Source organism: Methanobacterium veterum (genome assembly GCF_000745485.1).
GTDB lineage: Archaea > Methanobacteriota > Methanobacteria > Methanobacteriales > Methanobacteriaceae > Methanobacterium_D > Methanobacterium_D veterum.
Map to the genome: position 1 here is coordinate 519,044 of NZ_JQJK01000008.1, position 115,343 is coordinate 634,386.

General features: G+C 34.0%; 123 protein-coding genes and 7 tRNA genes (2 of these 130 running past the window's edge). 59 read left to right on the forward strand and 71 right to left on the reverse strand.

The genetic code is table 11. The annotated features are described in order from the left end of the window. The 4 genes from EJ01_RS02685 to EJ01_RS02700 all read left to right on the forward strand — a co-directional run. Positions 1–791 carry the 3' portion of a trans-sulfuration enzyme family protein gene (locus EJ01_RS02685; protein ID WP_048080371.1) on the forward strand. 343 nt of this gene lie to the left of the window's left edge, so only the last 791 of its 1,134 coding nucleotides appear in the window; the start codon falls outside the window, past its left edge; the stop codon is at positions 789–791. 305 nt (positions 792–1,096) lie between these two features. Beyond that, complete coding sequence (gene thiI / locus EJ01_RS02690) at positions 1,097–2,248, forward strand: tRNA uracil 4-sulfurtransferase ThiI (protein WP_048080372.1); 1,152 nt, start codon at positions 1,097–1,099, stop codon at positions 2,246–2,248. 160 nt (positions 2,249–2,408) lie between these two features. Then, on the forward strand, positions 2,409–3,230 hold the full coding sequence (locus EJ01_RS02695; RefSeq protein ID WP_084689107.1) for a sulfide-dependent adenosine diphosphate thiazole synthase: 822 nt from the start codon (positions 2,409–2,411) through the stop codon (positions 3,228–3,230). Between the two features lie 215 nt (positions 3,231–3,445). Further along, positions 3,446–3,883: an MOSC domain-containing protein gene (locus tag EJ01_RS02700; RefSeq protein WP_048080566.1), complete on the forward strand. Its 438-nt coding sequence runs from the start codon at positions 3,446–3,448 to the stop codon at positions 3,881–3,883. Between the two features lie 14 nt (positions 3,884–3,897). Here the strand turns inward: EJ01_RS02700 and nifU are convergent, their stop codons facing one another. From nifU to EJ01_RS02720, 4 genes are all read right to left on the reverse strand, one after another. After that, a complete protein-coding gene (gene nifU / locus EJ01_RS02705; protein WP_048080374.1) occupies positions 3,898–4,314 on the reverse strand; it encodes a Fe-S cluster assembly scaffold protein NifU in 417 nt (138 codons plus the stop codon). Positions 4,315–4,343: 29 nt separating this feature from the next. After that, positions 4,344–5,519, reverse strand: a complete 1,176-nt coding sequence (gene nifS / locus EJ01_RS02710; protein ID WP_048080567.1) for a cysteine desulfurase NifS — start codon at positions 5,517–5,519, stop codon at positions 4,344–4,346. Between the two features lie 204 nt (positions 5,520–5,723). Further along, complete coding sequence (metX, locus tag EJ01_RS02715; RefSeq protein ID WP_048080375.1) at positions 5,724–7,193, reverse strand: homoserine O-acetyltransferase MetX; 1,470 nt, start codon at positions 7,191–7,193, stop codon at positions 5,724–5,726. Positions 7,194–7,264: 71 nt separating this feature from the next. Further along, positions 7,265–8,572, reverse strand: a complete 1,308-nt coding sequence (locus tag EJ01_RS02720) for an O-acetylhomoserine aminocarboxypropyltransferase/cysteine synthase family protein (RefSeq protein WP_048080376.1) — start codon at positions 8,570–8,572, stop codon at positions 7,265–7,267. A gap of 333 nt (positions 8,573–8,905) precedes the next feature. On the opposite strand from EJ01_RS02720, the gene EJ01_RS02725 reads away from it, so the two are divergent. Together EJ01_RS02725 and cysS are read left to right on the forward strand one after the other, a co-directional pair. Beyond that, positions 8,906–8,976: transfer RNA gene (locus EJ01_RS02725), tRNA-Cys, on the forward strand. A 144-nt stretch (positions 8,977–9,120) separates the two neighbouring features. Then, entirely contained in the window at positions 9,121–10,494 is a 1,374-nt protein-coding gene (gene cysS / locus EJ01_RS02730) for a cysteine--tRNA ligase (RefSeq protein ID WP_048080377.1), read from the forward strand. A gap of 142 nt (positions 10,495–10,636) precedes the next feature. On the opposite strand, the gene EJ01_RS02735 is transcribed toward cysS, so the two are convergent. From EJ01_RS02735 to cysK, 3 genes are all read right to left on the reverse strand, one after another. Continuing rightward, positions 10,637–11,032, reverse strand: coding sequence for a transcriptional regulator (locus EJ01_RS02735; RefSeq protein WP_048080378.1), 396 nt, complete (start codon positions 11,030–11,032; stop codon positions 10,637–10,639). Between the two features lie 233 nt (positions 11,033–11,265). Further along, a complete protein-coding gene (gene cysE / locus EJ01_RS02740; protein WP_048080379.1) occupies positions 11,266–11,979 on the reverse strand; it encodes a serine O-acetyltransferase in 714 nt (237 codons plus the stop codon). Positions 11,980–12,068: 89 nt separating this feature from the next. Beyond that, positions 12,069–13,049, reverse strand: a complete 981-nt coding sequence (cysK, locus tag EJ01_RS02745) for a cysteine synthase A (protein ID WP_048080380.1) — start codon at positions 13,047–13,049, stop codon at positions 12,069–12,071. Between the two features lie 352 nt (positions 13,050–13,401). Here cysK and EJ01_RS02750 point away from each other — a divergent pair, with 352 nt between their 5' ends. Next, entirely contained in the window at positions 13,402–14,352 is a 951-nt protein-coding gene (locus EJ01_RS02750) for a DMT family transporter (RefSeq protein ID WP_048080381.1), read from the forward strand. Positions 14,353–14,399: 47 nt separating this feature from the next. On the opposite strand, the gene EJ01_RS02755 is transcribed toward EJ01_RS02750, so the two are convergent. After that, positions 14,400–14,750, reverse strand: coding sequence for a NifB/NifX family molybdenum-iron cluster-binding protein (locus EJ01_RS02755; RefSeq protein WP_048080382.1), 351 nt, complete (start codon positions 14,748–14,750; stop codon positions 14,400–14,402). A 135-nt stretch (positions 14,751–14,885) separates the two neighbouring features. Beyond that, positions 14,886–15,284 (reverse strand): pyridoxamine 5'-phosphate oxidase family protein, encoded by a 399-nt coding sequence (locus tag EJ01_RS02760; protein ID WP_048080383.1) that lies wholly within the window; start codon positions 15,282–15,284, stop codon positions 14,886–14,888. Between the two features lie 252 nt (positions 15,285–15,536). Between EJ01_RS02760 and EJ01_RS02765 the strand changes: the two genes are divergently transcribed. Together EJ01_RS02765 and EJ01_RS02770 are read left to right on the forward strand one after the other, a co-directional pair. Then, positions 15,537–15,812: a MoaD/ThiS family protein gene (locus EJ01_RS02765; RefSeq protein WP_048080384.1), complete on the forward strand. Its 276-nt coding sequence runs from the start codon at positions 15,537–15,539 to the stop codon at positions 15,810–15,812. A 228-nt stretch (positions 15,813–16,040) separates the two neighbouring features. Continuing rightward, the gene (locus EJ01_RS02770; protein ID WP_269221222.1) at positions 16,041–16,934 is read left to right on the forward strand and encodes an ABC transporter substrate-binding protein; all 894 of its coding nucleotides are present in this window, start codon (positions 16,041–16,043) and stop codon (positions 16,932–16,934) included. Positions 16,935–16,946: 12 nt separating this feature from the next. Here the strand turns inward: EJ01_RS02770 and EJ01_RS02775 are convergent, their stop codons facing one another. Then, on the reverse strand, positions 16,947–17,234 hold the full coding sequence (locus EJ01_RS02775; RefSeq protein WP_048080386.1) for a hypothetical protein: 288 nt from the start codon (positions 17,232–17,234) through the stop codon (positions 16,947–16,949). Between the two features lie 161 nt (positions 17,235–17,395). Between EJ01_RS02775 and EJ01_RS02780 the strand changes: the two genes are divergently transcribed. Continuing rightward, on the forward strand, positions 17,396–18,004 hold the full coding sequence (locus tag EJ01_RS02780) for a DUF447 domain-containing protein (RefSeq protein WP_048080387.1): 609 nt from the start codon (positions 17,396–17,398) through the stop codon (positions 18,002–18,004). A gap of 861 nt (positions 18,005–18,865) precedes the next feature. Here EJ01_RS02780 and EJ01_RS02785 read toward each other — a convergent pair. Further along, positions 18,866–19,186, reverse strand: coding sequence for a hypothetical protein (locus tag EJ01_RS02785; RefSeq protein ID WP_048080388.1), 321 nt, complete (start codon positions 19,184–19,186; stop codon positions 18,866–18,868). Positions 19,187–19,309: 123 nt separating this feature from the next. Here EJ01_RS02785 and EJ01_RS18060 point away from each other — a divergent pair, with 123 nt between their 5' ends. The 3 genes from EJ01_RS18060 to EJ01_RS02800 all read left to right on the forward strand — a co-directional run bounded on the left by EJ01_RS18060 (position 19,310) and on the right by EJ01_RS02800 (position 21,307). After that, positions 19,310–19,681 (forward strand): hypothetical protein, encoded by a 372-nt coding sequence (locus EJ01_RS18060; RefSeq protein WP_394296660.1) that lies wholly within the window; start codon positions 19,310–19,312, stop codon positions 19,679–19,681. Between the two features lie 916 nt (positions 19,682–20,597). Continuing rightward, positions 20,598–20,993 carry a HEAT repeat domain-containing protein gene (locus EJ01_RS02795; protein WP_048080592.1) on the forward strand — a complete coding sequence of 132 codons (396 nt, stop codon included), beginning with the start codon at positions 20,598–20,600 and terminating at the stop codon, positions 20,991–20,993. 29 nt (positions 20,994–21,022) lie between these two features. Next, the gene (locus tag EJ01_RS02800; protein WP_048080593.1) at positions 21,023–21,307 is read left to right on the forward strand and encodes a hypothetical protein; all 285 of its coding nucleotides are present in this window, start codon (positions 21,023–21,025) and stop codon (positions 21,305–21,307) included. A 421-nt stretch (positions 21,308–21,728) separates the two neighbouring features. On the opposite strand, the gene EJ01_RS02805 is transcribed toward EJ01_RS02800, so the two are convergent. The 6 genes from EJ01_RS02805 to EJ01_RS02825 form a co-directional block, all read right to left on the reverse strand. Continuing rightward, entirely contained in the window at positions 21,729–22,046 is a 318-nt protein-coding gene (locus tag EJ01_RS02805; RefSeq protein WP_048192841.1) for a hypothetical protein, read from the reverse strand. A 29-nt stretch (positions 22,047–22,075) separates the two neighbouring features. Then, positions 22,076–22,471: a hypothetical protein gene (locus tag EJ01_RS02810; RefSeq protein ID WP_048192842.1), complete on the reverse strand. Its 396-nt coding sequence runs from the start codon at positions 22,469–22,471 to the stop codon at positions 22,076–22,078. 321 nt (positions 22,472–22,792) lie between these two features. Next, positions 22,793–22,975, reverse strand: coding sequence for an SPFH domain-containing protein (locus EJ01_RS17750; protein WP_245611136.1), 183 nt, complete (start codon positions 22,973–22,975; stop codon positions 22,793–22,795). A 283-nt stretch (positions 22,976–23,258) separates the two neighbouring features. Further along, positions 23,259–23,396: an SPFH domain-containing protein gene (locus EJ01_RS17755; protein ID WP_245611137.1), complete on the reverse strand. Its 138-nt coding sequence runs from the start codon at positions 23,394–23,396 to the stop codon at positions 23,259–23,261. 141 nt (positions 23,397–23,537) lie between these two features. After that, complete coding sequence (locus EJ01_RS02820; RefSeq protein ID WP_048080390.1) at positions 23,538–23,876, reverse strand: hypothetical protein; 339 nt, start codon at positions 23,874–23,876, stop codon at positions 23,538–23,540. 40 nt (positions 23,877–23,916) lie between these two features. Then, the gene (locus EJ01_RS02825) at positions 23,917–24,240 is read right to left on the reverse strand and encodes a hypothetical protein (RefSeq protein ID WP_048080391.1); all 324 of its coding nucleotides are present in this window, start codon (positions 24,238–24,240) and stop codon (positions 23,917–23,919) included. Positions 24,241–24,958: 718 nt separating this feature from the next. Between EJ01_RS02825 and EJ01_RS02830 the strand changes: the two genes are divergently transcribed. Continuing rightward, complete coding sequence (locus tag EJ01_RS02830) at positions 24,959–27,895, forward strand: CheR family methyltransferase (protein ID WP_048080392.1); 2,937 nt, start codon at positions 24,959–24,961, stop codon at positions 27,893–27,895. A gap of 134 nt (positions 27,896–28,029) precedes the next feature. After that, on the forward strand, positions 28,030–29,262 hold the full coding sequence (locus tag EJ01_RS02835; RefSeq protein WP_052375765.1) for an ATP-binding protein: 1,233 nt from the start codon (positions 28,030–28,032) through the stop codon (positions 29,260–29,262). A 31-nt stretch (positions 29,263–29,293) separates the two neighbouring features. Here the strand turns inward: EJ01_RS02835 and EJ01_RS02840 are convergent, their stop codons facing one another. From EJ01_RS02840 to EJ01_RS02875, 8 genes are all read right to left on the reverse strand, one after another. Next, positions 29,294–29,611 carry a hypothetical protein gene (locus EJ01_RS02840; RefSeq protein ID WP_048080393.1) on the reverse strand — a complete coding sequence of 106 codons (318 nt, stop codon included), beginning with the start codon at positions 29,609–29,611 and terminating at the stop codon, positions 29,294–29,296. 39 nt (positions 29,612–29,650) lie between these two features. After that, positions 29,651–29,974, reverse strand: coding sequence for a hypothetical protein (locus EJ01_RS02845; protein ID WP_048080394.1), 324 nt, complete (start codon positions 29,972–29,974; stop codon positions 29,651–29,653). Positions 29,975–30,256: 282 nt separating this feature from the next. After that, positions 30,257–30,586 carry a hypothetical protein gene (locus EJ01_RS02850; protein WP_048080395.1) on the reverse strand — a complete coding sequence of 110 codons (330 nt, stop codon included), beginning with the start codon at positions 30,584–30,586 and terminating at the stop codon, positions 30,257–30,259. A gap of 139 nt (positions 30,587–30,725) precedes the next feature. Next, entirely contained in the window at positions 30,726–33,101 is a 2,376-nt protein-coding gene (hdrA, locus tag EJ01_RS02855; protein ID WP_048080396.1) for a ferredoxin:CoB-CoM heterodisulfide reductase subunit HdrA, read from the reverse strand. 9 nt (positions 33,102–33,110) lie between these two features. Then, positions 33,111–34,058, reverse strand: coding sequence for a ferredoxin:CoB-CoM heterodisulfide reductase subunit HdrB (gene hdrB, locus EJ01_RS02860; RefSeq protein WP_048080397.1), 948 nt, complete (start codon positions 34,056–34,058; stop codon positions 33,111–33,113). 101 nt (positions 34,059–34,159) lie between these two features. After that, complete coding sequence (gene hdrC, locus EJ01_RS02865; protein ID WP_048080398.1) at positions 34,160–34,765, reverse strand: ferredoxin:CoB-CoM heterodisulfide reductase subunit HdrC; 606 nt, start codon at positions 34,763–34,765, stop codon at positions 34,160–34,162. Positions 34,766–35,100: 335 nt separating this feature from the next. Beyond that, positions 35,101–36,117 (reverse strand): ThiF family adenylyltransferase, encoded by a 1,017-nt coding sequence (locus EJ01_RS02870; RefSeq protein WP_048080399.1) that lies wholly within the window; start codon positions 36,115–36,117, stop codon positions 35,101–35,103. Positions 36,118–36,170: 53 nt separating this feature from the next. Beyond that, on the reverse strand, positions 36,171–37,511 hold the full coding sequence (locus EJ01_RS02875) for a GMC family oxidoreductase N-terminal domain-containing protein (RefSeq protein WP_048080400.1): 1,341 nt from the start codon (positions 37,509–37,511) through the stop codon (positions 36,171–36,173). A gap of 263 nt (positions 37,512–37,774) precedes the next feature. Between EJ01_RS02875 and EJ01_RS02880 the strand changes: the two genes are divergently transcribed. Continuing rightward, entirely contained in the window at positions 37,775–38,434 is a 660-nt protein-coding gene (locus EJ01_RS02880) for a zinc dependent phospholipase C family protein (protein ID WP_048080401.1), read from the forward strand. Positions 38,435–38,496: 62 nt separating this feature from the next. On the opposite strand, the gene hemA is transcribed toward EJ01_RS02880, so the two are convergent. The 14 genes from hemA to EJ01_RS02950 form a co-directional block, all read right to left on the reverse strand. Further along, a complete protein-coding gene (gene hemA, locus EJ01_RS02885) occupies positions 38,497–39,759 on the reverse strand; it encodes a glutamyl-tRNA reductase (protein ID WP_084689109.1) in 1,263 nt (420 codons plus the stop codon). Between the two features lie 69 nt (positions 39,760–39,828). Further along, positions 39,829–40,443, reverse strand: a complete 615-nt coding sequence (locus tag EJ01_RS02890) for a precorrin-2 dehydrogenase/sirohydrochlorin ferrochelatase family protein (RefSeq protein WP_048080402.1) — start codon at positions 40,441–40,443, stop codon at positions 39,829–39,831. A gap of 95 nt (positions 40,444–40,538) precedes the next feature. Then, positions 40,539–41,018 (reverse strand): methanogenesis marker 9 domain-containing protein, encoded by a 480-nt coding sequence (locus tag EJ01_RS02895; protein WP_048080403.1) that lies wholly within the window; start codon positions 41,016–41,018, stop codon positions 40,539–40,541. A gap of 93 nt (positions 41,019–41,111) precedes the next feature. Next, positions 41,112–42,707: a methyl coenzyme M reductase system, component A2 gene (atwA, locus tag EJ01_RS02900; protein ID WP_048080404.1), complete on the reverse strand. Its 1,596-nt coding sequence runs from the start codon at positions 42,705–42,707 to the stop codon at positions 41,112–41,114. Between the two features lie 79 nt (positions 42,708–42,786). Continuing rightward, the gene (locus tag EJ01_RS02905) at positions 42,787–43,497 is read right to left on the reverse strand and encodes an MJ0144 family RNA dihydrouridine synthase-like protein (protein WP_048080405.1); all 711 of its coding nucleotides are present in this window, start codon (positions 43,495–43,497) and stop codon (positions 42,787–42,789) included. A gap of 80 nt (positions 43,498–43,577) precedes the next feature. After that, the gene (locus tag EJ01_RS02910; protein ID WP_048080406.1) at positions 43,578–44,336 is read right to left on the reverse strand and encodes a GTP cyclohydrolase III; all 759 of its coding nucleotides are present in this window, start codon (positions 44,334–44,336) and stop codon (positions 43,578–43,580) included. After that, positions 44,333–45,238, reverse strand: a complete 906-nt coding sequence (cofD, locus tag EJ01_RS02915; protein ID WP_048080407.1) for a 2-phospho-L-lactate transferase — start codon at positions 45,236–45,238, stop codon at positions 44,333–44,335. The genes EJ01_RS02910 and cofD overlap by 4 nt, the downstream gene beginning before the upstream one ends. A gap of 270 nt (positions 45,239–45,508) precedes the next feature. Then, positions 45,509–46,276 (reverse strand): coenzyme F420-0:L-glutamate ligase, encoded by a 768-nt coding sequence (locus EJ01_RS02920; protein ID WP_048080408.1) that lies wholly within the window; start codon positions 46,274–46,276, stop codon positions 45,509–45,511. Positions 46,277–46,298: 22 nt separating this feature from the next. Beyond that, a complete protein-coding gene (locus EJ01_RS02925; protein WP_048080409.1) occupies positions 46,299–46,904 on the reverse strand; it encodes an IMP cyclohydrolase in 606 nt (201 codons plus the stop codon). 82 nt (positions 46,905–46,986) lie between these two features. Then, positions 46,987–47,385 (reverse strand): ExbD/TolR family protein, encoded by a 399-nt coding sequence (locus EJ01_RS02930; protein ID WP_048080410.1) that lies wholly within the window; start codon positions 47,383–47,385, stop codon positions 46,987–46,989. A 38-nt stretch (positions 47,386–47,423) separates the two neighbouring features. Further along, the gene (locus tag EJ01_RS02935) at positions 47,424–48,263 is read right to left on the reverse strand and encodes a MotA/TolQ/ExbB proton channel family protein (RefSeq protein WP_048080411.1); all 840 of its coding nucleotides are present in this window, start codon (positions 48,261–48,263) and stop codon (positions 47,424–47,426) included. Positions 48,264–48,654: 391 nt separating this feature from the next. Then, entirely contained in the window at positions 48,655–49,263 is a 609-nt protein-coding gene (gene rnhB, locus EJ01_RS02940; RefSeq protein ID WP_048080412.1) for a ribonuclease HII, read from the reverse strand. Between the two features lie 87 nt (positions 49,264–49,350). Next, the gene (locus EJ01_RS02945) at positions 49,351–50,424 is read right to left on the reverse strand and encodes a rod shape-determining protein (protein WP_048080413.1); all 1,074 of its coding nucleotides are present in this window, start codon (positions 50,422–50,424) and stop codon (positions 49,351–49,353) included. Position 50,425: 1 nt separating this feature from the next. Further along, a complete protein-coding gene (locus tag EJ01_RS02950) occupies positions 50,426–51,055 on the reverse strand; it encodes a hypothetical protein (protein ID WP_048080414.1) in 630 nt (209 codons plus the stop codon). Between the two features lie 815 nt (positions 51,056–51,870). On the opposite strand from EJ01_RS02950, the gene EJ01_RS02955 reads away from it, so the two are divergent. The 13 genes from EJ01_RS02955 (at position 51,871) to EJ01_RS03015 (ending at position 62,364) form a co-directional block, all read left to right on the forward strand. Further along, positions 51,871–52,545, forward strand: coding sequence for an archaetidylserine decarboxylase (locus EJ01_RS02955; RefSeq protein WP_048080415.1), 675 nt, complete (start codon positions 51,871–51,873; stop codon positions 52,543–52,545). A gap of 235 nt (positions 52,546–52,780) precedes the next feature. Next, entirely contained in the window at positions 52,781–53,491 is a 711-nt protein-coding gene (locus EJ01_RS02960) for an archaetidylserine synthase (RefSeq protein ID WP_048080416.1), read from the forward strand. Beyond that, complete coding sequence (locus tag EJ01_RS02965; protein ID WP_048080417.1) at positions 53,481–54,788, forward strand: DUF515 domain-containing protein; 1,308 nt, start codon at positions 53,481–53,483, stop codon at positions 54,786–54,788. The genes EJ01_RS02960 and EJ01_RS02965 overlap by 11 nt, the downstream gene beginning before the upstream one ends. A 90-nt stretch (positions 54,789–54,878) precedes the next feature. Next, positions 54,879–55,823, forward strand: coding sequence for a hypothetical protein (locus EJ01_RS02970; RefSeq protein ID WP_048080418.1), 945 nt, complete (start codon positions 54,879–54,881; stop codon positions 55,821–55,823). Positions 55,824–55,879: 56 nt separating this feature from the next. Further along, entirely contained in the window at positions 55,880–56,614 is a 735-nt protein-coding gene (locus tag EJ01_RS02975; protein WP_048080419.1) for a class E sortase, read from the forward strand. Between the two features lie 238 nt (positions 56,615–56,852). Then, a complete protein-coding gene (locus EJ01_RS02980; protein WP_048080420.1) occupies positions 56,853–57,224 on the forward strand; it encodes a dihydroneopterin aldolase family protein in 372 nt (123 codons plus the stop codon). Between the two features lie 43 nt (positions 57,225–57,267). Beyond that, positions 57,268–57,585 carry a hypothetical protein gene (locus tag EJ01_RS02985; RefSeq protein WP_048080421.1) on the forward strand — a complete coding sequence of 106 codons (318 nt, stop codon included), beginning with the start codon at positions 57,268–57,270 and terminating at the stop codon, positions 57,583–57,585. A 306-nt stretch (positions 57,586–57,891) separates the two neighbouring features. Continuing rightward, a complete protein-coding gene (locus EJ01_RS02990; RefSeq protein WP_048080422.1) occupies positions 57,892–58,098 on the forward strand; it encodes a 4Fe-4S dicluster domain-containing protein in 207 nt (68 codons plus the stop codon). A 29-nt stretch (positions 58,099–58,127) separates the two neighbouring features. Continuing rightward, positions 58,128–59,261, forward strand: a complete 1,134-nt coding sequence (locus EJ01_RS02995) for a 2-oxoacid:acceptor oxidoreductase subunit alpha (RefSeq protein WP_211251401.1) — start codon at positions 58,128–58,130, stop codon at positions 59,259–59,261. 34 nt (positions 59,262–59,295) lie between these two features. Then, entirely contained in the window at positions 59,296–60,165 is an 870-nt protein-coding gene (locus EJ01_RS03000) for a 2-oxoacid:ferredoxin oxidoreductase subunit beta (RefSeq protein WP_048080423.1), read from the forward strand. Positions 60,166–60,185: 20 nt separating this feature from the next. After that, positions 60,186–60,740: a 2-oxoacid:ferredoxin oxidoreductase subunit gamma gene (locus EJ01_RS03005; protein ID WP_048080424.1), complete on the forward strand. Its 555-nt coding sequence runs from the start codon at positions 60,186–60,188 to the stop codon at positions 60,738–60,740. A 2-nt stretch (positions 60,741–60,742) separates the two neighbouring features. Beyond that, the gene (gene sucC, locus EJ01_RS03010) at positions 60,743–61,849 is read left to right on the forward strand and encodes an ADP-forming succinate--CoA ligase subunit beta (protein ID WP_048080425.1); all 1,107 of its coding nucleotides are present in this window, start codon (positions 60,743–60,745) and stop codon (positions 61,847–61,849) included. Positions 61,850–61,893: 44 nt separating this feature from the next. Continuing rightward, positions 61,894–62,364 carry a GNAT family N-acetyltransferase gene (locus EJ01_RS03015; RefSeq protein WP_048080426.1) on the forward strand — a complete coding sequence of 157 codons (471 nt, stop codon included), beginning with the start codon at positions 61,894–61,896 and terminating at the stop codon, positions 62,362–62,364. 23 nt (positions 62,365–62,387) lie between these two features. On the opposite strand, the gene EJ01_RS03020 is transcribed toward EJ01_RS03015, so the two are convergent. From EJ01_RS03020 to EJ01_RS16290, 11 genes are all read right to left on the reverse strand, one after another. Beyond that, positions 62,388–63,272, reverse strand: coding sequence for a potassium channel family protein (locus tag EJ01_RS03020; RefSeq protein WP_048080427.1), 885 nt, complete (start codon positions 63,270–63,272; stop codon positions 62,388–62,390). 192 nt (positions 63,273–63,464) lie between these two features. Beyond that, the gene (locus EJ01_RS03025) at positions 63,465–64,376 is read right to left on the reverse strand and encodes a zinc-ribbon domain-containing protein (protein WP_048080428.1); all 912 of its coding nucleotides are present in this window, start codon (positions 64,374–64,376) and stop codon (positions 63,465–63,467) included. 94 nt (positions 64,377–64,470) lie between these two features. Next, a complete protein-coding gene (locus EJ01_RS03030; RefSeq protein WP_245611138.1) occupies positions 64,471–64,866 on the reverse strand; it encodes a DUF2085 domain-containing protein in 396 nt (131 codons plus the stop codon). A 157-nt stretch (positions 64,867–65,023) separates the two neighbouring features. Further along, positions 65,024–65,428, reverse strand: coding sequence for an Ada metal-binding domain-containing protein (locus EJ01_RS16285; RefSeq protein ID WP_052375766.1), 405 nt, complete (start codon positions 65,426–65,428; stop codon positions 65,024–65,026). A 45-nt stretch (positions 65,429–65,473) separates the two neighbouring features. Continuing rightward, positions 65,474–65,560: an Ada metal-binding domain-containing protein gene (locus EJ01_RS18065; RefSeq protein WP_394296577.1), complete on the reverse strand. Its 87-nt coding sequence runs from the start codon at positions 65,558–65,560 to the stop codon at positions 65,474–65,476. Next, positions 65,526–65,768 carry a hypothetical protein gene (locus EJ01_RS17760; RefSeq protein ID WP_048080429.1) on the reverse strand — a complete coding sequence of 81 codons (243 nt, stop codon included), beginning with the start codon at positions 65,766–65,768 and terminating at the stop codon, positions 65,526–65,528. Before EJ01_RS17760 ends, EJ01_RS18065 begins: the two co-directional genes overlap by 35 nt. Before the next feature lie 609 nt (positions 65,769–66,377). Then, a complete protein-coding gene (locus tag EJ01_RS03045; RefSeq protein ID WP_048080430.1) occupies positions 66,378–66,557 on the reverse strand; it encodes a hypothetical protein in 180 nt (59 codons plus the stop codon). A 198-nt stretch (positions 66,558–66,755) separates the two neighbouring features. Further along, positions 66,756–67,208, reverse strand: a complete 453-nt coding sequence (locus EJ01_RS03050; protein ID WP_048080431.1) for a hypothetical protein — start codon at positions 67,206–67,208, stop codon at positions 66,756–66,758. A gap of 159 nt (positions 67,209–67,367) precedes the next feature. Further along, on the reverse strand, positions 67,368–67,802 hold the full coding sequence (locus EJ01_RS03055) for a hypothetical protein (protein ID WP_048080432.1): 435 nt from the start codon (positions 67,800–67,802) through the stop codon (positions 67,368–67,370). Positions 67,803–67,905: 103 nt separating this feature from the next. After that, positions 67,906–68,532, reverse strand: coding sequence for a YkgJ family cysteine cluster protein (locus EJ01_RS03060; protein WP_048080433.1), 627 nt, complete (start codon positions 68,530–68,532; stop codon positions 67,906–67,908). Positions 68,533–69,308: 776 nt separating this feature from the next. Continuing rightward, the gene (locus EJ01_RS16290; protein WP_052375768.1) at positions 69,309–72,263 is read right to left on the reverse strand and encodes a PAS domain-containing sensor histidine kinase; all 2,955 of its coding nucleotides are present in this window, start codon (positions 72,261–72,263) and stop codon (positions 69,309–69,311) included. Positions 72,264–72,820: 557 nt separating this feature from the next. Between EJ01_RS16290 and EJ01_RS03070 the strand changes: the two genes are divergently transcribed. Next, positions 72,821–73,630: a metallophosphoesterase gene (locus EJ01_RS03070; protein WP_048080434.1), complete on the forward strand. Its 810-nt coding sequence runs from the start codon at positions 72,821–72,823 to the stop codon at positions 73,628–73,630. 75 nt (positions 73,631–73,705) lie between these two features. On the opposite strand, the gene EJ01_RS03075 is transcribed toward EJ01_RS03070, so the two are convergent. Both EJ01_RS03075 and twy1 read right to left on the reverse strand, forming a co-directional pair. Continuing rightward, positions 73,706–74,575 (reverse strand): DUF1002 domain-containing protein, encoded by an 870-nt coding sequence (locus EJ01_RS03075; protein ID WP_048080435.1) that lies wholly within the window; start codon positions 74,573–74,575, stop codon positions 73,706–73,708. 172 nt (positions 74,576–74,747) lie between these two features. Further along, positions 74,748–75,662: a 4-demethylwyosine synthase TYW1 gene (twy1, locus tag EJ01_RS03080; protein WP_048080436.1), complete on the reverse strand. Its 915-nt coding sequence runs from the start codon at positions 75,660–75,662 to the stop codon at positions 74,748–74,750. Positions 75,663–76,384: 722 nt separating this feature from the next. On the opposite strand from twy1, the gene EJ01_RS16295 reads away from it, so the two are divergent. The 21 genes from EJ01_RS16295 to EJ01_RS03185 all read left to right on the forward strand — a co-directional run bounded on the left by EJ01_RS16295 (position 76,385) and on the right by EJ01_RS03185 (position 94,331). Continuing rightward, positions 76,385–76,966 carry a hypothetical protein gene (locus EJ01_RS16295; RefSeq protein ID WP_052375770.1) on the forward strand — a complete coding sequence of 194 codons (582 nt, stop codon included), beginning with the start codon at positions 76,385–76,387 and terminating at the stop codon, positions 76,964–76,966. 216 nt (positions 76,967–77,182) lie between these two features. Further along, positions 77,183–77,863 (forward strand): triose-phosphate isomerase, encoded by a 681-nt coding sequence (gene tpiA / locus EJ01_RS03090; RefSeq protein ID WP_048080437.1) that lies wholly within the window; start codon positions 77,183–77,185, stop codon positions 77,861–77,863. A 126-nt stretch (positions 77,864–77,989) separates the two neighbouring features. Further along, complete coding sequence (locus EJ01_RS03095; RefSeq protein WP_048080438.1) at positions 77,990–79,219, forward strand: phosphoglycerate kinase; 1,230 nt, start codon at positions 77,990–77,992, stop codon at positions 79,217–79,219. 250 nt (positions 79,220–79,469) lie between these two features. Continuing rightward, positions 79,470–79,543: transfer RNA gene (locus EJ01_RS03100), tRNA-Thr, on the forward strand. Positions 79,544–79,581: 38 nt separating this feature from the next. Further along, positions 79,582–79,656 (forward strand) — tRNA-Pro (locus tag EJ01_RS03105). 45 nt (positions 79,657–79,701) lie between these two features. Next, positions 79,702–79,775: transfer RNA gene (locus EJ01_RS03110), tRNA-Tyr, on the forward strand. Positions 79,776–79,888: 113 nt separating this feature from the next. Further along, positions 79,889–79,960, forward strand: a tRNA-Asp gene (locus EJ01_RS03115). Positions 79,961–79,970: 10 nt separating this feature from the next. Then, positions 79,971–80,044, forward strand: a tRNA-Lys gene (locus EJ01_RS03120). 29 nt (positions 80,045–80,073) lie between these two features. Next, a complete protein-coding gene (locus EJ01_RS03125) occupies positions 80,074–80,307 on the forward strand; it encodes a DNA-directed RNA polymerase subunit H (RefSeq protein WP_048080439.1) in 234 nt (77 codons plus the stop codon). Between the two features lie 321 nt (positions 80,308–80,628). Next, positions 80,629–82,128 carry a DNA-directed RNA polymerase subunit B'' gene (locus EJ01_RS03130; RefSeq protein WP_048080440.1) on the forward strand — a complete coding sequence of 500 codons (1,500 nt, stop codon included), beginning with the start codon at positions 80,629–80,631 and terminating at the stop codon, positions 82,126–82,128. Between the two features lie 12 nt (positions 82,129–82,140). Then, a complete protein-coding gene (gene rpoB / locus EJ01_RS03135; protein WP_048080441.1) occupies positions 82,141–83,955 on the forward strand; it encodes a DNA-directed RNA polymerase subunit B in 1,815 nt (604 codons plus the stop codon). A gap of 60 nt (positions 83,956–84,015) precedes the next feature. Beyond that, positions 84,016–86,628, forward strand: a complete 2,613-nt coding sequence (locus EJ01_RS03140) for a DNA-directed RNA polymerase subunit A' (RefSeq protein WP_048080442.1) — start codon at positions 84,016–84,018, stop codon at positions 86,626–86,628. Between the two features lie 88 nt (positions 86,629–86,716). Next, on the forward strand, positions 86,717–87,841 hold the full coding sequence (gene rpoA2, locus EJ01_RS03145) for a DNA-directed RNA polymerase subunit A'' (RefSeq protein ID WP_084689125.1): 1,125 nt from the start codon (positions 86,717–86,719) through the stop codon (positions 87,839–87,841). A 61-nt stretch (positions 87,842–87,902) separates the two neighbouring features. Further along, positions 87,903–88,199 (forward strand): 50S ribosomal protein L30e, encoded by a 297-nt coding sequence (locus tag EJ01_RS03150; protein WP_048080444.1) that lies wholly within the window; start codon positions 87,903–87,905, stop codon positions 88,197–88,199. A 5-nt stretch (positions 88,200–88,204) separates the two neighbouring features. Then, positions 88,205–88,636, forward strand: coding sequence for a NusA-like transcription termination signal-binding factor (locus EJ01_RS03155; protein WP_048080445.1), 432 nt, complete (start codon positions 88,205–88,207; stop codon positions 88,634–88,636). A gap of 98 nt (positions 88,637–88,734) precedes the next feature. Next, complete coding sequence (locus tag EJ01_RS03160; RefSeq protein ID WP_048080446.1) at positions 88,735–89,160, forward strand: 30S ribosomal protein S12; 426 nt, start codon at positions 88,735–88,737, stop codon at positions 89,158–89,160. Positions 89,161–89,254: 94 nt separating this feature from the next. After that, positions 89,255–89,815 carry a 30S ribosomal protein S7 gene (locus tag EJ01_RS03165; RefSeq protein ID WP_048080447.1) on the forward strand — a complete coding sequence of 187 codons (561 nt, stop codon included), beginning with the start codon at positions 89,255–89,257 and terminating at the stop codon, positions 89,813–89,815. Positions 89,816–90,036: 221 nt separating this feature from the next. Continuing rightward, on the forward strand, positions 90,037–92,229 hold the full coding sequence (locus EJ01_RS03170) for an elongation factor EF-2 (protein WP_048080448.1): 2,193 nt from the start codon (positions 90,037–90,039) through the stop codon (positions 92,227–92,229). A gap of 116 nt (positions 92,230–92,345) precedes the next feature. After that, positions 92,346–93,587 (forward strand): translation elongation factor EF-1 subunit alpha, encoded by a 1,242-nt coding sequence (gene tuf / locus EJ01_RS03175; protein ID WP_048080449.1) that lies wholly within the window; start codon positions 92,346–92,348, stop codon positions 93,585–93,587. Between the two features lie 56 nt (positions 93,588–93,643). Next, positions 93,644–93,952 carry a 30S ribosomal protein S10 gene (rpsJ, locus tag EJ01_RS03180; protein WP_048080450.1) on the forward strand — a complete coding sequence of 103 codons (309 nt, stop codon included), beginning with the start codon at positions 93,644–93,646 and terminating at the stop codon, positions 93,950–93,952. A 294-nt stretch (positions 93,953–94,246) separates the two neighbouring features. Beyond that, a tRNA-Ser gene (locus EJ01_RS03185) sits at positions 94,247–94,331 on the forward strand. A 445-nt stretch (positions 94,332–94,776) separates the two neighbouring features. Here the strand turns inward: EJ01_RS03185 and EJ01_RS03190 are convergent. The 5 genes from EJ01_RS03190 to EJ01_RS03210 form a co-directional block, all read right to left on the reverse strand. Beyond that, complete coding sequence (locus tag EJ01_RS03190; protein WP_048080451.1) at positions 94,777–95,349, reverse strand: DUF1847 domain-containing protein; 573 nt, start codon at positions 95,347–95,349, stop codon at positions 94,777–94,779. Between the two features lie 274 nt (positions 95,350–95,623). Beyond that, the gene (locus EJ01_RS03195; RefSeq protein WP_211251402.1) at positions 95,624–96,448 is read right to left on the reverse strand and encodes an alpha/beta fold hydrolase; all 825 of its coding nucleotides are present in this window, start codon (positions 96,446–96,448) and stop codon (positions 95,624–95,626) included. A 94-nt stretch (positions 96,449–96,542) separates the two neighbouring features. Further along, positions 96,543–96,974: a hypothetical protein gene (locus tag EJ01_RS03200; RefSeq protein WP_048080453.1), complete on the reverse strand. Its 432-nt coding sequence runs from the start codon at positions 96,972–96,974 to the stop codon at positions 96,543–96,545. Positions 96,975–97,209: 235 nt separating this feature from the next. After that, positions 97,210–97,779 carry a hypothetical protein gene (locus tag EJ01_RS03205; protein ID WP_048080454.1) on the reverse strand — a complete coding sequence of 190 codons (570 nt, stop codon included), beginning with the start codon at positions 97,777–97,779 and terminating at the stop codon, positions 97,210–97,212. 204 nt (positions 97,780–97,983) lie between these two features. Next, on the reverse strand, positions 97,984–98,751 hold the full coding sequence (locus EJ01_RS03210; RefSeq protein WP_048080455.1) for a nitroreductase family protein: 768 nt from the start codon (positions 98,749–98,751) through the stop codon (positions 97,984–97,986). A gap of 251 nt (positions 98,752–99,002) precedes the next feature. Between EJ01_RS03210 and EJ01_RS16300 the strand changes: the two genes are divergently transcribed. Both EJ01_RS16300 and EJ01_RS03220 read left to right on the forward strand, forming a co-directional pair. Then, positions 99,003–99,641: a tetratricopeptide repeat protein gene (locus EJ01_RS16300; RefSeq protein ID WP_052375772.1), complete on the forward strand. Its 639-nt coding sequence runs from the start codon at positions 99,003–99,005 to the stop codon at positions 99,639–99,641. 232 nt (positions 99,642–99,873) lie between these two features. Next, positions 99,874–100,422 carry a dihydrofolate reductase family protein gene (locus EJ01_RS03220; protein WP_048080456.1) on the forward strand — a complete coding sequence of 183 codons (549 nt, stop codon included), beginning with the start codon at positions 99,874–99,876 and terminating at the stop codon, positions 100,420–100,422. A 23-nt stretch (positions 100,423–100,445) separates the two neighbouring features. Here EJ01_RS03220 and EJ01_RS03225 read toward each other — a convergent pair whose 3' ends face one another. Beyond that, positions 100,446–102,101 carry a PAS domain-containing sensor histidine kinase gene (locus EJ01_RS03225; protein WP_052375774.1) on the reverse strand — a complete coding sequence of 552 codons (1,656 nt, stop codon included), beginning with the start codon at positions 102,099–102,101 and terminating at the stop codon, positions 100,446–100,448. A 261-nt stretch (positions 102,102–102,362) separates the two neighbouring features. Beyond that, the gene (locus EJ01_RS03230) at positions 102,363–102,800 is read right to left on the reverse strand and encodes a DUF3795 domain-containing protein (RefSeq protein WP_048080457.1); all 438 of its coding nucleotides are present in this window, start codon (positions 102,798–102,800) and stop codon (positions 102,363–102,365) included. A 282-nt stretch (positions 102,801–103,082) separates the two neighbouring features. Between EJ01_RS03230 and EJ01_RS03235 the strand changes: the two genes are divergently transcribed. After that, a complete protein-coding gene (locus tag EJ01_RS03235; RefSeq protein ID WP_048080577.1) occupies positions 103,083–103,463 on the forward strand; it encodes a DUF5518 domain-containing protein in 381 nt (126 codons plus the stop codon). A gap of 123 nt (positions 103,464–103,586) precedes the next feature. On the opposite strand, the gene EJ01_RS03240 is transcribed toward EJ01_RS03235, so the two are convergent. The 3 genes from EJ01_RS03240 to EJ01_RS17120 form a co-directional block, all read right to left on the reverse strand. Next, the gene (locus tag EJ01_RS03240) at positions 103,587–104,000 is read right to left on the reverse strand and encodes a HEPN domain-containing protein (RefSeq protein WP_052375776.1); all 414 of its coding nucleotides are present in this window, start codon (positions 103,998–104,000) and stop codon (positions 103,587–103,589) included. Positions 104,001–104,435: 435 nt separating this feature from the next. Beyond that, entirely contained in the window at positions 104,436–104,669 is a 234-nt protein-coding gene (locus tag EJ01_RS03245) for a hypothetical protein (RefSeq protein WP_048080458.1), read from the reverse strand. 651 nt (positions 104,670–105,320) lie between these two features. Further along, positions 105,321–105,464, reverse strand: coding sequence for a hypothetical protein (locus EJ01_RS17120; RefSeq protein WP_157197537.1), 144 nt, complete (start codon positions 105,462–105,464; stop codon positions 105,321–105,323). A 140-nt stretch (positions 105,465–105,604) separates the two neighbouring features. Between EJ01_RS17120 and EJ01_RS03250 the strand changes: the two genes are divergently transcribed. The 4 genes from EJ01_RS03250 to EJ01_RS03265 all read left to right on the forward strand — a co-directional run bounded on the left by EJ01_RS03250 (position 105,605) and on the right by EJ01_RS03265 (position 107,972). Then, positions 105,605–105,970 (forward strand): response regulator, encoded by a 366-nt coding sequence (locus tag EJ01_RS03250; RefSeq protein ID WP_048080459.1) that lies wholly within the window; start codon positions 105,605–105,607, stop codon positions 105,968–105,970. A 56-nt stretch (positions 105,971–106,026) separates the two neighbouring features. Then, positions 106,027–106,266 carry a thioredoxin family protein gene (locus tag EJ01_RS03255; RefSeq protein WP_048080460.1) on the forward strand — a complete coding sequence of 80 codons (240 nt, stop codon included), beginning with the start codon at positions 106,027–106,029 and terminating at the stop codon, positions 106,264–106,266. Between the two features lie 286 nt (positions 106,267–106,552). Beyond that, positions 106,553–107,209: an NAD(P)H-binding protein gene (locus EJ01_RS03260; protein WP_048080461.1), complete on the forward strand. Its 657-nt coding sequence runs from the start codon at positions 106,553–106,555 to the stop codon at positions 107,207–107,209. 103 nt (positions 107,210–107,312) lie between these two features. Continuing rightward, on the forward strand, positions 107,313–107,972 hold the full coding sequence (locus tag EJ01_RS03265) for a DUF998 domain-containing protein (protein ID WP_048080462.1): 660 nt from the start codon (positions 107,313–107,315) through the stop codon (positions 107,970–107,972). A 202-nt stretch (positions 107,973–108,174) separates the two neighbouring features. On the opposite strand, the gene EJ01_RS03270 is transcribed toward EJ01_RS03265, so the two are convergent. The 9 genes from EJ01_RS03270 to EJ01_RS03310 all read right to left on the reverse strand — a co-directional run bounded on the left by EJ01_RS03270 (position 108,175) and on the right by EJ01_RS03310 (position 114,013). Continuing rightward, a complete protein-coding gene (locus EJ01_RS03270) occupies positions 108,175–108,390 on the reverse strand; it encodes a hypothetical protein (protein WP_048080463.1) in 216 nt (71 codons plus the stop codon). Positions 108,391–108,573: 183 nt separating this feature from the next. After that, positions 108,574–108,966 carry a hypothetical protein gene (locus tag EJ01_RS03275; protein WP_048080464.1) on the reverse strand — a complete coding sequence of 131 codons (393 nt, stop codon included), beginning with the start codon at positions 108,964–108,966 and terminating at the stop codon, positions 108,574–108,576. Between the two features lie 66 nt (positions 108,967–109,032). Continuing rightward, a complete protein-coding gene (locus EJ01_RS03280; protein WP_245611139.1) occupies positions 109,033–109,722 on the reverse strand; it encodes a hypothetical protein in 690 nt (229 codons plus the stop codon). Between the two features lie 211 nt (positions 109,723–109,933). After that, on the reverse strand, positions 109,934–111,442 hold the full coding sequence (locus EJ01_RS03285) for an MFS transporter (protein ID WP_245611140.1): 1,509 nt from the start codon (positions 111,440–111,442) through the stop codon (positions 109,934–109,936). Positions 111,443–111,755: 313 nt separating this feature from the next. Further along, complete coding sequence (locus tag EJ01_RS03290) at positions 111,756–112,154, reverse strand: roadblock/LC7 domain-containing protein (RefSeq protein ID WP_048080465.1); 399 nt, start codon at positions 112,152–112,154, stop codon at positions 111,756–111,758. Positions 112,155–112,176: 22 nt separating this feature from the next. Next, positions 112,177–112,566, reverse strand: coding sequence for a roadblock/LC7 domain-containing protein (locus EJ01_RS03295; protein WP_048080466.1), 390 nt, complete (start codon positions 112,564–112,566; stop codon positions 112,177–112,179). A 14-nt stretch (positions 112,567–112,580) separates the two neighbouring features. After that, the gene (locus tag EJ01_RS03300) at positions 112,581–113,087 is read right to left on the reverse strand and encodes a GTP-binding protein (protein ID WP_052375778.1); all 507 of its coding nucleotides are present in this window, start codon (positions 113,085–113,087) and stop codon (positions 112,581–112,583) included. A gap of 111 nt (positions 113,088–113,198) precedes the next feature. Continuing rightward, the gene (locus EJ01_RS03305; protein WP_048080467.1) at positions 113,199–113,630 is read right to left on the reverse strand and encodes a hypothetical protein; all 432 of its coding nucleotides are present in this window, start codon (positions 113,628–113,630) and stop codon (positions 113,199–113,201) included. 11 nt (positions 113,631–113,641) lie between these two features. Next, positions 113,642–114,013 carry a roadblock/LC7 domain-containing protein gene (locus EJ01_RS03310; protein ID WP_052375780.1) on the reverse strand — a complete coding sequence of 124 codons (372 nt, stop codon included), beginning with the start codon at positions 114,011–114,013 and terminating at the stop codon, positions 113,642–113,644. 636 nt (positions 114,014–114,649) lie between these two features. Here EJ01_RS03310 and EJ01_RS03315 point away from each other — a divergent pair. Next, a protein-coding gene (locus EJ01_RS03315) for a TrmB family transcriptional regulator (protein ID WP_084689113.1) crosses the window boundary here: on the forward strand, positions 114,650–115,343 show its 5' portion. The gene runs 116 nt beyond the window's last position; the window shows 694 of its 810 coding nt (coding positions 1–694); the start codon lies at positions 114,650–114,652; the stop codon falls past the right edge of the window.

Sequence of the window (115,343 nt, forward strand, 5' to 3'; positions counted from 1 at the left end):
AATTTACATTTTTAAGGCTTGATAATGAAGAAAAAATTCTAGATGCAGTTAAACCTAATACTAAACTGATATGGACTGAAACTCCATCAAACCCATTACTCAATATTACTGATCTTGAAATGATTTCAAAAATTGCAAAAGAACATGATATACTTACACTTACAGATAACACCTTTTCAAGTCCTTATTTCCTAAGGCCTATTGAGTTTGGAATCGATCTTGTACTGCACTCCACGACAAAATACGTAAACGGGCACTGTGATGTAATTGGAGGCGCAATAGTTACTACAACAGATAAACTGGCAGAAGATGTCCATTTCCAGCTAAATGGGCTTGGAACAGGTGAAGCACCTTTTGATGCATGGCTTGTTCTAAGAGGGTTGAAAACACTGCCCCTTAGAATGGAAAAACATGCCTCAAATGCCATAGCAGTTGCTGAATATTTGCAGGACCATCCAAAAGTTAGCAAAGTCTTTTATCCAGGACTTCCCTCCCATAAAGGACATGAAATTGCTAAAAGACAGATGAAAGGATTCGGAGGAGTTGTATCATTTAAAACTAATTCTAACATAGGGACCTTTTTAAGAGGCCTTAACCTGTTTGCACTTGCTGAATCACTTGGTGGGGCAGATTCGCTTGTTGAACATGCCGCTTCAATGAGCCACGCTTCAATGGGCGAAGAAGGGCGTAAAAATGCAGGAATTACAGATGACCTAATCAGATTGTCTATTGGACTTGAAGATACAGATGATTTAATTGAAGATCTAGATAAAGCACTTTCAAGAGCTTAACAATTTCAAACAGTGAAAATAAAAACACTTTTAATTTTTCTTAATTTACTTTTTATATTTAGAATTCCAAATATAAGCCCACTAATAAATTTAAATTGTTCTTTTAATTTAAAATTCAGAACAAATTTTAAATTTCATAAATATCCTAACTTAAATGAAAAACAATCAATCAGTATCTAAATTAATTTCTTTAAATTAATAGTAATTTTGATTAAAGCCCATAAAATAGTTAATATTGCAAAATAAAGATTATGAAAGTGAATATTCAATTATAACAAATTATTTTTAAAACTGGAGGAATTTTAATGGATTATGATCTTATAATTGTAAGATATGGGGAAATTGGTGTTAAAAGCCCTAAAGTAAGGCGCAGGTTTGAAAACAAGCTCATATCTAATATAAAACGTAAATTAAAATGTGAAATAGATATAAACCAGGGCAGGGTATTTCTATATCCTGAAAATTTTAATGAAGCATGCGAAGTATTGAGTAAAACAATGGGTGTAGTATCATTCAGCCCGGCAGTATCTACAGAGACTGATTTTAACATTATTGAAGAAACCGTCAACGAATATGTGGAAAATTTAATATCTGAAGGTTCATTTTCAAAAGAAAACTCATTTGCAATAAGATGCAGAAGAGTAGGAACACATGAATTTTCAAGCCATGAAATGGCAGGGTTCTGCGGTTCAGTGGTGGTTAAAGCTACAGGTGCACCTGTCAATTTAAGTAACCCTGACTTCGAGCTTTTTGTGGAAGTTAGAGATAACAAAACTTATATTTACCATGAAAAGATTCAAGGAATAGGCGGTCTTCCTATTGGAACCCAGGGTAAAGTTATTGCACTTTTATCAGGAGGTATTGATTCTCCAGTTGCAGCATTTTTAATGATGAAAAGGGGTGTTGAAGTTATAGCGCTCCATTTCAACAACTACCCCTACACTGGAAAATCCAATGAAAAAGTGCTTAAAATTGTTGACAAGCTCAATGAATACTCACCAACACCCATTAAATTTTACGCAGCAGGATACGGAGAATACCTCAAAAAATGCATTGAAGACGCGCCCATTCGTTTAACATGCGTCCTGTGTAAAAGCGGTATGTACAGAATCGCTGAAGAAATCGCTGAAAAAGAAGGTGCCCTTGCAATCGTTGATGGAAGCAGTTTAGGGCAGGTTGCATCACAGACCCTGCCAAACATACTTGCAACAAGGTATCCAACTAGCATGCCTGTTTTAAGCCCTTTAATCGGGATGGATAAAATCGAAATTGAAGAGATAGGTAAAAAAATAGGCACCCTTGATATTTCTATACTTCCAGCACCAGAATGTACAGCAGTTCCACAGTACCCTGAAACAAATGCAAAACTGGATAAAGTTATAGAAGTACTTGAGGAAATTGATTTTGACGCGGAAGTTAAAAAGATTGTTTCTTCACTTGAAGATGGGGAATCTTAATAATAAACTATTAAATTCCCTATAAAATTTATTTCTTTTTTTATAATATTACTGATTTAAATCACCCCAATCATCTATTCTTAAGCTAAAACCCCATCACAATACTTATATGTAACGATTGTTATATAACTATTGTTAAGAAAAAATGAAGGTATTAAAAATGGAAATATTTGCAAAAATATCTGAAAAAGATGTAACAAAGGCAATTGTAGAAGGATTTGCCGAAGAATTTATAGAATATATTGAAAGTGACGTAATTATCGTTGGTGCAGGCCCAAGTGGACTTGTAGCTGCTAAAAAACTCGCAGAAAACGGCGTTAAAACACTTATAATCGAAAGCAACAATTATCTCGGAGGAGGTTTCTGGATAGGTGGTTACCTCATGAACAAGCTAACAGTAAGAGCACCTGGTCAAAAAATCTTTGACGAAATAGGAGTGCCCTACAAAGAGGTAAAAGAAGGATTGTTCGTTGCAGACGGGCCACATGCATGTTCAAAATTAATAGCAAGTGCAATGGATGCCGGAGCCAAAGTAATCAACATGACCAAGTTTGATGATGTTGTTGTTCGTGAAGGACGTGTCAGCGGTACCGTTATAAACTGGACACCAGTTTCTGCACTTCCAAGGGCAATAACCTGTGTTGACCCTGTCGCAATTGAATCCAAAATTGTAATAGATGCAACTGGACACGATGCAGTAGTTGTAAAATCATTAGAAGAGCGTGGACTTGTAGATATAGCCGGATTCGAGGGAATGTGGGTGGAAAAATCAGAAGATGCAATCATCGAACACACAAAAGAAGTTTATCCCGGACTGTATGTAACTGGTATGTCTGTTGCAACCACATTTGGCCAACCAAGAATGGGCCCTACATTCGGAGGAATGCTTCTATCAGGTGAAAAAGTTGCTGAATTGATTATAAAAAATCTAAAAGGTAATAAAAACACCAAAACAAGTGAAACAGCGGCTATCAGCAAATAAATTGAACATATGTGGTTTAACACCATTAATTTATTTTTTAAATCATATAAATCAAAATATAAAATCTTATTTTTACAATAATCTGGTTGATATTATAGCAGCTAAAATCATAGCAGTTTGCACAAGTGAAAAGAAACAAACAAAGAAAATAAACATTGTAGATGCATGTCTATAAAAGAACATCCCATCCACTTTACAATAATCTGGTTGATATCATGGCAGCTAAAATCATAGCAGTTTGCACAAGTGAAAAGAAAGAGACGAAAAAAATAAATGTTGGAGATGCATGTCTTAAGGAGAACTACGGTATTGCTGGTGATGCTCACAGCAGCCAATATACACACAGGCAGATCAGCTTACTTGCAGTTGAAAGTATCAGTAAAATGAGAGACATGGGGTTGAATGTGAATCCTGGAGATTTTGCTGAAAACTTAACTACTGAAGGAATTGATCTTGTGTCCTTACCAGTAGGTGCAAACATATCTATAGGGGAAAAAGTAGTTCTTGAAATAACTCAAATCGGTAAGGAATGCCATACCCGCTGCGCCATTTATTATCAAGCTGGCGACTGCATAATGCCAAAAGAAGGTATTTTTGCAAGGGTATTAACTGGTGGAAGGGTCAAAATAATGGATAAAATAGAAATAATTTGAAATAGGAAAAGTTTCTATTTGCCGCAGGAGCAAATATCCTTACATCTATCTTCAGGTTTCTTTTCTCCCATCTTTTCCTTGTAATTATCGATTGCAGCGTGTAATGCATCTGCAGCAAGATTTGAACAGTGCATTTTAACTGGTGGAAGGCCTTCAAGTTCATCTGCAACATCATTTCTTGTAATTGCCAGGGCTTCTTCGATTGTTTTTCCTACTGCCATTTCAGTTATCATACTGCTTGTTGCAATAGCTGCCCCACACCCAAATGTTTTGAATTTAACATCTTCAATGACATTGTCTTTGACTTTAATATAAATAGTCATTAAATCTCCGCAAGTAGGGTTTCCTACGGTTCCAACACCATCTGCATCTTCTATTTCACCAACATTTCTTGGATTTTGAAAATGGTCCATTACCTTATCACTATACATATAATCAACCTCTAATACACATAAATTAATTATTCTCTCCTTTCTGCCCCAGGTATCGCACACCAAAGAGGAGAAAGTTTTCTAAGGGTCTCAACTACTTCTTTAACTGCAGTTATAACATAATCTACTTCTTCTTCTGTATTTTCTTTTCCAAGTGTTAAACGTAGAGATCCATGTGCTTCAACATGTTCTAAACCAAGTGCTATTAAAACATGCGATGGTTCTAGACTCTTTGAAGAACATGCAGAACCAGTTGAAGCAGCTACTCCTTTTGAATCAAGGTGCAATACCAATGATTCACCTTCAATACCTGTAAATCTTAAATTTACGTTGTTTGGAAGCCTTTTTGTTCTGTGTCCATCCAGGTAAGATTGTTCTATTGAATTCAGTATTCCATCTATTAATTTGTCCCTTAAATTTGTTATATATTTCGCATCTTCCAGCAGGTTTTTTTCTGCAAGTTCGCACGCTTTACCAAGCCCAACGATTCCTGAAACGTTTTCTGTCCCTGGCCTTAATCCTTTTTCATGTCCTCCCCCATGAATTATAGGTTCTAATCTAACTCCTTTTTTAACATATAATGCTCCAATTCCCTTTGGGCCGTAAACTTTATGCGCTGAAAGCGACAGCATGTCGACATTCATCTCTTCCACGTTCACTGGAATTTTACCAATAGTCTGTACAGCATCCGTGTGAAAATAAATTTTATTTTCCCTTGCTATTTTACCAATTTCTGCTATTGGCTGGATGGTTCCAATTTCATTGTTGGCGTGCATGATTGTAATAAGAATGGTTTTGTCAGTTATTGCATCTTCCAGATCAGATACTCGAACAATACCTTCTTCGTAAACAGGGAGATATGTAACTTCAAAGCCATTTTTTTCCAAATATTTGCATGTTTCCCTTACTGCAGGGTGTTCTATAGCACTTGTAATTATGTGATTTCCCTTATTTTTCAGGCGGTATACAGTACCTTTAATTGCGATATTATCTGATTCAGTACCTCCGCTTGTAAAAATAACTTCTTCAGGCTTTGCTCCTATTAAAGAAGCAACCTGTTCCCTTGCAGCTTCCATAGCTTTTCTTGCGTCCCTACCCAGCGAGTATAGCGTAGATGCATTTCCAAAATTATCAACAAAATAGGGCTTCATTGCCTCAAATACTTCTGGATCAACTGGTGATGTAGCTGAATGATCCATATAAATCATTATTTCACCTCAATTTTTTTTAAAATACTGCGTATTTCCTAACCTCGTATTTATTACAAATCAAGTTAAGTATAATATGAACGCTTTGTGATGATCAACCTTTTTAAAATCATAATCCTCAAAATGTAAGGTTTTGTAAGGTCATACTATTGTAAATTACTTAATTATTATATGAAATTTAATTATGTTAAATTTTTTTAATCAGTCCCGGGCCATCAACGTACTGATATGATCAGTTGTTATAATTCCAATGACCCTTTTACCCCCATCAACTACTGGAAGAGAAGATATATTATATTTTTTCATTTTCTCAGCTGCAAGTTCTATGTATTCTTCGGGACAAGCCGTTATGACATTTTTTGTCATTATTTCATCTAATTTACTGCATTTTAAAGCAACTGCCTTAGATATATCCCATGCCGTTACTATACCTATTAACCTGTTATCATCTGCTATAACTGGCAGGTGTGTAACCTTTTCATCAAGCATCAATTTAGCTGCTTCATCTATACTTGCTTCTTCGCTTATCTTAGCAGTCATAGGAGTCATAACATCTCCAACAAGAATTTCAGAAAGGAAACCATTTATTATATAGTTTAACTGACCTGCCTCTAAAAGGAAAGCATCATGCCCATATGGGGATTTAATCTCATGATAGTTTACATCTATGTCATTTGCAGTTAGAGCCATTACTATTTCTTTTGATTGTTCCGGCGGGTAAAGCCAATCAGAATCTACTGAAATAACCAGGAATTTAGCTTTTACATCCTTAAACCCTTCAGCCAACGACCCATTTGCAGTTAAATCAAAATAATCCATGGCCTTTGTTACGTAAAGATAGGTGTTTGCATCAAATCTTTTAACAAATGAGTTACCCTGATAATGGAGATAGCTTTCTACCTGAAAATCCATTGAAAAATCGAATCCATATTTTTCCTTATCCTGAAGTCTTCTACCAAACTTCTGATACATTGATTCATAACTGAGATATGTAATGTGTCCTATCATCCTTGCAAGACTTAAACCTTCTTTTGGTACTTCTCCAGAATAATAAGAGCCGTCATTCCAATTTGGATCGGATACTATAGCCTGCCTGCCTACCTCATTAAAAGCAATTTGCTGTGGGGCAGAACGGGCTGCCGTAGCTATAGGAATAGCCAGTTTAATCATGTCAGGATAAGAAATACACCACTGCAGTACCTGCATCCCCCCCATTGATCCACCTACAACTGCAAAAAGTTGATTGATTCCAAGATGATCTATCAATTTTTTCTGGGCTTTTACCATGTCTGAAAGGGTAATAATTGGAAATTCAAGCCCATAATGCTTTCCAGTTTCAGGATTAATAGATGAAGGACCGGTTGAACCTTTACAACCTCCAATGACATTAGAACAGATAATAAAGTATTTTTCCGTATCCAAACATTTTCCAGGCCCTATTATGATATCCCACCAGCCCGGCTTCTTATCTCCTTCATGCCACCCTGCAGCATGGGCATCTCCGGAAAGTGCATGGCAAATAAGGACAGCATTACTCTTCTCTTTGTTCAATTTACCATAGGTTTCGTATGCTACCGTAACTTCTTTAAGCCTGCTTCCACCTTCCAGAATTAAATCATCTGGAAAAGTGAAATACTGTGTTTCAACAAGCCCAACTGATTCTTTTTTCATTTTCTTAAATCCCATAATATTTGTATGTCCAAATGATATTAAATCAATTTGGACAATTAAAATCGCTTAATTTATATTTTAGATAATGCTTGATCTATGTCCTCTATGATATCTTCAACATTTTCAAGGCCAATAGATAACCTTACAAAGTCTTCAGTAACTCCCGTGCATTCCTGTTCTTCTTTTGTAAGCTGCTGGTGGGTTGTTGATGCTGGATGTATAACCAAGCTCTTTGCATCACCAATGTTTGCAAGGTGAGAGAATAACTCCACATTTTCTATGAATTTTATACCTGCTTCTAACCCTCCTTTAACACCGAAGCCAACTAATCCACCATAGCCTTGTTTTAAGTATTTACTTGCTATTTTATGGTTTACATTATCTTCAAGTCCAGGATAATTGACCCATGCAACTTTTGGATGTTTTTGGAGGTGTTTTGCAACAGCAAGTGCATTTTCCGCGTGTTTTTTAACCCTCAATTCAAGTGTTTCAAGTCCTTGAAGGAACTGAAACGCGTTGAAGGGACTTAAGGTGGGTCCTAAATCTCTTAAAAGTAAAACCCTTGCCCTGATTGTAAATGCAATGTTACCAAGTTCAGGGAAGTCACCAAATGTTTCCCAATATTTAAGTCCATGATAACTTGGGTCCGGTTCAGTAAACTGTGGGAACTTACCATTACCCCAGTTAAAGTTGCCGGAGTCCACTATAACACCCCCAATTGAGGTCCCATGTCCCCCCACATATTTAGTGGCAGATAAAACAACTACATCTGCACCATGTTCTATTGGCCTTAAAAGACCCACTGCCGCCGTATTATCCACTATTAACGGAATTCCTGCTTCATGAGCTATTTCAGCCAGAACTTCAAAATCAGGGACATCTAATTTTGGGTTTCCAAGTGATTCCACATATATTGCCTTAGTTTTTTCATCTATGGCTTTTTTGAATTCTTCAGGTTTGGTAGAGTCAACAAATTTTACAGTTCGCCCCAGATCAGGGAATGTGTAGTTTAATAATTCATATGTTCCACCGTAAAGGTTGTCTCCAGATACTATATTATCCCCTAACTTAGTAGCATTTAAAAGGGCAATAAATATTGCAGAAAGTCCTGATGAAACTGAAAGCGCTGTATGGCCCCCTTCTATTGCGGCTATCCTCTTTTCAAATACGTCATTGGTAGGGTTCATTATTCGAGTGTATATATTTCCAAACTCTTTAAGGCCAAATAGATTTGCTGCATGTTCAGTATCCTTAAAAACATACGATGATGTTAAGTAGATCGGTACAGCCCTTGATCCGGTTGCTGGATCTGGTTCTTCCTGACCTACATGTAATCCCAGTGTGCTTAATCCACGTTCTTTTTTCTTTTCTTCTGTCATTTTACATTTCTCCCAATAAATTTTGATTATTGGCATCTTTTAGCCCATAGTTATCCATAATTTAATAGATTTAAACTCTCAAAAGCTATATTCCGAGATTATAATAGCATTTTTAGAGCCCTATGATCAAATCACTATAACAATTGTTATATTTAATAACTGCTTTCTTCTTATTTAAGGTTTGCCTATTCTTAAGTAAACGGAAGTATACTCAACAATTCTGACCCCAATCATAGTAAAACTAAATTTATTATGAACTACAGAATAGTTATCAGCTTTGGTAAAGTATTTATATAACAATCGTTAACTTAATAACTAAGCCGAAATATTTTTGCCGAGATGACCGAGCGGCTAGGTGCGTGGCTGCAGACCATGATACTTGGGTTCAAATCCCAATCTCGGCCTTTAATACAAATAGAAAAGTAAATTTTCGAAAGCTATTTTATTTAAACAGAAATTAGATTAAAATAACAATTAATAAATACTATTTTAATCTTATTATCCAATAATAAGCATTTTTTAATTTAACTTGAGTTTGAGGCAGAATAATGAAAGTATACAATACCATGACCCGTAAAAAAGAAGAATTAAGGCCCATGAACAAAAATAGAATAAAAATGTTTGTGTGTGGACCAACAGTTTACGATGAGTCCCACATAGGGCATGGAAGAACTTACATCGCTTTCGATGTTATTGCAAGATATCTTAAATATAAAGGATACAGCGTTTTTTATCTGGAAAATATCACAGATATAGATGATAAAATAATCAAAAGAGCATCTGAACTTGGAGTTGAACCATTAGAACTTGCAAAAAAATATGAAAGCCTCTACTTTAAAGATATGGAACTATTAGGCGTAACCAATGTTAATTATTATGCAAGGGCAATGGAACACCTTACTGAAATAATAAATCAAATTCAAACATTGGTAGATAAAGGATTCGCATATGAAACATCTACAGGTGTCTACTTTGATGAATCTAAGTTAGAAGATTTTGGAAAACTCTCAAACAGGAATATTGAAGACTTAAATATTCATAGAGTTAATTTAGATTCCACAAAAAGAAACCCTGGAGATTTTGCACTTTGGAAAAAAAGAGACGAAAAACCATCATGGGACTCCCCATGGGGTAAAGGACGGCCCGGATGGCACATTGAAGATACTGCAATAACTGAAACCTATTTTGGAGGTCAGTTTGATATTCATGGAGGAGGGTTAGACCTCATATTCCCCCATCACGAAGCAGAAATCGCTCAGATGGAATCTGCAACTGGTAAAAAACCAATGGTCAAATACTGGATGCATACAGGTTTTTTAAATGTCAGCGGAGAGAAAATGTCCAAGTCACTTGGAAATTTCGTTACAATAGAAGAACTGCTCAAAGAATATGACCCCCAGGTCTTCAGGTACTTTGTTCTTTCAACCCATTACAGAAGTCCAATTGATTTCAGTGATGATGCGCTAATGCAGTCACAAAACAGCCTTAAAAGGATTCACAAAGTAATGAAAACAGTAGATGAGCTTTTAGAAAGCAATATAACTAATGAAAATAGACATGATGAAAAATATCTTCAATTACTGGAAGATACTAAAGAAGAATTCTTAGATGCAATGGACAATGATTTTAATACCCCAATTGCACTCTCGGCACTTTTCAATCTAGTAAGAGATATAAATAAAGGAATAAATGAAGAAGAAATCTCTAAAAAGGTATTTAAAGAAATAAAAAATTTACTAAATGAATTTGGAGATATTTTAGGGCTTACTTTTTCAGTAGAATCAGTTAAAAGCGATTCTGATGAATTAGTTAATATCTTAATTGATGTAAGAGAAGAGCTCCGTAAAAAGAAAGATTATGAGCTATCAGATAAAATTAGAAGTCAGTTAAGAGATGCTGGAATAGATTTAGAGGATAAATAAACCTTTTTTAATTTCTAAGTGAATGATATCGTTTAATTCAAAAAAAGTACAATTTTTTTACTTCAAATTTAGTTTTAAAAAGAATAAATAGTATATAATATACCCTATTTCAAAAAAATGATTAATTAGAGTATAACTCCAATTAAATGCAGTAATCCATATCTGCGTCCCTATTAGAACCCAAACATGCATTACAACCGGTAGGAATTTTATCTTTTTCTTTATGCAGCTGACAGATTATTTCCTCAGCTTTAACATTTTTACATATTTCACATATTCTTTGAATGATGCGGTCCGGTCCAAGCTCTTGCTCCGTTAGATCTTTTGCAAGCATTTTAATCATATTCTGGGTCTTATCATCAAATTTGATCCCATGTCCTCGTTTATCACTTACATACTGTGAAACTGCAGGCTGAGTTATGTCCAGCAGCTCAGAAATCCTTTTTTGTTTTATACCTAACTTAAGAAGCTCTTTAGCTAATTCGGACCTTATACTTGGAATTACGTACCATACAACTATTTCACATGGCGGTCTCATTTTATCACCCTCATCTAATATATTATTTTGAAATTTAGTTAATTATTTTTGGAAATTAAACTTTAAATAACACAGTTAACTGAACAATATAACATATGTTATAAGGTTTTATATACTATACGGTTCTACAGGTACAATTAACTTAACCCTATTTAATTCAATATTAAATTGTTTAATTAAATGAATTATAAAATTAAGGTATCATTAAATCTTAAAAAAAATAAGCGATGTAATTAGATGCCTGCCCCTTCTGAAAATATTTCTTCAATCTCTGATTTTTTATTAAACAATTCATCTAAATTTATAGTTGTTGTAGACAATCCTAACGCTTTAAGCTGCATTTCCATTTCATCCTGGCGCTGCAAAATAAGTTTAATCACTTCTGCAATTGGATCAGGTAATTCTCCGTGATCAAGATCAATAGCGCATTTCCTTTTCTCTTTGACATTCCTTCCAGGTATTCCAACTACTGTAGACCCTGGAGGAGCTGATTTTAAAACTACTGAACCTGCACCAACCTTTGAACAATCCCCAATAGTAATATCCCCTATTATTTTAGCTCCTGAGCCTATAACGACCCCACTACCAATTGTTGGGTGTCTTTTCTTCCGTTCAAGGCTTGTTCCACCAAGTACAACGCCCTGGTAGATCAACACATCATCTCCTACAATTGCAGTTTCTCCAACTACAACACCCATCCCATGATCGATGAAAACTCTTTTTCCAATTTTTGCCCCAGGATGTATTTCAATACCAGTTAGGAGGCGGGAAAGTGCAGATATAAATCGCCCAGTAAATAAATGGTTACGAATCCAGAACCAGTGAGCTATTTCATACCCCCATATAGCATGAAGTCCAGGATATGTGAGAAATATTTCTAATTTACTTCTTGCTGCTGGATCCCTCAGCATCACCATTTCTATATCCTCTTTGATCCTTTCAAACATGATATTGGCCTCCTACCCAATTATTAAAAACAAAATTATGACATACGTAGCAGGTATCGCATGTCTTTATATTATGAACATTTTTTTACTTAAAGTTGAACACCTTCAGCAGTATGGAAGATTTTTTCAAATACCCATTCCATACTCAAGTACCTTTCTCCAGTATCGGGGAGAATTACAACGATTCTTTTACCTTTATTTTCTTCTCTTTTTGCAAGCTGGACAGCAGCCCATGTTGCAGCTCCAGAAGAAATTCCTGCAAAGATTCCTTCTTCCCTTGCAAGTCTGAGCAGTGTATCTGCTGCATCTTCATCTTTTACTGGGATAATTTCATCTACTAATTCGGGTTTATATACATCAGGGACAAATCCTGCACCTATTCCTTGAATCTTGTGAGGTCCAGATTTTCCGCCAGATAATACAGGAGAAGTTGCAGGTTCAACGGCAACAGCCTTGAGATCCGGATTATGTTCTTTTAAAACTTCTGCAATACCTGTTATTGTTCCACCAGTACCTACACCCGCCACTATGATATCTACTTTACCGTCAGTGTCTCTTAATATTTCCTGTGCTGTGGTTTCCCTGTGAATTTTAGGGTTTGCAGGGTTTTTAAACTGCTGAAGTACTACAGCATTTGGTATTTCTTTAACAAGCTCTTCGGCCTTTGCTATTGCCCCCGGCATCCCATTAGCGCCAGGAGTAAGTACTATCTCAGCCCCAAACAATGCCAGCAATTTTCTACGCTCTATAGACATTGTATCCGGCATCGTAAGGATTAATCTGTACCCTTTTGCTGCTGCAACAAATGAAAGTGCAATTCCAGTGTTTCCGCTTGTAGGTTCAATTATAACTGAGTCTTTATTTATAACTCCAGCTTCTTCCCCAGCTTCAACCAGTGCAACACCAATTCTATCTTTTACACTGCTTATTGGGTTAAATGATTCAAGCTTTGCAACTACTTCTGCTTCTGCCCCTTCCGTAACCCTATTTAACCTGACCAAAGGAGTATTTCCTATAAGTTCTGTTGCATCATTTGCTATTCCTCTTGTTAATTCAGGTATATTTACCATTTTTTCACCTTATTTTCTCCATTTTTTTATTGTTTTTTATGATTTATATAACTATTGTTATAATATAACAATTGTTAAGTAATGATTATAGAAGATGCGGCAGAGGATGCCCATATATAATAATAGTTATAATCACCATTAGTGTGCTGATTACTATAAATACTTAACGATCGTTAAGTTATTGAAAGTTGGAAAACATTAGTCATGTTACTGAAAGCCAGCGGACTTTAAACTCATAGTGAAAATCATCAGAAAAGTCGCCGATTAATATAGATTTAAATACAAGCTCCAGCAATACTATACTTTTCTCGCTTTTAAAAGTATTCATTATCCAATTTAAGTGAAGATTTTTATGTATAAACAAGTTAAGCCCATAAAGAACAACAACACATCGCTGGTGATTGCCGGCCTCATTCTCACCAATATCTTCTGGGGAGCATCAGGAGTAGCTGTGAAAGTTGCACAGCTGCAGTTGGGAACCTTTGAAATTGTAGCCCTGCGATTTATCGCTGCAATGCCGCTTTTAATCACTGCCACAGTATTATGGAAAGGCTGGGGAGCCCTAAAAATAGATAAGAAAGATTTACCTTATATTGCGATACTAGCGTTTCTAGGTATCCCACTCGAATTTTTGCTGCAGGTAACTTCACTGGCATATACCACAGCCACATGTTTTACCCTTATATTCAGCCTTTCTCCATTCTTTATAATTTTCGCGTCTGCAGTTTTAATTAAAGAGAAAATTACCAGACATAAAGCTATTGGTGCATTAATCGGGTTTATAGGAGTAACATTCATAATTACAAACGGCAGTTTAGCTGTCCCCACTAATCTTCTAGGAGATGCCGTTGCCATCATGGCCAATATAGTCTGGGCACTTTATACAGTCCTGGGAAAATCAATAAATGAGAAATACTCTGCACTTACAGTACTCAATTATACTTTTATATTTGGAGCACTTGAATTATTGCCATTTTATTTTATATCTCCAAGATTATCTCCTGCAGCATTCACTGAATCTACATGGATAGCAATGATATTCCTTACCATCTTCTGTTCCCTCGTTGCATTTTTACTGTATAATTACGGTACAGAAAAGCTGCCAGCTTCCATTGCAGGCATGTTTATATACGTTCAGCCGTTATCAGGCGTAGCTTTAGCTGCCATAGTACTTGGAGAGTCAATAACTATTTACACGATACTTGGAACATTCCTTATCATATACGGAATATATGAAGCAGAACGCAGAGGCGGCTTAATAAACGGGATAAAAAACGTTGAAAATAACCGTAAATCTCAATAAATCCCAATTAATTACTGTAAAAATAGAATGTATTTAAAAATAGTATTTTATGAGTCTTCTTCTTCGGATTCTTCCCGAATTAACTCATATACTTTATTCAGAGCATCTTCAATTAGCATAGGTATTATTACAGGCTGAATTCCATGTGCTATAAGTTTATCTCCCGCCCCACGGCCCACCTGGCTGACCAGTACACCATCAACATCTGAAATAACTTTTATAGTGTCTTCAGTGGTACTTCCACCAGAAGGATTACAAGAAGGAGTGTTTTCTCGAAGTTCCAGAACTTCATAGCTGCCGTCATCTTTAAGTTCAACTATTAAAAACTGATTTGCTCTACCAAAATGCTGGTTTACAAATTTTCCATCGCTGGTTGCAATTGCTAATTTATGGGACATTTTAAAACCTCATTATTAATATAAAATTCATTATATTTAGAATTTTAAATAAATTAGAAACTTAAAAATTGCAGTTAACAAAAGATAATTCAAGCTTAAAGGCAAGTGAAAGTGGTTTTAAGAAGATTTATCTTCTTAAACGACTTTTACGCCTGCTTCGGGGCCGGGCTGAACTGAATAAATTTCTTCTACTTTTAACAGGACCGCTGCTTTGGGTGCGTGTTTGCTCGATACGCTTTTTACCCAGTCAACAGCTTCATCAAAGTATTTACCTGATTCAGCTACTTCTACAGTTCCTTTAAACTGATAAGGGCATTTTGAAGCGTCCCTAGGAACTAAACTTGCTTTTGGGTTATTTTCAAGATTTTTACGGGTTTTATTCATATAATTGTCCACGATCATTATGGTTTTGCTGTCCATGGGTCTTGCAAATCCAATTGGAACAACATTAGGAGTTCCATCAGCTGTTGAAGTTGCAAAGAAAACCACATTCTCTCTTTCTACAGCATCCATCATTTCTTTTGTCATTACCATTTAAATCACCAGTTATACTTATAACAATTGTTAATATATAATCTTTTTGCAAAAATTACCCTGTAAATCAATTTAATTTCAAATTGACTGAAAAATATTAAAAATATGATTAAGATGGTAAAACTTATAACATTTATTATAACAATAGTTATAAAAGAAGTCAGCTTAAAATCAAAATATTGCCAATTTGAGCTAAGTTGATGTTAATTTAGATTTACATATTTTTAAATCAAACAAATCAGGAGAAATATTATGGTTAATATAAAATTTTTAGCACGTTTTAGAGACATTACAGGAGAAAGATCTGTATCCCTTGAATACAACGGAAGTATTTCAGACTTAATGAACACCCTCACCGAAAAATACGGGAACGAATTTAAAGATGCTTTATTTGATAAAGAAGGAAATCTAAGAGATTACATGAAAATAATCGTGAACGGCGAAGATGTTGAGTCAAATGGAGGCTTAGAATCAAACATCGGAGACAATGATGAAGTTGTAATCTTCCAAACTATCGCAGGGGGTTAATTTCCCAATTTTACACTTTTTGGAAAAGTTAGATAAGATATTCAAAGGATAAATCCAAATTAAATAAAATTATTTTTGTTTTTAAGCCTTAACTAAACTTCATATCAAATACAATTTATTTAAAAACATTATTTTCTCAAATTATCAATAAGTGAAAACTTTATATAATAAATATAACAATTGTTATATAAGGCGAAGAGTTAGAATAAGGAGGAATTATACATCCACATAGGCTACCTATCAACAATATACCACACTTCATTTATCTTAAAAAATGAGCCTTTAGGAAATTTAAATAATTATGATTTGAAATGGTCCCTGTTTGCCACAGGGCCTGCAATGAAAGACGCTTTTGCATCTGGAGACCTGGATGTAGGCTATATTGGCCTTCCCCCCGTCATGATTGGACTTGAAAACGGCTTAAAAGTTAAGTGTGTGGGTGGAGGGCATGTAGAAGGAACAGTAATGGTCGCCCCCAAGTATTATAAAACTTTTGATGAATTAGGTAGCGTAAATGCTGTTTTAAAGCAATTTGAAGGGAAAAAAATTGGAACACCATCAAAAGGGTGTATACACGATGTGATAATACGTGAAATAACTAAAAATCTGGATATTGAAATTAAAAACTTTGCATGGGCAGATTTTATACCCGATGCAATAGAAGAAGTAGAAATCGCCGCAGGTGTTGGAACGCCATCCATTGCATCAGTCGCCTCAAGAAGATTTGCTTCCAAGGTTGTTATCCCTCCGCATAAATTATGGCCTTACAATCCAAGCTATGGAATAGTGGTAAGAGAAGAATTAATTGATGAATCACCGGAATTTATAACTGACTTTCTGAAAGCCCATGAAGAAGCATGTAACTTAATAAGATTACATCCTGAGCAAGCGGCAGAAATAGTTTTAAAAGAAGTTAAAGTTGTTGATGAAGATTTTGTGCTTGATACGTATAAAATATCTCCAAAGTACTGTGCAAGTATTCCAGAGGAATATATAGAGTCCACACTTAAATTTATTCCAGTTCTACAAAGATTAAGCTATATGAAAGGGGATCTAAATCAGGAAAATATTTTTAACCTTGAATTTATTAAAAAAATTCACCCCGAGCCTGCTCATTACTGATAATTTAGCTGTTTACTTTCGGATGTTCAATTCCCTTTCGATTTCTTGGTTTATTCTGTTTAATTCGTCTTGAACCTGCCTAATGTGTTTTTTTTCCTTTTCAGCATTCTTTTTAAGTTCATTATACCTATCTTCATCTTTTTGCGGATCAGCGGCATTTATCTGGTTGTTCCAGTATCCAATCTGTTTTTTAACTGCATCTAAATATTCCATTTCAACACGTTTCATATTTTTGAGTCTATTAATACGGGTTCTGCTGGTTTCTTCATTCCTTTTTTTATTATAATCTTGTGGAGACATGAGTATATTATGTTTTAATAATTATAAAAGAATTGTTAATAGAGTTTTTACAGAGATCTAACAAATTATAAAAGTTTGTATATAACCGTATAGATCCTGCAAAATTAATCAAAAAGAATGATTCCAAGGAAATCCTATTAATGATACATGAAGGTGATTTAATGCAAGATTTAAGCAGTATAAAAATGGAAAATGGATTACTCTATGAAACCATTATAACTACTAAAAATAGTGATGGAACTCCTAATGCAGCTCCAGTAGGAGTAGTATGCAAAAATGGATCTAAAATTATATTATATCTTTCGGAAGCTATACACACACTCCAAAATATTAAAAATAGTGGACATTTCATTGTTAACATTTTAAAAGATCCAATTATTTTTACCAAAAGTATTGTGGGAGATCTTTCGCAGGATTGTTTTAAAAATCACTTAAATGATTTCTATATAACTAACGCCGATGCATTTTTTAGTGCAACTGTAATTAAATCCAAAGAAATTGAAAAAGGACACAAAATAGGGAATTCTAAATTAACAATAATAACTGCGGAAGTAAATGAAATTATAATTAAAAATAAAAATGTAGAACCACTCAATAGAGCAAATTTTGCCATAATAGAATCTTTAATATATCTATGCAGGATGAATATTGTTGATAATAAAACCGCACAGATGTATTTAGAAAGAATTAATGAAATGTCAAGGCTTGTAACCCGTGTTGGAAATAAAGAGCATAAAAAAGCCATGAAAAAAATAATCAGCAGACTCTAAACTGTATTTCAACTTTTATCATTAGTTTAGATTATAGATTTATGAGGGTTTTTCTTACATCTACGCGCCACTACATCATGAGCATTAAATTTAACTACAATCGACATAATGCACGGTAAAAGGTAATAAGTTTTATTATGCTCTTCTTTTTTCACCCACGTCATTTAAGCTTACCACTATCCCATATTGGAAAATAATTATTTGCTTTATATCAAAACACGTATCTATAAAATTTTAAAGATATATACTCCTAATTTAAGAATACTAATTAAAAATTACTTCTTATTAAATATAATGTCTCCAAATATGATAAGATTATAATTGAGGAGTGAATTCTGGAAAATTTTGGATTTTCGTTATAAATTGTTATCGTTAAAAATAATGTTCATAAAAAAATTGCGAGAAGTATGAAAAAGTTGAACTAAAAAGTAAATAGATATTTAAATAATTAAGAATATTCTCATTTTGTTGTATTTTATTCATTAAATGCCCGTTACATTTATAACCATTGAAAACGTTTTTAATATAATTAAATAAGATAATCTGATATTTTAAGAGAAATTAAAATCATTTAAACCAGAACACATACTGTCACTATTTAAATTTATTTTTTCTATTTTAATCTGTTTTTTTTGATGTTACCATTAAATAGTGGTTTAATGTCTCATTCTACTTAAATAATGCATGATACCCTAAATAGGAGAATCTCCAGAGGATTTGATCTAGAATGCAAATAAGTGGAAATTTAATTTCTGCTGATGTTAATAATTGAAATAGGCAAAGAGTTAGCAATTAAGTTTGAAAACTTAAATTTGGCTGAATTTCTTGTAAATTCATAGTATGTTAACTAAAATTTTATTTTTAAGATGATCTTCTTTTATATTTTTCAATTAAACTTTGATTATATGAGCCAATCTCTTCTAAAATATCATCATAATATTTTTCAAATGCGTCCTTCTGTTTATGGATGTATTCCTCATTTTTTAATTCTCTATCTGTAGGATTTAACTCTAAAATGACCAATATATTTTTACTTCCTTCTGTTTTAATATCAACGTAAGCATTTTCATAATACTCTGATAATTTATCATTGATTACTGCTTTCCATTCTTTAGGTGATTCTTCATCTACAAAACACAGCTTAATAGGCTTTTCTCCTATTCTTCCAGTATATTCTAACATCATTATCACATTACATATATTTAATTATTTTATTCCCTATAATGCTCAATATGGTCAAATAAGCTGAATATAATTATAATTAAACGCGAATCAAGTCAGGGTACTTACAACAGCGCTACTGGAATATGGACTGTCGGAACACTCGCCAGCGGTGCTAGTGCGACATTACAACTGTTTGTTACTCCTACAGCTTCTGTAGCTGGTAAAAACATAGTTAACACTGCAACAATACCTGGTCAAAATGCTAGTGTAACTGTACATGTACGTCCAAATAAGGTGGTGGTAATCCACATAACTAAGGTGATAATATCAAAAGTAGTAAACGTTCACGCAGCATCAATATACAATCGAAATCACGGAATATCATCAAATTCAATTAATAACAACCAAAAACTTCCAATGCAGCCTACTGGCGTTCCTATAATGCCGTTACTGTTAAGTGTGCTGCTAGTGATAACCGGCTTTGCAAATAATACAAGGAAAAAACTAAAATAGGAAATAGGAAAAACGTGAAAAAATCTATTTCCATCCTTTTTTTATCTTTTTTATTTAGTGGTTTATATCTTATTCTTTTGTTACTACGACCAACTATGTCCTCAAACATCATGTAACGTTTCTTGGAGCTGATTCTAATTATCTACTTACATATTGAGTACCTTCAACTAGAGTAAATTTATTGTAATGCTTAAGTAAAACCAATATTTTTTGTAATAATACTTGTTTTTCAAATAATATGCACTATAATTCCATTTTCCCAACTTAAGGAGTCACAAAGATTTGAGTATACTCAACAATTTTTAACTAGTACAATTGCATATCTTCAAACAGTTAATATCTACATATCTACTTTATTCCAATTTTGAAACTATTTTCGTTTATTATATATTTTAATTTGGATTAAAGAGATCATTATAAATTCAATTTTATTTTAATTTTTATCAACTATTATATAAATAATTAAAAAGTCTCCAGTACATTATAAAATTTAGGAAAAAATGACTCTATTTACTCTTTATAATTATAACTAATCTTGTCAGAAATATGCCGATATTCATGTTAAAAATGAGTTTTTGAGGCATTTTAGAAAAAGAATAAATAAAATTCTTTTCTTCTTTTATTTTTGATTTGAGCGTTATATGAGATTTTAATTATTTATTATTATGATTATACATATACAACTGTTTTTTATTTAAACCCTAAATAGCACTAATTCTATTCATAGAAAAAGAAAGTTCTGGTTCATCTTGAAAAAAGATGAAGTAACTCAGCTTGGGGGAAAATATTCCTGTTGATATGCTTGAATCAGTAATAGGTGGTCGTTTCATCAAAGAAGGAGAATGCTAAAAATAAATGAAAAATTAATAAGTTATTTAAAGTTCTTGCAACAAAATATAACTGGAGGGTGAATTACATGGTTGAATCTGAAAGAAGAGATTTAGATTATTTGGTAAAAGAATTAGAAGATGGAAATGGAAGTAGAAAAGAAGATGCTGCTGAACTTCTTGCAGAATTAGCAGATCCTAGAGCTGTAGATCCACTAATTAAAGCATTAAAAGATGAAGATTCTCATGTTAGAGAAGCTGCTGCCCTTTCATTAGCTGTTTATGAAGATACTAAAACTGTTGAACCATTAATTGAATTACTGAAAGATGGAAAGGCAAGTGTTAGATATGCTGCAGCAATAGGTCTTTCAGGAGTAGGAGATGATCGAGCAATAGAACCACTTGAGAAAGCATTAAAAGACGAAAGTCCGGTTGTAAGAAAAGTAGCTCAACTGGCTTTAAATTCAGTAAAAGAACGACAATAATCAGTTATATATATTAAAGAGGGTTTCTTATGATATCTGAAGAAGATAATTGGAACAAAGTAGTGGGAAAAATAGAAGATAAATTAGATGAATGGAAATTACTTGATAAGTCTAGGGTAACTTATACTTCACCTATTGAAGATGGATATAAGAAAAATGAGTACATTAGATACATTCCAATAATTAGTAAACTTGCTGATAGTCAATTAGAAAAACTAAAAACTTTAAATCAAGATTCTGATGGAAACTTCCATAAAACTCCAAAATTAGAAGAAAGGATAAATGAAGAGGGAATTTGGTTAATGGTATACTAATGTTAAATTATATATTTCCATTAGTCTTCTAAATCACCGAATCATGTTATCTGCTGATTCTTCCAGAAGACTTCTTAATTTAAATTCATTAAATAATTTGTAAGCATTATTCACTAGTGAATTCTTCTTATAACTGTCAAAAAAACCCATAATAACACATTTATCACGATTATGCAATGTATAATTGTTTTTATTTTAGCTCTAAAATAGCAATGATTCTACTCAAAGTAAACGGCATTTAAGAAGAAACTGATCAAAGTTTCTAAATAATAAATTACAGATTATAAAAAGATATTGAGGATTGCTTTCAGTTATTTTATTGTTAAATTTTTAATGCATCTTCATAGTTTGAAAACTTAAATTTGGTTGAATTTCTTGTAAATTCATAGTATATAAATAAATTTTTATTTAACTATGATTTTTAAGATCTTCTTTTATATTTTTCAATCAAACTTTGATTATATGAGCCAATCTCTTCTAGAATATCATCGTAATATTTTTCAAATGCATCCTTCTGTTTACTAATGTATTCTTCATTTTCTAATTCTTCATCCGTAGGATTTAACTCTAAAATGACCAATATATTTTTACTTCCTTCTGTTTTAATATCAACGTAAGCATTTTCATAATACTCTGATAATTTATCATTGATTACTGCTTTCCATTCTTTAGGTGATTCTTCATCTACAAAACACAGCTTAATAGGCTTTTCTCCTATTCTTCCAGTATATTCTAACATCATTATCACATTACATATATTTAATTATTTTATTCCCTATAATGCTCAATATGGTCAAATAAGCTGAATATAATTATAATTAACATTCCTATTATGGACCAGTGGTAATCATGGAGTTCTTTAGCTTCAGATTTTTCTAATTCTTTTCCAATATCATTAAGAGCTTTTATGTAGTGATCTAATCTCATTTTTGTTTCGCCTTCTTCAGATTCATAAGGCAAAAGTTCCAGGGTTTTAGCTTTGATCATTAAAAAATCAGATACATCCTGCAACGATTTTCCAATTTCTTTTAAATCTCCTCTTTTGATAACATTTGGATCGACCATGCCTTTTATAAATGAAGTACTTGCAGACGCTTCAAAATGATTTATCATATCTGTAAATGATTCTTCAATCTTACTTAGATCTGATTTATTGGAATTCATAAATAATATTATAGTAAAAAATACTATTTCAATATTATTAATATTTCATAAATTAATAGATTTAGATGTTAAAACAACAAATGAGTTTATGTCTAATCAGGTTAAAAAATTCTGAAACTAAATCATTTCTTTTATACTTAATAAATAGTGGACTTCTGAACAAATGTACGTAAAAAATAAAAGAACAATAAATAGCCTTTTTTATTGTTTTGGTGTATATCTTATTAGATGTTTTTGAATTATAGTTTTATTTAGGTTTTACTTCTGATTCCATGAAGTCTTTTAAGTCCCTAACTGTTGACATAAAGCTTGCAGGGAATATTATGGCGGAGTTTTGCTCACGGCTATCTCAAGCAACACTTGTAAATTACGCAGTTGAAGTGCTATGGGGTGTGCGGCTATGATATCTGCAGTGTCTCCGAGTTTTTGAGCTGAAAGGAATTCTCCTTCAGCAGAAATAATTTTAGCCAGCTTATCTCTTTCTGCTTCTGCTTGCTTTGCCATGGATCTCCTCATTGTTTCAGGTAATTGATATCTTTAATTTCTACTGCAATGACCTGTATTCCCTATGGTTCGCCGTGTTTATCAATTATCTCCTTAATTCTTTCGTTTATCTTTGAAGTTGAAGATAAAACATTATCTAACAGGAATTGACCTATACATTTCCCATAGTGGTCTGAGCAATCTGGTTAACTGCTCTTTTGTAATTTTCAATTGCAATAACTGCATCATAGGCATTTCCAACTCTATAAAATTCAGCAACAGCTACATCAAGGGATACATTGTCTTAAGTTATTATTTTTTGGGCAGGAATAGGCATAGTAACAATTCTAAGGGATATTTTATCCAGTTTATCCATTACAGGAATAATAAGATGAAGCCCAGGATCTCTAACTCCGATTATTCGACCAAAACGAAAATGCACTCCTCTTTAATACTAATTTACCACACGTATTGAAAAGCCTAAAATAATCAAAATAATAATCCCAACTATAAACAGAGTTATGAAAATGTATTAACTTAATTTTATAGACATATAATAGTTTACCTTTAAATAGAGCTAAATCTAGTATTTGTGTTCCTTTTCTTTATGTTCCTTTTCCTTTTTAAGTTCTTCGTTTAAATCGCGTATTTCCTCCTTAATTTGCTTAATAAGTGTTTTTTCATTTTTTATTCTTTCTTTGAGTTCATCATATCTTTCTCTATTCTTTTCAGGATCAGTATTTTTCAGCTGATCTTCCCAATATTTTTTTTGATTTCTTATAACCTCTAAAAATTCTTTTTCATGTACCCTTCGTTCCATGTATGTTTTCATTATCTCGTCACGAGTTCTTTGCATCCGTTCTTCTAAGGTATCATGCTTACGAGCTTGTTCTTTTATCCTTTCTTTTTCCCCTTTAGGCATTTATCTCACCATATATACTTACAATCACAAAAAACGATGATTAATGGCCGTTGCGTTTTTTATGAAATTCAATTCTTTCATTAGTATGTTTTAAAGCTTTTTCGAGCTTTTTAATGATTTTTTCTTCATTTTTTAACGTTTCTTCAAGCTTTTTGCGCTTTGAAATGTTTTGATATTTAGTTTTTTCTAGTTCATTGTGCCAGTATTTCTGGTGCTCTTTTATTAAATTTATATACCCTTCTTGTGATTTCTTAAGTTCTTTGAGGGTTTCAATGATTTCTTCCGATGTATCTGCGTATTCTTTCTGTGCCTTTTTAAGTTCTTCAATTTTTTTTGTTAAATTTTCTTCATCTCGGTGGTGCATAACATTAGTTTGTTTTTTAATACATTAATACCTTGATAAAATTTCGATCTTTAAAAAGTTTTAATATTCTGTATTTTTCTTAAAAATATCCATATTATAATTATTTACCTATTTAATACAATTCTATAAGTCTAAGACTTAAAAAAACTTGTAAATCCCAAAAATAAACACATCATTTTAGATATTCATAACCTAAATTGTATTTTAAGCTCCAATATAACTAATTGAACTAATTTCAGTTACATTTCACCATAGTTCTACGTGTCATTACACTATCGGAATTTTATATAAAGATATAATAGCTACTTGATTCATAAAAATTAATATTCAAAGTAAAGATTTTAATTATAATTTATTGCAAATCAGAATTAACAATTATAATCAATTTAAGTGCCAAGTATATAGTGAAGGTTGAGGAAATGCAATTAAAATATTCGATTTTCGAATGCCGTAGGAAGCGAAGCATGCGAAATTTAATTTCGCTGCTGCAAAAACAAGTTTTTGCAAGCTTCTTGGCAACGAATCGAAGTTAGAAAAATACTTTGTATTTTTCTACATAAAAAATCGAAGATTTTTTAAGATTCGTATGCTATGCATTTTCGAACCCAAAAAATAGAAAATTTTTTGGAGGTTGAAGGAAAACAGAGCTGTTGAAAATCATAGATTTTAACAGTTTTCTTGAACCCCAAAATTTTGTTGCAAAATTTTGGAGGCATAAATGACAGATCAAAGCAAAGAAACGTTTAAAGGCAATCCTAAACATAGGAAAAAAATTCCCATAGTGGGTGTTGGCTCATCTGCTGGAGGGCTGGAAGCTTTAGGAAAAATGTTCAATAATATGCCCCCTGATTCTGGAGCGGGATTTGTCCTGATTCAGCATTTAGATCCATCTCATAAAAGTTCTATGACAGAACTACTCCAAAGATACACGAATATGGAAGTTTTTGAAATAGAGGACGGAATGGTAGTTGAACCAAATAAACTGTATGTCATTCCCCCCAATAAAAATGTAGGGATCATAAATGGAGTGTTACACCTTGCTGCCCCTAAAGAACCCCATGGCTTAAGAAAACCTATCGATTTCTTCTTTCAATCGGTGGCAGATGACATGGAAGAGTGTTCAATTGCTATTGTCCTTTCAGGATTTGGGTCAGATGGTACTATTGGTATAAGGGCCATTAAAAGTATGGGAGGAATGGTAATAGCTCAAGACCCAGATTCAGCAGTATCTGGGAGCATGCCATCCAATGCAATAGATACAGACCTTGTAGATTATATTGCACCACCTGAAAAGATACCCGAAGATTTAATATCCTACATAAAACAGTTGGAAAAGAAATCCCCTCAAGGGACGATTGGAAAGGACAAAGAAACCATCAATTCGCTTCAAAAAATTCTTATGTTAATTAGAAAAAGGACAGGACATGATTTTTCTCTTTATAAAGAGAGCACGATAAATAGACGGATCGCAAGGAGAATGAATGTTCAACAAATCGATGAAGTACCAGGTTATCTTAAATATATTCAGCAGAATCCCCAAGAAATCAATACGCTATTTAAAGAGCTTTTAATCAATGTTACAAGCTTCTTTAGGGATTCTAAAGCTTTTGAATCCTTTAAAAATAAATTAATATCAGAAGTACTTGATAAAAAGTTGGAAGGAGATGGAGTTCGTATGTGGATTCCCGGTTGTTCCACTGGCGAAGAAGTATATTCTATCGCCATGAGTATTCAGGAGTACCTGGATAAATCTAGTAAACACCTGGAAATCCAGCTTTTTGGCACAGATATAGACGAAAATGCTATTGATATTGCTCGAAGTGCGACTTATTCTAGTACAATTGTCTCAGAGATTGATCCAGAACGTTTACACAAATTTTTTACTAAAAAAGGCGAAGGTTATAAGGTTAAAAAAAACATAAGAGAAATGGCAATATTTGCCCCTCATGATGTTCTTATCAATCCTCCATTCAGTAAACTTGATGCCATATCCTGCAGAAATGTTTTAATTTACATGAATAAAGATGCACAGAAGAAAATATTATCTGCATTTAATTATGCTCTGAAACCTGGAGGTATCCTGTTTCTTGGCCCATCAGAGAGTATAAGTAATTTTGTGGAATCATTTACTACTCTAGACAATAAATGGAAGATTTATAAATCTAAAAAGACAGAAGATACTCCTTCCGGAGACTTCGTTAGATTCCCTTATGCCAAATTACCCCAGGATTACACGACCACTGAAGATTTAGAGATAATTGGAAAAACAGATACAAATATTGGCAAAAATGTTGAAAAGCTGCTGATTGAAAAATATGCTCCCCCCACCGTAATAATCAATAACGAGGGAAGAATTGTTTTCATCCATGGAAGAGTTGGAAAATATTTAGAACCTGCTGAAGGTGTAGCAAATCTAAGTATTGTGGATATGGCAAGAGAAGGACTCAATTTTGAATTGAATTCTGCAATAAATGAAGCAGTTTTAAAAAATAAAGAAGTAAAATATAAAAATCTGAATGTTAAAACTAATGGAAATTACCAATCAATCAATCTAGTAGTACGACCTATTGATAAGCCAAAAATAATGGAAAACCTGTTAATGGTTACATTTATAGACACGCAACTTTCAGAAAATGAAAAAGAAAAACTTCCTGAAACTACCCCTAAAAATAATATACGTATTAACGAACTTGAAGAAGAGTTAAGAGTTACAAAAGATAGACTCCATACAACCATAGAAGAACTCGAAACTTCAAATGAAGAGCTTAAATCTGCAAATGAAGAGTTACAGTCCATGAATGAAGAGCTGCAGAGTACTAATGAAGAATTAGAAACATCTAAAGAAGAACTACAGTCTTTAAATGAAGAACTGCTGACTGTAAACACAGAACTTCAAAACAAAGTTGACCAGCTTTCTGAAGTTAACGATGATATGAACAACTTATTAAACAGCATTGAAATCTCTACCATATTCGTGGATAAAGATATTAAAATAAAACGCTTTACAAAAGAAACCACAAAATTAATCAATCTCATACCTTCAGATGTAGGAAGGCCACTAAAAGACATCGTATCCACTGTTGAATATGATGACCTGATTAATGACATTAAAGAAGTGATGGACAGAGTTATTTTCAAAGAAAAAGAAGTTCGTACAAAAGACAATAAATGGTATCTTGCACGCATAATACCCTACAAAACTTTAGAAAATATCATTGACGGAGCCGTAATTACTTTCATAGATATCAGTGAACAAAAAGAAGTGCAGAAACTCGCAAGTGAATTAGAATATGTAAAAAACATTGTAGACACTGTTCGTGAGCCGCTTATAATATTAGATGATGAATTGAAAGTCATATCTGCAAATAAGTCATTTTACAATAAATTTAAAGTTGAAAAAGAATTAACTGAAGGAAAATTGTTATACCGACTTGGAAATAATCAATGGGATATTCCTCCTTTGAGAGAATTATTAGAGGAAATACTCCCTAAAAACCATAAATTTGAAAATTTTGTAGTTGAGCATGATTTTCCAGAAATAGGGCATAAAAAGATGCTTTTAAATGGTAGAAAACTTCAGGAAAAGCGATTAGGTGGTAAAACCATAGAAAAAGGATTAATCCTTCTTGCAATTGAAGATGTAACCACTAATTAAAAACATCAAGATAAATAACTGCCATTATTCATATTAAAATCATAAATTAATATTACTCCATAGTAAATCATTGAATATTGAATTTTCATTTACAAAAATTCTCTAAATTGGGAAGGGGAGGAGAGCTTGTAATAATGGCTAATAAAAAAGAACTGCGTTCCACTGCTGAAAAAAGACTGCGTGAAAAAACAGAAAAATTGGGAAATATCCCAAAAGATGTCGATGCCCTAATCCATGAGCTTCAAGTACATCAAGTTGAGCTGGAGATGCAAAATGAAGAACTTAGAGAGTCTCGAAAAGAATTAGAAGAATTACATGAGAAATATTATGACCTTTACAATTCTGCACCAGTTGGATATTTTACACTTGATGCAACCAGTGCCGTCACCGAGTTAAATAGTACAGGGGCAGAATTATTAGGTTTTGATAAAAATGATCTGATTAAAACATTATTTAGATGGTATATAACTCCTAACTACTCAGAAACATTTTTGAATTATCTTAAACAAGCCATACAAACCGGTGCCAAACAAGTGTTCGATGTTGGGTTAATCCGGAAGAATGGAATTATTTTTTATGCCCATGTTGAGATGATGCCTCAGTTTAACCCTGAAACTACCTTTAAAATGGCAGTTGTTGATATTACTCAGCGGAAAAAATTAGAAGATGACTTAAAGCGCTCTAATAATGAACTGCAGCAATTTGCTTATGTTGCATCTCATGACCTGCAGGAACCTTTAAGAACCATTGCAAGCTTTACACAACTTTTAGCGAGGCGTTATGAGGGCAAACTTGACAGTGACGCTGATGAATTTATTGGTCATATCGTAGATGCTTCAATCAGAATGAAACAGCAGATCGAAGATTTGCTGGAATTTTCAAGGGTAATGACTAAAGGAAGTAATTTTGAAAAAATAAACCTTGAACAAACCATTAAACAGATTATTTCCAGTTTAGGTGTACTCATTAAGGAAAATGATGCCGAAATTACATATAACCCTTTACCAGAAATATATGCTGATTCCAGGCAAATTGCAAGGTTATTTCAGAACATCATAACTAATTCCATTAAATTTAGAAAGCCAGATGAACCGCCTAAAATTCATATTTCAGTAGAAAAAGATGAAAAAACCAATGAATATGTTTTCAGTATTTCAGATAATGGTATTGGAATAGATCCAAAGTATCAAGATCGAATTTTTACAATATTCCAGAGACTTCACACAATAGAAGAATATCAAGGAACTGGAATTGGGCTTGCAGTTGCAAGAAAAATTGTAGAACGCCATGGAGGGCATATTTGGGTCGAATCAGAACTTGAAAAAGGAGCTACTTTTTATTTTACATTACCAATACCTTCGCAATAAATAGTTAAAAGCTAATTAAATTTTTTTATAACTAAAACTTAGAATTCTTTATTGATTCAATTAATTCATCATTTTTCTTTAAATGTTCCTGTATTTTATCCCGTAACGACTCTTCTTCATTAACTGCATCCCAATATTTAAGCCTTAATCCATTACTATCATTATTTTTAGCCTGATCCTTAGCATATTCTATAAAATTATCTATTTGGATTAAAAGTTCTTGATATTCTTTCTTTCGTTCCCTCAATTTTTTGATGAACTTTTTACCTGCATTTAACTGTTCACTAATGGTTAATTCTGGACTTAATCTTTCTAAATTTTTTATATGTTTATTTCTTCTCCCAGACATAAAAAATCACTTTTAACCATTATATGTTAACGATTAACGTTATCTTTTAAGAGAAGTAACCATTTCACGAATTTTTTGCAGATTTTTTTCGGTTTTATCAATCATTTCATTGATTCTATCTATATCATTCCTGATTTTATTAATTGTAGCTTCTTCTGCATCAATCAATTTTAAAAGTTCATCGTGCCTTTCTTTACTTTGAACATTGGCTGGCCTTAATTCACCCTTCCAATAGTCCAGTAATCTTTTTACTGTATCTAAATATTTCATTTCGGTTTCCCTTTGTTCATAAAAATTATTTATGATACTTTCCTTTGTTTGCAGGTATTTTTCTTCTTCTCTACTGGGACCTTCATTTTTCATGCAATATGATTTGTATTACACATTATAAAAAACTTATTAAATATAAGTAATATAAAAAAGCACAAAATAACATATTATCTACATTTATTATGCTCTAAAACCAAGCAGTATTCTGTTTCTTGGTACTTCAGAAAGCATAAGTACTTTTGCAGAATCATTCTTTACTCTTAGTTCCAAGTGGAAAATATACAAACTTAAAGAGCAAAAATATTTAACTAGTTAAACTTTTTTAACAGCTTTCTTAGACAAAGAAATATTAGTTTCAACTTATTTACCTTATTGTTAACGTTCATTTCTAAATGAATTGATCATTTGACTGATTCTTTCTAAACTCTGTTCTGTTCTATCAATCATTATGTTAGTTCTATTGATATCTTCTTCTATTTTTTTAATATTAGATCTTTCCCTATGAATCAATTCCAAGAGTTGATTATGTCTTTTTTTGTTTTGAGTATCAATTGACCTTAATTCTTTTATCCAATAATCTAATAAGCTACCTACTGTCTTTAAATACTTCTTTTCCATTTCTTTTTGACCATAAATATTATTGATAATACTCTCTTTTGTTTGCAGGTATTTTTCTTCTTCTTTATTAGTATCATCATTTTTCATGTGATATAATTTTGTATCATTAAATATAAATAACTTATTAACTACTAATTTTTAAAACATTTTATTTGCAGTTAACATTTTGGAAAAAGAGTCATTTTGAAGTTCTCCCATAGTTACAACTTTGAGAGAACCTTCATTTCTACAAATCTTTATATGAAGCCTTATACAGGACAGCTTCAAGCTTATCAAGAGCTTTACCAACCTGCTTATCAAACTCCGTGAGTTTATTGGCCAGTCCCCTGAAGTACGGTGCATAAACCTTGTAGTACATCAGCCTGTCGGTGTCTATACTATTTTTCATAAGCGCCGCCTTGAATTCATCAACTTTATCCTGGATAGAAGAGTACAGTATTTCATCAGGATATTCACCTAAAAATATACCGTCTGCACCATTTTCAAATGCAAACAAAATGTGTTTAGGCATCAACCTATTTATGGACGGGACCCTTATGATCCTGACAGATTCTGGATATGAAATCCTGTTTATTCCTATATTATCAGCCGCTACATATCCAATATAGTCAACAAATGCCAGAATTCTCCTTTCGCCTTCTTTTCTGTCCTTCAACATACCCTCAATCATGGCAAAGATTTGAGCGTCAGTCTGACCCATTATATCAATTGCATTGTTTTCACATTTGGAGATGCACATACCGCAGCCGTTGCATGCAACAGGATCAACAGATATGCGCTCATTGTGTATGTAAATAGCCTTGTATTTACAGGCCGTTACACATTCCCCGCACATTTCGCACTGCCTGCCGTCGACCACCGCAATTGTTGGTTCTACCTCTAATCCGCCGTTTATCATCTCTGAAACTTTGGAAGCGGCAGCATTTGCCTGAGAAACACTTTCAGTGATATCTTTTGGCCCTTGTGCAGTTCCGCAAACATATATTCCTTCTATATCGGTAGCTACAGGTTTAATTTTGGAATGTTTCTCTTTTACAAACATGTCCTCTGTAAGCCCCACGTTCAATGTTTCTGCAACTTTTAATGTCCCTTCTGATGGTTCCATTGCTTCAGATAATACAACCATATCTGTTTCTATTTCTAAGGGTTCTCGAAGGAGGGTATCTTCTAAGCGAACAACAATGTTTTCGCCTTTTTTGGTTATATCTCCAGGCCTTCCCCTTATCAGTTTAATTCCCTTAGATTGCACGTGTCTGAAGTAATTTTCATACATTCCTGGAGTTCTCATGTCAGTGTAACAGATGACTATCTCCGTATCTGGATAGTAATGTTTTATAAAGCTGGCATGCTTCAATGATACCATACAGCAGACTTTCGAGCAGTAACGTTTTCCTTCTGGTTTTTCGTCCCTTGAACCTGCGCACTGGACCATTACGACCCTTCTTGGGATTTTTCCATTGGAAGGCCTGAGGAGTTTACCGTCTGTTGGCCCATTTACCCCCATTATCCTGGCAAGTTCCATCTGACTTATTACATCGTCGTATCTTCCATATCCATATTCAGGGCGCTTTTTAAGGTCAAATCCTTTGTGGCCCGTTGCTATGATTACCGAGCCCACATTTAGAGGTATGATTTCTCCTTTAGCTTTGATGTCAATAGCATTCATTTTGCAGACTTTTTCACATTTACCGCACTTAATACAATTGTTATCATCTATTGTGTAAATATCTGGAACTGATTGTGGGAAAGGCTTGTATATAGCTTTTCTTGTCATTAAGTTCTCGTTCCATTCATTAGGGACTTCGACAGGACAGATGTCTGCACAGTTTCCACATGCAGTACATTTATCTTCATTAACATGTCCCGGTTTCCTTTCAATTAGTAAATTGAAGTTTCCAGCTTTTCTTTCAGATGATTTAATCTCTGAATTAGTCATGATTTCGATATTGCTGTGCTGTACTGCTTCGTTTATCAAAGGGTTGAAGAGGCATAATGAACATTCCTCTGCGAGCTTTTCTGGGGAGAACACTTTACCTATTTTTATCATGTTTCCCCCAACAGTGGGCTTGTCTTCAATTATATGTACTTTGACACCCTGTTTTGCAAGTGAAAGTGCAGCGGTTATTCCAGATATTCCCCCACCAATTACAGCAGCGCTTTTTTTGGTTTTTCTGACTATAGCATCAAGAGGTCTAGCATACTGAACCCTTTCAACAGCGGCATTTGTAAGTGATATTGCTTTTTCAGTAGCCTTGTTTTTATCAGAATGTACCCATGAACAGTGCTCCCTGATATTTGCTATCTCTAAAAGATATGGATTTAATGGAGCTATATGATTTCTAAATGTTTTTTCGTGAGTAATTGGCGAACAGGCTGCAATTACTACTCTGTCTAACTCTTCTTCCAGTATAATGTCTCTGATGTTTTTCTGGCATTTCATCGAGCAGAGATTTTCAAAATCTTTAACTACTTTAGCATCGATTGAAGAAGCAAGCTTCTCGATGTCTACAGTATCTGAAATGTTGCCCCCGCACCTGCATAAAAAAACACCAATATCAATGCTGCTTTTGGGAGCATATCTTGAGAAGTTGTAATTGTTCATATTATTCCCTCATTGACAGAGGTTAGTCTGCTTTATCTTTTCTAAAACTTTATCTACAGGAACTGTATGTGTCTGGACTCCAACCACTTTATAAGGGTCAGCCCCAAGTGCAAGTGCTACAAATTGAGAAATGTTAAGACATACAATGTTAAATTCAGTTCCAGTTGATTTTCCAATGGATCCCTGGTTTCTATCAAACTGCATCTGGCAGTTTGGACACATATGAAGAAGAATATCCACATCATTTTCTTTCAAACTGTTTAGTTTCTCCTCAGTTACAGAAAGGGATAAATCTCGGTTCATATAACGCTGCCGGAAACCATTACCACATGTTGTTGTTTTACGGTCGTACCAGTCAACGGTTTCCACACCGCATGCTTTTGCAAGTGTCTCTATAACCATAGGGTCTCTTTCATTTCCAATAGTATCCTTCTGATGAACTTTGCAGTAATGGCATGCGTGGTGAGATGCCACTTTAAGTCCAGATAGATCTACCGTTACAAAGTCTTTAATTTCATCTGCTTTATTATACAAAATTTCAACTGAATGGAAAATATTGCCTCTTGAGTCCATATCATCCGCATTATAAGTTAAATCATGACATCCTGAATCATCTAAAATCTTATTTATCTGACCTCTAACCTCATCTTTCTCATTTAATATATTACATGATTTCTTAAGTATTGCATAGCATGTTGCACAGAGTGTTGCTATGTTTTTATGGCCTTCCTTCCTTGCAATTCCAAAGTTTCTCGCTGCAAGTGCAGTGGTGGAAAATTGGTCAAATAAATCAGCGTAATGTCCTAAACCAGTGCAACAGGACTGCCTATCACTAATGATGTATTCAATTCCAAGTTTATCAAATAAATATTTTGTAGACGACTCTACACCTGGATATTCAACATTTACAAGGCAGCTTTTAAAGAGTAAAATTTCTTTATCTGGTATTTTTTTTATGTTAACACCACCTTGATTTTAGTTCATCCATATCTGACAAATTAAATGATTTAAAACTATGAAAGTCAATGTTTACAAGGCAGGTTTTAAGTAAAATTTCTTTATCTGGTATTTTTTTCATCTCTACACCGCCTTAGTTCATTTAACCTGTTTTTGAATCCTGTTTTTTCTAAAATGTTGTTGATGTCCTTTACGTCTTTTTCAGGCAGGAACATAGAGCCCAGGTTTAAATCTTCCCTTATATCTTCAAGGTTAATTTTTAGTTCTAGCCACTCCTTTCCAAAGTCCTTTATAAGGTCATCGAAGAAATTGGAAGGAATTGCCCCCAACCCAAATTCTATAAAGCTTTCCCCATATGCTGAAAAAGGAGCCACTTTCGGCTTTCCTTTTCCATTATCAACTGCCCTTTGCCTTAAAACCTGGTTTACCACAGATGGGCTGTTGCTCACCGGGCATACGCTCTGGCAGGTGTAACAGTAAAAACAATTCCAGATTATATCATCTGTAATTAAAGTTTCATCTTTATCAAGCACCCTTTTAACTATTTCTCTTGGATCGTAGTCAGTATGTCTTGCCGCAGGACAGACAGATGTGCACATCCCACACTGAATACATTTAAGGATTCCAAGGTCTTCTGGTGCTTTTAAGTCCTTAATAATATCTTCTGCGAGTTCAAAGCTATTTTCGTCTATTTTTAGAGTATTCATATGTATTATACCCCGTATATCGAATAAAGTGTCAGTTTAAAAAATAATCTGTTATAGTATTTATACTTGTACTTCAAGTTATATATACTCAAATTATGACATTTTTAAGTTCAATTTATCATTTTTTAATTATACCATGATCAATCAGTATAACCACTACTTAATTTTTGTGTATCATGATTGTTTATGTATAATAATTGTTCAAATAGTATAATATACTTTATCGTTATAAAAATGTACTAAATATATTCTAATACTTACATCTTTAAAACTTCAAAAAAATAAAATAAAGCAGTATTAAAATCAATACCTCCCTAAACATTAAATTAAAGATACTATGTACCTATATATCTCGCATAAACAGATCTTGCAATACTCGGATCATTGGTTCCTTTAATTATAGCCCTTCCATCTTTAAATAACGATATTTCATATTTTTCTGTCTTAAAAAGCAGTATAAAATCAGCACATTTAATACTACCTAAATGTTCCAGGTTAGATGCAATCTCCATTAAATCCATTTCTTTTGGATCCGCAGGAGTAATCTGAATTGCATTTCGCCCACAAAGAGATGTAATGATCTCTCTATCTTCTGAATTCAGATATTCATATTCTCCAAGGGAACAGCAGTGGCATTCATCATTTTTCCGAACCAGTATTTCATCCATCGAATGATCCCATGCGTCGTAAACTATGAGACGCCCATCATGATCATTTTCAGGCTTTGCTTCACCAAGAAGTATCCTTATAGTTTCAGTACTTGCCATTGATCCCATAATCACAGTTAAGGTGTTCAATACCCCCATTGTATCACATGTTGGGAGCGAACCGGGTTTTGGAATATGTGGATAAAGACATCGAATACATGCAGCGCCAGGTAGGATATTCATGGTCATTCCAGAGGTTCCAATTGCACCAGTGTATATCCAGGGAATCTCTTCCCTAACACACACGTCGTTTATGAGCATCCTTGTTAGAATGTTATCTGTCCCATCAAGGACTAAATCAACGCCTTTTATGATTTCTTCCACATTGGTATGGTTTAAATCCTTTACAATAGGTTCAACTTCAATTGAGGAGTTAATGAGCTTGAGTTTTTTGGTTGCAGCAACTGCCTTTGGCTCTCCAACGTCAGTTTCATCAAACAGCATCTGCCTTTGTAAATTATTTAATTCAACAAAATCTCTATCTAAAATAGATATTTTACCAATTCCGGCACGTGCAAGGTTATTTGCGGCTGCGGTTCCAAGGGCCCCGCATCCTACTATAAGAATACTGCTATCTAAAAGTTTTTTCTGGCCTTCTTCTCCAATGTTCTGTAATATTTCCTGTCTGGAGTATCTATTTTCCATGTTATATTCACCAAGTCTAACTATTACCATGTTAAAATTTAATAAAAAGAAAATTAAGCTGTTAATTGATCTATATTTTCGATCTCGGTCCTTTCTGCAATGGTTTGAGCCAGTCGTTTAGCAAGTGCTGCCACTGTGAGTATTGGAGGCCTGCCAGGGGCCTGCGGAATTACACTTGTATCTGCAATGAAAAGTCCTTTAATTTTAGTTTCAAGGTTGTTATCAACCACTTTACCAATTGCAGCAGTTCCACCCGGATGTGCCCCTCTTATTGGAGTTGAAACTATGGATGAAGGGTCTACACCTGCTTTAACGAGAATTTCAACACTTTTCTCATACCCCTCTTTTAAAAGCCCAAAATCTCTTTCAGTAAGCTGCTTTTCAACGGATCTATCCGAATTAACCTTTCCATTGGCTTCATCGGCTATTTTAACCATTATACCCATTATGTCCTCAGGATTTACATTAAATCCTTTATTTTCTAAAAGAGAGACAATTTGGGCAGAAAAGTGCGGAGATAAAAAATATGGACCAAATTCGGCTTTAGTTCCCATTGGAATTTCTTTGTTGAGTTTTGCATCCTTTAAAAATCCACCAACAGTTATAAAAAGATCACAGAATAATCCTTCACCTGCATTTTCTTTAATACCTGAATTTTTTAAAATAACAGGAGTATTTAAAGCTCCTGCAGAGATTATAACCTTTTTTGCTTCAAAAATTTTTGTTTTATTTCCAAATAGACCTTCAACTCCTGTAACCTTTCCATTTTCATAGATGATTTTTGTAACTGTAAAATCAGAGATAAGTGTTGCTCCATTATCTACAGCTTCCTTTACAAATTGAGTAGAATCCCATTTTACACCTTTTTTACATCCACTGATACACAGCCCACAGCTGTCACACTTGGAAAAATCAATGAATTTAGGCATAGGCTCCATAAAATAGCCAAGACTTTCTCCAGCATCCGCTATTTTACGTGTTGCAGGTCCCATTAAACTGGCTGGAAATGGGCTAACTTTTAAATCTGCACTTGCATCTATAAGTTCCTTGAAGAGATCAATGTCATGAATTTTAAATTGAGTAGTTGCAGAATTAGAGTAACAAGTACTGCACGCGTAACATGCATTTGCAAGGGAAACTGGAGTGGTACCCCCTACATCTTCCAGATACATTAATTCTGCAGGGTAATCAAGAAAATCATATTTATCAATATCCTTATCAGGTAAATCTGCCTTTAAATCTACAGGAATACGTTTGATATAGTCCGCAGATGTACCTGTTTTGTGGCGCTTTCCTTTCTCCAAAATCAAGACTTTATAGCATTTTTTCGAGAGTTCTCTAGCTACTGTAGCGCCTCCAGCGCCAGTTCCTATTATTATCACATCAAAAGTCATAAAATTCATCCAAAATAATTTTAAATCCTCAAAAAAATCGAAACTTTCGAAAATCTATGATTTTTGACAGATTTTTTTGGGAGTTAGAAAATGCGAAGCATTTTCTAAAATATTTATCGTAACAATTGTTATATAACAATCGTTATTTATACTTTGTGTTCAAAAATTTCAAAATCAAAAACATTAAATAAAGTTCTTTAAAATTATAACTTATAACATCTGCAGAATGAACCCACTTAAAACATAGTAAATACCGTGAAATCATGAATAAAAGTATAATACTCGCTATTTTTTTAGTCTCAGTATTCATAAATATTTCCGCTGTTTCAGCTTGGGACTGGAACACCCACGAGGAAATAGTAGAAAGTAATTACCATTCATTACCTGAAGATATGCAGCAAAATTTAAACTTAAACCTGATGAAAAAAGGATCTACGGCTCCTGATTTTGTGTTTTTTGACTTTAAGTATCATAGTTACCCAAATAGTTATGAGAAAGCTATTTACTGGTTAAACAAAGGGAAGTTCTACTATAAAAAAGGTGATTTCTATTATGCAAGTTACTGTTACGGTGTAGCATCCCATTACATCACAGACAGCTTTTCAGCGCCTCATGCTGCAGGTGTGGGCGGGCTTCAGCACAGCATTTATGAGGTAAAAGGAAGTTTTCTAAAGCCCAAAATGATTCAAATTAAAGGAGATTTAAAATCAACCATGTACAATGGTGATCTAAACGGGGCAAAAAGCTGGAACATGTGGATTAAAAGCAAAAATGATTCTTTAATCCAGAATGATTTAGATCATGCTGCAGGTGCATCTTACAATGCATTATACAGTTCCCTAAATGATGCATACCCTATCCAAAAAAATAATTTCCAGGTAAATAACAATTTAGAATTAGTATACATTTACTTAATTGGTTAACTTGAAATCAATAGTTATGATTTATCAAATTTTGAATAAAGATATTAAATGAATTAATTAGTTTATGCATCATTTTTCGTTCTAATTGCACATAAACTTTGACTTGGCAAACCCTCATGCTTTTTAGGCTTTTCTAGGGACTTAAAAATATTTTTTGCACTTTCAATTAATTCTTTGTCATCATTTTCAGCGGCATTTTTGATATTTCTTATGATATCACAGAAAATTTTATCCACTACCACCTGAGTAAGGTCTTCCACTATTTTTTCCTTGCCATCAATGTCTCCGAGCATTTTAAATGCTTTTTCAGTTTCATGAGACCTTATCTTTTCTGCATTTCTCCTTATATCCGAAATAAGAGATTCAACTTCAAGGCGTTTTAAAGATTTTTTAAGAAGTAAAAGTTCTTCAGAAATTATTTTTTCAGCATCTTTAGCTTCAGATTCCCTTAACTTTCTATTTTTATCAGCTATTCCCCTTAAATCATCTATATTAAATAATTTAACCCCAAGTTTTTTAACATCTTCCTCTACATCTCTTGGATTTGCAATATCAACTATCACAAGCTTCTCCAGCTTCTCTGGTGAAACCGCATTTTTAATTTTTTCACATGTTAAAATAGGGTGGGGTGCTCCAGTAGCGCTTATTATAACATCAGCATCACTCATAGCCTCATCAAGCCTATCAAAATGGATTGCATATCCTCCAAGCTCTTTTGCAAGGTCTACTGCACGATCATGGGTTCTATTTGCCACTACTATGGCTTTAAGATGTTTTTGAACCAGTGCTTTTGCAACGAGCGTTCCCATCTTTCCAGCTCCAATTACAAGGACTTTTTTACATTTCAAATCCCCGTGCACTGATTCTGCAAGTTCTACTGCTGCAGAACCTATTGAAATGGATCCTTTGTTGATATTGGTTTTTTTTCGAACTACCTGACCAACATGGATAGCCTTTGTAAACACCGTATTCAAAAGATCCCCCGCATAGCCCTCTCTAAGATGCTTTTTTCTCGCGTCTTTTATCTGCCCTAATATTTGATCTTCACCTATTATCATAGATTCTAATCCGCAAGAGAGTCTTAAAAGGTGATTTAATGCATCATCATCAGTTTCAACTACAAAATCAAGGAAATCAATATTATCAATATAACAATCATTTAAAACTAAATAAAGCTCAGCACGGTTACATGTTTTCATCTGGAGGTACTCATATACCGAGTATTCATCCTTGATTTTTGCAAAGATTTCATCCATCTGGAAAGTAGACTTTTCCATTGTACATATATCTGCTGTATTATGGTCGATTCTGATATTTAGAATCATTTTACGCCCCCGAATAATATTTAAATCATTAAAACCAGTGAAAATCAAGGGATTTTGTAAATGGTGGTGTTAATTCACTAACTGCTGTTTGATATATTTTTTAGCATCCTCTAAATTTCCCTGCCTTAAATATTCCTGTATGTTTTTATCATTTAAAATTTTATATAAATAATCTCTACGTTTTTTTTGATCATTCATATTTTCTTTTAAAATATTTCTTGTGAAATTCTGGAGTTCCAACTGTAAAATATCTTCCTCCAGTATCACTTTTTGTATTCTTTTTCTTAACTCTTTTGCCATAAGAGGGCTCTTTCCACCGGTAAATATCGAAAATTGCACGTCACCTATAGAAAAAGTAGAAGGAACAATTAAATTACCTTCATCTGGATAATCAGCCCTATTTAAAAGTTTTCCTTTGGCTAATTCTGCCACGCGCCCATTTAATTTATGATCTCCAGTGGCTATTACCACAAGATCTGACCATTCAACCCATTTTTCAACTTCATCTAACGGTTTGAAAGCAGCCCCAAGATCAACAAGATCATTTGGAACTTTTTCATTTATTACAGTGACATTAGCCCCTGCTTCAATAAATCTACGGGCTCTCCGAGCTCCAACTTCCCCCGCACCAACAATTAAAACATTTTTGTTTTCCATCTGCAGGAAAAGAGGTGTCCAGCCCATATTTAAATCTCCAGTTCATAATTGAAATTTAATTGGCTTAACCTTTAAGATTAAACCAATTGGATAAAAAAATAAAATATATTTAGAGTCTTTGATTATTTGCCTGATTCAAGGCTCTTCATCTTTAAAATCTTTGCAGCCATCCTTAGATCATTTCCACATTCTTGAAGAACGGTAGTTGCTTCTTCTTCTGGAATATCAAAAGCATCAGCAAGTGCTTTTACTTCTTCCTGTGATGATTCAGATATGCCTACAAGCTCTTCAGATAACTGTTTTTTAAGTTCCATATATTCATCAGAGCTCATGTTTATCCTTCTCATTACCATATCCCTTAAAGGGCATGGTTTAGATGGTTTACAGCACCAGACAAGAGAACCAAAACAGGTTCCTTCTCCTTGACCTAACCTTGTTTTTTTACCAAATTCTTCTTTTTTTGCTATATAATCTTGAGAACTAAGATTTGCATCTTCAAGTGCATATATAATTGGGCAAGGTTTAACCGGCGGACAACAAAATGCCAACGCCCTTTTGTCCCCTCCCCTACATACGTGTGATGGTGAATCTTCCCATACCATTATATTCCTCCATTAGTATAAATCTATTAAATTTAACTGAAAATCTAATTTTCAGTAATAAAACTAATTTAAATCTGAAAAAAAATATTGAATTTATTCTTCAGTAAGCATTTCTTTCTTTTCAGTTGGAGTCAAATCTTCCACTATATCCTTCGGATCTCCTATTTTGAGGATTTTTCCACCTCTCATAAGAGCAGCCCTATCACAGACATCAAGTACAAAGTCCATATCGTGTGATATTATAACAAAAGTCTGACTTAATTCATCTCTCGCCTTTATTATAGAATCTGTAACCTGAACTCTAGTTATTGGGTCCATAGTTCCAGTAGGTTCATCAAGAATGATTATATTAGGTTCTTTTATTAAAACTTGTGCCAAAGCAACCCTGTGGCGTTCACCGCCGCTTAATTCGTCAGGATATTTATTTAATAAGCTTGCAGCATATTCTTCATCAAATCCAACTACTTTAAGCGTGTATATTGCTTTCATTTTTGCAAATTCTGCAGGCAATTCTAAACTTATAGCCTCTGTTAAATTCCCTAAAACAGTCCTATGAGGGTAAAGACTGTATTCTTGATGAAGAATGCCCAAATAAGGTTTTATTCTTCCCCTTCCAAGTGGGCCTGATTGAGTCATGTCGATCCAGTCATCCCCAAGTTTTGCAGATATATTACCTGAACTCGGCTCTGTTAACCCGTAAAGTATTCTTGAAAGAGTTGTTTTACCTGCCCCACTTAAACCAACAATACCAAAGATTTCTCCTTCGCCGATGGTCAAAGTTATACCGTCTACAGCTTTAATTACTCCCCTTTCGATGGAGTAATAATGCTTTTTGACATCTTCCATTTCAATAATTGGACCGCCAGTCACGAATTCCTCTTTCTTTTCAGGAAGTGGGACCTGTTCTAAGAATCGGGCTACAACTTCTTCAGGGTTACCTTCATCTATTATTTCTCCCCTTTCAAGCCATATTACATAATCAGAAAGTTTTCTCATAACTTCAGGCCAGTGAGAAGTTATAATCATTGTAGTACCCTTCTCTTTTACACCTTCCAGTAAAGCATGGTGTATAAGTTCAGCAGTTTTTGGATCGAGTGTGCCTGTAGGTTCGTCTGCAAGGAATATCATAGGTTCCTTTGCTATTTGTCTTGCAAGTACTACCCTTTGTTTTTCTCCACCACTTAAATCCCTTGCAATGTGAGTTATCCTGTGAGTCATTTGCGTCATTTCAAGGAGGTCTATAGCCATATAAGTGCTTTCTTCCTCATCATGACCACTAATAGATTTTAATACGTTGTCAATTACAGTATCATCTTCATAAAGAGCAAATGTCCTCTGTAACATTATGGAAATTCTTTTTCTAACTGCAGCATATATTTTTCTATCAGTATCCCACAGATCAACACGTTCTGCTTCAAATTCCCCTCCGCAGGAACATTTTTGTCCCACTTTTGATGGAGGATCAGCCCGATAACATTTAGGGCAAAATGCAATATTAAAGATAATCTTACCGTTATCAGGCTTATATTCCTTCATTCCACGAAGCATATTAATGAGTACTGATTTTCCAGCGCCGCTTCTACCTAAAATTCCCAATACGCTGCCTTCATTTATAGTTATATTCAAATTTTTTAAAATTTCCACGCCACCAAATGTTTTTGTGACGTTTTCTAATTCTATAAAAGACATGCAATCACCTTTGGATATAAGTTTGCAGTAAATATGTTATATATTTGATCGTAAATATACTAATTAAAATTTTAATATTTTATATCTGGGATAAATCAAAAGGAACACTTCCTTTTAATGTAACTCTTGCTATTGATACCCCGTCTGCACCTGCAGAAAGCATATCACGTGCAGATTTAAGATCATGGATAGAATTATTGCCTATTAAAAATATTCCAGTGTTTTCTTTAATTTTCCTTATAATATTATAATCTGCATGGTTGTATCCGGGTTTCATGGCATCTACATGTAGATAGTCAGCGCCGGCTTTTTCAACAGCTTTTGAAACTTCAATATCATCTACATTCTGGACATTTGCTCTAATCTTAACCGATACTTTACTTTCAGCTCTTTTTACCACATTTTTTGTAAAATTGTATAAGTTATGAGTATCATAAAGAAGTGCCTGTCCACAGCCAATATCCATTATTTCAGGCTGTCTGCAGTGTGCATTTATTTCTACCACATCAATTTCTGGTAATTTCGATACTTCAATGATAGGTTCAAATGAAACTGAGCGTAGATTAACAGATACAGTTCCTTTCCAGGAATTTTTAATTAGATCTGCTTCTTTTTTAATGGAAGGTATTACATTTTCTTCATTTATGTTGAATTCCCGCCTTCCTCGTTTAATAATACTGCATCCTGCATTTATAGTCGGCTTATCTAAGTTATAGCCACCAAGTGTTACCATGTCAAAACCATAAGGAACCATTTTCAGGCAAAAATTCCCATCGGTTATCCCTGCCATTGGCGCTAAAACTTTAATAAAATCACCTGTAAAAAAATTATTAATTAAAGTAAAAAAATGTAAATAGAATAATTAATCCGCTATTTTTTGTTCATTACATGAACAAGATCGTAGGTAACTCCACCTCTTATCTCTTCAAGAGCTAGATCTGCCAGATTAGCAGCTTTTTCAGCAGTAGGAGCTTTTCCAATACCTGCTTTAAGTGCTATATTGGTTTCGTCTTCGATCTCTTCCACTATTTTTAGGAGTCCTTCAGGACTGAGTCCATTACATGGAGACATAAAATTATCTCCACCTATAAAGAAGACAAGCGAACCTTTCTCGATTAATTTTTTCATTAAAAAGTGTTGAACTCTATTTACAATAAAAGAAGTATCATAAGCTGGAATTATGTCAGTTAAAGAATCTGTAATCCCATTTATATCTATATGGGCAATTTGAACGAAGCTGTCCTCTTTATTTACAAGACCATCTATAGCCAGAACTTCCTTTCGTTCTTCAGATTGTGCCCCGCCGTAATTTTGAAGAGCTGCTGTGGCATCTCTTTGAGCCTCATATGGTGTTTCAGCTGCTGCAACACCCATACTCACAGTTATTGGGTATCTATTACCTATTGATTTCTGGATTCGTCTATGGTCCTCCATATCTACATTGTTAGTAATTGCAAGCATGTTATCAAAACGTGTAAAGAAAACAAGTCCACCTTTAGCTGCAAATTGTCTTTGAAGATCAGCATAAAGCTCTGATTGCAGGATTTGAAGATCTGCTTCAGCCCTTGGAGCAGGAGTGACTGTCCATGGGCCATAATTATCAATTTGAATTAAAGTCATCTGTATCATAAAATTTCACCCAAAATAATTCTGGCTAACCTCACTTTATCATTGATGGTCTTCATGTTTGTGTTTGTTATAACGACCTTTGATATTAGTTTTTCTATTTTTTTCTCAGATTCGGTGTCCTCAACATCTATGATAAACTTGTCCATAAATTCTTTATAAATTGTTGCAACTCCTTCACATGACACTTCGTAGCCCATTGCATTCATAAACTTTGCTGCGGGACCACTTACCGGATTTCCACCGATTATTGGAGATACTGCAACAACATAAGAGTTTTTAAGAGCTTCTTTAACTCCTTTCATTGAGATTATTGGCCCTATGGATGTTATCGGATTAGATGGCCCTATTATGACCATATCTGAATCTTCAATAGTAGTTATTACATCATCTGAAGGTTTTACATCAGCATATATTATATCTTCCACTTCAGGTTGTGCTTTTTTTTCAACCAGAAATTGATGGAAACTCATTTCACCTTCATCTGTTATAATCTTGATATTCGATTGTTCATCACTCATTGGAATGATCTTTGACTTAATGTCTAATTTTTTTCTTTGAATATCTACGACTTTAGAAAGAGGATATTTCTCCATTAGCATGGTCTTTTGAATCTTAATGGCACGATCCTTATCCCCAATTCTTAAGATCTCATTATATCCCATTTCTTTTAAAGTTTCATGGGTTATAAATGTATCTTTGTTAATACCATACCATGTATTTTCATTTATAATTCCTGCGAGAGTATACATCACAGTATCTATATCTGGTGCTATGTAGTTTCCTGATATATATGTATTTTCTACGGTGTTTACAATTATGTTGATATCATCAGGATCAGCTGTTCGAGCTATTCCCTGAATTAATTTTGGAGTTCCGGTTCCTCCAGAAAGTATTGTTATCATAGGACTCGTCTTTAAGTTTTTTTTGTAATTAATGATCTAGAGTGGAGATCAACTGTGCCAATCCCCAATATTTAAATACTCAATATCTTTTGGAGTATATGAATGTTTTGAAAATCGCAGCCCGCATGTTTTTAGGGATTTGATACTTTAATTCATATCTTCAAAATTCTATTTTTGAGATTTAGAGTCCTCAAAAATTATTTATTCGCAGGACTCTCCTTTATATTAACAACTTTATGATGGTTTAAATATGACTATAGTTTATATAATTTAAGTTTTCCTAAATACATCATATTTTTTAGGCCTTACCAAATCCTTAGCTGTGGAACTACTACTTTTTAATATTTTAACGTAGTTAACTCCTCTTATTATAACAACAGGTATTCCTTCATCCGCCTGACCCATTAAAATTGATGCTGCTGACGCTAATTCGTCTGCAACAGCGATACTTGTAGTTTGAAGTTCTCTGCCGTAGAGATCTTTTTCACCTTTCCTGTCCCAGAGAGCTTTCATCCCAGATATACCAATTGCTGTACCAATAGCTCCTTCTCTAAATGCCCTGCCTTGAGTATCAGATACAATTACAACAACTTCTTTTCCAGTTAGTGCTTCTATTTTTTTCATTATAAGAGATGCGCTTTTATCTGGATCTTCAGGCATAGGTGTGGCCATATTATCTTCCACATTTGATTCATCTATTCCTGCATTTGCACATACAAATCCATGTTTAGTTTCGCTAATTATAAAATCAGGACCTACCTTCAATATCTCATTGGATTCTTGAATTATAGCCTCTACAACATGAGGGTCTTTGCCTGTTTTTTCTGCAATATCAAACGCTTTTTGAGTTGGTTCAATAGTTTTAAGATTAATTTTATTTCCCTCAGCCTTAGACACTATTGTTTCAGCTATAACAAAGATATCTCCATTTTTAATATTAATACCATCACTATTCATGGCATCTACTATTAAAGCAGCAATGTCATTGCCTTCTGTAATTAATGGAATATTTTCAATTCCGATGATCTTGATGTCCATGTATTCACCATGCTGATATCTACTATAAAGAGCCGATTTTCCACTCATTATCCTCTGCAAATGCAGCTACTGAATCTACAGGATTGGTGAATTCCTCAAATTTTCCACCACTATATATAAATTTAGCCGCTTCTTCAGCGTTACTGCAAACAAATTCAACATCATTTGGCTTTGTATGTTCATATGTTGAAATATAACTGCATTGATCCTCTTTGACCTTTTCAACTATGATTCCATCATGTGTAACAATCCCAATATAAGAATCTCCATCTAATGTTGTAGCGCCTGCAATACGTGGAGTATTTAATTCATCTTTTTCATAATCCATTGTAAGTAACGTTAATGCAATTGAATCTCTTATACTCATACCTGAATCTATTTTTTCTGCAATAATATCAGTATGAGAACCATTTGTAACTACAGCAACGTCATCCACGATCCGGATACAGTTATAAGCAATGTAGGGGTTTACAAAAACATCTTTTTCATGTCCTTCCTTTGGTACAATTGCAGCTCTGTCTTCAAATACATTTACCATCCGATTTGGAAAAGACCTGCTTGAAACTCTATATGCAACAAATTTTCCTGATTCTGTGCTTCCAACTGCTAACATTCTTCCAAGATACATTTTTTCACCTGTTAAACGTATATATCAAATTATTTATTTTTTTTACTGTTAACTTTAATTTATCAATAATTAGCCCTATCCATTAACTAGGCGCTTTCACAGCCTTATTTGTAGGGAATCCCTGAGGAGTAGTTATGATGATTTCACCACTTTTAGCTTTTATAACTATTTCTCCCTCATCAATAACTTTTGTATGCACTGCAATTGCACCGTTTCGTATATAACTGGACATATCCTGTCCATTAACTGTAACTTTCTTCAAACCTGCAACTGGAACCAGATAATATTCAGATGTCCCACTGCTTTGTGTTACCTGTGGTTTTCCAGAAGTAGACTGCGTCTGATCAGCAGCAGCACCGAAGCTACTTGTAACCATTAAAAATATCAGAATCGTAAAAACAACATCAATAAATGGAATCATGTTGAATTTAGGAGTATTTTTCTTCACTTTGTTTCTATATCTGTTTACGTCTAAAACCATTGAATAACTTCCTTGCACATTTAAAGAGTTTTAATGATTTACTGCATTAATTTACTTTCAACAATCTCCGCTTTAGTATTGCATTTTTCCATAATTATGTTGTGAATACTTTTCTCAAGCATACTGGGTTTTAAAGCTACTAAAACATTTGCATCATAATCTTCGATTTCTTTAACTTTTACAATTCCCTCAGCTTCTTTTAAAGCTTCAACAGCCATTTCAGGATCAGTTGCTACTTTTATTCTCATAACTGCAGAATTCCAGTTGGTCATCTTCTTAGCTATCTCTATTTTATCCATTTCATCTTCTATTTTACCTGTGATGTAAGAATGAAGAGGCACCAAAATTATTGCAACAGCAAGTCCGGCTATAGTGGTAATTAAAGCTATATAAATCCCTTCAGCCATTCCGGATGAGCTTGCACCCATTCCAAGAGCTCTAAATGTATACCACATACCTAAAACTGTTCCTATTAATCCTAAAAGAGGGGAAATTTCAATTATCATTTTAATTGTGCCCAGGCCTTTAGTCATTCTTCCCATCTCAACTATGAAAACACGTTCCATTGCATCTTCAACTTCGGTTTTATTTCTGTAACCTATTTTTAAGGCCTCTGAAATGATTTTTGAGACGGGATTTCGATATTTGCCTATTGAACGCAGTGCTTCAAGAGACCCTCCCTTTTCCATTGCATCGTTCACTGTTCCCATAATTAATGGTGGAGAAACTTTTGATATCTTGCGTAAATAACGAATTTTCTCAAGGGAAGCTAAAACCCCATATATTCCTATAATAGTTATTATATAAGTTATAATTCCCCCGCTCTGGAACATCTCCAATATAGTACCGAAAGTACTGCTTAAAAACTCATATATCATTGTATCCTGGTCCTACTGATTTTAGCATGTTTCAGTTTAGTTGTTGTGTGTCCTTTTAATAAATCTATCAAAATCAAAGTGCAAAAATAATGTTTTATGCTCAAACATACGGGTTTGAGAGTTTTGTAAACATTCAAAATTCTTTAATTTTGATTATCGAAACCATATTTCAAATACTTTCGAAATCTAGGATTTCGAATGCAAACAGTAAATGTTTGCAAGTTTATGATCTTCGTTTGTGCTAATGATTTAAAATAGTTACTGAAATTTTTATTATTAAATTAATGATCAGTATGATTACTTTTACTTTCTTATATCACTGTTTTTAAAAAAGAAGTTATTCTGGATCTAATTAGGAAATTTAAAAAAAATAGGTTTTTATGAATGTAGTTTACATGTTCTTTTTAACTGTAGCCCATGAACGCCTTACAAAATCAGGCAAATTTTCATAGGTAAACCTCTTTAGAAATGCAATTGTTTTAGGATCGCTGGGGTATCCTGACCCAACATCTTTATATTCCTTCCTTATTTTATCAATTGCCGAATCACGTTCAACTTTGGCAACTATAGACGCTGCTGCCACAATTGGAAACTTATCCTCAGCTTTATGTTCAGCTATAACTTTCAGATTCGCCTTAACACTTTCCATTTCATCACAAAATCTCTGAGGTTTAATATCAAGACAATCTATATAAGCAATATCAGGATCAAAATGCCCTATAACTTTTTTCATGGCAATTTTTTCGATTTCATTTAAATTGACATCTTTAGCCCTTAAATTATCGATGTCTTTAGCTTCTATGCTAACAGTGTAAGATTCTGCAATTTTGTTTATTCTCCTTGCAAGTACTTTTCTTCTTCCAGGAGTTAATCTTTTAGAATCTTTTAACTCAAGCCTTTCAAGCTTTTCAAGCCTATCATCTTCAATTGCTACTCCGCAAACAACAAGAGGTCCGATTACAGGGCCTCTACCCGCTTCATCTATGCCGATTATTTTCATTGTATCTAAAAAAAAGAAGTTTTTGATTTAATAAAAAGGTTGGTATTTGAACTTATAAAAATAATGGGGAAATATTAAGTATCTCCATTATTTCATGGCTTTCAGACGTACTTCTGGTTCAAGTGCCCTTGGTTCTGCAGCTACAATAGCAGCTCCTTTTGCAACCACTGTCATAGGGTCATCTGAAATTTCTACAGGAACGCCTACTTCTTCATATATCCTTTCTTTTAATCCCCTAAGTTGTGATGTTCCACCAACAACTACGGTTTCTTTGTAAACACCAGATATAAGTTCCGGAGACATCCTTTCAAGTATAACTTTTAATGCTTCAATAAGTTCAACTACAACTGGTTCTGCAGCTTCTGCTACCAGTGCTGAATCTAATTCAACTTCTTTTGGTTTGTTAGTTTCCATATCTTTTCCAATTGCAGTGGTCTTTATAGTTTCAATATCAGAACCAGAATGGACCATTCCAACTTCTATTTTAGCTTTTTCTGCTTCGTGAATTCCTATCTGGACATTGTATAACTCTTTAACTTTTTCTACAATGTTATCATCAATATTATCTCCACCAAGTCTTACTGTTTCTATATCAGTAATTCCACCGAGAGAGATAACCACAATATCACTTGATCCAGCACCAATATCAATTACCATTGTACCAGATGCTTCTGCAATTGGTAATCCTGCACCTATAGCTGCTGCAAGACCTTCACTTATAACTAAAACATAGCTTGCTCCAGCTTTTCTACCGATTTCTTCTACAGCATTCTTCTCTACTTCAGATGCATCTCCAGGAATACCTATAACTATCCTATCAATATGATCCATGGAGTCTCCTGCTCCTTTATCCATAGCATAAATAAGGAGAGCTTCTGCCTGAGCTACACTTTCTATAACTCCTTTTCTTAGTGGCCTTACTGCTATAATATCCTCAGGTGTCCTTCCAAGCATTAGTTTTGCATCTTCACCTACTGCAAGCACATAAGATGGATCTTCTTTTTTTACAGCTACTACTGATGGTATTTTATAAAGATCAAATTTATCTCCTGAAGGTTTTGCGACAACGGTGTTAAGTGTACCTAAATCAATTCCTAAGGTATTTGTTATCCCTTCCTTCCTCACTTCTTCTGTTTCTTCCTTCTTTCCAAAAAGATTCATTTTATTCCTCCTTTAAAATATCATTAAACCTTATTACAAATATTTTGTTTGACTTTGCAATTTCTTTGATCTTCTCTATATATTCTTCTTCAGTTGATATTAAAACTGTTGATAAAGCCACATCTGCCATTTTAAATAAAGGGTCAGCAATATCTCGAGCAAATTTCGGTAACCATCGGGTTATATAAACATCAGATTCTATAAAACCAGTAGTTTTATCTTCTAAAAGAAATGATGCCTTAGCTGTACTTTTTTCCAGGTCCCCTAAGAACTTTTTAATATGATCTTCAGGCCCTACAGTCAGCATTAAGTTGGGTTCTTCCCCAATATAATAAGGAGCTATTTTAAGGGAAGCTCCGCCGTCTTCTTTAGATATTAAACTTAGATTTCTAATTTTATCCGCGTCACCATATAACATAATGAAATCAAATTTTTTGGTTACAAATGACTCTCTTGAGGTAATGTGTTCCCTGCAAAGTATCTTCACTCTTTCTTTATCTAATATAGCTTCATATGCAATATTATTAATCATTTCTTCATTACCGGCTATTACACACCATATTTTATCTGAAGTTTGCATTGTTGAAACTTTTGCAGCTTTCCTTAAAGTCTTAATTTTGTTTTCTATCATCAATACCACGTCTTACTTCTCATGGTAAACTCCACACATAATAATAAATAATTTTTTTAAATATTATTCTAACTTTTGAAAACCTATGATTTTCAATACCCCGAAATTCTAGGAATTTCGAGAGATTTCGAAATCAGAGATTTTGAATGTTTGCAAATCAGAGATTTGCAACCGTAAAAATTCAGAGAATTTTTACAGTGTTCAACAGCACAAAAAAACTTATGGTTTTTTGAGGTTGAAGGAAAATTTTTAATTTTCTGAACCCAAAAAAACTTATGGTTTTTTTGAGGCCGTCGAAAATTCAAAGAATTTTCGGGGTATCAAAAATTCAAGGAATTTTTGAATACCGTCGAAAAATTGAAAATTTTTCGGCCGCAAAATCCATAGGATTTTGCATGATTTTGCATACTTATTTTAATATACTATTACAATTCCTACATATAAAAAACTATAAATAAATATGCCCAAATTTATCCCAATAGTACTCCCAATAAATATGTTCTATAATATATGACAATTAAGCAGAATAATTATATAAACTTTTATGAATTGATAAGATAGTAAATTAAATGCATATCCCAATTTAAAAGAAAACTAAATAAATTCTTTTTTAAACAATATGGATGTGTTGAAGTTCTATTTTTAGTATTGACACTCGTTTAAACATAAAAAAGATTCAAAATTTCAAGTGCAAATCAATTCATGAAATACATATCCTTATACAAATAATTTTATAGATGGAACATAAAAAATCTGTAAATCCATTACATTTGTAAATTCATTACACTAACATTCATTAAAAATTTGTGATTCTCATGTTCGTTAAAGGAACTTTAAAAAAAGCAGGAGTATTTTTAACTTTAGCAGTCTTACCATTTTTATTTGGATATTTTTTAGTAAGTCTAATCTTATTTTCCATTGTAGCATTTATTATGCAGTTTTTCAGAGACCCAAATAGGAGGGTGCCTCACGAGAAAGGTGTTGTAGTGGCCCCTGCAGATGGCAGAGTACTCAAAGGACAAATTGATAAAATAGAGATAGTTGAATACGATGATCCCCTTATGAAACATATATTAAAAAAAGGGGAAAAAGGGGTTCGGATAAGTACATTCATGTCTCCTTTTGATGTCCACGTGAATAGATCTCCTGTTTCTGGAAAAATTGTAAAGACCAAACACTTCTCTGGGAAATTTAAACTGGCATTTAAGGATGCTGAAACCGAAACTGAAAAAGAAAAGAATTTAATAGTAATTGACTCAGAATATGGAAAAATTGGAGTTATTCAAATTGCAGGTTTTGTAGCAAGGCGTATAGTCCAATATGTCAATGTAGGAGACAGTGTCGAAATAGGAGAAAGATTAGGAATGATAAAATTTGGATCTAGAGTAGATTTAATTGTGCCCTACGAAAAATGCAAATTAATGGTTAAAGAAGGTCAAAAACCAAAAGCAGCAGAAACAATAATGGCTAAAATGGTAATAGCTAATTAGATGCATACAACTTTTTTTAATATACTGTTTCAATCCGAAACAAATTTTCTTTTAATATAAATTAATTCCCAAAATTTATTTTGATCCAAAATCATTACTAAATTCAAACCATCTTAATATAAGTATATTGCATGCCAAATAACCCATATTTCAGTTAAATTACATGCACTGTTACAGATGATTTTAGTATAAATATATTTATAACAATTATCAATGATTACACACGAGGGCAAATATGAATATTAAATCTTTTACATCTATTGCAGATATAGTTTCAATCGCAAACGCTTCATCTGGATTTTTAGCAATTATAATGGTAACTACCGGTAATTTTGTATTAGCTGCCAAGCTTATGTTGCTGGCAGTTATATTCGACGCATTAGACGGATGGGTTGCTAGAAAATTAAAGAGAGAAGACGAATTTGGTTTTGGGAAGAATGTCGATTCTTTATCAGACATTATATCCTTTGGAGTTGCTCCAGGAATGTTTTTATATATATTAAGCCAATCTTCTGGAATATTATACCTCAATATAATCGTAGCTCTTTTAATAGTCATATGCGGGATACTAAGACTTTCAAGGTTCAATGTAATTACAGATTCACATGATGACAAGTTTGTGGGGTTACCTATCCCCTCCACAGCATTGATACTTTCGTCATTTTATCTTTCAGGATTTTTCAATGCAGGTTTAGCATTAGTTATTATGACTGTTGTATCCTTATTCATGATAAGCACAGTCAAATATCCTAAATTTAGAGGCATTACAACGTTAGCTGTGGGAAGCATACTAATTATAGCAACGCTATTACCTCAAAACATTTTGTCATATATCACATATTTGCCCGCAAAGCTTTTATTTATTATTATGCTACTATACTTATTGATTGTACCAGTTATAGATTTATACATTAAATTCTTTAGAAGTGGTCCGAATGTTAGATAAGATACGTGGAAAAAAGAAAGACGATAAAGATACTCCTGATCTTAGGGGGAATAACAATAAAAAGGATGACTCCGATATAGGAGGGCGCCTTAAAGGCATGGTAGGCAAAGTAACTGGAAAAGGAGACGAGGATAAAAAAGAAGAAATGAAAACTCCTCCCGAAAGGAAAATGCCAAGACCTATGCCTAAACCTATGGCAAAACCCGGTGCAAAACCTGGTGCAAAACCACGATTAAAACCTCCTCAAAAGAGGCCTGAAGATAAACGACCGGGAATGGGTGGTTTTGGAAGGAGAATCCCTGATGATGATCAGAAGACTCTTGTCGGGGCTGCAGTTTTTGGAATTATATTGATTGTACTTGTTGGGGCAGGTTACTACTTTTTAGTTTATGCACCTTATCAGGACACGCTATCAAACGCCAAACAAACAAAACTTGCCGCAGTTAATACTTACTTTACAGGACCGCTGGCAACAGATGCACGGGGAATAAATCTGAGAGCCCAAATTTCAAGCGCCACTACGCCTGATCAGGTAGATGCTATAGATGTACTGGGTCCGGCAACAGAAGCGTGGAGAGAATATCAGAATCAACAGATTAATACACAAAAAGATGCCTATGGGCGAGTCATGATAACGTACAATGACAGTACAGGTACGCAGAAGAATTCAATAGTAAAGGTTACAGATGCTAAAACAATAGTTAATCAAGCGGATGCTACTGTTTTATCCCAAATGGTCATTAAAACCCCAGATACTGTTGCTATTCCAATAATCATTTCCAGACTGCAGGCTGCTGGAGGCCTTATAAATGTCGGGAATTCTGTTGACGTGTATTTAATGAATGGAACCACTTCAAACACTACTGTGTCAACAACAAATGGTACTCCTCAAATAAGTGGGGCAACTGTTCTAGCAATTCTAAGAGCCAAAGACAGCGGAACCATAAATGCAAACAAGTCCCATGCACAGACTGTTGCCATGAGTAATTTAGTTTCAGGTAGTTCACGCAGTGAATCAGCATCTGAAGATGTTGATGAGCTTTTAAAAGCTGCTGCTGCTAATAACTGGGATCAAACTGAAGTAAGTTCCTTATTGAACTCATATGGTTGGAGACTATCAGATTTCGAGAGAACATCAAACCTAGGAGAACTTGACGCACAATACCTGTTGTTACTAGAGGTTCCAAGAGAAAATGCAATATTCCTTATACAAAACATGAACAATGTCATACTTACAGTTCCAACCCAGCAAGCTCCTAACTGGATGATTAAGGAGCTAAAACAGATATACGGATAATCATCCAAAATAAGTATGTGTGGTAAATCGGACCATTTATAAATGTCACACATACCCAATATATTATTAAAAGGGGAAAAGGGGATATTAATGAATATAAACAAGATATGTGTTGTATTAATTGTAGTAGTAGCATTTATAGGAATAATAGGTTCAAATTCAGATAATAATGCAGTATATGGGGCAACAACATGGATAAAATATAATCAATCCAATGTTGGTTTAAGCAACCTTGTCGCCACCATAACTGTAACTATAAAAAATAGAGGAAGCCATGTTGAATATTTTAAGATAAGCAATGTCTACCAAGGTAGTTTGGCTGACGATAGTACAATAAAATGGGTTGTATATGACACTAATCCATCAGCAGTGAAAATGGTTGATGCAGTTAGTCCAGAATTAGGTGGAGATTGGGGATGGAAAATACAACCCGGACAAACAAAAACAGTATCATTTACAGTCTATGCACTTGGATCAATGGGAGTATACCCTAACGGTGCAAGCGATCAAGCAGTCATAGTTAATGAAAACGCTTCAGACAGCATTTACTGGCCAATAATTCCAGATCCAGGTATAGATGCATCATGGTTCCAGCCAAATGAAATAGAAATACTTAATCCAAATCTGGATCTTAAATCATGGAAAGGTACTTTCACATTCAAGCTTACAAATCGAGCGGATAACAGAGTATCAGGAATAATAAGAGCCCCAGTTGTACCTACTGATTCAAAACTTATATACAGTAACCCAAAAGCGACATTCAAAGATAAAGACATCGTAATGAACGGAGCAATTGCAGCATGGGATGTTACTTTAGGTGCAGACTGTACCAAATGGTTCACATACACTTACTACTGGCCTTGCTCAAGTTCATCATCAAGCACCGGAAAATACACATCAGCATCAGTACCGACCGCCAGTGCAGCATCAGATAATGCATCAGCATCCACTAAAAATACAGGGATTCCATACTTCCCATTCGTAATTGGAGGTATTTTAGCTGCAGGCGGATTAGCCTATGCAAGACTCAGATGATAACTCATGGTGAATAACAGTAACCTTAATAATAATAAGCAATAAAAAAAGGTTACATGAAGTTATCAACACTTTTTATCATTGCGGGGATGGTTATCATCTCCCTTTATTTTATGGTGGAAGTAAGTTTCTACGCAACAACAGAAGATGTTGTTTTAAATAAATCAGACACTCCTTTTCTTGAAATACCAAAAATAGGTGTTGATCAAAATATCAACAACAAATCCGTGAATTACGGAGTATATTATGAGCCCCTATCTTCAAAACCGGGTTACGGAACTACAGTACTCGCAGGGCACAGGACATTTTACAGTTCTCCATTTGTGAATCTGGACAAACTTAAAGTGGGAGATAATATAACTGTATCCTGGCCAGGGATAGGAAATGTTCAGTATAATGTGGTAAGGTCATATATTGTTCCTGCATCATATCAGTTACCGCTGGAACAGGGAAAAACTCTTATTTTATATACATGTTATCCCCTTGGATCATCCAAAGAAAGGCTGATTATACAGGCAAATCAAACTAAAATAGTCCCATTCACATATTCAAAGGCAGCAAATACAGATAATGGGAAAACACCATTTCCATATGCTCCTTTACTAATAAGCGCATTTTTAGGGATAGGTTTAGTCTTAAGTTATCTATATCCAGTAAAAGAAGATAAGATATTCATTTTTATGACTACAATTGCTCTTACAATGTTTTTAGTATATGGGTACTTCTTCCCAGTTCCAGGAGACCAGATAGCGTCACAGATCTCCAATTTGAGCGATATGTTTGGAGGTTGAAGGAAAAACGTAGTTTTTCCGAAACCCCAAAATTTTTAACAAAAAATTTTGGAGGTTGAAGAAAATCTCTTCGAGATTTTCGAAACCCCAAAAATCCATAGGATTTTTGGAGGTTGAAGGAAAATTCAGAATGAATTTTCCGAAACCCCAAATATGAAATATTTGGAGGTTGAATCCAAATATACATGCCAAATTTTATAATTAGTACCACGTAAATATAGAAATCAGGTAGATTCTAATGGACATTGAAGATAGATATTTCAAAAATATTTCAAGCAGAGAAAGGGTAATTTTTGAAGGTGCAATTACAATGGGGGCGCTGTTCCATCAGTTTGTTGGAACACCTGTAAATTCAGAAAGTGCAGAAACACTTGAAAAATCCATAAAAGAAGCAATGGAACTCCAGCCATGCATTGAAGAAGTTGAAGTAAAAATAGATCGTAAGATGCTTGAAGAAGCTAAAAGTAAATTCAATTATGTATCTTTAAACGGAGATATGCTTGACATACGAGTAGTTTCGAAGTATGATGCTAAAAAAGCGGTTTTGAGGATGGAATACATTGAGGAGTTGAAGTACCCTTTGATGTATGTTGAGTATATTGAGGACTAGATAAAATTACAGTCCACTGAAATTACTTTTTTGTGGTGACTTTATGGACAGTTTAAAAATATATAGCGATTTAAAATTTGCCATAAGATGTGTGGATGTCTGGAAAAAACTAAAATCATCTGATGCTGAGATGGAAAAGGTTCTCAAGCATGAAGCAGATAAAAAAGGTTTAGATCAAAGCACTTTATTTTGCCAGCCCCTACAGGATTATTTAGAGATGTTAATTGCCATGATTCAAAGTGAAACTGGAGAATGGTTTTTTTATGTAGATATTGCCGGAATTTTATATGATTTTGTTGCAACAGAAGAACTTTCAGTATATAAAACAGAATCAGGTTATTGCGTCTGTTTCAAAAAATAAGAATTATTGGCATAATTTATGATACATTTATTTTTATATAACTACTGACACATATTCATTTAAGATTATCATTTAAAATGTTAAATCTATGGTTTTGGCACATGCAAAAAATCAAAAGTTTTTTGCCCGTTGCAAAATGTAATTTCACACATCCAAACCAAAAATTATGGATGCCGGAACATGGAATATTTGAGGCCATGAAATCGTAGATTTTTACATACAACAAATCAGAGATTTTGTATTTAATTCACAACTATAATCTTTGATTTGCCTGTTCTATTCTTTTATAAACTTCCCAGTGATAACATGATAAAAGTCGATAAAGAACTATGTAAGGGGTGCAACATATGCACAGAATTTTGCCCCTTTAAGGTTTATGAACAATCAAAAAAACCTAATAAAAAGGGAGTTCGTCTTCCAACTCCGGAGCACGAAGAACGATGCACTAAATGTGGTTTATGTGCATTAATGTGCCCAGATCAGGCTATACGAGTTGAAGAGAAAGAAGAATAACCTAAATAATTAAAATTGGAGACGTTAAAATGGTGAATACTGAAAATTATTTCATACAGGGTAACGAAGCATGCGCAAGAGGTGCTATTAAAGCAGGCTGCAGATTCTTTGCAGGTTATCCAATAACTCCTTCCACTGAAATCGCTGAAGATATGGCGGTATTTTTACCTAAAGAAGGAGGATCATTTATACAGATGGAAGATGAAATTTCTGCACTTGGTGCGGTTATAGGGGCAGTTTGGGGCGGTCAAAAAGCAATGACTGCAACATCAGGGCCTGGAATTTCATTAATGCAGGAACATATAGGTTACGCTGCAATGACAGAGACCCCCCTCGTAATTGTTAACATGCAGAGGGGAGGCCCTTCAACTGGACAGCCCACAATGGCAGCTCAGGGAGACATGATGCAGGCAAGATGGGGATCACACGGAGATTATGAATTAATAGCTCTTTCACCGTCTTCTGTACAGGAATGTTTTGATTTTACAGTAGAGGCATTTAACTTAGCCGAAGAATACAGAGTACCTGTTTTAGTAATGGGTGATGAAATTGTAGGGCATATGAGAGAAAAAATTACAGTGCCTGATGACGTTAAAATCACCCCTAGAAGAATGCCTGAAGAAGGACCAGAAACATTCTTACCCTATAAAGCAGACCCCGAAGGCGTGTCACCAATGCCTCCATTTGGAGCAGGTTATAAAATGCATGTTACAGGACTCACACATGATGAAAGAGGTTACCCTGATACTTCACGTCCAGAAACTCATTCAAAACTCGTGAAAAGGCTTTGCAATAAAATACTTAAAAATAAAGATAAAATATGCAGGGCTAAAGAGTTGTATACTGAGGACGCAGATATTGTTGTTATTTCATATGGTGCACCTTCCAGATCTGCAATCACAGCAGTAAAACAAGCTCGAGAAGAAGGTATTAAAGCAGGACATATTAAATTAGAAACAGTGTGGCCTTTCCCTGAGGAAATAATTAAATCTGCAACAGAAGGGGCTAAAAAAGTATTCGTTGTAGAGATGAACCTTGGACAGATAGTCCATGAAGTGGAAAGGGTTATCTGTGGAGCGGCAGATGTGGAACTACTCCCAAAAATCGGGGGAGAAATGCACCGCCCAGGCGAGATATTGAAAAGTATAGAATCATGCAAATAATCAGATTATTAGAATAAGTTCAGGAGATGAAAAAATGGCTACTAAACTAACAGGAAGTCGTTATACAGACTATTTAAGGAAAGAACGGCTCCCACATATCTTTTGTGCAGGATGTGGAAATGGAATTGTTATGAACACATTCTTCAATGGCATGAACATGGCAGAATTTGATCTTGATAACATCGTAATGGTATCTGGAATAGGATGTTCCTCAAGGATACCAGGTTATATAAAATGCGATTCACTTCATACAACACATGGGAGACCGATCACATTTGCAACAGGAGTTAAATTAGCAAATCCTGACCTTGATGTAGTTGTATTTACAGGAGATGGGGACGCTGCGGCTATTGGAGGTAACCACCTGATTCATGGTGCAAGGAGAAATATAGACATCACTGTAATATGTATAAATAACAGTATTTACGGTATGACAGGAGGGCAAATCAGCCCAACATCACCAAAAGGGAGTTATGGAAGTACAGCACCATATGGAGCTCTTGAAAGACCTTTCAGTCTGGCAGATCTTGTAACTGCAGCTGGGGCAACCTATGTTGCAAGGTGGACCACAACTCACGCCATGCCGCTTTCACTTTCCATTAAGAAAGGTTTACAAAATAAAGGATTTTCATTCATTGAAGTTATTTCACAGTGCCCAACCTATTTCGGAAGGAAAAACAGGATGAGGACTCCCCTTGAGATGATGGACTTCATGAAAAAGAACAGTGTCTTGAAGGAAAAAGCTGTAAACATGAGCGAAGAAGAACTTGAAGGAAAAATAATTGTGGGAGAATTTGTTGATAAAAGCATGCCTGAATATTCAGAAAGGCTTTGTGAACTGGTAAATGAAAAATGTGAAAATGGAACTCCCTCAGAATCTATTAAAGCGGCTTATAAAAGTTAAAAAAAATACGAGGGATTAAATTGCGGAAAGATATAAGAATTGCTGGATTTGGTGGTCAGGGAATAATACTGGCCGGTATCGTTATTGGAAAGGCAGCTTCTCTTTATGATAATATATTTGCTGTTCAAACACAATCTTACGGCCCTGAAGCAAGAGGCGGGGCTTCAAAGACAGAGGTAGTTATAAGTGACAGCGAAATTGATTATCCTAAAGTTCAAAAGCCAGATATTTTCATTGCAATGTCCAATGAAGCATTGATGGCATATTTAAATGATCTTAAAGATGGGGGAACATTGATAGTTGACCCAGACATGATAAAAGAAGAAGATATATCATCATTCATCGAAGAACATAATATCAATTATATTAAAGCTTCAGCAACAAGAACTGCAACAGAAAAGATTAAACTCAACATTGTAGCCAACATAGTGATGGTTGGAGCCATAGTAAAAGCAACAAAAGTAGTATCAGAGGAAGCTGCAAGGAATGCTATCGCAGCAAGCGTGCCAAAAGGAACCGAAGAAAAGAACATCACTGCATTTGAAGCTGGCATGGATCTTATTGGAGAGGATTAGATTTGAGATGCTTTGAATACAGTGCTAAAAAAATATTTAAAAATGAAGGTATTCCTGTACCTGAAAGCTACGTTGCAAAAAACCCTGAAGAGGCAGAAGACGCTGCAGCAAAATTAGGTAAGCCAGTTGCTCTAAAATCTCAGGTTCTTGTTGGGGGCAGGGGTAAAGCCGGCGGAATAAAATTTGCAGATAGTCCTGAAGAGGCAGGGAAAGTTGCAAAAGAACTTTTAGGTACTGAAATTAAAGGCGAAAAAGTAATCAAGCTCCTTATCGAGGAAAAAGTCAATATCCAATCTGAATTTTATATAAGCGTGATAATGGACAGGTCTGCTAAAAAGCCTGTGATAATGGCAAGCACTGAAGGAGGTATGGAAATCGAAGAAGTGGCTAAAAAAAGCCCTGAAAAGATAGTTAAATACCATATTAACCCTTTAGATGAATTCCTACCTTACCAGGCAAGGGAAATAGCAAGAAAAATGGGAATTCCCAATGATTTGATTTCGAAAATGGGTACATTCATTTTGAAGTTGTTCAATGTATTTAATAAGTACGATGCAACCATTGCAGAGATTAACCCGCTTGTATTAACTCCAGAAGGACTTATTGCAGCAGATGCAAAATTCGGAGTTGATGATGATGCTCTCTGGAGACATAACGAGTTTGCAGACCTTGAAGAAGCCAAAAAAGGAGAGTTTGCATATGTAACCCTTGACGGCGATATTGCCGTAATTGGAAATGGTGCAGGACTTACTTTAGTAGGTATGGATATGATCAACCTTTACGGCGGAAAACCAGCTACCTTTTTAGACATAGGCGGTGGAGCGTCACAGGAAAGTATTGCACGTGCAATAAATCTTGTCTTAAGCGAACCAAACGTTAAAGTGATCTTCTTAAACGTGCTTGGCGGAATAACCCGTGCTGATGATGTTGCAAATGGAGTTATAACTGTTTTAAACAGTGCAGATCATAAGGTCCCCATTGTCATCAGGCTTACAGGGACAAATGAAAAAGAAGGTCAGCGTATTTTACGTGATGCCGGAATTCCATTTGAGATATCAATGGAAGAAGCTGCTGAAAAAGCTGTTGAGATCTGCAGGTCTTTAAGTTAAAAATTAATTATTTATTTTCTTTACTAATTCTTTGAGTTTTTAGGATGAAAATTAAATCTATAGAACTACTCAAAGTTAATCTAGCATCAACATTTATTTGGAAAGTATTCTCAGAATTTGTAGCCCATGAATATCCCCAGGAAGGAATCAATACATTTAAAGAATTTATACAACCCGAAGAACTTCAAAAAATGATGGAAAATGAGAAAATTTTCATGTTAGGCTGCTTTGACATGAAAAAACTTGTGGGAGTATTGGCAATAATGGATTTTTGCCATGTCAGTCTGCTTTTTGTTGATAAGGAATATCAGTGCAAGGGCATTGCCAAAACACTTTTTGCAAAAGCGTTAGAGTTATGCCTGCAAAAAAATCAGGAACTGCGCGAAATAACGGTTAATTCATCCATATATGCAGTTCCAATATACAAAAGGTTAGGGTTTAATATTACAGGAGAACCAGCAACAAATAATGGAATAACATTTATTCCCATGAAAATGAACATTATAAAAAAATAATTTCGTTACTTTAAAGAAGTAAATTATTTATTCTCTTTTAAAAGCTCTTTGAGTTCCTTTATTTCTGATTTCATTTCATCTACAGATTTTTCCATGTTTATTATTTTGTTTTTAATTTCATCTTCTTCCTCTTCATGTTCTTCCATGAACCATGAAGCTAAATATGCTGTTAGCAAACTGAAAAATCCAGCACCCACAATCATCAAGAAAATTCCAATTATTTTACCTCCAAATGATTCGGGGGTTACATCACCATATCCAACGGTTGATATTGTGGCTATAACATACCATAAAGCATCCATAGGCGTGTTAATTTCGTCAGCAGGTGAACTTTCCATCACTAACATGGTAACAGATCCTGCACAAATAAGGATAAAAAACGTGATAAGCAGGTAACTGAAATTAGTCTTTTGAAAAAAGTTAAAAATATGTTTCTTGCCCTTCTCAAGTAGTATAACTATTTTAAATAGCCTAGCAAAAGCAAAATAATTTGTCCATGCGGAAGGAAGTAGAACGAATACCAGTAAAGGTATCATTGAAAAAATATCAATTGCATCTTCTTTAACAGATGAATTATACTCTTCTGACCGCTTATTTTGTATGAAATCAACAAAGAGAATTATACATACAATTAAATCAAATCCAATGATGTACATCGAATTTGAGTAAGATGGATACAATAAAATAAATCCAATAAGGATAGTATCTAAAATTACTAAGATGGATATAATTAAATCACGTGTAGATCTAGACTCAAGATCAAAATGCTTATTTGAATCTGATTCTATTTGGCTATCTTCCAAAACAGCCTTTTTTTCAGTTTCAAGGTGTGCAAATTTTGTTCCGCAGTACTGGCAGAAACTTGCATCTTCACTGTTTTCTTTACTGCATTCTGGACATCGTGTCATTTTAACATTCCTATTTATAATAGCATGTGCTTTGAATTAGTTTCTTTGTTATCTATCTGTTTAAGTATAAAAGTATTGAATTAATTAAGTCTACTGCAGATTTTATTAGGTACATGCAGGATCTGATGAAGCAAACGGATAAATCTATAATTTGACACGCGAAATCATTGATTTTTGATAGCTAGAAAAAAATTATAATTGTTTTATTAACCCCTCAATGATGCATTTTAATACAATTCCTGAAACTGGAATGGCGTATTCATGCCCATTACTTGAGATATTAATGTTAACCCTATTGATCCCTATAAAGTACTCAGTTTTTTGTTTATTTTCCCTTCTAGAAGCTATACCATCTCTATAAGGTTCTATAGATATAATTTTCCTTAAATCAATGTTATTAGTGCGCTTACTTCCTGTAAAAACCAGCCTTTTATTTGTTAAAGTGAGCATTCCCTGATCTACAGTTCTTAATTCTTCATGAGATTCACTGTGTGATGAAAAATTTCCTACTTTAAAAGATATCCCTTTTGCAGCCCGAAAAGTTTGTCCACCATAAGATCCTCTTGTTTGTCTAACTACTCGAGGTTCCCAAAGTGCTATATCTGACCAAAAAAGAAAAGCTCTCTCATTCTTTTTTAAAATCACCGGAGAATTTGTATCTGCAAATGTAACTTTTCCATGTGATGCATCTACCAGCCAAGAATTAATATCCTGTTCTTGCTGTTTAGCATCTGAAATTCCACCATTCGCTATATTTATCCATTCTCTTTCTGCAAGGACTTGTTTTCCATATTCCTGCCAGACATGATTTGATTTATCAGTTACTCGTGTTAATTGATAATTTTTGCCTTTTTTCTTGAAGGTAGATCCACAGCGTTCACATTCACAGATATGAATTGTTGTAAGTCCGAGCATTCCCTTATGATCATGGTAAACTAATGGACCCTCCCCACAAACAGGACATTTCTCAATCCATATTTTTTCTGCTTGCAGCCTTTTTTGAGCAGGTTTTTTATTTTCTAAACTCGTAAGTTTTGTCCCACAGTACTGACAGAATTTTGCTTCTTCATTATTTTCTTTGCCACATTTTGGACAGAAAATCATTTTAGCGCCTCCATATTATCTGAATCTATTACCTTAATTTTTCCATGTCCATTCGATACCATAGATCCATCTCCTTAATACAACAATCTCCATTTTACAGACTCAAACCAGAATTCAAGCCCAATACCTGCAAACCAGAAGAAAACTTCAAAATGTTGTTACTTTCCCTGAATCTGAAAAACTGTGTTAAACCATCTAAAAAGGTTGTTACTACCATTAAAATCATCGCTAAAGTTACTGCAATAGCATACTGGAGATAAACAAAATAAACGAAAATATAATAAGAAAATGCCCCTATATAAATCCCCGTACACCGTGAACAAACTGGAAAATAATGATCCCTGATTTTAAAAGTTCTTTCTGGCAATCTATGACATATAAACACTTTAGAAAGATTTGTATCTGAATTATCCATTGATTCCTGCAAAATCTTTTTATTTTGCGGCTTGGAAGCACAGCTTCCATTAGCCTGCAAGTTTTGGTTATCCATAAATCGACGTACTTAGATTTGTTTCTAATAATAACATAATTTACTATCATTATAAAATAGAAAAATTTATATTATTAATCAAAAAAATATAAACTTTTAACACGTTTAATATAGTAAATATGCTGTTTTATTTCTTAGAAAATAAAAAAAATAAAAATTAAGGATTACAAACCTTACAAGGCACATAACCTGCGTTTATTGCATCTTGTCTTGAATTAAAATATACTTTATGAGATGGACTCATTTTGGTAACCCAATAACAATCTGCATAATGGAATTTTCCAGTATTTGAATTTGCCACATAAGCAGCACTTGCAGATGTTGTACTACTTGAACTACTGCTGTGAGAACTCGGTAAAGCATTATCTGACTTGGATTTAGAATTTGTAGCAACCGAAGAAGTAGTATTAACTGGTTCTGTTGGTGACGTAGCTGCATATGAAGAATTTGAATCGTTTGAAGATGTTTGTGTATCATTTGAACTTGTACATCCCGATATTCCCACAATTGCCACTATCAAAATTAAAACCAAAATTGGTGCTAATTTTTTCATATTTTTCATATTATTTTATCCCCTTTTAATCTCAGATTTAAAAAATAAAATTAATTAAGGTCTGCAGATTTTACACGGCCTGTAACCATGTGCTCTAGCTTGTGCCTTAGTTTTGAAGTATATTCTGTTGCACCGTTTTATTTTTTTCGTAGCGGCAGGTAATCTTGTGATAAACATGAGAATGAATACTGGCGACATAACGGTATTTATAAGCCGCCGAAACGGTAGGTGTGCTAACCGGCTGAGCTGTTATCTGTGAACTTGTAGACGCATCCATTGGTTCAAATACTGGTAAAAATGCAATTACAAAAATTAAAGTACTTAAAACTGCAAGTATCCTTTTATCCACTAACTTCACCCCCTTCATGCCATATAGAGATCAGTTTTTACAGTACATAATAATAATATTTACTATAATACTAAAAATAGAAAATATTATATCTTTAATCCTAAAATAAAAAATTTTAATATTATACTATTAAAATTAACGTGTTATATTTAATTAAAATAATAAAAAAAAGTTTATTAATTTATTTATTAATCATTAAAGTATATTAGAAAACTAATTAACAGTCCCTACTGTTTCTTTCATTTATTATTTGTTTTCAGGGAAATCTGCACATTTTAAATGATCCAGCAGCGGATAATTACTTTTTTAAGTTATAACTTATAACAAGTCAGAATGAATTCCATTATTAACGTACCCTATAAAAAATCAATTAAAAGTGAGATTAACCACTAGAAAGAATTAAAATATATTCCATTATTTAAACAAAAAATTATTGGAGTTTACTCTTAAAATTGAATATTTTGAACCATTTTAAGAGCATAAATTCCAACCGCAGAAAGTATTACTATAACTAATACATGGTTGACTGGCATAATTTTATTTCCTGAGTTTTCTAATTATCCATGGAACATTCTACTATTTATTTATTTTTTCCAATTTTTTACCAAATTACCTCAGTAAAATAATGATAAATCCCGCTAAATATACCAGTAGAAATACAATACTTGCTGCAAATAAACCAATGAACATGTATTCCATATTTCTTTTCTCAGTTTCATCCAAAATTTCTGGTTCTTCCTCTTCTACATCAATTTTAGGCTTTTTAGCCCTTTTCTTTCTCTTTGCCATGATCATTTACTCCATTTTAAACGTTCTAACCATTTAAATTCAATTATTATACCATCAAAAAAGTTTTTTAAGGGTAAAATTTTCACCTCACTTCAAACCATCATAAGTTTAGATTTAAATATGTCAAAAAGTATTAAAATATTTTAAATAATTATTCAAAAATAAAAGAAAAATATAAATTCGTGAAAAATATGGCCGCTATTTATAATATATCCCAAAGACAACGAAGCCCACTAGTACAACAACTAGAACTAAAAAATATGGATATAATTCAAGTATAGGGGCAGTATCCAGTCTTAAAACATCTTGAAATAAAGAACGGGAAGTAAACTGAACTCCAGTGCTTAAACCTATCATCATCCCATTTAACTTCAATCTTTTTTTCTCTTTAAGGATAGCCACGTACTCTTCATCGAAATTTTCCTTCGGAGTGCTGCTTAATAATCCTGATCCAAGTTTATAGACCTGAGATATTTGTAAAATATTTTTATAGTTCTTCCTATATTTACTAGCTGCTTTACGCCAGCTTTCTCGTTTAGACTCCTGACTGCAGTTCTTATCATCAGGATGACAGTACTTCTGATTGGGTGATCTAACTTCAAATGGATCACCACACCATTTACAATATCTTATTACAGTGAATTTACCCATAAAATGCACCTGAATTTAAAAAAATAAAATATCTAAAATTTTTATTACTTTAGATTACGATATTATCTAAACTGATTTCATATATAACCATCATAAATTTATGTTTAAAATACTAAAAAAATATTATTTAAATTTATGGAATTTAACTGATTTTTTATTTCAAGTTTTTGAGGACTTTTTTTCTGTTAAAAGAACATTGACCCTTTTGGTTACATCATGGAACTCTTTTCTGAATTTTTCAAGTTGTGCTCTTGATTCACTTAATTTATTCTGTGATTGCACATCTAATCCTTCTTTTGCTGCATATAACGATTCAGAATTGATAACTACGATCTCCTGCATGCTAATCAGGATATTTAAAACCTTTTGTTTTAGTGAACTGCACTTGGATGGAGAATTTAACTTTTCAAATTCATAAAATATAACTTCTATTTCTTTTCTAATACTATCAAGCTTCTTAGAAGCTTCTGAGTTGCTAATTTTCCCTTTAGATTCATTATCTATTATTTCTTTAAGTAAAAGCAATAATCCTCCAGTTTCATCCATGCATTTTGCACTCTTCTTTAAAAATTGCCTTTTAGTCAGTTCCAACATAGATATACCTCGTGAAAAATTTAAAATTTAGATGTTAATATTATGTTTTTTAGGATAGAAAAAAATTTACAATTTTACTAAAATCAGTAAAAATATATACTGGTCAAATATGGCTTACTGCCTCATCAAACAGAATTATAGACTTTTCTAAAAGCAAATTAAGAGCATAATCGCACTTATGATATAAATCAAGGACATAATAAGGCCTATTATCATTTCCCATCAAAATGAGAGGATAACTTCTGCAAACATGGGGCCTGCTGTCATATATTCTACATCTTTTCGCATCATGGAATTTACAGGGGAGATCTTCTTTAAACCGAAAATGCCCATGATATTCATCATTATCTACTATTTCATGTTTTAAATCAGGATTAAATCGTAACAATATTTCCAATTCATCTTTATGTATGAATATAGGTGATGACTCTCTGCAGCAAGTCCCACAGTGGCTGCACCACTCAGGATGCGCTGCTGCAATTTCAAAATCAGAAGGGCCGCCGAAAATCTCTAAACTTATCATACCTGCAAATTCAATTATTTCTTTAAGATCCTCTTTTTTAATTCCGCTGTACTTTTTAATTGATCTCTTCTTTCTAAGCCTTTTTAATGCCGATTTTTCAAGCACCTTCTTCTTTAATTCAATACTTTCGCCATTAGTTTCTTCTTCTAAAATTTTTTCCTGGATCTTTTCAAATAAGTCCCTATCTATCAAGGTATCCCTTAACATATAACTCACCATTAATCCATGATTATATGAAACGATGAACAATTCACTGAATTTAATGGTTCTAAATCTCTCCAAATTTTCCGAATTATTTTACTTCAAGACGCCGAAAGAGTTCCAATATATTTAACACCGAATACTGAATCCAAATAGTATAATTCAATTTATTTTTAATAATATCATAATTTACTATTAACAAAAAATAGAAATTATTATTAATATACAAAACGCAATTTTTAATTTTAAAGCTAATTCCTACTTATCATGTTTTATTTAGAAAATGATATGCTAAAAAACAGGGTATTCCCAACAAAATCATGTGTTTAGTTGGCTTTTTAGAAAAAAGCGGACAAAATTGGAAATGTTATCGCATTAAATCTATGATCTTTAAAGCCATCAAAAAATCGGAGACTTTTTGGGCATGTAAAAATTCAAAGAATTTTAGAAAAATGTTTACAAAATCTGTCAAAAATCATGGATTTTTGACGCAACAAAATTAAAAATTTTGCATGCTTTGATTTTGTAACAGCAAATATTTCATGTTTGCATGTTGTCAAAATTTTTATTTTGACACATCGAAAATCTACGATTTTCGAATGCTTTGCATTTTCTAACCTTTTGGAAATCATAGATTTCCGATGCCGGAGGAAACTCTGTTTCCTCGGCCGCAAAATTAAAAATTTTGTAGGCATCAAACGCTTTGTGTTTGAATGTCCCAAAAAAAATCTTTGATTTTTTTGAGGATTTTTACAGACTTGGAGCGGCTGATAAAAACTCTTTTAATTATAAGGAATGGTAAAATAAAAAGCAGAACCTTTACCAAATTCAGATTCAACCCATATACGTCCCCCATGACGTTCTATGATCCTTTTAACTATGGATAAACCAATTCCTGTTCCGTGATATTCATCCATAGTATGCAATCTCTGGAATATTACAAAAATACGTTTCATATACTGTTTTTCTATCCCAATACCATTATCTAAAACTGAAAAAATATGTTCTCGATTTTTATCGTCTTTTTTAGCCGAAATATGAATTTCAGGAGGCAGCATTTCTTTTTTAAATTTAATGGCATTACTTATGAGGTTTTGAAATACTCTTTGAAGCTGTCCTGCATCACACATTAAAACTGGCAGAGGCCCATAGGTAATTTCAGCATTATTCTCCTTAATTGCAAATTGAAGATTATCAATAGCCTGATTTAAAATAAATTCGCTGTTTACATGCTTAAATTCACTTTCCTTTGTTGAAATACGTGAATATTCAAGTAAGCCTTTAATCTGTTCTTTCATTCTAAGTGCAGCTTCAACTATATAATCCATGAATTCATCTGCATCAGAGTCAAACTTGCCCTTATAACGACGTTCTAAAAGCTGAGTGAAACTTGCAATAGTCCTGAGAGGTTCCTGTAAATCATGAGACGCTACATAAGCAAATCTCTGTAACTCTTCATTAGATCGTTTTAAATCACCGATTGTCTCTTCAAGCCTGTTTTTGTATTTTTTTAATTTATTTTTTGATCTAAAGCCAGTTAAAGCCTCTATAATTGCAACGGATAAAGATTCGATAATTTCAATGTCTTCTAAATTATAGTTTCTTTTTTTATTAGCTAAAACTATTAGTCCAATTACTTTATCGCCCTGTTTAAGTGGAACACATAAAAAAGAATTTACATGAGGGTGCCCTTCAGGTAATCCATTTTCATCATAATCAAAATCACTTATAATTAGCGGCTCTTCTTCTTTTATGGCCCTTTTTAAATAACTGTTGATTTTCATACTTATAATGGATTTATGAATTTTAGACGTTTCATATAATTTTCCTGCAGAAGAACTCATAATTATATTACCTAACTGTCTATCCTCATTAATTTCGGCTATAAAACCCATTTCACTGCCAATTAACTGCTCTGATACTCTGATACCAACATCTGCAACTTCTTCTTCAGTTTCACTGGTTAAAGACTCTCGAAATATTTTATTAATTCCATTTAATACAGAATACTGCCGTTTAATTTGGTTTTCTGCCTTTTTTCTTTCACTGATATCACGTGAACCAAAAACAGCACCTTTGACTTGATGTTTTTCATCAAAAAATATATTACCCACTATTTCCAGCCAGATATAATGCCCATCGGCATGTCTAAATTGGACTTCCATCCTTTCAGGTTTCATTTCAATAAAACTAATTTCAACGGTACTTTTAACCTCATTTAAATTATCAGAATGAACATAATCAAATATTGATGTTCCAATGAGTTCTTCGGGCTCATAACCAAGTAACATCTTACCAGAAGGACTGACATACTGAATAATTCCATGTATATCAGTTTGACTCACCATATCTACCATATTATCCGTAACCATACGCAAATGCTTTTCACTGTCATTTAGAGCTTTTTCGGATTCCTTACGTTCTGTGATATCCCTATTAAAGCTGCCAATTATTACCCCCTTTTCAGTTTTTATGGGAAAAGTTATAGTCTGTAGAAATCTATGTTCACCATTATCCCTCTGAATTTCATTATCTTCCAGTTGATTTACCTGCGGAATGTTTTTACTGTCCAACAATTGATTTATTTTTAATTTAAGCCCACCATATATTTCAGAAGTCTGTTTTTCTTCGGGAAGAATCATGAACTGCACATCCCAAATGAAATTACCCATTATATTTTCCTTTTTAAGTCCTGTTATCTGATTAAAAGCATTGTTACATTCGATAATAGTCCCATGCTCGTCGGTTATAATTATTCCATCAGAAAGTTGTTTGATGGTTTCACGAAACTTCTCTTCACTTTCTTTTAAGGCCTTCGCATTTTGCGATGCTACAAATGCTTTACGTTTAATGGCATTATAAGCTTCTTCAAGCTCCGTAGTTCTTTCTTTAACCTGTTTTTCCAGATTGTTACGTGCTTTTTCCAGTTCGCTTGCAATATTTGACTGCGATACCCCAAATTCTTTGATGGCTTTTTCCATTTTTTTACGTTTGGTAATATCAGTATTAATTTCCATGTAGCCCGTTGGTTCATTATTTTCATTTTTTTGTAACTCCCACCGGCTTAAAACAATTATTTTTTCACCATCACGCTTTGTATGAGTCACTTCACCCTCCCAATGCCCATTTTGGAAAAGTTTACGAAATATTTCCCTTAATGGCTCTGAAAAATCAGCTTTAAGCAACTTATGAGATACTTTACCGTAAGCTTCTTTCCTCATCCACCCGTATCTTTCTTCTGCACCATGGTTCCAAAATATAATCCTATCCCCCATGTCACGGACTATAATTGCATCACGAGTAAGATCAAGTAAATCAGCCTGTTTCTGTAATTCTCCTTCCATTTTTTCTTTTTCAGTTATATCAGTGCTGATTGTAACAAGTGTGTTACTGTCAGACAAATAGGTAGAAACTGAATAATATTTATTTAAAGGTTTAAAATAAGTTTTAAATTTTCCATTTTTACCAGATCTTGCAATTTTACTGGTCATTTCAAAATGTGAAAATAAAGCATCATTATCACATAATTCAGTTATTGTTTTCCCTATTGCTTTTTCATAGGGTATAAATTCATTGAGTACTGACGCATTGTTTATGTATTTGATGCGCAAATTTACAAATTCATTAATTGGGCCACGTATCAATTCATAAACGATAACTCCATCCTGTAAATTATCAAAAATCTGAAAATTCACATTGGATTGAATATCCACTGGATTATTATTAGTATCTATCATTTATATCCTCATGGAAAAATATATAATAATCAATGCTATTTTTTAACTATTATTATTATGTTTTATTATTAAAATATAACTGAGAGTACCTGTAAATTCATATGAATTCTTTATTTCGTATTATATTATCATAATTTACTATTATTCTTATACTTTATCCTAGATTAGTGCGAATAATTTTATTTTTTTTATTAGAGTTATTTACAGTAACTCATTACTAACAAACCGTGATATTAATCAATAAAACGTTATTATGCCTGCTGATGTATTTTCAATTTGTATAACTAATATAAATTGTTGTAATGTATAATATAAAACATTAAATTAAAAATAGACTCTAAAAATATTCAAATAGGTAGAAAAATTCGATATATTTTTATGGTTTTCAAATATTCCCTAACTAAAGATTCTTTATTTTAACCGTCACCATATTGAAAATCCCTTAAAATAGAAAATATTATATTTTTTAACCGCACAAGTTAAGATTCTAATTAACTTTATAAAATTAAATCCAGAGATGCGGATGCTAACTTATAAAAGCCTGAGTTGAACATGGTATGATTAAAAAAATTGGTTTAGCTATTATAATTATCATGACTTCGTTCATGGTTTATAGTTTAATTGAACCTTACTGGATTCAAACTGAAGAGGTCACCATAGAATCAAATCAAATTCCAGCCCAGTTTGATGGTAAGAAAATTGTTTTTATATCTGATGTCCATATGGGATCATGGCCATTTTTTGACCAAGAAAGAACACAAGATTTGGTCAATCAGGTAAATGGATTACATCCAGACATAATTTTACTTGGAGGAGATTATGTAAGCGACGATCCCCCATATGTCAATTCTTCATTTACAGAACTTTCCAAATTAAAAGCACCTTTAGGTGTTTACTGTGTTTTAGGAAACAATGATCCGCGGAATGAATCTCTTGAAGCTATTAAAAACACGAATATCACATATATTGGCAATACTGGACTTTGGATGGAATATCATGGAGCAAAGATTAGAATTGGTGGTGTAGGCGATATACAGACCGATATACAGGATCAAGACTCCGCAGTAGGTGATGCAAATGAAAATGATTTCATGATACTTTTATCCCACAATCCCGACTTTTTCCCGCTGGCGGATAAATCAAAAGTAGATCTCATGCTTTCAGGACATACTCATGGGGGACAAATAACTTTCTTTGGGATCTGGGCTCCAGATACTCATTCCCAATATGGAAACAAATATAGAACTGGAGTAATAAAAGAAAATAACTCTACACTGGTTGTAAGTAATGGTATTGGCACAATTATGTTGCCTATGAGGTTCTTTGCACGTCCTCAGATTGTAGTAATAGATTTAAAAAGAACTTAACGTTTAAAGCAACCGTTGATCAAATTTTAAACTTAAAAAATAAGAAAATATTGATAGAACGTCCTATCAACTATTTTATTGCTGTCCAAATATTAAACTTTTCAAATAGTCAAATGCAGATTGTAAATAACTCATTATTTGACCTAATATTCCACCAGATTGAGACAGCTGCCCTGTAACGCTTTGTAGTTGTGACTTAAATCCCGCCAGTTCTCCCTGTACCTGTTGTGAATTTGATATGGTATTTGCAATTTCCTGTGCCTGTGAATCACTGATATTGATATTCAGGTTATTGGCAGTGTTAATTACAATTACTTTAATCTGACTTGCATTTTGTAGATTTTGATTTTGAACTTCATTCTGGACTTGTTCGAAAAGATTAGCTATTGTATCAGGACTCTGACCGGTCTGGTTTGCTATCTGAGTTTCTGTATATAATGTATCTGTTGCAGCTTGTTTAGCACTGTCAGGGATTTGAGCACCTACTGCAAGTTCATAAGATTTTAACACGCCTGCTAAAGCAGATTCTCCAGAGGATACAACAGGAGAAGTAACTACTACATATCCATTGTTAATTCCTAAAGATTTTAGTGCATTTGCATACATCTTAGGGGTAACAACATTTATTTTACTGCTGTCCACTGTGACATTAATCCCATTGCCATAACTCAGGTCCACCATAGCACAGGAGTATATCTGACTTGAAGAGTAAGTCCTTCCAGTTATATTTTGAGAAATTTCGTTAACTTCAGATGCTGTAATAAGCTTAGTAGTAGCTGTGCTTAAATTTTTATCAGTATGAGACTGGAAATAGTCCATTACAGAATTTTTATATTGAGAATTTGAATTTGTAGCTACGCCTATGGTTACTGCAAATCCTGAAGCACCATATATTGGGCCTATAGTCATTAATACCAGCAGAATTACTGCTATATACTTTTTCATTTAACCACCTCATTTAGTCAATGAACTATTGATCTAACAATTTTGGTTAGTAGTCTATTTAATTTCTAATTCAATGATTCTTAGCATATAGACGGATATAAACTTTTTTACTAAAAAAGGAAGAAAAAGTACAGATAATGTGAAATACTATCCAAAAAATAAGTTATATAAATTATTTTAAAAGCATGACTCTGCTTTCATATGCTTTATCTTTAATCTCCAAACCACACTTCTCTGCTACAGAACCTGCAAAATCGTAAATCTCCTGGTTTGAAGGCATATTTTCAAAAGTCAGCCTTTTTCTGGAGTATCCTACAAACATGTATGCTTTGATTTCAACAAAGTCAGGATTTGCCCTCTTAATTATATCAGCATATTCTTCCACATCTTGCATGTTGTACCCTTTTACGCAGGTCATTCTCAGAACTTTCCTGCAGTCGAAGCTTGAAAGTAAATCAATGCTTTTATTTAGATTATTCCATCCATTTTCTACCTGAGGATTGCATAATTTATTATATATCTTTTTATTTGGAGCATCGAGTGATATATAAAGCTGTGTTGGCTCTTCCTTAAGATTTTCCAATTTTTCAGGTGTCATCCCATTCGTAACCAGGAATGTGGTGAAATTTCTTCGGTGAAATTCTTCTATCAGATCATCTATTTTGGGATACAGCATTGGCTCGCCTGCAAGTGAAATTGCAGCATTATTTGGATCCTGAGATTCCTGAAGTTTTTTCGGGTTTGCTTTTTCATTTCCAAAAAACCCGCAGAGAAGATTCCTCTGGGCATCAATGCAGCCGTCAATAATTTCTCCAGGTTCATCAAAATCTCCTTTCCATTGTGTTTCGGTAACTGAAAGATCTCTCCAGCAGAATAAACACTTTTGATGACAGAAAGGAACACTTGGAGATATTTGCAAGCACCTGTGGCTTTCTATACCATAAAATTTCTGTTTATAACATACTCCCTCATCAAGTATGCTCTTTTTAGTCCAGTGACATACTTTAGCTGCAGAATGTTTATTATTTCCTACAAACCGGTATCCCATTTTTTCAAGTTTTTTGAGGTTTTCAGCGTTTAATGACATTTTAATCCTGCTTTAATTAAGTATTTATTGATAATATCTGATTTGATTATTTTACTCTAATATTCTAAATCAATTATTGTTCTAGAAATATATGAAATATTATTCACGTCTATTTTATATTTGAGTTATTTTACTCACATATCATTTTGCAATGTATAAATTTTTTCAATATCTAAAATTATTTTCATATTACAACCCCGCAGAGTTTTATGATTTTATTCAAATTAAAAATGCTTTTTTTGTTAAAATTGAACATAAAAGTAATATGAATTTAGGTTAAATTTCAAATATTTATTATTTTTTGTATTCAAGATATAAGAAGGCGTTATAATATATAAATTCGTTAAAATCGCTTTTTGTCATAATTAAAAATAAAATAAAGTTTATTTATTCAAATAGGGTTTAGAATTAGCGTACATCCAATTTAATAAATCACCCATCCCAAGGTAACACATTAAACGTTTATGTTTTAAGGGAATAGGCTTTTATGGAAGCCTCCCTACCAAAACGCGGAAGTAAGTTTCCTTCTTTAAGCTACTTATTTTAAATTAACTTTAAGCTCGCTTTAATTCTAAAAAACAACGGTATAAAGGCTTTTTTTCGACAAAAAAATCAAAAGATTTATATATGCTATAGGTTGATTTTTGTATTGTCCAAAACGTTCCAAGTAAAGTACATCTAGTACTATGGGACACGGAGGCGGTACAATTAAGCGACAAAAATTGTGCGCACTGCTACTAGTAGTAGGTATGGCAGTGGGCATTTGCCCTTCAATAGCAGGGGCATCAGACCAAAATGCATCGGACAATAATGCACAAATTGGTCTACAAGAACATACAAACGTTTTAGAAGTAAACGCTGCTTCGACCATAAAAGTTAAAGTTTGGTATAAGCACTGGTATAAATCCCATGGAAAATGGAGATATGTATGGAAATATTACTACAAATACAAAACCAGTACAGCTAAAGCAGCATCAAGTTACAGTAGCTCGTCTTATACATCAAGTGGTAAAGCAGATACATTCAGCGACCCTAAATTAAACTCCATTATGAAATCAGCCGCAGGATACGGCTACAGAAGTGGAGTAAGCACTGCCGCAGGCTTAGTTAAATATAAAGCCGGTGATTGTTGGGCATATAGTGCATATTTAGACTCTAAATTCAAAGCTGCAGGATATAAATCAAGGGTAATTCAATACGCGACAAGTTATTCCAGCAGGCACAGATCAGTACAATTATATCAAGAAGGGACATGGAAAACTGTTCCTTACAGGGCATACGGATACAATTATCTAATTGTATAATCCATTTAAACTGTAATTTCGAATTTACTTCATTAAAATCGGATTTTGGTCCTTGAAACATGGAAAATAAAGTTTTAAGGGCTTTTTTTTAATTTTAGTTTTAACATAGCCCAATCAAAATATTTTTTTTGTATAACCTTCTAATTACCAAAATATTTTTATATTCTAGACATAAAAATAACATCAATACTATATTTGCTTTTTTGGAGGCTAATCATGAACGAAATTAAAGAAACTCCAATTGTAATTTTGAATTTTAAAACATATTTAGAATCTACAGGAGAAAATGCGCTAAAACTTGCTAAAAGTTCAGAGATGGTTGCAGAAGAAACTGGTGTAAATATAATGGTTGCACCTCAATATGCAGATATTTACAGGATTGCTCGCGAAGTGAATATTCCTGTTTTAGCCCAGCATATTGATACAATTGATGCAGGAGGACATACAGGCAGTATTTTACCAGAATGTGTAAAAGAAGCTGGAGCAGTTGGTACCCTTATAAACCATTCAGAAAGAAGAGTAGAACTTTTTGAAATCGACGCTGCAATTAAAAAAGCGGATTCACTTGGATTAAGTACCGTTGTTTGTACAAATAATATAGAAACAAGTTCTGCGGCTGCTACATTAAATCCTAACTTTGTAGCTATAGAACCTCCAGAACTTATAGGATCTGGAATACCTGTATCCAAGGCTGAACCTGAAATCGTTGAAAAAACTGTAGAAAGTATCCACAACATCAATCCAGAAGTAAGAGTACTCTGTGGTGCTGGGATATCAACAGGAGATGACCTGAAAGCAGCAATAGATTTAGGAAGTGAAGGGGTACTTCTTGCATCCGGAATAATTCTTGCAGATGATCCTAAAAAAGCTCTTCTGGATCTTGTAAGTAAAATATAAAGGGAAAACTAAAATTTGATAAGCCGGGTTACAACTAACTGATCAAAATAAAAAAATTAAAGCAGTACTTATTCATGTAAAATGAATATAAATTAATATATAAAAAAATTAAACTGGAGAGAAAAAATGTCCCTTCCATTTTATACCATAGATGACTTTAATTTAGAAGATAAGACGGTTCTTGTGAGAGTTGATATAAATTCGCCTGTAGATCCAAGTACAGGTTCTATTTTAGATGACACAAGAATAAAATTACACGCCGAAACCATAGATGAAATTTCAAAGAAGGGTGCAAAAACAGTTGTGCTGGCTCATCAAAGTAGGCCTGGAAAAAAGGACTTTACTACGCTCCAGCAGCATGCAAAAGCACTTTCAAACATTTTAAATCGTCCTGTGGATTATATTGATGATATTTTCGGCACTGCTGCAAGGGAAGAAATAAAGAGACTGAAAAAAGGAGATATTCTCCTGCTTGAAAATGTCAGATTTTATTCTGAAGAAATCTTAAAAAGAGATCCCCACCAGCAGGCTGAAACACACATGGTTCGTAAATTATATCCCATTATCGACATCTTTATAAACGATGCATTTGCAGCTGCCCATAGATCACAACCTTCACTGGTTGGTTTTGCAGTGAAGCTGCCGTCAGGTGCCGGTAGAATAATGGAAAAAGAACTTAAGTCACTTTATGGCGCTGTTGATAATGCTGAAAAGCCTTGCGTTTATGTACTGGGGGGAGTGAAAGTAGATGACTCCATAATGGTACTAGAAAACGTTTTAAGAAATGGCAGTGCAGATTATGTACTTACAACAGGTCTTGTTGCCAACATTTTCCTGTGGGCTGCAGGAATAAATCTAGGAAAATATAACGAAGACTTTATTATAAATAAAGGATACATTGACTTTGTGGAAAAAGGCAAACAGCTGCTTGAAGAATTCGATGGTCAGATTAAGATGCCTGATGATGTTGCTGTTTGTGTAGATAATGCACGAGTAGAATACTGTACTAAAAATATTCCAAACAAACCAATATATGATATTGGAACCAATACCATCACAGAATATGCTAAATTTATAAGAGATGCCAAAACTATATTTGCAAATGGACCTGCAGGTGTTTTTGAGCAGGAAGGTTTTAGCATTGGTACAGAAGATATTCTAAATACAATAGCATCATCTAATGGATACTCAATAATTGGAGGAGGCCATTTAGCTGCTGCAGCTAATCAGATGGGTTTATCATCAGGAATAACCCATATAAGCAGTGGTGGTGGAGCATCTATAAATTTACTTGCTGGTGAAAAACTTCCTGTTGTTGAAATACTCACTGAAGTAAAAATGAAAGGTAGAAAATAGTAAACCTTTTATTTTATATAGATTAAAACTTAAGTATATATTCTAATTTGAGAGAAATTTTAAACTCTATAGTAACTGTTTAATCATGGATTAAAACTTAGCTGAATTGACTTTCTCTTTAATTATTCAAAAAATAAAAAATTTGGATTTAATCGCACATAGTATTATATACTATGAAGATCTAACGATTTGTATTCGCCGGGTGGTACTACCACAAACTATTTAAAGGAATAGACTTATACCTAAAAATGCCTCGGTAGCTCAGTCTGGTGGAGCGCGAGACTTGTAATCTCGTGGTCGCGGGTTCAATTCCCGTCCGGGGCTTTAGGTTACAGGAAATACAACCTAAGCGAATTCAATGTGGGACCATAGGGTAGCTTGGTCGATCCTTTGGGCTTTGGGAGCCTGAGACTCCGGTTCAAATCCGGGTGGTCCCACTCAAATATCAATGTGCAGCTGGGAGTAAGTAATTATATCTTTATCCCGCCTTAGCTCAATTTGGCAGAGCATCGGACTGTAGATCCGAATGTTGCTGGTTCAAGTCCGGCAGGCGGGATTTTGATTATTAATAAGCTCCAAAAAATAGATAACGGTAGACAAAAATTGGATAGAAATAGAAAAGTATATAAGTAAGTATACGTATACCCAATTATACTCTCATTCTTAGCTGCCCTGGTGGTGTAGGGGCTATCATGTGGGCCTGTCGAGCCCACGACTCGGGTTCAAATCCCGGCCAGGGCGTTATCTTTGAGGGCCCGTAGCTCAGTCTGGCAGAGCGCTTGGCTTTTAACCAAGTGGCCGCGGGTTCAATTCCCGTCGGGCCCGTTCTTAATTTTTTTACTGGAGGATAAAGTGTGAAAAAAGATATCTTAAAACACAAATTAGTTCCAGAACATACTATTTTGTCAAAATCTGAAATAACTAAAGTAATGAAAGAGTTAGATATCCACCCTGAACAGCTTCCAAAGATCAAACAGGATGATCCTATTTGTAAAGCAATTGAAGCTAAAACAGGAGATATTTTGAAAATAACACGTAAAAGCCATACTGCCGGCAAGTTTGTTACTTATCGACTGGTATTAGATTAATTTTATTAATTTTTGGAGTTGAAGAAAAATCAAAGATTTTTTAGAACCCCCAAAAATAAAAAAATTTTTGGAGTTGAAGAACATCTTTCAAAATTTACTTTTAAAATTTGAGATTTTGAAAGATTTAGGAACCGCAAAAAAAGTCTTACTTTTTTGCAGGCCTGAACATACTGTGTTCGACAACCCCAAATATGAAATATTTGGAGGTTGAAGAAAAATCCTTTAGGATTTTTCTGAACCTTTCGAAAATCGAAAGATTTTCGAAGGCCCAAACACATAGTGTTTGACGGCCCCAATTATTAAAATAATTGGAGGAATTTAATGGGGAAAAATGCATGGGGACTGGTTGATGCATTTTTTGATCAGTACAATTTGGTAGACCATCATATAAAATCCTATAACGACTTTGTAGACCATAGAATACAAGATATAATTGATATAACTGAACCTATTGTACTTGAACAAGGCGAATACAAAGTAGAAACAGGCAAATTAGAGATTAGAAAACCATTTATTAAAGAAGCTGACGGATCAAAAAGTGTAATATATCCAACAGAAGCAAGACTTAGAAATTTAACTTATTCTGCACATATGTATCTGGAAATGGCCCTCATAAAAGAAGGAGAACCAAAACCAGATTTAGAGAAAGTATATATTGGCGAACTACCTGTAATGCTTAAATCCAACATATGCCATTTAAATGGACTAAATGAAAGAGAATTACAGGAAAAGAAAGTTGGGGAAGATCCACAAGACCCAGGCGGATATTTCATTGTAAATGGTTCTGAAAGAGCTATTGTAACAATGGAAGAGATAGCACCTAACAAGATCATTCTCGAACGTATAGGCGAAAGAGAAGATAGACGTGCTAGAGCTATTGTAACTTCAATTAAAAGTGGGTTTAGAGCTCGAATAACTTTAGAATACAGGAAACCTAGGAAAAAAGGAGTATTCCTGAGAATATCATTCCCATATGTTCCAGGAGAAATACCCCTTGTTGTTTTACTACGTGCACTTGGACTTGAAACTGACGAAGAATTAGTAACAAGTGTTTCAGATGAAAATGATATACAGTTCCTTTTAATAGACGATATCCAAACTTCAGAAGTAATGACCAGATATGACGCTGTTAAATACATCGGTAACAGGGTCGCAAAAGGTATGACTGAAGAGTACAGGATCAAAAGGGCTGAAGATGTAATAGACAGATACTTATTACCTCACATGGGCGTTGACCCTGAAAACAGGGCGGATAAAGCCACATATTTAGCTGAAATGACAGAAATGTTGCTTCAGGTTATTTTTGAAACTCGTGAACCACACGATAAGGACCATTACGCTAACAAAAGGCTCAGAGTATCTGGTGACCTTATGGAAGACTTATTTAGAGTCGCATTTACAAGTTTAACCAGAGATATGACATATCAGCTTGAGCGAAGCCTTGCAAGAGGAAAAGAACCTTCTGTAAAACAGGCTGTAAGGTCTGATGTGCTCACAGAAAATATAAAACATGCTATCGCTACAGGAAACTGGGTCGGTGGAAGAGCGGGTGTAAGCCAGTTGCTTGACAGAACAAGTTACATGGGAACATTATCTCACCTTAAAAGGGTTGTTTCACCTTTAAGCAGAAGTCAACCTCACTTTGAAGCTCGTGATTTGCACCCAACACAGTTTGGAAAGATATGTCCAAACGAGACTCCAGAGGGACCAAATTGTGGGCTCGTTAAAAACCTTGCACTTCTTGCAAAGATATCTGAAGGGTCAGATCCAGCCGAAATTGAAAATGTAATTAAGAAAATGGGAGTTTTAAGTTCCAAGTAAAGGGGTTAAAGCGTGAAAAAGTGTAAAATTTACATTAATGGTAAGCTCATAGGAGCTTGTGACGATCCAGAAGACTTCGTAGAGCAAATGAGGGAAAAAAGGAGAAGCGGCGAAGTCTCTCATGAAATGAACATTACTCATTATCCAGAAACTGATGAAATTTATATATTCAACGATCCAGGAAGAACAAGAAGACCTCTTATTGTAGTTAAAGATGGTGAATCAATGCTCAAAGATGAGCATATTGACGCTATAGAAGCTGGTGAAATGGGATGGGACGATCTCATAACTCAGGGTATAATTGAATATTTAGATGCTGAAGAAGAAGAAAACACATATATTGCCATGTTTGATGATCATGTAACAGAAGATCACACTCATCTTGAAATTGATCCTTCCACAATGCTGGGAATATGTGCAGGTATCATTCCTTATTCTAACCATAACTCATCCCCAAGGAACACAATGGAAGCAGGGATGACAAAACAGGCTTTAGGTCTTTACGTTTCTAATTTTGCTTTAAGAACAGATACAAGAGCTCACCTTTTACATCAACCTCAAGTTCCTTTAGTTAAAACAAGGTCAATAGATGCAACTAACTACGATGCAAGACCTTCCGGTCAGAACTTTGTAGTTGCAGTTATGTCCTACGAAGGGTACAATATGGAAGATGCATTGATACTTAACAAAGCATCTATTGAAAGAGGGCTTGCAAGATCATCATTCTTTAGATCATACGAAGCTTCAGAAAGAAGATATCCTGGGGGACAGGAAGATAAATTCGAATTACCTGAAAAAAGTGTTAGAGGATACAGATCAGAAGAAGTTTACAGATACCTCGATGAAGACGGTATAATAAATCCTGAAGTTGAAGTTAAATCAGGTGACGTTTTAATAGGTAAAACTTCCCCTCCAAGGTTCCTTGAAGAAATAGATGAATTTGGAACAGTTGCAGAGAGAAGACGTGAAACATCCATCACTGTAAGACACGGTGAAAAAGGGGTTGTTGACGCGGTAATGGTCACAGAAACTGTTGAAGGAAGTAAACTCGCCAAGATAAGAGTTCGTGATCAGAGGCAACCTGAATTTGGAGATAAATTTGCATCAAGACACGGGCAGAAAGGGGTTGTTGGACTTATAGTTTCACAGGAAAATATGCCTTTTACAGCTGAAGGTATTGTCCCAGATTTAATGGTAAACCCACACGCTATCCCATCAAGGATGTCTGTTGGTCAGGTTATTGAGATGCTTGCTGGAAAAGCAGGGGCTATGGAAGGAAGAAGAATGGATGGAACTCCATTCACTGGAGCAGACGAAGAAGATTTAATTAAAGATCTCCTTAGAGAAAACGGGTTCGAAACCGCCGGACGTGAATCACTATACAATGGAATAACCGGTGAAAGAATAGAAGCTGAAATATTTATAGGGGTCGCTTTCTACCAGAAATTACACCACATGACTTCTGACAAAGTATATGCAAGGTCAAGAGGACCTGTACAGGTTTTAACAAGACAACCTACAGAAGGAAGGGCAAGAGAAGGTGGTTTAAGGTTTGGGGAAATGGAAAGAGACTGTCTCATTGCTCACGGTGCAGCACTTGCACTTAAAGAAAGGCTTCTTGATGAATCAGATAAATATGAAGCAATTGTATGCTCAGAGTGCGGAATGATTGGAGTTTACGACAGGATAAGGGGAAGGAAATACTGTCCAATATGTGGAGATTCAGAATCATTCCCAGTAGAAATATCTTATGCATTCAAATTACTTTTAGATGAGCTTAAGAGTTTATGTATATTCCCAAAACTCGTGCTTAAGGATAAAGCATAACCAAAAATCAATATTATTAATTTAGGGGTTTAAAATTTAAAAAAAATAGGAGTGAATATTTTGCAAGGAATTTTAAAGAAAATTTCCCAGATTAACTTTGGTCTGATGTCTCCGGATGACATAAGAAAAATGTCAGTTACCAAGATAGTAACTCCAGATACATACGACGAAGATGGATATCCAATAGAAGCAGGGCTCATGGATCCAAGGCTCGGAGTTATTGATCCTGGACTTAAATGTAGATCATGTGGATCAAAGGGAGGAGACTGTCAAGGACACTTTGGCCATATAAACATTGCAAGGCCAGTAATTCACGTAGGTTTTGCAGACACCATCCACAAAATTTTAAGGTCAACATGTAAGGAATGTTCAAGGGTTTTACTTACAGACACCGAAATTGTCGATTACAAGGACAAGATCGACACTTTGATTAAAAATGAAGAAAGTTTAACTGATATCATAAAAGAAATTTACACAGTTGCAAGACGTGATAAATGCCCTCACTGTGATACAGAACAGGAAGATATCAAAATAGATAAACCAGTATCCATTGTAGAAGGTAACTACAAATTAACTCCAAGTGAAGTAAGAGAAAGACTTGAAAAGATCCCTGAAGAGGATCACATGCTTTTAGGAGTAAACCCAAAGGTTGCAAAACCTGAATGGATGGTTTTAACTGTTTTACCAGTTCCACCAGTTACAGTAAGACCATCAATAACTCTTGAAACTGGAGAAAGGTCTGAGGACGATTTAACTCACAAACTTGTTGATATTTTAAGAATCAACCAGAGATTAAAGGAAAACATGGAAGCTGGAGCTCCCCAACTTATTGTAGAGGATTTATGGGAACTTCTCCAGTACCACGTCACAACTTATTTTGATAATGAAGCATCAGGTGTACCTCCTGCAAGACACAGGTCAGGAAGGCCACTTAAAACACTTGCACAGCGTCTCAAAGGTAAAGAAGGACGTTTCAGAAGTAACTTATCTGGTAAAAGGGTTAACTTTTCAGCGAGGACTGTTATATCCCCTGATCCAAATATAAGTATAAATGAAGTCGGTGTTCCTGAAATGATTGCAAAGGAAGTTACAGTGCCTATATACGTAACTCCATGGAACATGGAAGAAATGAAGGAATACATCAGAAACGGTCCAAATGTGCACCCTGGAGCAAACTATGTAGAAAGACCTGATGGAAGGAAAGTGAGAGTATACGAAGAAACGAAAGAGGCAGTAATTGAAAGATTAGAGCCTGGTTTCAGAGTAGAAAGGCACTTAATAAATGGAGATATTGTACTGTTTAACAGGCAGCCTTCACTTCACAGGATGTCAATGATGGCACACGAAGTTAGAGTGTTACCATATAAAACATTCAGACTTAACTTATGTGTATGTCCTCCATACAACGCTGATTTTGACGGGGACGAAATGAACATGCACGTTTTCCAGACTGAAGAATCACGTGCAGAAGCTAAATCACTGATGAGAGTTCAAGAACACATCTTATCTCCAAGGTTTGGTGGACCAATTATCGGAGGAATTCACGATCATATATCTGGAGCATATCTATTAACCAGATTAGGCTCAGAATATGAAGAAGATGAAGTATTCCAGATAGTAAAACGTGCCAGAATGCCGCTGCCAGATCCAAAAGGGGAAAAATGGACTGGAAAAGAAATATTCTCATTACTGCTTCCTGAAAATATGAACATGGTTTTCAAAGCAGAGATCTGCAGAAAATGTGACGAATGTCTCAAACAGGAGTGTAAAAACGACGCTTATGTTGTCATAGAAGACGGACAACTGAAAATGGGTGTAATTGATGATAAATCATTCGGATCATTTGCAGGAAATATTCTTGATGCAGTAGTTAAAGAGTACGGTACCGACAGTGCTAGAGAATTCTTAGATTCTGCAACCAAACTTGCAATTTCTGGAGTTATGACAAGAGGATTTACAACCAGTACAGCAGACGAAGAAATTCCTCAAGAAGCACAGGACAGGATTGAAGAACTTTTATCCAGATCAGAACGTAAAGTTGAAAATCTCATTGAAGCTTACAACAACGAAGAACTTGAAGCACTTCCTGGAAGAAGTCTCGAAGAAACACTCGAGATGAAAATAATGCAGGAACTGGGTGAAGCAAGGGATAAATCAGGGGTAATTGCAGAAAGTTACTTTGACATCAACAAGAACCACGCAGTGGTCATGGCACTTACAGGTGCAAGGGGTTCCATGCTTAACCTGACTCAGATAGCAGCTTGTGTAGGACAGCAGTCTGTTCGTGGTGGTAGGATTGATAGGGGTTACAGTGAAAGAACACTTCCTCACTTTAAGAAAGGAGAATTAGGCGCAAAATCACGTGGTTTTGTGCACTCCAGTTACAAATCCGGGCTTGACCCACTTGAATTTTTCTTCCACGCTATGGGTGGTAGAGAGGGTCTCGTAGATACAGCTATACGTACTGCGCAGAGTGGTTACATGCAGCGTAGGCTCGTAAATGCGCTCCAAGATTTAAGCGTCAGACCAGATGGAACTGTAAGGGACAACAGGGGAGTTATTATCCAAACCGTATACGGTGAAGATTTAGTAGACCCTGCAAAAAGTGATTACGGAAAAATAGTAGATTTAGACAAGGTAATTGATGAGATAAGGATTAAAACTAGTAAATAACATTACTAAAATCCTTATTGATTTTTAATATTTTTTGAATTTTAAAAATTTAAAGTAGTTGGGTGGTTTCGTGCCAGAAGAACGTGTTATGAAAATCATAAAGAAGAAGAAAGCTAATTTTCCTGAAAGTTTAATTGATGAAATAGCTGCTGCCTCCGAAAGACGTGAGTTAACCGATAAAGAGCTTGGAGAATTAATAGACAGAATCATAAAAGCATATGAACGTGCTAAAGTCGAAGATGGTGAAGCAGTAGGTACAGTAGCAGCGCAATCTGTCGGAGAACCAGGTACCCAGATGACAATGAGAACATTTCACTATGCAGGGGTAGCTGAACTAAACGTTACACTTGGTCTTCCAAGGTTAATTGAGATCGTTGATGCGAGGAAAAAAATATCAACTCCAACCATGGCCATATATTTTGAAGAAGAATACATGGATGATGAGGAGTTTGTTAGAAGAATAGCCAACCAGATTGGTAAAAGCAGTATGAACGACATTTTAAAGAATTTTAACCTTAATTACGCCGACATGAATGTTGTTGTAGAACTTGATTTAGACAAGATCAATGATAAGAGATTAGATCTTGATGACATTATGAAGCGAATAGAAAAAGCTTTTAAAAGAGTAGAAATAGATAACAATATACTAAGTTTTGAACCTCCATCACCAAGTATAAGAGAACTGAGACTGCTTGCTGATAAAGTTCGCGACCTTCAAATCAGTGGTGTAAAGAATATCGGAAAAGTAGTTATAAGTAGAGAAGGTCAAGAATGGGCTATACATACAGAAGGTTCAAACCTTGGATCCGTTTTAAAAATGGAAGGTATTGACAAAATCAGAACCACTACAAATGACATACATGAAATAGAAAAAGTTCTGGGAATAGAAGCAGCCAGAAACGCCATAATCAAAGAAGCACAGACCACAATGGAAGAACAGGGACTTACAGTAGACGTAAGACACATTATGCTTGTTGCAGATATGATGACTGCAGATGGTTCTGTAAAATCCATAGGCAGACACGGTATAAGCGGTGAGAAAGCAAGTGTCCTGGCAAGAGCTTCTTTTGAAGAAACTGGAAAACACCTCTTACGAGCCAGCATAAGAGGAGAAATTGACCATCTCACCGGAATAATAGAAAATATTATAATTGGACAGCCAATACCACTTGGAACAGGTTCTGTTGGCGTCGTTATGAAACCAAGATCATAAAAAAAGATGAGTTCATACTTATCCAATAATTCATGATAAACGAGAGAATAGGAGGCAACACATGGACGTAGATAGAGGAATTAGGGTTGCTGTAGATACAGGAACCGTTACATTAGGGTCTGACAAATCAGTTCAGGCTTTAAAATTAGGCAAAGGAAAACTGGTGATCATTGCAAGTAATTGCCCTGAAGAAACTAGGGAAGATGTAATGCATTATTCAAAATTATCAGATATTCCTGTTTATACATATGAAGGTTCAAGCGTAGACCTTGGATCTGTATGTGGTAAACCATTTACAGTAGCTACGCTTATTATAAGGGATCCTGGAGATTCCACAATATTAGAAGTTATGGGGTAATTTCTGTGACTATAAAATTTACAACAAATGAAATAAGATACATAGCTCTCTTTGAGAGTATGACTGGCGCAATGGTCAAAGATTGTATTGTTGACGATGAAAGTGCAAAAATAACTTTCCTTGTAAAAAAGGGAGATATGGGACTTGCAATCGGGAAAAGAGGCAGTACAGTAACTAAAGTCCAGAAGACAGTTGATAAAGGTGTCGAAGTCATAGAACATTCAGAAGATCCTGTAGAATTTATTACAAATCTTATGGCCCCAGCCAAAGTTAGAAGTATCAGAATACTTCAAAAAGAAAATGGTCAAAAAATCGCCACTGTAGAAACAGACCCTAGAAATAAAAGGACTGCTATAGGAAAAGGCGGTAAAAATATAGAAAGAGCAAGACTACTGGCAAAAAGACAACATAATATAAACAACATTGTAATAAAATAATCTAAATAATCCATTTATAGTATTAATAGATTGATGTTAAATAGTTTAAACTGTATTTTGCAAGTAGTATAACAAATGATAATGAGGAGGAATCACGTTTGCCGGGACTTTTTGCAGCAAAAAAACTTAAAAAAAATAGACAGAACTTCAAATGGAAGGATGTAGAATACAAAAGGAAAGCTTTAAGATTAGACGTTAAAGCCGACCCATTAGAAGGCGCACCTCAAGCAAGAGGAATCGTAATTGAAAAAGTAGGTATAGAAGCAAAACAGCCTAACTCTGCTATACGAAAATGCGTAAGGGTTCAACTCATCAAAAACGGGAAACAGCTAACTGCTTTTGCTCCTGGAGATGGTGCTATCGGATTTATAGATGAGCACGATGAAGTTGTAATCGAAGGAATTGGTGGCCCTTCTGGAAGATCCATGGGTGATATTCCTGGAGTAAGATGGAAGGTTACAAAAGTAAACAATGTAGCCTTAGAAGAAATGGTAAAAGGTAAGATAGAAAAACCTGTAAGATAATCATTTTGATATTTAGTATATAAATCGTTAGATTAACGACTTTATTTACTATTTGCACCAAAACAAATAAAACGAAAACCAGTGAGGTAATTTCATGAGTAAAGTTTTTGATAAATGGGATTTAGAAGAGGTGAAAGTTGAAGACCTGGGTCTTGTAAATTATATTTGCCTAGAAGAAATATTAGTTCCACATACCTTGGGAAGACACGTCAAAAGACAGTTCGCCAAATCAAAAGTTTCAATCGTTGAAAGATTAATGAATAAGATCATGAGGACACATATAAACTCAGGTAAGAAAAACAAAGCTTACAGTATCGTAAGAGACGCCTTTGAAGTCATAAATAAACGTTCAAAAGAAAACCCTCTACAGATATTAGTTAAAGCCGTTGAAAATACTGCCCCACGAGAAGAAATTACAAGGGTAAAATACGGTGGTATCGGATACCAGGTAGCTGTAGATATAGCACCTCAACGAAGAGTAGACTTAGCAATTGGGTTTATAACAAGAGGAGCTATGCAGTCTGCATTCAAAAGAAAACGATCAGCAGCAGAATGTTTAGCTGACGAATTACTTCTTGCAGCTGAATATGATACCAGAAGTTTTGCAATTGGAAAGAAAGACGAAAAAGAGAGAATTGCAAGATCTGCACACTAATCTTTAAATTTTTTAAATTAAGTAGATATTACGGCGTTATATATCAAAAAAAGATTTTAAGCAAGTCTATACTGAATTCTAAAGTTAGGCCAAAATATATAAGTTACTAATATATACTATAAAAATAGGGCATATCAATCTATTATTATACTAAACTAGTAATCTAAAATGCCTTAAAAATATCTGCTTTTTAACTATTTTATAATTACCAGGTGATTATAGTGAGTAGACGGACTAAAATGATTAATAAGATTAAAGAATTGATGTACCAGCCCAAAAATATAAGAAATATTGGGATAGTTGCCCACATCGATCACGGGAAAACAACCCTTTCGGACAACTTACTTGCTGGTGCAGGAATGATATCCACTGAACTTGCTGGAGATCAGAGATTTCTTGATTTTGACGAGCAAGAACAGGCAAGAGGTATCACCATCGACGCAGCAAACGTGTCAATGGTACACAAATACAAAGATTCAGAGTACCTGATCAACCTTATAGATACACCAGGTCACGTTGACTTTGGTGGAGACGTAACACGTGCAATGAGAGCTGTAGACGGTGCAGTAGTAGTAATATGTGCTGTTGAAGGAATTATGCCTCAAACAGAAACTGTACTAAGGCAGGCTCTAAAAGAAAACGTAAAACCTGTTTTATTCATTAACAAGGTTGACCGTCTCATAAACGAGCTAAAATTAGATTCAAATGAACTCCAACAGAGATTCATAAAAATCATCGCTTCTGCAAACAAGATCATAAGATCAATGGCTCCAAAAGAATTGAAAGATGATTGGCTTGCTAAAGTAGACGATGGAAGTGTAGCATTTGGTTCTGCATATCACAACTGGGCTATAAACGTCCCAATTATGCAGCAAACAGGTATAACTTTCAAAGATATTTACCAGTACTGTAAAGATGAAAACCAGAAAGAACTAGCTCAAAAAGCACCAATTACTGAAGTTTTACTGGACATGGTTATAGAACATTTACCAAGCCCTGAAGTATCCCAGAAATACAGGGTACCGGCAATCTGGGCTGGAGATATTGAAAGTGAAGAAGGACAGGGTATGATCAATACAAGTCCAGATTCACCGCTAGCTGTAATGGTTACAAACATCAGTATAGACAAGCACGCAGGGGAAATAGCAACTGGCCGTGTTTACGGTGGAACAATAGAAAAAGGTACTGAAATCTACATGGTAGGTTCACACGGTAAAGCGAGGACCCAACAGGTAGGGGTATACTTCGGTCCAGAAAGGATCAACACCGACAAAGTTCCAGCAGGAAACATAGTTGCAATAACCGGTGCAAGAAACGCTGTAGCTGGGGAAACAATCTCTGAACCTGGAAGGAAAATCAAAGCGTTCGAAGGATTAGAACACATTTCTGAACCAGTAGTTACAGTTGCTGTTGAAGCTAAAAACACCAAAGACCTTCCAAAACTCATAGAAGTTTTAAGACAGGTCGGAAAAGAAGACCCAACAGTACGAATTGAAATTAACGAAGAAACCGGTGAGCACCTCATAGCAGGTATGGGTGAACTTCACCTTGAAATTATCACTTACAGGATCAATGAGAAAGGTGTGGAAATAGAAACATCACCACCAATCGTTGTATACAGAGAAACAATCGCCGGCAAAGCCGGACCAGTTGAAGGAAAATCTCCTAACAAGCACAACAGATTCTACATTGAAATTGAACCATTAGAAGACGAACTTTTCCAGGCTCTACAGGATAAAAAGATCAAAGAAGGTAGAGTTAAAGGAAAAGAAGATGTACAAACATTCCAGGAATACGGCCTTCACAAAGAAGAAGCAAGAAAAGTATGGGATGTATACGAGCGCAGTTTATTCATAAACATGACCCGTGGTATACAGCACCTTGACGAAATTAAAGAGCTTTTACTTGAAGGTTTCGAAAGCGCACTCGACGACGGCCCAATTGCCAGAGAAAGAGTTATGGGTATAAAAATCAAACTCATGGACGCAAAGATTCACGAAGACGCAGTACACAGAGGTCCAGCACAGGTTTTACCTGCAATAAGGAAAGCTGTATACGGAGCTATCATGATGGCCAACCCAACATTACTCGAACCACTACAGAAAGTATTCATCAACACTCCTCAGGACTACATGGGTTCAGCAACCAGAGAAGTACAGAACAGAAGAGGTCAAATTGTTGACATGCAGCAAGAAGGGGATATGATGACCCTCGAATCCAAAGTACCTGTTGCAGAAATGTTTGGATTTGCTGGAGACATAAGATCTGCCACAGAAGGTAGATGTTTATGGTCAACAGAAAACGCAGGTTTCGAAAGATTACCTGGAGAGCTTCAAAAACAAATTATAAGACAGATAAGAGATAGAAAAGGATTAAGTCCGGAACCATACGGACCTGATCACTACTTAGGATAAGTTATCCCTATCTTTTTTATTTTGAAATTATGAAGCCAAACCATAAAACTTAATAGAGATTATTCCAAAATATTGGTATTCTCAAACTAATCAGTATATAATTGGAGGTTAATTAAATGGCAAAAGGAAAAGAACACATAAACTTAGCGTTTATTGGACACGTAGACCACGGTAAATCTACACTTGTTGGACACGTATTACTTCAGTCCGGAGCTATCGCAGAGCAGCAGCTCTCAGATGGTGAAAACAAGTTCAGATTTGTCATGGATAAATTGACAGAAGAAAGAGAAAGAGGGGTTACAATCGACCTTGCTCACGCAAAATTCGAAACTCCTAAATATGAGTTCACAATTGTGGACTGTCCTGGTCACAGAGATTTTGTTAAAAACATGATTACTGGAGCATCACAAGCTGACGCTGCAGTACTCGTAGTCGCTATTGACGACGGTATCATGCCACAGACCAAGGAACACATTTTCCTTGCAAGAACACTCGGTATAAACCAGTTAATCATCGGTATAAACAAAATGGACCTCGTAAAATACGACGAAGCAAAATTCAACGAACTTAAAGATGAATTAGGCGCGCTCATTAAAACAGTCGCATACGACCCAGCTAAAGTACACTTTATACCACTCTCTGCATTCGAAGGAGACAACATCAAAGAAAACAGTGCAAACACCCCATGGTACAAAGGCCCTGCGCTCGTACCAGCACTCGATGAATTCTCTGCACCAGAAAAACCAACCAACTTACCATTAAGGGTACCTATTCAGGATGTTTACTCCATTACAGGGGTCGGAACTGTACCTGTTGGAAGAATAGAAACTGGTATAATGAAAAAAGCTGACAACGTTATATTTGAACCTGCTGGAAAAGCTGGAGAGGTAAAATCCATCGAGATGCACCACGAAATGCTTGACTCCGCAGAACCTGGAGACAACGTTGGTTTCAACGTAAGAGGTGTCGGTAAAAACGATATCAGAAGAGGAGACGTAGCAGGACACACTGACAACGCTCCAACCGTTGCAAAAGAATTCACAGCACAGATTGTTGTTATGCAGCACCCTGGTGTCATCACCGTCGGTTACACACCTGTATTCCACTGTCACACAGCTCAGGTCGCATGTACTTTCTTAGAATTAGTACAGAAAATGAACCCTGCAACTGGTGCAGTTGAAGAAAAGAACCCTGACTTCCTCAAAACAGGAAACGCAGCAATCGTTAAAGTTAAACCAACCAAACCAATGGTTATTGAAAACGTCAAAGAAATTCCACACATGGGAAGATTCGCTATCAGAGATATGGGTCAGACCGTAGCTGCTGGAATGTGTATTGACATAGTTAAAGCAAAATAAGAATTAGGAATTAATTCCTAACCTTCTTTTTAATTTTAGATTTGGAGAAGATTTAAATGCACAAAGCAAGAATTAAACTCACAGGAACAGACCCAGAAAAATTACAATTTGTCTGCGATCAGTTAAGAAGAATCGCAGAAAGAACAGGTGTCGACATGTCCGGCCCAATCCCACTCCCAACCAAAAAGTTAGTGGTACCAACCAGAAAATCTCCAGATGGAGAAGGAAAAGCTACCTGGGAAAAATGGGAACTTAGAATCCACAAAAGACTTGTTGGAATCGAAGCCGATGAAAGGGCAATGAGACAGGTCATGAAAGTAAACGTTCCTGATAATGTAAGTATAGAAATAGAACTCAAAAGCTAATTTGTTTTAATAGCTTAAGAATTATTTTGATTAGCTTAAACTATGTTTTAAGCTTTTAAAAACTTTATTTACTGGATGGTCAACAAAGATTTAATCAGTTGATCAAAAAGTATTTAATTAACTATTGATAAATAGAGAAATCTACTCAAAAATCCAATGCCGGGATAGCCAGCCCAACCGCTCAAAAATCGAAGATTTTTGGCGCCCCGAACATGAAATGTTCGATGGCTTTTAGAAAAAGGTTGATCAAAAGGTATTCCGTTACTTAAACACAAATTAAAGAAAAAATCCAATGCCGGGATAGCCTAGCCAGGAAAGGCGCGGGACTTGAGATCCCGTGGAGCTTTGCTCCTCCAGGGTTCAAATCCCTGTCCCGGCGTATATTACTATCTACTTATTTTTAAAATATTATCAATTAATTAAAAAAACTCAAACTTTTACAAACTCGTTACTTAACCAGTCTCCCCAATATATTTCATACAATATTTTTTTTAATATTTCCTGCTTCTTTCAAACAAATCAAAAATTTAGACTATTTTAGAAAAATATTTTGCAAAGTCCATCAAAATAGGTGTACATATGTACAACTGTTTGAACAATTAGAACATTTAGATTAAGGATAATCAAATGAATGCATGGACTCAAAATATAACATGGAACTGATGAAGAACAAGTTATATCGATTCACAAAGGACAAAACTGGATGAATTTCTGAAAAGTTCAAACTGAAGAAAATTTTCAATTAATCAAAAAATTAAACAAAAAATTCTCAAAGTTATATTGATCAAATTACAACTTTTAACCCATTTCTTGAAAGTTATAGATCATTGTTTTTTGAGTTTATTCAAATAGTAATTAGAATAAACTGCTCCTAAAGGGTTATGTGCAAGTACTCTATCTTTCACAACCAGAGTAGTTACAGGTGCTTCGGAATGTTCGGTAAATAATATATCATGGCCAATACAGAGGCCCACTATAATATTAAGATCTGTCTCTTTCTCGTTTAAAAATGAAGCTTGACCAACAGGATTACACATAGCCTCATAACTGGTTTTATCAATTTTATCTAAATCAAATTCAGTTTTATCGATTCCGCACATTTTACAACAGACAGAATATACCTTAAAATGCTCTTTAAAGATGGAATATATTTTCCTCGATTCTTTTTCTAAGCCAATACAGAATGCCAGCCCTATTTTTTCATAATTCATCTTTTCTCCAAAAAGAATTATTTCTTCTATACGTGTCTTCTTCATGTAATAGTCTGCCTCCACAGATGCGGCAGCTTTAATTAAAGGAATTTCATGTTCTCCATAAAGTTCATTCATTTCTTCAGCAAGTTTAAGGCAGTCTTTTCCATTTCGACATTCTTTTTCCATGCATACAGCACAATTCAAAATATGACCTCCATATATTCATTATATATCTAGATTTATTAGGGTTGTTCTACTCAAACTGAAATTTTGGAAAATAAACAACAAGCACCATCTTTAAAATTAAATTTTTATAATAAATTTATTTTGATAGAAGCAGATGTGTACTGAGACAATCAATAAAATATATTAAAAAGACAGACCCACTTAAATCAAAGGAACGAGAAATTAAATTAGTATAAAATAATTTATTTATCAAATAAATAAAAGGAATTTAATTATAAGCCGAGGAAATGCGCTACAAAAAGAAACTTTTTAACTCCCGCGCAATCGGTTCTGGTTTACCATAGTCTTGAGCAGAGTCATGATTAAGGCCTTTAAGTTCAACGAGATTAGAATGAGGCAATACTTCATTTAAGGCATCTAAACTCTCTTTTAATAAAGAGTGAGTCTTGCTGCCCTCAAGCAATAACACTCTTGCAGATACATTTTTATAGTCTTCAATTGTCCCTTCAGTTTTTTCCACAAGATGCAATTCATCATCCAGTGTAGGGATAAGTTCCTGGTACGATACATCATCGCCTTTAACAGTCTTGACGTTCATCCACAGTATAAGTTTGACAAGAGGTACCAATACCAAATCAGGTATTGGCTTAATAAAGTTAACTGAATCCTTTGTTAAGTCTACTGTTGCTTTAGCCACTTTACCTTCAGCAATATTCTTGTCCAAATGTTGAATAGTGATTCTAAATTGATCTAGTTCAGGTTGTCCGGCGAAAACAAGAGGTTCATAAGCAGCAACTTTATAGATGGCAGGATTAGAAATAGCCGCATGCAGTGCAAAAAGAGCACCATCAGCTGTTCCAAAGACATAATGTGCACCTGTCTTTTTAAGCAGAGCATCAAGATCTTCATCTTCCTTTTCTATACTGTAATCCTCACCCACCGGCCCGCTCATGCCACGGCCGCGGCGGTCTGGAATATATACTGCAAACTCATTCGATAATAGGGTACCGAGCTTCATAAGGTGTTGTGATGCATTTACACCGCCATGAAGGAGAATAATTCCATGACCACTCCCCATTTGCCGGTATCCTACTTTAGTACCATCTTTGGAAGTCACAGAACCAGTTTTATACATTTGTTTTGAATTATCCATAATATCCCCACACATTCAAAAAAAAGTAATTTAAATTATTCCAGTTAATTTACTGATTTCATTTTAACCTATCACGTTTTGCAGATGCTTTACTTATCAATTCTGCAACCTGCGCAATATCATTATAAACCGCATTAATATCAGTTTCTTTACCATTTATAGAAGGTTCTTTGTATTCTATAACACCTTCATCTGAAAAATCATCTTCACTGATGATCATACCAAATTTACGCCCAATTTCCGGCTCAATTATATCGTTTAGAGGATTTTCAAGCCTTTCTTTTACATCAATCTCCAGTCCCTCCATGAACTCTTCCATTTTAGATTCTACAAAACCCATAACAACAATTTCACGAGGGTCATTCACATTAAGTGCAGTGTACAGTTTGCTTGAAGTTCCAAAGCCAACCGTATGGTACCATGCCTTACGAAAATCTTCATAGGTTTTACCTTCTTTAAGCCTTCTTGTTATTATTGATACTGTTATCATAGAAATCACCAGTACAATTATATATAAACTTAATAATTTAAGAAGTTTCACTATTACTTTTTAAATAGACCAGTTTAGCTAAACAAACCAAAATAAACTTTATTTTTCGCTTTAATTTCCAAAAAACACCACCAAAATCGGTGATTAAAAAAAAAATAGAATTAATGACTGATGATATATCGAAAATTAATCATGGAAGATTAACGTTTTAAGAAAAAGAGAGTAAATTTTGTATTTACTCATTAAATAAAAGTTTTCTAAGTTCTTTTATATTTAACTCAATTAAGGGTTTTGCTTCTGGCCCCGCAAGTACTTGAAATTGTTCCATTTTAGTTTCTAAATATAGATTATTCAGTATGTTCTGAAGCTCTGGAACAGGTATTTCTATAATTCTTTTTATTGTTTGAAGTTCTTCTTCACTTAATTTGTCAGTATAATCTGTTATTCTGACCTCAAACTCATCTACAGCATTTATATTTAAAGTGATATATTTCTTCAGGGCATATGTAGGCATATGCTCAACTGCGCGCAGTGCCTTCCAAACATCTTTCTCATCAAGGTCTAACCTTAATGTTTCATTCAAATATTTTGTTGCCTTTGCTGCCCTTTCAGAGCTTCCCCTTCCATAAACTCGAGATGCAAGGAATGCACTTACCAGTATTGCAAGGAATACAAATGGCTGGTTCTGAGGAATGGATGAAAGAGGATATCCCAATGCATAAAATATAATAACTGTAAGTAAAACGCTTCCCGCTATGAATGTTAAAACAGCCATGATAGCTGCAATTGTTTTATTTTTGATCAAATGACTTCACCATGTACTTATCATTTCGCCATGTATTTATAGTTTAAAGCAGATTTTATTCATTTTTTCCAGTGTCTTGGAGGACAAATTTAAATAAAACAAAAAACACTGATAAACAGCGATAAAGGTTATAAAACCCAAAATATCCGAAAATTCGATATTTAATACTACACTTTAAATTCAATTCCTATTTTCATGCAATATTCACTCCACCTTCAAACTGACAACATATTCATAGTTCTCCGGAGCATTTGTCCTTGCTTTTTCATCAGATACAATTTCAGCTTTTTTGCCGAAGCGTTCCAGCGCGACATGTAAATGGTAAATTGCAATACCTATACTTATAGTGTTGTACTTTTGAACCTTTGGTGCCTTGTGTTCCTTTACAGCATATGGTTTAGAGCCGTAAGCATGGATCATATTTTCATCACCTGTAAAAAACCACGGCTGGCTGTTACCTGCAGAAGGGGCAAGACGAGCAGCTTCCACTATTTTATCTGCATCTTTAACCATACTTATTTCACTTAGAGGTTTCCTTTTAAAGTCTGAAGCACCTTCTCTGTGTAATTCTTTTGATTTTTTAGGCTTTCCAAATGACATTACAATTATAAATTCCAGATCTGAATTTTTAAGGATATCTTCTTTAGGCCGGGGAGACCCCTGCCAGCAGCTGCCTATATCATTCCCTGATAAGAAGAGATCCATCTGCTGCAGCATATAACCTGTATTGACCAGGTAATTACCTTTAGGCTCTGAAAATACAGCCATATAATGGGGTGCTTGCTTCTTTTTTGTTTCAACTTGCTCTAATGGTATAATTTTCACTTCAGTTTTGATGTTATCGTACAGGGGTTTTAAACTCTTTATCTGATTTGAAATTTCTTCTAGAGTTTTTTCATCAAGTGGAGTTTGATCATATTTTTTAACTGACCTTCTTTTAAATATCACATCATAATAATCCCGTATTTCCATATTTAGTCCCCCTGAAAAAAAATTATTTTTGATTAACTTGTATTATTAAATTTAATATTATTAATATATGTGGCCTGGAATATAACTGTAGAGACCATTTTTAGATCCAGAATAGACTTAAAAATTTTAATTAATGGCAATAACTCAAAAATCACATAATTTTTATAAGAGTATAACAATAGGCATTATCAATGAAATGCAAGTTTTACCATGAAATTTAACTGATCAACGGGAAAACACAGGATGATTCAATGAAAAAGATAGAAAGCAAGTTTCAACTTATAATTGGTATTTTTTTCTTAGCATATTCCACTTATCCATTTTTAACTAAAGTAGCCCTCGTACCCTACATATTTTTTGCCCCACTTGGTATCTGGAACATTATAGACGGGATATTTCAAAGAAAAAATTATCAAAACAGGGTTTATCATCCAGGTATGTGGATTGCCATGGTACTCTGGGGCCTGGTTATAATCTACATCTACCTTTTCCAGCCAGCTTATGTAAAAGATCCGGTCTTTTATATTTACATCATACCATTTGTAATCATATTAGCCCTGGCTGTCTACGAACAGAAAAGGATAAGGAAATACCAGAAAGCAATAAAACCTTATGAAAATGCCATAAAAGCAAACCCTAACGACACCACTGCATGGAACAATAAAGGCGCCACCATAGCTAAATTTAAGGCATACCCTGCAGCGATCCAGTGCTTTAATAGAGCAATAGAAATAAACCCAAAAGAGGCCGCGGCACTGTACAATATAGGTGTTGTCCTTATGGAACTGGGAAATCTCCATGAGGCATTGAAATACTATAATATGGCCCAAGATTTGGATCCTGGATTTAAAAATGCCAAAAAAGCGGGTGAAATGATTTTAGAACTTTAATTACATTTAAAAATGTAATTTGCTTTTTTATATTATGATGAATTTAATAGAAACAATTTTAACTCTTTTTAAATTTTGATGAAGTTTAATTTTTGGATTTTTTTGAACTTGTATTAGCAATAGTAAAAAATTTTGACCAAAATTATTTTTGATTTTAATAACATAACTATCATGAAAAGTATAAAAGAATGAGCCTTAGGCAGGCTATTTTAACAAATTTAGCAGAGATAAAATGAGAACTGTTGTTTATATTGCAACAAGTCTTGACGGGTTCATTGCCCGGCAGGATGGAGATATAAAATGGTTAATTAATATTCCCAACCCAGATAACAGCGATTTTGGGTACAGCGAGTTTATAGCCGGAATTGATGGGATTTTAATGGGCCGAAACACCTATGAAACAGCACTGAACTTTGAGCCATGGCCATATAATCGGCCTGTATTTGTTTTAAGCAATATTTTAGAGAATGTTCCCCATGAATTAGAGGGCAAAGCAGAAATAATTAACGGGAACTTAAAAGACTTATTAAAGCGCCTTGAGGTTAGGGGAATCAAAAATTTATATGTCGACGGCGGCAGGACCATCCAGTCATTTTTAAAAGAAGATTTAATTGATGAAATGATAATTACCACGGTGCCGGTTTTACTGGGCGAAGGTATCCCTTTGTTCGGGCATTTGGACAATGATTTGAAGTTTAGATGCGAGAAGGTCGAGTTTATAAGTGAGTATCTGGTTAAGCATTATTATAGGAGAGATAGGATAGAATGGAAGAATAAATAATTTTTATCTAAATATAAAAATATTCAATTTTCGTTAATGCTTTCTGATTTTCCAGCAGGAATACTAAAGTAAAACGTTGACCCCTCACTAAACTCAGACTCAACCCAAATCTTGCCCCCATGCCTTTCAACAATCCTCTTCGCAACGGAAAGCCCAATTCCAGTCCCCTGGTACTCATCTCTTGTATGCAAACGCTGGAATATAGTAAAAATACGGTCAAAATACTGTTCTTCTATACCAATTCCATTATCAGAGATTGAAAACACATATTCATTCCGCTCATGGTCACAGGCAGAGGAAATGTGGATTCTTGGGGGTTCATCTTCTTTTCTAAATTTTATGGCGTTTGTAATCAAATTCTGCAGCAGCAGTAAAAGCTGGCTCTCATCACCAAACACCACTGGAAGAGGGTCATGTGTAATTTTAGCACGGCTTCTTTCAATTAAATCGTTTAAGTTAACAAGCACATCATTTAGTTTGGACTCCAGGGGTATGGCCTGGTACATTTCCTGCCTTGTTCCAACTCTTGAGTACTCCAGCAAATCCATAATCATCTGTTTCATCCGCACACTCGCATCAACAATGTAGCCCATGAACTCATCAGCATCATCATCAAGCTTTCCTTTGTAGCGCCTCTCCATCAACTGAGTGAAACTAGCAATAGTCCGGAGAGGTTCCTGCAGGTCATGGGACGTTATATATGCAAACTGCTGTAATTCCTCATTTGAGCGTTTGAGTTCATTTAAAAGAGATTTAATTTCCTGTTCTGCTTTTTTGTACCCTGTAATTTCTGAAGCAACACCTGCAATTCTTGATGTTTCCCCAGATTCATCGGCAATAATAAAAGCCTGCGCCCATATCCAGACAACATCACCATTTGGCCTTATCACACGGTATTCAAAACCTTCGTTGACATCATCAATTCTATAAGATTTGCCAGTTATCCTTTCAACAGCTCGATCTCGGTCTTCAGGGTGGATAGTATCGATCCATGACTTTGGATTGTCATACAGGCTCTGGCAGGTCCTTCCCCATATCCACTCATAGGCAGGACTTATGTAAATTATCCTGCTCATTTTAGGGTCAATAATCCAGAATACTTCCCCAATATTTTCTGCTATTTGTCGGAATTTCTCTTCACTTTCCTTCAATGCATTTTCTGTTTTTTTACGCTCAGTAATATCATTACAACTCACTAAAACTTCAGGAGGTGCATTTTCTTTTTTAAGTAAGGCAGAATGGACATCGATCCAGTGAATTTCACCACTCTGATCTATTATCCTCGATTCAAATGGTTCAACAGGTTCACCATTTACCAGTTTAGAAATTCTCTCAACATGCGCATGCTTCTCCGCTTCAGGTACAAAATCTAACTCTGTAAAGCGCATGCTAATTAACTTCTCTTTAGGTATCCCTGCAAATTGTTCTGTCTCCTTATTAAAATTTTTGATAGTACCGTCCAATCCTAAAAGGACTGTGTAAGTAGGAGATAATTCAAAAAGAGTTTTATAATTTTTTTGACTTTCTTTTAGTGATTCAAAAGTCTGTTTAGGGGCAATCACATGGCTTCCCATGTCTATAATTGATTCGGATTTAGAAAGTGATTCAATGAACTTTTTAAAAGTATTTTTGCTGACTTTAAGTTCATTTAAAGCTTTCTCAGATGAATTTTCCCCCATAATTCCATCCTATGCATTTTTTGCATCATTACCCAATTAGTCAAAATATTGTACCACCTCACATAAATTTTTTATGATTTAAATCAGAATAAGGAAATGAAATTCAATTCATTTTAATTAAAAACAGGAAAATATCTGATTAAAATAAAAACATTAGAGACGTGCACATTTTCATTTTAATTTGATATTTCCTACAACACGTAGACATATAACTTACAGATGTAATCACGTTATTAAAATAAAAAATGAAGATTAGGCTGTTTACCAGTATCTATCCCCATTTACAAAGTTTTCCGCACCTTTCTCTTTAAGAATATCTAAATTTTTAATATGTGCATCACCATGGACTGCATTTAAGAAATTAAGCTTTTTGCAGCTTTTAAATTCGCCGCATTCCCAGCAGCCCATAATTTCCTTTTCCCTGCAGCATCTTCTAATTTCACAAAAAGGCGAGCCTCCCCTGTTCCTGCAGCCTTCACATGTTAGCCTTTTTAACGTTTTTAATACATCTACAAAACTATCGTAGTTTTTAAATTCGTTAAAAAATGGCAGTGCAGAAAAATGGTCTGCATGCTTCTTAAAATTTGCATTATCAAGTTCTCCATCAAGTTTTCCTGCAAGAGAAGCTATTTTCGCATGATAGCCATAACAGTCCCCACAGTACAGGCCGCAGCATGTAATCAGTTTTTCATTTCCCATTTTAATCACTGAAATCACTTTTTTAGAACATAGATATAAAACTATGGTATGCGAAATTCATTAAACTAAAATTACGTGAAGAAGTTGATTAAATATGTCAAAAAATGTTTTATATTTTTGCAACCCAAAATATTTTCAATTATACAAGTATTTAGGGAAAAAACCTTTTTAATTAAAATTTTTAATTCAAATATTCAATTAGATAAAATAGATACCGGCATATCCAACCATAAACTTAAAAACATCGAAGGGAAAGTAAATATAAACTTTAAGGTTGATGAAATGGACTGGAAAATTATAGGAATAAGTGCTTTAATTAATGCAGTTATAACTAGTGTTTTATCGTTGATATTCTTCCCTCTAGCTTTTTTAGGACCCATTATTGGAGGATTTCTATCATCTTACCCCAGTGAGGGGTTTGAAGACTATGAGGGAATGGACGAAAAAGACGGCGCTGTTGTAGGGGCAATTTCAGGATTAATTGGCGGTTTAATAATTGCTTTAATACTTATCCTGGGCTTTGGAAATATAAGTGCCATTGGATTAAAAATAGGGTTAGACAATGTCCTAACTACAGGATATGTTGTCCTTCAATTATCCATAATTATAAGCCTGGTTTTAAGTTTGATAGGAGGCGTTATTGGGGTTGTGGTCAAAAGATAACTTCAAACTTACTCCAATTTAAATGCCTAAAAAACATTTTTTTAAAAATTTTAATTAGCTACTAATTTTATCCAAAATATATGCTGCTTTTTACATATAAATTTAATAATAATGATTTTAACCTTAAAAAGAACTTTCTACCTCAGTAATTAACTTTTTGGTAGATTCAATTATATCTAATGCAGTTTTTTCATCATAAATGTAGCTGTAATCTGCCATTTCTCTTGCTTTCATAGCAGCATCAAAATCTAAGAAAATATCATCACTTATAACTCCATAATTTACAAATAGATTTTTAATTGCAAATTTAAGTCCAGAATGGCTTTTTTCTTTATAACCTCTGCTAAAAAGGAGCCCCCTAAAAGCATGGAACATGGAATAATAACTTTGAACTATGGCCCACTTGTAATTTTCTGATTTAATGGAATTTTCTGCAGATTCTAAATCATAGCGGGCTTCTTTAAGCTCTTTTTCAATTAGTTCATAATCGATGCAAATCTGCACTATATTCCCTTTTTTGTATCGATTATAGTTCATTTGAATTCTCCTTTTTTAATCAAGATTATTTGTTAAATGGTTAAATCATTGAAATCATGTCATTTCAATATTTTATTCTTTTTGAGTCTCACTACACTTACTTTCAACAATGCGAATTACAAAATCCCTTCTGTTATCTTATCAGTTACAGAATAATTTTATTATTTCCTATTAAATACAAATGGAAAGACTTAATTATTAGTTTTTTAGAGATTTCATTCAAAATATAAAATTTGTATAATGATAGAAATTTAGTTCGCTATACGCTGGTATGACGAACCATTCGAAAATTCTCTGAATTTTAGGACACGAAGCTTTAGAAAAACTTTGTTTTTCGATGCGTCAAATCGAAGATTTGACAGTGACCTGCATAATTTTTTATTTAAAATCTGTACCATTTACCAAAAAATAGACTTTCAAAAAGTAAAAAATAGATCACTCCACTGTTTTCTCACTTAAACTTTCTTCATCCAGCTTCTTTTTTATTCTATCCAATGCTTTTGATAGTTCAAGGCTCGAATTAATATGATCTGCTATAAAATCAGTGATAAGGTCTTCATCATTAATTTCTTCATTTTTAGCATAGCCTATAATGGCCAATAATGATTCCTGCCACGCCCGATATTCCTTTGTAGCTGCAAATTCATTTATCAAATCATCGTTACTCACATACATCACCTCCATTTGCTTAATTTTCCAATCAAGATTATAATAGAATATATTTAAGTTAAATTTTAGGTGAAAATACGCTAAAAAATTTTAAAAACATTTTATATTACTCTGATTTTTGATAGTAATAATTATTACTAATTTAGTAACAAATTAAGATAGTACATGAATTAGAATAGCCTCAATTAAATGTGTTTAAAAAACAAAAAACCAATGTTCATTCCGACTCACCATGGGCAAAAACTCCTAATTCAAGAAATTAATGCATTTAGCACTTGTTCAAGTATTACAAAGAATTTTAACTACTTTACACTGACTCCTAAAAGTTTCATTGATTTTGACTGGCTGGTTTTATTAGATTCAACCAAATATAGCTACAGCAGACCACCACTGCAACAATAAACTTTGTCTCCACACAATAATGTCCCCAATATTAAAAAGCGCACATTTTGGCATTCTACATTTTTCCCATTAATTATTACAACTTTTTATTTTTCCACGTAAAATTATGATGGTTAACTATGAAATTAATCTTTATGGAGGTATTTAATGGATATTGGAGCAATTCTCATAATTGGAGGCGCTATTCTAACGCTCCCAGTTATGTACGCAATTAGGTACATATTTATAGAGAAAAAAGCGGCCTAATTACTAAAGTTCAGGATACTGATCTTCAAAACTATAAAAAGATTTATTTTTACCATGACATATCGACATTTTAGAACCCCTCCCACTGCCTACCTTAACTGTACAGGTAACTCCTAACTCCATTCTTTCTGGGAGGGGTTCCCACATTCATCTAAAAAAATAAAGCGTTTCTGTTTAGTCCTTATATCACTTTAAAAATAATAATTATGTATTTAAATTAAGCACAATCACCCATAAAAGTACTGTAATCAAATATAAATAATATTAGCACCACATATACACTTGTTATGAACGTTTTAATCGCCGAAAATGAATCCAAAACTATTTTGGACTTAAAAAAATCTTTAGGGAACTTAAAACACACAGTAGTTGCTGTAGCTTCAAGCGGAGAAGAAGCAGTTCAAAAAGCAGGAAATTTAAACCCAGATCTAGTTTTAATGGATATAAAATTAAAGGGTGAAATGAGCGGTGTGGAAGCTGCAAACAAAATAAAGGATCTATATAAAATTCCAGTTATATTCCTGACTATTTTTATTAAAAACTGCCTGATTAAATCGCTTCAATTACCCGAAGATGCTATTGTTTTAAGTAAGCCTGTAAAACAGGAACATTTAGAATACGGTATTTCAAGAGCTGTTTCAGAAAGGAAATAGGTACTCCGAGCCTAAAAAGTAATATTTTTATTTTATAGACAACATATTATGGCATGATGAAACTTCAAGTTTACATGACTGATGATTGCCCCAAATGTATGGCTTTTGGAAAGAATCTACAAGAAGCATTGAAAGAGCTTAATTTAGATGAAAAAATAGAAAGAATTGATTTAAAACACGCCATAGAGATGAACATAACCAGCTGTCCTGCACTAATTATAAACGGAGAAATAAAATCCATGGGAGCGTTGTTATCAGTCAAAGAATTAAAAAAAATGTTAAAAGAGGATATGTAACATTTAACTAACTATTAAAGAGACATATCACATAAACCAACAGAATGAATGAAACAACTTGTTTATTTATGATTAATTAAAAAATAGCTGGTTTTAATTTTTTATTAACTAAATAATCATACTACCTTTTACAATCACATTAAAGACACACATCATTATAATATTATCATTTGAAATCTACATCAACTGTAATGGCACTGCAATTCTTGAAATATATCTTTTTATTTTAACAGAAAACATTTATATCACCTGCAATTAAATATTTGGTTATTTAAAGGGTGAAAATTTGAAGATAATTATTTTTGGTGCTACAGGTATGGTCGGTTCAGAGGTAGTTCGCCAGGCAATCAAAAAACAGGATATTAGCGAAATTACAGCAGTTGTGCGTAATCCCCTAAGTATTGAGGATCCAAAGCTAAAAACAATCATAAAAACTGATTTTTTAGATTATACAGATTTAATACCAGTTTTTAAAGAGGTAGATGCATGTATATGGTGCCTTGGTATTTCGCAAAACCAGGTAAGTAAAGAAGAGTACGAGATAATTACTTATGAATATGCTGTTGCAGCAGCTAAAACTATGCTTGCAGCTAACCCTGCAGTAACTTTTGTTTTTTTAAGTGGACAGGGGGCAGATTCCTCTGAAAAAAGCAGAATTCTTTTTGCAAGAATAAAAGGAAAAACTGAAAATGCATTAAAAGAATTAAATTTTAAAGAACTGTATATAGCCCGGCCTGGAGGAATTATACCAACCTATCCTCAGACCAATGAATCTATTCTCAAGAAAATAACATTAGGATTCATTAAAATTTCAGGTAAGCTTGTTCCATCCACCGTGATAACTTCCAAGCAACTGGCGCAAGCCCTGCTTTACGTGGCTGAAAAAGGCATTGATGTCATTACACTCGACAATAAATCACTCCAAAAGTTAAGTGCAAATTAAATTTAGTGTTTTTTTATGATTTTGCAAAACTAACATTCCCCACATTAAAAGTAATAACATCAAGTTATATAATAATAAATAGAAGATGTTTGAAGGTAAAACCATGAAATTTCAAAGGGGAAGTATATTCAGACCAGAAAAAGATTACTATAAAGAAGCAGGAATTTTACTCGTAATAGGTTGTTTACAATTTTTTTTGGCAGTTAGCCTGGCCGAAACACAATTTCCAGGCTACAGCGTTGCTGAAAACACATTAAGTGATTTAGGAGGTACATTACCCCCTGTAGAACCGTCAGCTGTACTTTTTAACCTCAGCGTTATCATCATGGGAATTCTTGTACTTGCAGCAGTTTATTTAATTCTCAAAAGCGGTGGCTGCCGTCTATTTTCATCCTGCCTGGCTATTGCTGCCGCCGGTGCTTTAGGGGTAGGACTGTTCCCTTCATATACTGGAAGCGCACATGCATTCTTTTCAGTAATTGTATTCCTATTTGGAAGTTTAGCTGTCATTTTTTCCTATAGGTTAGGATTAAACATACCCATGGTTGTAGTTTCATTAGTAACTGGCTTATTTTCTCTCATGTTAATCCTATCATTCGCTGTAAGTTATGGAAATAATCCTTTTGCAGCATATTTAGGTTTGGGCGGTGCTGAAAGGTTTATTGCATACCCCACTCTTTTATATATCATAGGCCTTGGGGGCTACCTTACAAGCAGGGGAAAGGACTGGGTTCGGATAAGGTTTACTAAAGGGTACTGGTAATATTTTAGTAATTAAAATCCGTAAATGTCTACTTATCTATTTAAAATGAATAAATATCTTTTTTTACATTAAAGTATAATTAAAGAAGTTGAAAACATCTAATTTAGTTTAGATACTAAAAACATTAAAAAAAGTTACAAGCCAACATAGCTTTAAAAATTAAAAAATAGAATATTAAGCGCATCAAAAGCGGTAATGAACCCTATTTAGAAATTTTCTCCTTATCATGCATTCTAGAACTCATTCTAGCCGTAAGTATTTTTTTAGCCCTTAAAAGATTTTCATCAGGGTTTTCGGATTTTTCAATCGCATCTTCAACTTCCTTAAGCACTTTCTTAAAGTCTTTACCTCTGCTTTCACGCGCCTTTTTTAAAAGGTCTTTAGATCCATAACCTTCTTCCGTATTTTGAGGTGTCATTTTTTTATAATCCTGTAAATTTGATCATCATATTAAATTATATATTTTTAATAATAAGTACTATTTCATATACCTATTCTCCTTTTAAGGATTCCATTAGGCAGTACTCAGAAAAAATTTACAGTAAATTTTAAAAAAGAATATATAAGACTTTATTTAAGCTAAATAATAAATATATAACATTTATTTCCTTCGAGATTCCAGCAAACCAATAAAACTATCCAGACCATCCTTACTGGATTCTATTATATCTATAGCAGAGTCCAGTTCATCATCTTTAACTTTCTGATCTACCCGTAACCTGTGAATAATAAACCCAATAATGGAAAGTATTGCCATAAAAATCAAAATATAAAAAATTAAAACCAGTGCATAGGGTAAAGTTTCCATGTTATCCATTGTAATAAACGATAAAATAAAAAGTACTAAAAATGCACTGCTAAAGCAAGTTGCAATGATCAAAAGCAATTTTTTATCGTCATTTTTATCTCTAAATGCAGAATACGCAGCTATAGATAATGAAGCCCCCGCCAAGCTAAATACTAAAAATTCTGGGATTAAAGCCGTGATGTCCATTTTTACTCCTTTTAATCTTTTTTCTATCTATTAACCTTACAATACTGAAATGTTAAAAATTATATCTTATTCATTGTAACACTGCTGGTTTAACACTTCATCTTTAGTTAATAGTTGAGCGTGTCCTAACATTTCATTAAAAGCGTTGCCATAAATTTTTATTAATCCAGGATTGCTATTTTTAACACCGACTGATCCTCGACTTTCATTATGCCTATGGGGCTTTTCTATATATAAATGACCATTATTGAACTTACGAAAAACTGAGTTTTTCGAGGGCCCCAATAAATTCTGCGAATTTATTGAGAGAATCATAAAGTGCTTAATGGGCCTTATTGGCAAAATAAAGTATTTTACACTTTTATATTTATCAAGAAGTGTGTAAATTTCAGTTTTATCTTCACAAAATACTTTAGGTCCTGCTATAATTGTTATTAATCTAAATTTATGATTAATTGCGTGTTTAACTATCTCTTGAGTATCTTCGCTGAATTCTCCAACCACTAATTTGAGTTCCAATTCGCCTGTAATTTTTCCTTTATTTTTTAAGTTCTTCATCTCTTCAATCAGATTAAATCTCCAAACTCTTTTTTTAAATCTTTCATCACTGTGAAAAAGGATAATTTCATTTCCATATTGCGCATTACTATGAGGATTATGCCTGTAAATTAATTTAATTAAGACAATAACCATACAAAATGCAAATAAACTGATTAATGTTAAAACTATAGGATAATTAAACTGAATTTTCTGCATCCTCCTCCTAATATCACAAAATGTGATATATTTTACACTTGAAGTGTATGTCTCATCTTACTAATAAATTCTCCTAAATGCATCGACAAAACAAAATATTACAATAAAAAATAGTAAGATACAACAATCCAAAAATAGTAAGAAAATTTAGTGTTTCTATAAATATAATTAACTTTTTTAAGAGCGAATTTTCCAGTTTATTGTATTGAACTTATTTTGAAGCGCCGTTTAAAATGTTTTCCAGATATTTTTTGGTTCTTTCCTCAAAGATACTTCTTATATGCCGAAATGAACCACCATAATTTGATATAGCCTTCCTCTTATTTTCAACACCTGTAAATGACATTAAAGCCATTAAAGTGCTTAAAATAGCCCCAAACAAAACAACTCTATGTATCCCTGTTGTTAAATCAACTGCTGCACCTGAAAATAACTGATTTTGAAGCATGAGCTGTGGAGATATAGCAGAATTTATCAAAAGTCCTGCATAACAAACAGCAAAGACCATGCCCATATCCCTTACAGTTGCAATAATACCCGATGCCATCCCTGCATTTTTGTGTGACAGTGTTGACATCAATGTTTTATTTGCAGGGGCCTGAAACAATGCTGTGCCGAGTCCAAGAAGTGCAAGACGCCAGAAAACATCTATTGCACTGGAGGAAACTGTAAGTTGAGTCATTGAAAGCATTGCAGCTATGCAAATAACAGATCCAAAGAAAACTGGAATCCGTGACCCTATTCTATCTGACAAAGAACCACTTACAGTGGCCATAAGCATCATAACTATAGGTGAAGCAGTTAAAACCATACCAGATATACTTGAGCTGAGATGCAGGACTTTCTGCAGGTAAAACGGCACTGCAAAAAGCATCATGTACATACAAATATAATTTAAGTGCAAACACGCGTTGAATGCTGAAAATACTTTATTTTTGAATAATTTAAGTTCTATCATTGGATTTTTTGATTTCAACTCAGTATATACAAATATAACAAAGGTTATCGCCGACAAAACACCAATAACAGCTGCCACTGCGTAATTTGAGTTTTCTATAAGGTTCAATGCATAAATTATCAGGAACAAATAAGTAAATTGAAGTATCGTTCCAGGAAGATCCCACTTGACTTTATTAGATTCTCCACGTTTAAGCGTGAAATAACAAATTCCAAAGGCCAGAATTCCAATTGGAATATTTATCAAAAATATAGATCTCCAACCAAAAAGACCATTCATGATTCCACCTATTGCAGGTCCAAATGCTAAACCAGCTGCAATAGCTACAGAGTATATGCCCATTGCTTTCCCAAGGTAACGGAGTGGGAATGACTTTTCAATGATAACCATTGAAACTGAGAGGATCATAGCTGCTGTAACCCCTTGCAATCCCCTAAATATAATTAAAGTTATGATAGACGGCGATAAACTACAGAGTATAGATGCTATTACAAAACCAACAAGCCCCCCCAAAAACAGGCGTTCATGCCCATAAAAATCTCCAAATCTAGCAAAAAACAGCACCAGACCTATAAACATGATCAGGTATGATGTCAAAACCCATTCTGCTGTGGCCACATTGACCATGAAAAATTCTGCTATCTGTGGAAGGGAAACATTAGTTATACTGGCATTTATTGGAACCATTAAAGCACCTATTGAAACAGCCAGAAGGATTCTCCATTTTTTATCATATTCATCCGTCGTACCAAGACCTTCCAACTGATGAAGTTAAAAAACAGCTGCTCTCCACAATATAACTTAAAATAAGTTTTTTAAGATTAAAAGAGCATTTACATATTAAAAAAATATTTTTTTGCGTTTTAGAGATATTATAAAGAAAATTTTCATTTAAGCCCAATTTTAAGTACACCTTCTATTTTAGAACTATTTAATTTCAAGTATCTACATTCTTGTTAATAGATTTAACCGTATGGTTTAAATGTTTATAAAAGTTTTCAAGGGCAATAAAATTAACTTAAAATAGTGAATTATTATATTATAACTTACTAAAATAATAATTTTTAGATTATATTTACTGTTTCCATACTATTGAAACATTTTCGTAGCTTTCTTCCAGTATTGACTGTATTTTTGGCACTGCTTTTTTAATCAATAGAAAGATCATTCCAATATTCACTTCAGACCCAACTGCACACACCAGTGCAATACTTTTTGATCCTGATATAACAATATTCATTTTGTTTCCACTGACCATTATAAGTTTCATGTCATCGTTTCCAATGTCTTTTAAGGTCCTTTTCCCAAGTTCCATTAAAGCTGCAGACATTGCAGATATTCGCTGGCTGTTTGAACCGGGAACATAAGAACATATAATAAGACCATCCTTTCTAATTACATAAGACTCCATTATACGAGCTTTACTGTGCATCTCATCCAAGATATCTTTTATTTGTTTAGAAATAGGCTCCATTTATATCAATCTTTAAATTGTATTATCCAGAGGGTGTTTGAATTAAATTCTGAATATTTAAGGCTGCTTTTTTAAGAGTTAACCTGATCATTCCAATATTTGCATTATCATCTGTAAGTACTACCACAACATATTCCGATCCAATTTCTTCCATGATAATCTTACCATAATCTGTTTCAACTATTAACTTCTCAGGCATCCCAAAATTTATGTTTTTAACCATTTCAGTAACTGCACCTAAAACAGCTGCACTTGTAGCACTTACAATAGAATCATTCTGATCCATCCTCCCAACTGGTATACCTCCCATAGTTGCAAGTATACAATTCTGTACACCATTAATCTTCATCAATGGCCTTAAAACATTTTCAATATTTAAATCTAATTTTTCAGTACCATTACAATTCACCATAGCCTTTTCACCTCCTATTTATTGTTTGTATTTGTAATATCCATCATGAGCGTTTCCATTACAAGATCCAGATTTTGTTTTGTAACAGAAGAAGTATTTATCACTGAAACTTCATCAGAAATTTCCAATTCTTCCCTTACATTCTCTTGAGATAAATGAACAAGATCATCCTTATTTATAGCCACAACATAAGGCACATTATGCTTTTTTATAAATGCCATGAGCTCTTTATCAACAGGCGAAATACCAACAGTTGAATCTATCAAAAATATAGCTCCATCCATACCTATAGCCAGAGTATTCCACATAAACGAGAATCTCCGATGTCCCGGCGTGGCAAACAACTGAATAAAATAATTATCATAATCTAACTGAACAAAATCAAAGCTATTTGTAATTCTTTCAAATTCCCCTTTCATAAGCAGCTTCTTACCGCTTATAGTTTCAACAAAAGTCGTTTTACCAGCGTCCAACGCTCCGAAAACAACTATCTTAATTATACTCTTATTCTCTCCTTCCATTACTGCCAGTCCATTATTAATTTTATTTAAATAAAAAAATTCATGTTTTATGAGTGTTTCGGAGGAGGTATGTAATTGTTGCGGATTTACTCATAAAACTCCTACAACATATTAAATTTTTTTTATATGTGCACTGCAAGTACCATACTCTTGTTTTTCTCTTTTCCAATCGTACATGTTCCCTGAAATATTTTCAATAGCAACCAAAGATGTATTAAAGAATGGACATGAATGTTCTTCATCTATGTTTTTTTCATCCATTTCATCAACAATAGGCATAAAACCGCAGCCTGTCACTTTTATGGTTGCCTCACCATCTTTTATTTCATAAGTCATCTCACTTAAAGTACCGTGACTCTTATAATAATCTTTGATAGCATCTAAACTTGACTCATAAGTACTCATGTCGCCCCCATTAGCCTCTATTGTCTCATAAAATCTATTAGCAACCTGCCTCCAAATCGGGAAAGAACCTTCACCAAGAGTGCTCCAGAGTGCTTCTATAAGTCCTGCTATAATTATATCAGTTGGATTATCTTCCATTTAATCACCGCTTATTCCATTGCTTTTGCTATTTGTTCTGATGTCCTTTCAATTTCCATCAATACTAACCCTAAATTTACTTCCTTAGGTGAAAGAACTGCTAAAATACCTTTACTACCTGCAAAAGAAAATGTAGCTTTACCAGTACTTCCTTCAATTATAATTTCACTTAAATCTCCCCTGCTTAACTCATCACAAGTTCTTTGAGAAGTACCTACAATAGCCGCACCCATTGCAGCTAAACGCTTCTCATCAGTATCTTGAGATAAAACAGAAGCTATCATTAAACCATCCGGCCTTAAAAGAGCAGCACCAGTAACATCACCAGGAGCCCTCTCCAAAAGCTCATTCAAAATACCACCAACATCTTCACGAATACCCATAAATATCACCCATATTTATCGTTGAAATCATGCTACAAAACACGACCAAAACTTGTTAATTATATTGTTGCTTAATAAAGATAGTTAGATTAAGTCTAATTTGATTTAAAACTTAATTCTTAACTTACCCCAGATTAATATTAATTTAAATATTACCTCCTTCCTATTAACCACCCCCATAGGAAAAATATGATTTTTTTAATCTCTAATCTTTAATTCAAGTTTTATATATTCATTATTAAGCTTTTTGTAACTTTTATAGTAGTTTAAAGTTACAAAAGCCCTATTTTTGTATTAAGAATGTATATAAAGTAAACAAAATACTAATTTAATAAAAAAAATATAATAAATCAGTAATAATAATTTCTGACCGTTATAAAAGGACACATAATGAATAAATCATATCCAATTATAAAATTAACCTCATTGATCTTTAAAAATACATTATAGACTACAATCTTTCACATATATTAACAAATTACTATAAATACCAAACTAAAATAGGCATTTATGAATTTATCACACGTGTTATACTTAATTTTTCCATAAATCTATTAAGATTTTATAATAGTTAATATAAAATTATATACAACCTTTACATCAAGTTTATTAGGCATTAATAGCAACAATATCCATATGAAAGAGCAAGAGATATTATCGATCCTACAAAAGATGGGAATGACCTATTATGGAGCTAAAGCGTACCATACACTTATAAAAACCGGAACTTCGAACCCTACGGCAATCGCTGAAAAATCAGAAGTTCCTAGAACCAAAATTTATGAAGTACTAAATAAATTAGAAAAAGATAACTGGATAATAATTGAAAAAACTAGACCTGCAACTGTAAAGCCTCGTTATCCTCGCGAAGTTATAGAAGAACACAAATCATACTTGAATTCACAATTAGATGAAATTTCTAGCGAATTAACTATGATCTATGACAATATACTTGAAAATGAAACTCCCCTAATTAGAGTTGTGCATTCACCAGATAAGATTATTCAAATAACAGAACATTTAATTGAAAATGCTAAGAACAAAATAATATTAATGGGCAGTCTATATTTGCCCTATGGAGTTAATATATTTAAAAAAGAACTTTCAAAAGCTAAACAAAGGGGCGTAAGTGTTAGAATCATTGCAGAACATGTTAATACAGAATTTGTTGACTTTTTAGAACATTTGGATAAATACGCAGATATTAAAAAAGGACATCCTTATTACATGAAAAATATGGTGGTAGATAATAAAGAATGTGTTTTTATGATGGCTCAAATTGAAAAGGGAGTCCCAAATGTAGATAGTACAACCATAATATGGATATCCA

What these genes read in the sequence shown, in the direction of transcription:
- thiI (WP_048080372.1), top strand. Translation starts at nt 1,097, where the DNA reads ATGGATTATGATCTTATAATTGTAAGATATGGGGAAATTGGTGTTAAA.
- EJ01_RS02695 (WP_084689107.1), top strand. Translation starts at nt 2,409, where the DNA reads ATGGAAATATTTGCAAAAATATCTGAAAAAGATGTAACAAAGGCAATT.
- EJ01_RS02700 (WP_048080566.1), top strand. Translation starts at nt 3,446, where the DNA reads ATGGCAGCTAAAATCATAGCAGTTTGCACAAGTGAAAAGAAAGAGACG.
- nifU (WP_048080374.1), bottom strand. Translation starts at nt 4,314, where the DNA reads ATGTATAGTGATAAGGTAATGGACCATTTTCAAAATCCAAGAAATGTT.
- metX (WP_048080375.1), bottom strand. Translation starts at nt 7,193, where the DNA reads ATGAAAAAAGAATCAGTTGGGCTTGTTGAAACACAGTATTTCACTTTT.
- EJ01_RS02720 (WP_048080376.1), bottom strand. Translation starts at nt 8,572, where the DNA reads ATGACAGAAGAAAAGAAAAAAGAACGTGGATTAAGCACACTGGGATTA.
- cysS (WP_048080377.1), top strand. Translation starts at nt 9,121, where the DNA reads ATGAAAGTATACAATACCATGACCCGTAAAAAAGAAGAATTAAGGCCC.
- EJ01_RS02735 (WP_048080378.1), bottom strand. Translation starts at nt 11,032, where the DNA reads ATGAGACCGCCATGTGAAATAGTTGTATGGTACGTAATTCCAAGTATA.
- cysE (WP_048080379.1), bottom strand. Translation starts at nt 11,979, where the DNA reads ATGTTTGAAAGGATCAAAGAGGATATAGAAATGGTGATGCTGAGGGAT.
- cysK (WP_048080380.1), bottom strand. Translation starts at nt 13,049, where the DNA reads ATGGTAAATATACCTGAATTAACAAGAGGAATAGCAAATGATGCAACA.
- EJ01_RS02750 (WP_048080381.1), top strand. Translation starts at nt 13,402, where the DNA reads ATGTATAAACAAGTTAAGCCCATAAAGAACAACAACACATCGCTGGTG.
- EJ01_RS02755 (WP_048080382.1), bottom strand. Translation starts at nt 14,750, where the DNA reads ATGTCCCATAAATTAGCAATTGCAACCAGCGATGGAAAATTTGTAAAC.
- EJ01_RS02760 (WP_048080383.1), bottom strand. Translation starts at nt 15,284, where the DNA reads ATGGTAATGACAAAAGAAATGATGGATGCTGTAGAAAGAGAGAATGTG.
- EJ01_RS02765 (WP_048080384.1), top strand. Translation starts at nt 15,537, where the DNA reads ATGGTTAATATAAAATTTTTAGCACGTTTTAGAGACATTACAGGAGAA.
- EJ01_RS02775 (WP_048080386.1), bottom strand. Translation starts at nt 17,234, where the DNA reads ATGTCTCCACAAGATTATAATAAAAAAAGGAATGAAGAAACCAGCAGA.
- EJ01_RS02780 (WP_048080387.1), top strand. Translation starts at nt 17,396, where the DNA reads ATGCAAGATTTAAGCAGTATAAAAATGGAAAATGGATTACTCTATGAA.
- EJ01_RS02785 (WP_048080388.1), bottom strand. Translation starts at nt 19,186, where the DNA reads ATGTTAGAATATACTGGAAGAATAGGAGAAAAGCCTATTAAGCTGTGT.
- EJ01_RS02795 (WP_048080592.1), top strand. Translation starts at nt 20,598, where the DNA reads ATGGTTGAATCTGAAAGAAGAGATTTAGATTATTTGGTAAAAGAATTA.
- EJ01_RS02800 (WP_048080593.1), top strand. Translation starts at nt 21,023, where the DNA reads ATGATATCTGAAGAAGATAATTGGAACAAAGTAGTGGGAAAAATAGAA.
- EJ01_RS02805 (WP_048192841.1), bottom strand. Translation starts at nt 22,046, where the DNA reads ATGTTAGAATATACTGGAAGAATAGGAGAAAAGCCTATTAAGCTGTGT.
- EJ01_RS02810 (WP_048192842.1), bottom strand. Translation starts at nt 22,471, where the DNA reads ATGAATTCCAATAAATCAGATCTAAGTAAGATTGAAGAATCATTTACA.
- EJ01_RS17750 (WP_245611136.1), bottom strand. Translation starts at nt 22,975, where the DNA reads ATGGCAAAGCAAGCAGAAGCAGAAAGAGATAAGCTGGCTAAAATTATT.
- EJ01_RS02820 (WP_048080390.1), bottom strand. Translation starts at nt 23,876, where the DNA reads ATGCCTAAAGGGGAAAAAGAAAGGATAAAAGAACAAGCTCGTAAGCAT.
- EJ01_RS02825 (WP_048080391.1), bottom strand. Translation starts at nt 24,240, where the DNA reads ATGCACCACCGAGATGAAGAAAATTTAACAAAAAAAATTGAAGAACTT.
- EJ01_RS02830 (WP_048080392.1), top strand. Translation starts at nt 24,959, where the DNA reads ATGACAGATCAAAGCAAAGAAACGTTTAAAGGCAATCCTAAACATAGG.
- EJ01_RS02835 (WP_052375765.1), top strand. Translation starts at nt 28,030, where the DNA reads ATGGCTAATAAAAAAGAACTGCGTTCCACTGCTGAAAAAAGACTGCGT.
- EJ01_RS02840 (WP_048080393.1), bottom strand. Translation starts at nt 29,611, where the DNA reads ATGTCTGGGAGAAGAAATAAACATATAAAAAATTTAGAAAGATTAAGT.
- EJ01_RS02845 (WP_048080394.1), bottom strand. Translation starts at nt 29,974, where the DNA reads ATGAAAAATGAAGGTCCCAGTAGAGAAGAAGAAAAATACCTGCAAACA.
- EJ01_RS02850 (WP_048080395.1), bottom strand. Translation starts at nt 30,586, where the DNA reads ATGAAAAATGATGATACTAATAAAGAAGAAGAAAAATACCTGCAAACA.
- hdrA (WP_048080396.1), bottom strand. Translation starts at nt 33,101, where the DNA reads ATGAACAATTACAACTTCTCAAGATATGCTCCCAAAAGCAGCATTGAT.
- hdrC (WP_048080398.1), bottom strand. Translation starts at nt 34,765, where the DNA reads ATGAATACTCTAAAAATAGACGAAAATAGCTTTGAACTCGCAGAAGAT.
- EJ01_RS02870 (WP_048080399.1), bottom strand. Translation starts at nt 36,117, where the DNA reads ATGGAAAATAGATACTCCAGACAGGAAATATTACAGAACATTGGAGAA.
- EJ01_RS02875 (WP_048080400.1), bottom strand. Translation starts at nt 37,511, where the DNA reads ATGACTTTTGATGTGATAATAATAGGAACTGGCGCTGGAGGCGCTACA.
- EJ01_RS02880 (WP_048080401.1), top strand. Translation starts at nt 37,775, where the DNA reads ATGAATAAAAGTATAATACTCGCTATTTTTTTAGTCTCAGTATTCATA.
- hemA (WP_084689109.1), bottom strand. Translation starts at nt 39,759, where the DNA reads ATGATTCTAAATATCAGAATCGACCATAATACAGCAGATATATGTACA.
- EJ01_RS02890 (WP_048080402.1), bottom strand. Translation starts at nt 40,443, where the DNA reads ATGGGCTGGACACCTCTTTTCCTGCAGATGGAAAACAAAAATGTTTTA.
- EJ01_RS02895 (WP_048080403.1), bottom strand. Translation starts at nt 41,018, where the DNA reads ATGGTATGGGAAGATTCACCATCACACGTATGTAGGGGAGGGGACAAA.
- atwA (WP_048080404.1), bottom strand. Translation starts at nt 42,707, where the DNA reads ATGTCTTTTATAGAATTAGAAAACGTCACAAAAACATTTGGTGGCGTG.
- EJ01_RS02905 (WP_048080405.1), bottom strand. Translation starts at nt 43,497, where the DNA reads ATGGCAGGGATAACCGATGGGAATTTTTGCCTGAAAATGGTTCCTTAT.
- EJ01_RS02910 (WP_048080406.1), bottom strand. Translation starts at nt 44,336, where the DNA reads ATGATACAGATGACTTTAATTCAAATTGATAATTATGGCCCATGGACA.
- cofD (WP_048080407.1), bottom strand. Translation starts at nt 45,238, where the DNA reads ATGATAACAATACTTTCTGGAGGAACCGGAACTCCAAAATTAATTCAG.
- EJ01_RS02920 (WP_048080408.1), bottom strand. Translation starts at nt 46,276, where the DNA reads ATGGACATCAAGATCATCGGAATTGAAAATATTCCATTAATTACAGAA.
- EJ01_RS02925 (WP_048080409.1), bottom strand. Translation starts at nt 46,904, where the DNA reads ATGTATCTTGGAAGAATGTTAGCAGTTGGAAGCACAGAATCAGGAAAA.
- EJ01_RS02930 (WP_048080410.1), bottom strand. Translation starts at nt 47,385, where the DNA reads ATGGTTTTAGACGTAAACAGATATAGAAACAAAGTGAAGAAAAATACT.
- EJ01_RS02935 (WP_048080411.1), bottom strand. Translation starts at nt 48,263, where the DNA reads ATGATATATGAGTTTTTAAGCAGTACTTTCGGTACTATATTGGAGATG.
- rnhB (WP_048080412.1), bottom strand. Translation starts at nt 49,263, where the DNA reads ATGAAAATAATCGGCATAGATGAAGCGGGTAGAGGCCCTGTAATCGGA.
- EJ01_RS02945 (WP_048080413.1), bottom strand. Translation starts at nt 50,424, where the DNA reads ATGAATCTTTTTGGAAAGAAGGAAGAAACAGAAGAAGTGAGGAAGGAA.
- EJ01_RS02950 (WP_048080414.1), bottom strand. Translation starts at nt 51,055, where the DNA reads ATGATAGAAAACAAAATTAAGACTTTAAGGAAAGCTGCAAAAGTTTCA.
- EJ01_RS02955 (WP_048080415.1), top strand. Translation starts at nt 51,871, where the DNA reads ATGTTCGTTAAAGGAACTTTAAAAAAAGCAGGAGTATTTTTAACTTTA.
- EJ01_RS02960 (WP_048080416.1), top strand. Translation starts at nt 52,781, where the DNA reads ATGAATATTAAATCTTTTACATCTATTGCAGATATAGTTTCAATCGCA.
- EJ01_RS02965 (WP_048080417.1), top strand. Translation starts at nt 53,481, where the DNA reads ATGTTAGATAAGATACGTGGAAAAAAGAAAGACGATAAAGATACTCCT.
- EJ01_RS02970 (WP_048080418.1), top strand. Translation starts at nt 54,879, where the DNA reads ATGAATATAAACAAGATATGTGTTGTATTAATTGTAGTAGTAGCATTT.
- EJ01_RS02975 (WP_048080419.1), top strand. Translation starts at nt 55,880, where the DNA reads ATGAAGTTATCAACACTTTTTATCATTGCGGGGATGGTTATCATCTCC.
- EJ01_RS02980 (WP_048080420.1), top strand. Translation starts at nt 56,853, where the DNA reads ATGGACATTGAAGATAGATATTTCAAAAATATTTCAAGCAGAGAAAGG.
- EJ01_RS02985 (WP_048080421.1), top strand. Translation starts at nt 57,268, where the DNA reads ATGGACAGTTTAAAAATATATAGCGATTTAAAATTTGCCATAAGATGT.
- EJ01_RS02990 (WP_048080422.1), top strand. Translation starts at nt 57,892, where the DNA reads ATGATAAAAGTCGATAAAGAACTATGTAAGGGGTGCAACATATGCACA.
- EJ01_RS02995 (WP_211251401.1), top strand. Translation starts at nt 58,128, where the DNA reads ATGGTGAATACTGAAAATTATTTCATACAGGGTAACGAAGCATGCGCA.
- EJ01_RS03000 (WP_048080423.1), top strand. Translation starts at nt 59,296, where the DNA reads ATGGCTACTAAACTAACAGGAAGTCGTTATACAGACTATTTAAGGAAA.
- EJ01_RS03015 (WP_048080426.1), top strand. Translation starts at nt 61,894, where the DNA reads ATGAAAATTAAATCTATAGAACTACTCAAAGTTAATCTAGCATCAACA.
- EJ01_RS03020 (WP_048080427.1), bottom strand. Translation starts at nt 63,272, where the DNA reads ATGACACGATGTCCAGAATGCAGTAAAGAAAACAGTGAAGATGCAAGT.
- EJ01_RS03025 (WP_048080428.1), bottom strand. Translation starts at nt 64,376, where the DNA reads ATGATTTTCTGTCCAAAATGTGGCAAAGAAAATAATGAAGAAGCAAAA.
- EJ01_RS03030 (WP_245611138.1), bottom strand. Translation starts at nt 64,866, where the DNA reads ATGGATAACCAAAACTTGCAGGCTAATGGAAGCTGTGCTTCCAAGCCG.
- EJ01_RS16285 (WP_052375766.1), bottom strand. Translation starts at nt 65,428, where the DNA reads ATGAAAAATATGAAAAAATTAGCACCAATTTTGGTTTTAATTTTGATA.
- EJ01_RS03045 (WP_048080430.1), bottom strand. Translation starts at nt 66,557, where the DNA reads ATGGCAAAGAGAAAGAAAAGGGCTAAAAAGCCTAAAATTGATGTAGAA.
- EJ01_RS03050 (WP_048080431.1), bottom strand. Translation starts at nt 67,208, where the DNA reads ATGGGTAAATTCACTGTAATAAGATATTGTAAATGGTGTGGTGATCCA.
- EJ01_RS03055 (WP_048080432.1), bottom strand. Translation starts at nt 67,802, where the DNA reads ATGTTGGAACTGACTAAAAGGCAATTTTTAAAGAAGAGTGCAAAATGC.
- EJ01_RS03060 (WP_048080433.1), bottom strand. Translation starts at nt 68,532, where the DNA reads ATGTTAAGGGATACCTTGATAGATAGGGACTTATTTGAAAAGATCCAG.
- EJ01_RS16290 (WP_052375768.1), bottom strand. Translation starts at nt 72,263, where the DNA reads ATGATAGATACTAATAATAATCCAGTGGATATTCAATCCAATGTGAAT.
- EJ01_RS03070 (WP_048080434.1), top strand. Translation starts at nt 72,821, where the DNA reads ATGATTAAAAAAATTGGTTTAGCTATTATAATTATCATGACTTCGTTC.
- EJ01_RS03075 (WP_048080435.1), bottom strand. Translation starts at nt 74,575, where the DNA reads ATGAAAAAGTATATAGCAGTAATTCTGCTGGTATTAATGACTATAGGC.
- twy1 (WP_048080436.1), bottom strand. Translation starts at nt 75,662, where the DNA reads ATGTCATTAAACGCTGAAAACCTCAAAAAACTTGAAAAAATGGGATAC.
- tpiA (WP_048080437.1), top strand. Translation starts at nt 77,183, where the DNA reads ATGAACGAAATTAAAGAAACTCCAATTGTAATTTTGAATTTTAAAACA.
- EJ01_RS03095 (WP_048080438.1), top strand. Translation starts at nt 77,990, where the DNA reads ATGTCCCTTCCATTTTATACCATAGATGACTTTAATTTAGAAGATAAG.
- EJ01_RS03130 (WP_048080440.1), top strand. Translation starts at nt 80,629, where the DNA reads ATGGGGAAAAATGCATGGGGACTGGTTGATGCATTTTTTGATCAGTAC.
- rpoA2 (WP_084689125.1), top strand. Translation starts at nt 86,717, where the DNA reads ATGAAAATCATAAAGAAGAAGAAAGCTAATTTTCCTGAAAGTTTAATT.
- EJ01_RS03150 (WP_048080444.1), top strand. Translation starts at nt 87,903, where the DNA reads ATGGACGTAGATAGAGGAATTAGGGTTGCTGTAGATACAGGAACCGTT.
- EJ01_RS03165 (WP_048080447.1), top strand. Translation starts at nt 89,255, where the DNA reads ATGAGTAAAGTTTTTGATAAATGGGATTTAGAAGAGGTGAAAGTTGAA.
- tuf (WP_048080449.1), top strand. Translation starts at nt 92,346, where the DNA reads ATGGCAAAAGGAAAAGAACACATAAACTTAGCGTTTATTGGACACGTA.
- rpsJ (WP_048080450.1), top strand. Translation starts at nt 93,644, where the DNA reads ATGCACAAAGCAAGAATTAAACTCACAGGAACAGACCCAGAAAAATTA.
- EJ01_RS03200 (WP_048080453.1), bottom strand. Translation starts at nt 96,974, where the DNA reads ATGATAACAGTATCAATAATAACAAGAAGGCTTAAAGAAGGTAAAACC.
- EJ01_RS03210 (WP_048080455.1), bottom strand. Translation starts at nt 98,751, where the DNA reads ATGGAAATACGGGATTATTATGATGTGATATTTAAAAGAAGGTCAGTT.
- EJ01_RS16300 (WP_052375772.1), top strand. Translation starts at nt 99,003, where the DNA reads ATGAAAAAGATAGAAAGCAAGTTTCAACTTATAATTGGTATTTTTTTC.
- EJ01_RS03220 (WP_048080456.1), top strand. Translation starts at nt 99,874, where the DNA reads ATGAGAACTGTTGTTTATATTGCAACAAGTCTTGACGGGTTCATTGCC.
- EJ01_RS03225 (WP_052375774.1), bottom strand. Translation starts at nt 102,101, where the DNA reads ATGGGGGAAAATTCATCTGAGAAAGCTTTAAATGAACTTAAAGTCAGC.
- EJ01_RS03230 (WP_048080457.1), bottom strand. Translation starts at nt 102,800, where the DNA reads ATGGGAAATGAAAAACTGATTACATGCTGCGGCCTGTACTGTGGGGAC.
- EJ01_RS03235 (WP_048080577.1), top strand. Translation starts at nt 103,083, where the DNA reads ATGGACTGGAAAATTATAGGAATAAGTGCTTTAATTAATGCAGTTATA.
- EJ01_RS03240 (WP_052375776.1), bottom strand. Translation starts at nt 104,000, where the DNA reads ATGAACTATAATCGATACAAAAAAGGGAATATAGTGCAGATTTGCATC.
- EJ01_RS17120 (WP_157197537.1), bottom strand. Translation starts at nt 105,464, where the DNA reads ATGTGGGAACCCCTCCCAGAAAGAATGGAGTTAGGAGTTACCTGTACA.
- EJ01_RS03250 (WP_048080459.1), top strand. Translation starts at nt 105,605, where the DNA reads ATGAACGTTTTAATCGCCGAAAATGAATCCAAAACTATTTTGGACTTA.
- EJ01_RS03255 (WP_048080460.1), top strand. Translation starts at nt 106,027, where the DNA reads ATGAAACTTCAAGTTTACATGACTGATGATTGCCCCAAATGTATGGCT.
- EJ01_RS03265 (WP_048080462.1), top strand. Translation starts at nt 107,313, where the DNA reads ATGAAATTTCAAAGGGGAAGTATATTCAGACCAGAAAAAGATTACTAT.
- EJ01_RS03270 (WP_048080463.1), bottom strand. Translation starts at nt 108,390, where the DNA reads ATGACACCTCAAAATACGGAAGAAGGTTATGGATCTAAAGACCTTTTA.
- EJ01_RS03275 (WP_048080464.1), bottom strand. Translation starts at nt 108,966, where the DNA reads ATGGACATCACGGCTTTAATCCCAGAATTTTTAGTATTTAGCTTGGCG.
- EJ01_RS03280 (WP_245611139.1), bottom strand. Translation starts at nt 109,722, where the DNA reads ATGCAGAAAATTCAGTTTAATTATCCTATAGTTTTAACATTAATCAGT.
- EJ01_RS03290 (WP_048080465.1), bottom strand. Translation starts at nt 112,154, where the DNA reads ATGGAGCCTATTTCTAAACAAATAAAAGATATCTTGGATGAGATGCAC.
- EJ01_RS03295 (WP_048080466.1), bottom strand. Translation starts at nt 112,566, where the DNA reads ATGGTGAATTGTAATGGTACTGAAAAATTAGATTTAAATATTGAAAAT.
- EJ01_RS03300 (WP_052375778.1), bottom strand. Translation starts at nt 113,087, where the DNA reads ATGGAAGGAGAGAATAAGAGTATAATTAAGATAGTTGTTTTCGGAGCG.
- EJ01_RS03305 (WP_048080467.1), bottom strand. Translation starts at nt 113,630, where the DNA reads ATGGAAGATAATCCAACTGATATAATTATAGCAGGACTTATAGAAGCA.
- EJ01_RS03310 (WP_052375780.1), bottom strand. Translation starts at nt 114,013, where the DNA reads ATGGGTATTCGTGAAGATGTTGGTGGTATTTTGAATGAGCTTTTGGAG.